Origin of the sequence: Paenibacillus silvestris (assembly GCF_009882985.1) — a bacterium.
In the GTDB taxonomy this organism is placed as follows: Bacteria; Bacillota; Bacilli; order Paenibacillales; family NBRC-103111; genus Paenibacillus_E; species Paenibacillus_E silvestris.
Window position 1 is genome coordinate 461,371 of the sequence record NZ_WTUZ01000040.1, and the last position, 114,673, is coordinate 576,043.

122 protein-coding genes (2 of these 122 running past the window's edge) are annotated in these 114,673 nt (G+C 45.5%); 27 read left to right on the forward strand and 95 right to left on the reverse strand.

The genetic code is table 11. From position 1 onward, the window contains the following. A protein-coding gene (locus GQF01_RS34055) for a DUF817 domain-containing protein (RefSeq protein WP_161411766.1) crosses the window boundary here: on the forward strand, window positions 1–564 show its 3' portion. Its footprint begins 210 nt before the window's first position; the window shows 564 of its 774 coding nt (coding positions 211–774); its start codon lies beyond the left edge, outside the window; it ends in the stop codon at window positions 562–564. A gap of 50 nt (window positions 565–614) precedes the next feature. Here the strand turns inward: GQF01_RS34055 and GQF01_RS34060 are convergent, their stop codons facing one another. From GQF01_RS34060 to GQF01_RS34100, 9 genes are all read right to left on the reverse strand, one after another. Beyond that, the gene (locus GQF01_RS34060; protein WP_161411767.1) at window positions 615–1,745 is read right to left on the reverse strand and encodes an L-dopachrome tautomerase-related protein; all 1,131 of its coding nucleotides are present in this window, start codon (window positions 1,743–1,745) and stop codon (window positions 615–617) included. 98 nt (window positions 1,746–1,843) lie between these two features. Next, entirely contained in the window at window positions 1,844–2,497 is a 654-nt protein-coding gene (locus tag GQF01_RS34065) for a YheC/YheD family protein (protein WP_161411768.1), read from the reverse strand. 367 nt (window positions 2,498–2,864) lie between these two features. Continuing rightward, window positions 2,865–3,731: a VOC family protein gene (locus tag GQF01_RS34070; protein WP_161411769.1), complete on the reverse strand. Its 867-nt coding sequence runs from the start codon at window positions 3,729–3,731 to the stop codon at window positions 2,865–2,867. Between the two features lie 111 nt (window positions 3,732–3,842). Then, complete coding sequence (locus GQF01_RS34075; protein WP_161411770.1) at window positions 3,843–4,388, reverse strand: MFS transporter; 546 nt, start codon at window positions 4,386–4,388, stop codon at window positions 3,843–3,845. A 6-nt stretch (window positions 4,389–4,394) separates the two neighbouring features. Beyond that, entirely contained in the window at window positions 4,395–5,828 is a 1,434-nt protein-coding gene (locus GQF01_RS34080) for an FAD-binding oxidoreductase (protein WP_161411771.1), read from the reverse strand. A 46-nt stretch (window positions 5,829–5,874) separates the two neighbouring features. Next, window positions 5,875–6,516 (reverse strand): zinc dependent phospholipase C family protein, encoded by a 642-nt coding sequence (locus GQF01_RS34085; protein WP_161411772.1) that lies wholly within the window; start codon window positions 6,514–6,516, stop codon window positions 5,875–5,877. Window positions 6,517–6,821: 305 nt separating this feature from the next. Beyond that, window positions 6,822–7,706 carry a nucleoside hydrolase gene (locus tag GQF01_RS34090; RefSeq protein ID WP_161411773.1) on the reverse strand — a complete coding sequence of 295 codons (885 nt, stop codon included), beginning with the start codon at window positions 7,704–7,706 and terminating at the stop codon, window positions 6,822–6,824. 38 nt (window positions 7,707–7,744) lie between these two features. Further along, the gene (locus GQF01_RS34095; protein WP_161411774.1) at window positions 7,745–8,614 is read right to left on the reverse strand and encodes an aminoglycoside 6-adenylyltransferase; all 870 of its coding nucleotides are present in this window, start codon (window positions 8,612–8,614) and stop codon (window positions 7,745–7,747) included. A 64-nt stretch (window positions 8,615–8,678) separates the two neighbouring features. Beyond that, window positions 8,679–9,494: an MBL fold metallo-hydrolase gene (locus GQF01_RS34100; RefSeq protein ID WP_161411775.1), complete on the reverse strand. Its 816-nt coding sequence runs from the start codon at window positions 9,492–9,494 to the stop codon at window positions 8,679–8,681. 198 nt (window positions 9,495–9,692) lie between these two features. On the opposite strand from GQF01_RS34100, the gene GQF01_RS34105 reads away from it, so the two are divergent. Continuing rightward, window positions 9,693–10,172 (forward strand): C40 family peptidase, encoded by a 480-nt coding sequence (locus tag GQF01_RS34105; protein ID WP_161411776.1) that lies wholly within the window; start codon window positions 9,693–9,695, stop codon window positions 10,170–10,172. A 99-nt stretch (window positions 10,173–10,271) separates the two neighbouring features. On the opposite strand, the gene GQF01_RS34110 is transcribed toward GQF01_RS34105, so the two are convergent. Further along, on the reverse strand, window positions 10,272–10,622 hold the full coding sequence (locus tag GQF01_RS34110) for a hypothetical protein (protein WP_161411777.1): 351 nt from the start codon (window positions 10,620–10,622) through the stop codon (window positions 10,272–10,274). Window positions 10,623–10,833: 211 nt separating this feature from the next. Here GQF01_RS34110 and GQF01_RS34115 point away from each other — a divergent pair, with 211 nt between their 5' ends. Continuing rightward, window positions 10,834–11,178, forward strand: a complete 345-nt coding sequence (locus GQF01_RS34115; protein ID WP_161411778.1) for a DUF1904 family protein — start codon at window positions 10,834–10,836, stop codon at window positions 11,176–11,178. A 135-nt stretch (window positions 11,179–11,313) separates the two neighbouring features. Here GQF01_RS34115 and GQF01_RS34120 read toward each other — a convergent pair whose 3' ends face one another. The 11 genes from GQF01_RS34120 to GQF01_RS34170 form a co-directional block, all read right to left on the reverse strand. Next, window positions 11,314–12,069 (reverse strand): glycerophosphodiester phosphodiesterase, encoded by a 756-nt coding sequence (locus GQF01_RS34120; RefSeq protein WP_161411779.1) that lies wholly within the window; start codon window positions 12,067–12,069, stop codon window positions 11,314–11,316. A gap of 11 nt (window positions 12,070–12,080) precedes the next feature. Beyond that, entirely contained in the window at window positions 12,081–13,109 is a 1,029-nt protein-coding gene (locus GQF01_RS34125) for a CehA/McbA family metallohydrolase (protein ID WP_161411780.1), read from the reverse strand. Then, window positions 13,106–13,567, reverse strand: coding sequence for a hypothetical protein (locus tag GQF01_RS34130; protein WP_161411781.1), 462 nt, complete (start codon window positions 13,565–13,567; stop codon window positions 13,106–13,108). Before GQF01_RS34130 ends, GQF01_RS34125 begins: the two co-directional genes overlap by 4 nt. A gap of 241 nt (window positions 13,568–13,808) precedes the next feature. After that, window positions 13,809–14,816, reverse strand: coding sequence for a LacI family DNA-binding transcriptional regulator (locus GQF01_RS34135; protein WP_161411782.1), 1,008 nt, complete (start codon window positions 14,814–14,816; stop codon window positions 13,809–13,811). A gap of 96 nt (window positions 14,817–14,912) precedes the next feature. Then, window positions 14,913–17,531, reverse strand: coding sequence for a glycosyl hydrolase-related protein (locus GQF01_RS34140; RefSeq protein ID WP_161411783.1), 2,619 nt, complete (start codon window positions 17,529–17,531; stop codon window positions 14,913–14,915). 38 nt (window positions 17,532–17,569) lie between these two features. Further along, window positions 17,570–18,361 (reverse strand): endonuclease/exonuclease/phosphatase family protein, encoded by a 792-nt coding sequence (locus GQF01_RS34145; protein ID WP_161411784.1) that lies wholly within the window; start codon window positions 18,359–18,361, stop codon window positions 17,570–17,572. A gap of 6 nt (window positions 18,362–18,367) precedes the next feature. Continuing rightward, window positions 18,368–19,648: a CehA/McbA family metallohydrolase gene (locus tag GQF01_RS34150; protein ID WP_161411785.1), complete on the reverse strand. Its 1,281-nt coding sequence runs from the start codon at window positions 19,646–19,648 to the stop codon at window positions 18,368–18,370. Between the two features lie 28 nt (window positions 19,649–19,676). Continuing rightward, a complete protein-coding gene (locus GQF01_RS34155) occupies window positions 19,677–20,546 on the reverse strand; it encodes a carbohydrate ABC transporter permease (RefSeq protein WP_161411786.1) in 870 nt (289 codons plus the stop codon). Between the two features lie 10 nt (window positions 20,547–20,556). Beyond that, entirely contained in the window at window positions 20,557–21,426 is an 870-nt protein-coding gene (locus tag GQF01_RS34160) for an ABC transporter permease subunit (protein WP_328803605.1), read from the reverse strand. A gap of 73 nt (window positions 21,427–21,499) precedes the next feature. Then, the gene (locus GQF01_RS34165; RefSeq protein WP_161411788.1) at window positions 21,500–22,933 is read right to left on the reverse strand and encodes an extracellular solute-binding protein; all 1,434 of its coding nucleotides are present in this window, start codon (window positions 22,931–22,933) and stop codon (window positions 21,500–21,502) included. 98 nt (window positions 22,934–23,031) lie between these two features. Then, entirely contained in the window at window positions 23,032–24,042 is a 1,011-nt protein-coding gene (locus tag GQF01_RS34170) for a LacI family DNA-binding transcriptional regulator (protein WP_161411789.1), read from the reverse strand. Between the two features lie 381 nt (window positions 24,043–24,423). Here GQF01_RS34170 and GQF01_RS34175 point away from each other — a divergent pair, with 381 nt between their 5' ends. Together GQF01_RS34175 and GQF01_RS36105 are read left to right on the forward strand one after the other, a co-directional pair. Further along, window positions 24,424–25,308 (forward strand): DUF2334 domain-containing protein, encoded by an 885-nt coding sequence (locus tag GQF01_RS34175; RefSeq protein ID WP_161411790.1) that lies wholly within the window; start codon window positions 24,424–24,426, stop codon window positions 25,306–25,308. Between the two features lie 59 nt (window positions 25,309–25,367). Next, window positions 25,368–25,538: a hypothetical protein gene (locus tag GQF01_RS36105; protein WP_202556827.1), complete on the forward strand. Its 171-nt coding sequence runs from the start codon at window positions 25,368–25,370 to the stop codon at window positions 25,536–25,538. A gap of 458 nt (window positions 25,539–25,996) precedes the next feature. Here GQF01_RS36105 and fosB read toward each other — a convergent pair whose 3' ends face one another. Next, entirely contained in the window at window positions 25,997–26,437 is a 441-nt protein-coding gene (gene fosB, locus GQF01_RS34180) for a metallothiol transferase FosB (RefSeq protein WP_161412107.1), read from the reverse strand. A 105-nt stretch (window positions 26,438–26,542) separates the two neighbouring features. On the opposite strand from fosB, the gene GQF01_RS34185 reads away from it, so the two are divergent. Beyond that, complete coding sequence (locus tag GQF01_RS34185) at window positions 26,543–26,767, forward strand: hypothetical protein (protein ID WP_161411791.1); 225 nt, start codon at window positions 26,543–26,545, stop codon at window positions 26,765–26,767. 42 nt (window positions 26,768–26,809) lie between these two features. Here GQF01_RS34185 and GQF01_RS34190 read toward each other — a convergent pair whose 3' ends face one another. From GQF01_RS34190 to GQF01_RS34240, 12 genes are all read right to left on the reverse strand, one after another. Continuing rightward, window positions 26,810–28,060: a CapA family protein gene (locus tag GQF01_RS34190; protein ID WP_161411792.1), complete on the reverse strand. Its 1,251-nt coding sequence runs from the start codon at window positions 28,058–28,060 to the stop codon at window positions 26,810–26,812. A 77-nt stretch (window positions 28,061–28,137) separates the two neighbouring features. After that, window positions 28,138–29,739 carry a response regulator gene (locus tag GQF01_RS34195; protein WP_161411793.1) on the reverse strand — a complete coding sequence of 534 codons (1,602 nt, stop codon included), beginning with the start codon at window positions 29,737–29,739 and terminating at the stop codon, window positions 28,138–28,140. After that, a complete protein-coding gene (locus tag GQF01_RS34200) occupies window positions 29,732–31,573 on the reverse strand; it encodes a cache domain-containing sensor histidine kinase (protein ID WP_161411794.1) in 1,842 nt (613 codons plus the stop codon). Before GQF01_RS34200 ends, GQF01_RS34195 begins: the two co-directional genes overlap by 8 nt. Beyond that, a complete protein-coding gene (locus GQF01_RS34205) occupies window positions 31,515–32,837 on the reverse strand; it encodes an ABC transporter substrate-binding protein (RefSeq protein WP_328803590.1) in 1,323 nt (440 codons plus the stop codon). The genes GQF01_RS34200 and GQF01_RS34205 overlap by 59 nt, the downstream gene beginning before the upstream one ends. Window positions 32,838–33,272: 435 nt before the next feature. Beyond that, window positions 33,273–34,235 carry a glycoside hydrolase family 43 protein gene (locus GQF01_RS34210; protein ID WP_202556828.1) on the reverse strand — a complete coding sequence of 321 codons (963 nt, stop codon included), beginning with the start codon at window positions 34,233–34,235 and terminating at the stop codon, window positions 33,273–33,275. Between the two features lie 105 nt (window positions 34,236–34,340). Further along, window positions 34,341–35,171 carry a carbohydrate ABC transporter permease gene (locus GQF01_RS34215; RefSeq protein WP_235960802.1) on the reverse strand — a complete coding sequence of 277 codons (831 nt, stop codon included), beginning with the start codon at window positions 35,169–35,171 and terminating at the stop codon, window positions 34,341–34,343. Between the two features lie 6 nt (window positions 35,172–35,177). Next, entirely contained in the window at window positions 35,178–36,074 is an 897-nt protein-coding gene (locus tag GQF01_RS34220) for a carbohydrate ABC transporter permease (RefSeq protein WP_235960804.1), read from the reverse strand. A gap of 65 nt (window positions 36,075–36,139) precedes the next feature. Beyond that, window positions 36,140–37,468: an ABC transporter substrate-binding protein gene (locus tag GQF01_RS34225; protein WP_235960806.1), complete on the reverse strand. Its 1,329-nt coding sequence runs from the start codon at window positions 37,466–37,468 to the stop codon at window positions 36,140–36,142. Between the two features lie 328 nt (window positions 37,469–37,796). Continuing rightward, window positions 37,797–38,504, reverse strand: a complete 708-nt coding sequence (locus tag GQF01_RS34230) for a class I SAM-dependent methyltransferase (RefSeq protein WP_161411796.1) — start codon at window positions 38,502–38,504, stop codon at window positions 37,797–37,799. A 414-nt stretch (window positions 38,505–38,918) separates the two neighbouring features. Beyond that, window positions 38,919–39,089, reverse strand: a complete 171-nt coding sequence (locus tag GQF01_RS36110) for a hypothetical protein (protein ID WP_186456112.1) — start codon at window positions 39,087–39,089, stop codon at window positions 38,919–38,921. A 132-nt stretch (window positions 39,090–39,221) separates the two neighbouring features. Beyond that, entirely contained in the window at window positions 39,222–40,124 is a 903-nt protein-coding gene (locus tag GQF01_RS34235; RefSeq protein ID WP_161411797.1) for an S-layer homology domain-containing protein, read from the reverse strand. A gap of 109 nt (window positions 40,125–40,233) precedes the next feature. Further along, window positions 40,234–40,785: a hypothetical protein gene (locus GQF01_RS34240; protein WP_161411798.1), complete on the reverse strand. Its 552-nt coding sequence runs from the start codon at window positions 40,783–40,785 to the stop codon at window positions 40,234–40,236. Between the two features lie 107 nt (window positions 40,786–40,892). On the opposite strand from GQF01_RS34240, the gene GQF01_RS34245 reads away from it, so the two are divergent. Beyond that, window positions 40,893–41,528, forward strand: a complete 636-nt coding sequence (locus GQF01_RS34245) for a TerC family protein (protein ID WP_161411799.1) — start codon at window positions 40,893–40,895, stop codon at window positions 41,526–41,528. Window positions 41,529–41,543: 15 nt separating this feature from the next. On the opposite strand, the gene GQF01_RS34250 is transcribed toward GQF01_RS34245, so the two are convergent. After that, window positions 41,544–43,091 (reverse strand): SAM-dependent methyltransferase, encoded by a 1,548-nt coding sequence (locus GQF01_RS34250; protein WP_161411800.1) that lies wholly within the window; start codon window positions 43,089–43,091, stop codon window positions 41,544–41,546. A gap of 149 nt (window positions 43,092–43,240) precedes the next feature. Between GQF01_RS34250 and GQF01_RS34255 the strand changes: the two genes are divergently transcribed. Further along, complete coding sequence (locus GQF01_RS34255) at window positions 43,241–44,125, forward strand: alpha/beta fold hydrolase (protein WP_161411801.1); 885 nt, start codon at window positions 43,241–43,243, stop codon at window positions 44,123–44,125. On the opposite strand, the gene GQF01_RS34260 is transcribed toward GQF01_RS34255, so the two are convergent. The 4 genes from GQF01_RS34260 to GQF01_RS34275 all read right to left on the reverse strand — a co-directional run bounded on the left by GQF01_RS34260 (window position 44,122) and on the right by GQF01_RS34275 (window position 47,274). Further along, window positions 44,122–45,495, reverse strand: coding sequence for a PDZ domain-containing protein (locus tag GQF01_RS34260; RefSeq protein ID WP_161411802.1), 1,374 nt, complete (start codon window positions 45,493–45,495; stop codon window positions 44,122–44,124). The genes GQF01_RS34255 and GQF01_RS34260 overlap by 4 nt on opposite strands. A gap of 74 nt (window positions 45,496–45,569) precedes the next feature. Then, entirely contained in the window at window positions 45,570–46,328 is a 759-nt protein-coding gene (hisA, locus tag GQF01_RS34265; protein ID WP_161411803.1) for a phosphoribosylformimino-5-aminoimidazole carboxamide ribotide isomerase, read from the reverse strand. 150 nt (window positions 46,329–46,478) lie between these two features. Continuing rightward, window positions 46,479–46,958: a hypothetical protein gene (locus GQF01_RS34270; RefSeq protein ID WP_161411804.1), complete on the reverse strand. Its 480-nt coding sequence runs from the start codon at window positions 46,956–46,958 to the stop codon at window positions 46,479–46,481. A gap of 7 nt (window positions 46,959–46,965) precedes the next feature. Further along, window positions 46,966–47,274 (reverse strand): hypothetical protein, encoded by a 309-nt coding sequence (locus GQF01_RS34275; RefSeq protein ID WP_161411805.1) that lies wholly within the window; start codon window positions 47,272–47,274, stop codon window positions 46,966–46,968. A 107-nt stretch (window positions 47,275–47,381) separates the two neighbouring features. Between GQF01_RS34275 and GQF01_RS34280 the strand changes: the two genes are divergently transcribed. Further along, on the forward strand, window positions 47,382–47,681 hold the full coding sequence (locus GQF01_RS34280) for a hypothetical protein (RefSeq protein WP_161411806.1): 300 nt from the start codon (window positions 47,382–47,384) through the stop codon (window positions 47,679–47,681). A 20-nt stretch (window positions 47,682–47,701) separates the two neighbouring features. Here the strand turns inward: GQF01_RS34280 and GQF01_RS34285 are convergent, their stop codons facing one another. From GQF01_RS34285 to GQF01_RS34300, 4 genes are all read right to left on the reverse strand, one after another. Then, window positions 47,702–47,923: a hypothetical protein gene (locus GQF01_RS34285; protein ID WP_161411807.1), complete on the reverse strand. Its 222-nt coding sequence runs from the start codon at window positions 47,921–47,923 to the stop codon at window positions 47,702–47,704. A 92-nt stretch (window positions 47,924–48,015) separates the two neighbouring features. Next, window positions 48,016–49,071 carry a YheC/YheD family endospore coat-associated protein gene (locus GQF01_RS34290; RefSeq protein ID WP_161411808.1) on the reverse strand — a complete coding sequence of 352 codons (1,056 nt, stop codon included), beginning with the start codon at window positions 49,069–49,071 and terminating at the stop codon, window positions 48,016–48,018. A 189-nt stretch (window positions 49,072–49,260) separates the two neighbouring features. Then, window positions 49,261–49,695, reverse strand: coding sequence for an NUDIX hydrolase (locus GQF01_RS34295; protein WP_161411809.1), 435 nt, complete (start codon window positions 49,693–49,695; stop codon window positions 49,261–49,263). A 38-nt stretch (window positions 49,696–49,733) separates the two neighbouring features. Continuing rightward, the gene (locus GQF01_RS34300) at window positions 49,734–51,656 is read right to left on the reverse strand and encodes a DUF2334 domain-containing protein (RefSeq protein ID WP_161411810.1); all 1,923 of its coding nucleotides are present in this window, start codon (window positions 51,654–51,656) and stop codon (window positions 49,734–49,736) included. A gap of 730 nt (window positions 51,657–52,386) precedes the next feature. Here GQF01_RS34300 and GQF01_RS34305 point away from each other — a divergent pair. Further along, a complete protein-coding gene (locus GQF01_RS34305) occupies window positions 52,387–53,283 on the forward strand; it encodes a YitT family protein (RefSeq protein ID WP_161411811.1) in 897 nt (298 codons plus the stop codon). Between the two features lie 47 nt (window positions 53,284–53,330). Here GQF01_RS34305 and GQF01_RS34310 read toward each other — a convergent pair whose 3' ends face one another. The 3 genes from GQF01_RS34310 to GQF01_RS34320 all read right to left on the reverse strand — a co-directional run bounded on the left by GQF01_RS34310 (window position 53,331) and on the right by GQF01_RS34320 (window position 55,541). After that, window positions 53,331–54,365, reverse strand: a complete 1,035-nt coding sequence (locus GQF01_RS34310; protein WP_161411812.1) for a Gfo/Idh/MocA family protein — start codon at window positions 54,363–54,365, stop codon at window positions 53,331–53,333. 209 nt (window positions 54,366–54,574) lie between these two features. Next, window positions 54,575–54,844, reverse strand: coding sequence for an HPr family phosphocarrier protein (locus GQF01_RS34315; RefSeq protein ID WP_161411813.1), 270 nt, complete (start codon window positions 54,842–54,844; stop codon window positions 54,575–54,577). Between the two features lie 49 nt (window positions 54,845–54,893). Beyond that, the gene (locus GQF01_RS34320) at window positions 54,894–55,541 is read right to left on the reverse strand and encodes a serine/threonine-protein kinase (protein WP_161411814.1); all 648 of its coding nucleotides are present in this window, start codon (window positions 55,539–55,541) and stop codon (window positions 54,894–54,896) included. Between the two features lie 245 nt (window positions 55,542–55,786). Between GQF01_RS34320 and GQF01_RS34325 the strand changes: the two genes are divergently transcribed. Next, window positions 55,787–56,677, forward strand: coding sequence for a cation diffusion facilitator family transporter (locus tag GQF01_RS34325; protein ID WP_161411815.1), 891 nt, complete (start codon window positions 55,787–55,789; stop codon window positions 56,675–56,677). 77 nt (window positions 56,678–56,754) lie between these two features. Here GQF01_RS34325 and msrB read toward each other — a convergent pair whose 3' ends face one another. The 6 genes from msrB to GQF01_RS34355 all read right to left on the reverse strand — a co-directional run bounded on the left by msrB (window position 56,755) and on the right by GQF01_RS34355 (window position 61,497). Beyond that, window positions 56,755–57,738, reverse strand: a complete 984-nt coding sequence (msrB, locus tag GQF01_RS34330; RefSeq protein ID WP_161411816.1) for a peptide-methionine (R)-S-oxide reductase MsrB — start codon at window positions 57,736–57,738, stop codon at window positions 56,755–56,757. Window positions 57,739–57,851: 113 nt separating this feature from the next. Continuing rightward, window positions 57,852–58,784, reverse strand: coding sequence for a manganese-dependent inorganic pyrophosphatase (locus GQF01_RS34335; protein ID WP_161411817.1), 933 nt, complete (start codon window positions 58,782–58,784; stop codon window positions 57,852–57,854). Between the two features lie 124 nt (window positions 58,785–58,908). After that, complete coding sequence (locus GQF01_RS34340) at window positions 58,909–59,283, reverse strand: GIY-YIG nuclease family protein (protein WP_161411818.1); 375 nt, start codon at window positions 59,281–59,283, stop codon at window positions 58,909–58,911. A 10-nt stretch (window positions 59,284–59,293) separates the two neighbouring features. Further along, window positions 59,294–60,049: a DUF2087 domain-containing protein gene (locus GQF01_RS34345; protein ID WP_161411819.1), complete on the reverse strand. Its 756-nt coding sequence runs from the start codon at window positions 60,047–60,049 to the stop codon at window positions 59,294–59,296. Between the two features lie 118 nt (window positions 60,050–60,167). Continuing rightward, window positions 60,168–60,596 carry a DUF6157 family protein gene (locus GQF01_RS34350; RefSeq protein WP_161412112.1) on the reverse strand — a complete coding sequence of 143 codons (429 nt, stop codon included), beginning with the start codon at window positions 60,594–60,596 and terminating at the stop codon, window positions 60,168–60,170. A 55-nt stretch (window positions 60,597–60,651) separates the two neighbouring features. After that, complete coding sequence (locus GQF01_RS34355) at window positions 60,652–61,497, reverse strand: HAD family hydrolase (protein ID WP_161411820.1); 846 nt, start codon at window positions 61,495–61,497, stop codon at window positions 60,652–60,654. A 78-nt stretch (window positions 61,498–61,575) separates the two neighbouring features. Between GQF01_RS34355 and GQF01_RS34360 the strand changes: the two genes are divergently transcribed. Beyond that, a complete protein-coding gene (locus GQF01_RS34360; protein ID WP_328803591.1) occupies window positions 61,576–62,334 on the forward strand; it encodes an alpha/beta hydrolase in 759 nt (252 codons plus the stop codon). A 68-nt stretch (window positions 62,335–62,402) separates the two neighbouring features. On the opposite strand, the gene GQF01_RS34365 is transcribed toward GQF01_RS34360, so the two are convergent. Together GQF01_RS34365 and GQF01_RS34370 are read right to left on the reverse strand one after the other, a co-directional pair. Then, the gene (locus tag GQF01_RS34365) at window positions 62,403–62,663 is read right to left on the reverse strand and encodes a metal-sensitive transcriptional regulator (protein ID WP_145655952.1); all 261 of its coding nucleotides are present in this window, start codon (window positions 62,661–62,663) and stop codon (window positions 62,403–62,405) included. A gap of 14 nt (window positions 62,664–62,677) precedes the next feature. Beyond that, window positions 62,678–65,104 carry a CoA-disulfide reductase gene (locus GQF01_RS34370; RefSeq protein WP_161411821.1) on the reverse strand — a complete coding sequence of 809 codons (2,427 nt, stop codon included), beginning with the start codon at window positions 65,102–65,104 and terminating at the stop codon, window positions 62,678–62,680. 187 nt (window positions 65,105–65,291) lie between these two features. Between GQF01_RS34370 and GQF01_RS34375 the strand changes: the two genes are divergently transcribed. From GQF01_RS34375 to GQF01_RS34385, 3 genes are all read left to right on the forward strand, one after another. Further along, window positions 65,292–66,068, forward strand: a complete 777-nt coding sequence (locus GQF01_RS34375; protein ID WP_161411822.1) for a threonine/serine exporter family protein — start codon at window positions 65,292–65,294, stop codon at window positions 66,066–66,068. Next, entirely contained in the window at window positions 66,065–66,496 is a 432-nt protein-coding gene (locus GQF01_RS34380; protein ID WP_202556829.1) for a threonine/serine exporter family protein, read from the forward strand. The genes GQF01_RS34375 and GQF01_RS34380 overlap by 4 nt, the downstream gene beginning before the upstream one ends. 153 nt (window positions 66,497–66,649) lie before the next feature. After that, window positions 66,650–67,348 (forward strand): class I SAM-dependent methyltransferase, encoded by a 699-nt coding sequence (locus GQF01_RS34385; protein ID WP_161411823.1) that lies wholly within the window; start codon window positions 66,650–66,652, stop codon window positions 67,346–67,348. 2 nt (window positions 67,349–67,350) lie between these two features. On the opposite strand, the gene GQF01_RS34390 is transcribed toward GQF01_RS34385, so the two are convergent. The 11 genes from GQF01_RS34390 to hrpB all read right to left on the reverse strand — a co-directional run bounded on the left by GQF01_RS34390 (window position 67,351) and on the right by hrpB (window position 78,839). After that, window positions 67,351–67,794 carry a hypothetical protein gene (locus GQF01_RS34390; RefSeq protein WP_161412115.1) on the reverse strand — a complete coding sequence of 148 codons (444 nt, stop codon included), beginning with the start codon at window positions 67,792–67,794 and terminating at the stop codon, window positions 67,351–67,353. Window positions 67,795–67,862: 68 nt separating this feature from the next. Beyond that, window positions 67,863–68,195 carry an ASCH domain-containing protein gene (locus GQF01_RS34395; RefSeq protein ID WP_161411824.1) on the reverse strand — a complete coding sequence of 111 codons (333 nt, stop codon included), beginning with the start codon at window positions 68,193–68,195 and terminating at the stop codon, window positions 67,863–67,865. Between the two features lie 71 nt (window positions 68,196–68,266). Beyond that, entirely contained in the window at window positions 68,267–68,422 is a 156-nt protein-coding gene (locus tag GQF01_RS34400; RefSeq protein ID WP_161411825.1) for a hypothetical protein, read from the reverse strand. A gap of 100 nt (window positions 68,423–68,522) precedes the next feature. After that, on the reverse strand, window positions 68,523–69,524 hold the full coding sequence (locus tag GQF01_RS34405) for an aldose 1-epimerase (RefSeq protein ID WP_161411826.1): 1,002 nt from the start codon (window positions 69,522–69,524) through the stop codon (window positions 68,523–68,525). Window positions 69,525–69,730: 206 nt separating this feature from the next. Then, entirely contained in the window at window positions 69,731–71,218 is a 1,488-nt protein-coding gene (gene araA, locus GQF01_RS34410) for an L-arabinose isomerase (protein WP_161411827.1), read from the reverse strand. A gap of 42 nt (window positions 71,219–71,260) precedes the next feature. Then, window positions 71,261–72,940, reverse strand: a complete 1,680-nt coding sequence (locus GQF01_RS34415; RefSeq protein WP_161411828.1) for a ribulokinase — start codon at window positions 72,938–72,940, stop codon at window positions 71,261–71,263. Between the two features lie 67 nt (window positions 72,941–73,007). Next, the gene (locus GQF01_RS34420) at window positions 73,008–74,117 is read right to left on the reverse strand and encodes a GntR family transcriptional regulator (RefSeq protein ID WP_161411829.1); all 1,110 of its coding nucleotides are present in this window, start codon (window positions 74,115–74,117) and stop codon (window positions 73,008–73,010) included. A gap of 509 nt (window positions 74,118–74,626) precedes the next feature. Beyond that, entirely contained in the window at window positions 74,627–75,271 is a 645-nt protein-coding gene (locus tag GQF01_RS34425) for a class I SAM-dependent methyltransferase (RefSeq protein ID WP_202556830.1), read from the reverse strand. Between the two features lie 37 nt (window positions 75,272–75,308). Further along, window positions 75,309–75,548 carry a hypothetical protein gene (locus tag GQF01_RS34430; RefSeq protein ID WP_235960807.1) on the reverse strand — a complete coding sequence of 80 codons (240 nt, stop codon included), beginning with the start codon at window positions 75,546–75,548 and terminating at the stop codon, window positions 75,309–75,311. Between the two features lie 25 nt (window positions 75,549–75,573). After that, on the reverse strand, window positions 75,574–76,305 hold the full coding sequence (locus tag GQF01_RS34435; protein WP_161411832.1) for a hypothetical protein: 732 nt from the start codon (window positions 76,303–76,305) through the stop codon (window positions 75,574–75,576). A 44-nt stretch (window positions 76,306–76,349) separates the two neighbouring features. Beyond that, window positions 76,350–78,839, reverse strand: coding sequence for an ATP-dependent helicase HrpB (hrpB, locus tag GQF01_RS34440; protein ID WP_161411833.1), 2,490 nt, complete (start codon window positions 78,837–78,839; stop codon window positions 76,350–76,352). A 194-nt stretch (window positions 78,840–79,033) separates the two neighbouring features. Between hrpB and GQF01_RS34445 the strand changes: the two genes are divergently transcribed. Then, on the forward strand, window positions 79,034–79,288 hold the full coding sequence (locus GQF01_RS34445; RefSeq protein ID WP_145654904.1) for a YpbS family protein: 255 nt from the start codon (window positions 79,034–79,036) through the stop codon (window positions 79,286–79,288). A 14-nt stretch (window positions 79,289–79,302) separates the two neighbouring features. Continuing rightward, window positions 79,303–79,467 carry a hypothetical protein gene (locus GQF01_RS34450; protein ID WP_161411834.1) on the forward strand — a complete coding sequence of 55 codons (165 nt, stop codon included), beginning with the start codon at window positions 79,303–79,305 and terminating at the stop codon, window positions 79,465–79,467. Window positions 79,468–80,093: 626 nt separating this feature from the next. On the opposite strand, the gene GQF01_RS34455 is transcribed toward GQF01_RS34450, so the two are convergent. From GQF01_RS34455 to GQF01_RS34465, 3 genes are read right to left on the reverse strand one after another with little or no spacing between them, the layout of a single operon-like run. Continuing rightward, window positions 80,094–80,732 carry an NUDIX hydrolase gene (locus GQF01_RS34455; protein WP_161411835.1) on the reverse strand — a complete coding sequence of 213 codons (639 nt, stop codon included), beginning with the start codon at window positions 80,730–80,732 and terminating at the stop codon, window positions 80,094–80,096. A 38-nt stretch (window positions 80,733–80,770) separates the two neighbouring features. Beyond that, the gene (locus tag GQF01_RS34460; RefSeq protein ID WP_161411836.1) at window positions 80,771–81,025 is read right to left on the reverse strand and encodes a DUF2164 domain-containing protein; all 255 of its coding nucleotides are present in this window, start codon (window positions 81,023–81,025) and stop codon (window positions 80,771–80,773) included. Window positions 81,026–81,037: 12 nt separating this feature from the next. Then, window positions 81,038–81,346 carry a Dabb family protein gene (locus tag GQF01_RS34465; RefSeq protein WP_161411837.1) on the reverse strand — a complete coding sequence of 103 codons (309 nt, stop codon included), beginning with the start codon at window positions 81,344–81,346 and terminating at the stop codon, window positions 81,038–81,040. Between the two features lie 196 nt (window positions 81,347–81,542). Between GQF01_RS34465 and GQF01_RS36115 the strand changes: the two genes are divergently transcribed. The 3 genes from GQF01_RS36115 to GQF01_RS34475 all read left to right on the forward strand — a co-directional run bounded on the left by GQF01_RS36115 (window position 81,543) and on the right by GQF01_RS34475 (window position 83,280). Continuing rightward, entirely contained in the window at window positions 81,543–81,719 is a 177-nt protein-coding gene (locus GQF01_RS36115; protein WP_202556831.1) for a hypothetical protein, read from the forward strand. Between the two features lie 147 nt (window positions 81,720–81,866). Next, window positions 81,867–82,856, forward strand: a complete 990-nt coding sequence (locus GQF01_RS34470; protein WP_161411838.1) for a YpdA family putative bacillithiol disulfide reductase — start codon at window positions 81,867–81,869, stop codon at window positions 82,854–82,856. A gap of 121 nt (window positions 82,857–82,977) precedes the next feature. Continuing rightward, window positions 82,978–83,280, forward strand: coding sequence for a hypothetical protein (locus GQF01_RS34475; RefSeq protein ID WP_235960809.1), 303 nt, complete (start codon window positions 82,978–82,980; stop codon window positions 83,278–83,280). A 62-nt stretch (window positions 83,281–83,342) separates the two neighbouring features. Here the strand turns inward: GQF01_RS34475 and GQF01_RS34480 are convergent, their stop codons facing one another. From GQF01_RS34480 to GQF01_RS34525, 11 genes are all read right to left on the reverse strand, one after another. After that, complete coding sequence (locus GQF01_RS34480) at window positions 83,343–83,906, reverse strand: DNA-3-methyladenine glycosylase I (RefSeq protein WP_161411839.1); 564 nt, start codon at window positions 83,904–83,906, stop codon at window positions 83,343–83,345. 81 nt (window positions 83,907–83,987) lie between these two features. Then, window positions 83,988–84,794: a TatD family hydrolase gene (locus GQF01_RS34485; RefSeq protein WP_161411840.1), complete on the reverse strand. Its 807-nt coding sequence runs from the start codon at window positions 84,792–84,794 to the stop codon at window positions 83,988–83,990. Then, entirely contained in the window at window positions 84,791–85,555 is a 765-nt protein-coding gene (locus GQF01_RS34490; protein ID WP_161411841.1) for an ABC transporter ATP-binding protein, read from the reverse strand. Before GQF01_RS34490 ends, GQF01_RS34485 begins: the two co-directional genes overlap by 4 nt. Before the next feature lie 18 nt (window positions 85,556–85,573). Continuing rightward, the gene (locus GQF01_RS34495; protein ID WP_161411842.1) at window positions 85,574–86,341 is read right to left on the reverse strand and encodes an ABC transporter permease; all 768 of its coding nucleotides are present in this window, start codon (window positions 86,339–86,341) and stop codon (window positions 85,574–85,576) included. After that, the gene (locus GQF01_RS34500; RefSeq protein ID WP_161411843.1) at window positions 86,341–86,631 is read right to left on the reverse strand and encodes a thiamine-binding protein; all 291 of its coding nucleotides are present in this window, start codon (window positions 86,629–86,631) and stop codon (window positions 86,341–86,343) included. The genes GQF01_RS34495 and GQF01_RS34500 overlap by 1 nt, the downstream gene beginning before the upstream one ends. Before the next feature lie 27 nt (window positions 86,632–86,658). After that, window positions 86,659–87,684, reverse strand: coding sequence for an ABC transporter substrate-binding protein (locus GQF01_RS34505; RefSeq protein WP_161411844.1), 1,026 nt, complete (start codon window positions 87,682–87,684; stop codon window positions 86,659–86,661). Window positions 87,685–88,019: 335 nt separating this feature from the next. Next, window positions 88,020–88,871, reverse strand: coding sequence for a patatin-like phospholipase family protein (locus GQF01_RS34510; protein WP_161411845.1), 852 nt, complete (start codon window positions 88,869–88,871; stop codon window positions 88,020–88,022). Between the two features lie 238 nt (window positions 88,872–89,109). Continuing rightward, window positions 89,110–89,250 carry a hypothetical protein gene (locus tag GQF01_RS36120; RefSeq protein WP_186456120.1) on the reverse strand — a complete coding sequence of 47 codons (141 nt, stop codon included), beginning with the start codon at window positions 89,248–89,250 and terminating at the stop codon, window positions 89,110–89,112. 76 nt (window positions 89,251–89,326) lie between these two features. Next, a complete protein-coding gene (locus GQF01_RS34515) occupies window positions 89,327–90,892 on the reverse strand; it encodes a DUF3369 domain-containing protein (protein WP_161411846.1) in 1,566 nt (521 codons plus the stop codon). Then, a complete protein-coding gene (locus GQF01_RS34520; RefSeq protein ID WP_161411847.1) occupies window positions 90,889–92,424 on the reverse strand; it encodes a sensor histidine kinase in 1,536 nt (511 codons plus the stop codon). The genes GQF01_RS34515 and GQF01_RS34520 overlap by 4 nt, the downstream gene beginning before the upstream one ends. A 13-nt stretch (window positions 92,425–92,437) precedes the next feature. Continuing rightward, on the reverse strand, window positions 92,438–92,818 hold the full coding sequence (locus GQF01_RS34525; RefSeq protein ID WP_161411848.1) for a hypothetical protein: 381 nt from the start codon (window positions 92,816–92,818) through the stop codon (window positions 92,438–92,440). A gap of 308 nt (window positions 92,819–93,126) precedes the next feature. On the opposite strand from GQF01_RS34525, the gene GQF01_RS34530 reads away from it, so the two are divergent. Together GQF01_RS34530 and udk are read left to right on the forward strand one after the other, a co-directional pair. Then, window positions 93,127–93,444, forward strand: coding sequence for a hypothetical protein (locus GQF01_RS34530; protein WP_161411849.1), 318 nt, complete (start codon window positions 93,127–93,129; stop codon window positions 93,442–93,444). Between the two features lie 114 nt (window positions 93,445–93,558). Further along, the gene (udk, locus tag GQF01_RS34535) at window positions 93,559–94,194 is read left to right on the forward strand and encodes a uridine kinase (RefSeq protein WP_127456463.1); all 636 of its coding nucleotides are present in this window, start codon (window positions 93,559–93,561) and stop codon (window positions 94,192–94,194) included. Between the two features lie 45 nt (window positions 94,195–94,239). Here the strand turns inward: udk and GQF01_RS34540 are convergent, their stop codons facing one another. Beyond that, window positions 94,240–95,412: an MFS transporter gene (locus GQF01_RS34540; protein WP_268894420.1), complete on the reverse strand. Its 1,173-nt coding sequence runs from the start codon at window positions 95,410–95,412 to the stop codon at window positions 94,240–94,242. Then, the gene (locus GQF01_RS34545; protein WP_161411851.1) at window positions 95,396–95,938 is read right to left on the reverse strand and encodes a hypothetical protein; all 543 of its coding nucleotides are present in this window, start codon (window positions 95,936–95,938) and stop codon (window positions 95,396–95,398) included. The genes GQF01_RS34540 and GQF01_RS34545 overlap by 17 nt, the downstream gene beginning before the upstream one ends. A gap of 167 nt (window positions 95,939–96,105) precedes the next feature. Between GQF01_RS34545 and GQF01_RS34550 the strand changes: the two genes are divergently transcribed. Next, entirely contained in the window at window positions 96,106–97,221 is a 1,116-nt protein-coding gene (locus tag GQF01_RS34550) for an aminopeptidase (protein WP_161411852.1), read from the forward strand. A gap of 88 nt (window positions 97,222–97,309) precedes the next feature. Here the strand turns inward: GQF01_RS34550 and GQF01_RS34555 are convergent, their stop codons facing one another. Continuing rightward, entirely contained in the window at window positions 97,310–98,791 is a 1,482-nt protein-coding gene (locus GQF01_RS34555; protein ID WP_161411853.1) for a L,D-transpeptidase family protein, read from the reverse strand. Window positions 98,792–98,969: 178 nt separating this feature from the next. Here GQF01_RS34555 and GQF01_RS36770 point away from each other — a divergent pair, with 178 nt between their 5' ends. Next, window positions 98,970–99,104, forward strand: a complete 135-nt coding sequence (locus GQF01_RS36770; protein ID WP_268894421.1) for a hypothetical protein — start codon at window positions 98,970–98,972, stop codon at window positions 99,102–99,104. Window positions 99,105–99,178: 74 nt separating this feature from the next. Here GQF01_RS36770 and cyoD read toward each other — a convergent pair whose 3' ends face one another. The 5 genes from cyoD to GQF01_RS34580 form a co-directional block, all read right to left on the reverse strand. Further along, window positions 99,179–99,505, reverse strand: coding sequence for a cytochrome o ubiquinol oxidase subunit IV (cyoD, locus tag GQF01_RS34560; RefSeq protein ID WP_145654927.1), 327 nt, complete (start codon window positions 99,503–99,505; stop codon window positions 99,179–99,181). A gap of 1 nt (window position 99,506) precedes the next feature. Then, on the reverse strand, window positions 99,507–100,124 hold the full coding sequence (gene cyoC / locus GQF01_RS34565) for a cytochrome o ubiquinol oxidase subunit III (protein WP_161411854.1): 618 nt from the start codon (window positions 100,122–100,124) through the stop codon (window positions 99,507–99,509). After that, window positions 100,124–102,109 carry a cbb3-type cytochrome c oxidase subunit I gene (locus tag GQF01_RS34570; protein WP_161411855.1) on the reverse strand — a complete coding sequence of 662 codons (1,986 nt, stop codon included), beginning with the start codon at window positions 102,107–102,109 and terminating at the stop codon, window positions 100,124–100,126. The genes cyoC and GQF01_RS34570 overlap by 1 nt, the downstream gene beginning before the upstream one ends. A 34-nt stretch (window positions 102,110–102,143) precedes the next feature. Further along, window positions 102,144–103,127: a ubiquinol oxidase subunit II gene (cyoA, locus tag GQF01_RS34575; protein WP_161411856.1), complete on the reverse strand. Its 984-nt coding sequence runs from the start codon at window positions 103,125–103,127 to the stop codon at window positions 102,144–102,146. Between the two features lie 275 nt (window positions 103,128–103,402). Continuing rightward, entirely contained in the window at window positions 103,403–103,660 is a 258-nt protein-coding gene (locus GQF01_RS34580; RefSeq protein WP_161411857.1) for a hypothetical protein, read from the reverse strand. Window positions 103,661–103,904: 244 nt separating this feature from the next. Between GQF01_RS34580 and GQF01_RS34585 the strand changes: the two genes are divergently transcribed. After that, window positions 103,905–104,657 (forward strand): MBL fold metallo-hydrolase, encoded by a 753-nt coding sequence (locus tag GQF01_RS34585; protein ID WP_161411858.1) that lies wholly within the window; start codon window positions 103,905–103,907, stop codon window positions 104,655–104,657. Window positions 104,658–104,715: 58 nt separating this feature from the next. Here GQF01_RS34585 and GQF01_RS34590 read toward each other — a convergent pair whose 3' ends face one another. The 5 genes from GQF01_RS34590 to GQF01_RS34605 all read right to left on the reverse strand — a co-directional run bounded on the left by GQF01_RS34590 (window position 104,716) and on the right by GQF01_RS34605 (window position 108,439). Then, window positions 104,716–105,024 (reverse strand): DUF4870 domain-containing protein, encoded by a 309-nt coding sequence (locus GQF01_RS34590; protein ID WP_161411859.1) that lies wholly within the window; start codon window positions 105,022–105,024, stop codon window positions 104,716–104,718. A 78-nt stretch (window positions 105,025–105,102) separates the two neighbouring features. Next, window positions 105,103–106,083 (reverse strand): NAD-dependent epimerase/dehydratase family protein, encoded by a 981-nt coding sequence (locus GQF01_RS34595; protein WP_161411860.1) that lies wholly within the window; start codon window positions 106,081–106,083, stop codon window positions 105,103–105,105. A 49-nt stretch (window positions 106,084–106,132) separates the two neighbouring features. Beyond that, window positions 106,133–107,335, reverse strand: coding sequence for an FAD-dependent monooxygenase (locus GQF01_RS34600; protein ID WP_161411861.1), 1,203 nt, complete (start codon window positions 107,333–107,335; stop codon window positions 106,133–106,135). Window positions 107,336–107,453: 118 nt separating this feature from the next. Beyond that, a complete protein-coding gene (locus GQF01_RS36775) occupies window positions 107,454–107,585 on the reverse strand; it encodes a hypothetical protein (protein WP_268894422.1) in 132 nt (43 codons plus the stop codon). A 197-nt stretch (window positions 107,586–107,782) separates the two neighbouring features. Continuing rightward, window positions 107,783–108,439: a deoxynucleoside kinase gene (locus tag GQF01_RS34605; protein WP_161411862.1), complete on the reverse strand. Its 657-nt coding sequence runs from the start codon at window positions 108,437–108,439 to the stop codon at window positions 107,783–107,785. Between the two features lie 266 nt (window positions 108,440–108,705). Between GQF01_RS34605 and GQF01_RS34610 the strand changes: the two genes are divergently transcribed. Further along, window positions 108,706–108,942 carry a hypothetical protein gene (locus GQF01_RS34610; protein ID WP_407945444.1) on the forward strand — a complete coding sequence of 79 codons (237 nt, stop codon included), beginning with the start codon at window positions 108,706–108,708 and terminating at the stop codon, window positions 108,940–108,942. 55 nt (window positions 108,943–108,997) lie between these two features. On the opposite strand, the gene GQF01_RS34615 is transcribed toward GQF01_RS34610, so the two are convergent. Beyond that, window positions 108,998–111,244, reverse strand: a complete 2,247-nt coding sequence (locus tag GQF01_RS34615; protein ID WP_161411864.1) for a PAS domain S-box protein — start codon at window positions 111,242–111,244, stop codon at window positions 108,998–109,000. A 203-nt stretch (window positions 111,245–111,447) separates the two neighbouring features. Between GQF01_RS34615 and GQF01_RS34620 the strand changes: the two genes are divergently transcribed. Continuing rightward, on the forward strand, window positions 111,448–112,380 hold the full coding sequence (locus GQF01_RS34620; RefSeq protein ID WP_161411865.1) for a zinc dependent phospholipase C family protein: 933 nt from the start codon (window positions 111,448–111,450) through the stop codon (window positions 112,378–112,380). Here GQF01_RS34620 and GQF01_RS34625 read toward each other — a convergent pair. Both GQF01_RS34625 and GQF01_RS34630 read right to left on the reverse strand, forming a co-directional pair. After that, window positions 112,377–114,071, reverse strand: a complete 1,695-nt coding sequence (locus tag GQF01_RS34625; RefSeq protein WP_161411866.1) for a M3 family oligoendopeptidase — start codon at window positions 114,069–114,071, stop codon at window positions 112,377–112,379. The two genes, GQF01_RS34620 and GQF01_RS34625, sit on opposite strands and share 4 nt — an antisense overlap. Before the next feature lie 54 nt (window positions 114,072–114,125). Further along, window positions 114,126–114,673, reverse strand: the 3' portion of a protein-coding gene (locus GQF01_RS34630; RefSeq protein WP_161411867.1) for a uracil-DNA glycosylase. It continues 127 nt past the right edge of the window; 548 of the gene's 675 nt are visible here — the last part of the coding sequence; the start codon falls outside the window, past its right edge; the stop codon is at window positions 114,126–114,128.

A 114,673-nucleotide genomic window follows, 5' to 3' on the forward strand; every position in this document is an offset into this window, starting at 1 on the left:
ATCTGTGTCTTTCACGTAATTGGTATTGTTCTAGAATTGTTTAAAGTTCATATGGGATCATGGAGCTATCCAGAGGATGGGTTCAGCAAATTTGGGGGCGTACCTCTCTACAGTGGCTTTATGTATGCAAGTGTAGCAAGTTTCATCTGTCAATCCTGGCGTAGATTATCCCTTTCTTTGCACGCGTACCCGCCAAAATGGATAGCGATTCCTTTCGGTGCTTGCATTTATCTCAATTTCTTTACACATCATTTCATCTACGATGTGAGATACTGGCTCATCGCTTTGCTTTGTGTCCTATTCTACCGTGTAAAAGTCAAATTCAAGCTTTCCCAGTTTGATTATGCTATGCCACTTTCTTTATCTTTTTTATGCATCGGTTTCTTCATTTGGATCGCAGAAAATATTGCAACTTATTTCGGTGCATGGCGGTATCCCAATCAAGATCACCTGTGGCATTTTGTGCATCCGACCAAAATTGTTGCTTGGTTTTTGCTTGTGATCGTATCCTTTGTCATCGTCGCTGAACTTAAACGACTAAAAACAAATAAAACTGTCCTTTAAGTAGCTCATCTACCTAATTGACAGTTTTATTATGCAAGCCATGTCTAAAGCTACCCGTATAAATAGGACTTCACATCTTTTCCAACGTAAGCTTTCCAGATTATTAAATTGTACGGATTGTTCCAATCGATTTCATAGCCCCCAAACATTTCGTGGAGCCGGTTGTTGTTAAAAATGATCGAGCCTTTCTGATCAAAAGAAACCCCGTCTACCCACAGCATCCTATCATCAGAGACGAATTTGTGGAAGCTTCGGTCCCTCGCATCGAAAAATCCAATCCCTTTCCCTTCTAACATCGTATAAAACAAATTGCCCCGATTATCCGCGTGCATGCCGTCAGTCGTTGTTCCTTTACTCCCAAGGACCTGCACGGCCCCATTTATTTGTTCTAAGGGTATCTGTTCATTTCGCAGTAATCCCGTATGAATCGCGTACAAATTGCGGCCAGTTACTTGGCAATAATACAGCGTAGAACGATCTGCTGACAAAGCGATGCCGTCGGCACCGATCCGTAGAGCTTGATTCTTAAACACAGGCTTATAGTCAATTTGAAAATGAAAATCAGGGAAATCCTGCGTACTGAACTGCCGGTCGAGCACGCGCCGGAACGATTTGGTTTTCATGTTATATACAATAATGCCGCCGCGAAGCGGATGGTCTGGATGGCCGCAACCAGAATCTGTTAGATAAACAAAACCATTTTTATTGTCAACAACGAGGTCATTGAGGAATGAAGTCCGATAAGGTGCGATCTCATCCGGAATGACGATGGAGTCGATCAACGAATTTCTGTTCAAATCCCAAATCACGAGCTTCTGAGACCCTTCTGGTGAAGGCTCATAAGCTATTTTCCCTTGGTCCAGCAGCCACATCCGATTATATTCATCGATTTCATAGCCGAGGACAGATTGCAGGGCATTCACATCTCCAACTTTATTGAAGTCCCAGCTTGGGAAAGCTTCAAGCAGCGGCTTCCCATCCTTGACCACGATGCGATTCATCGTAGCAGGAATACCCTGAGACATACGCGGAACTGAAACGTAGTATTGCCCCTGTTGATCGACTTTCACGCCGGCGGGCATCGCTTTTTTCCAGCATTGGTTCGTTTCGAACTCTTCCATCATCACAACATTAGGGAAGTGCCAATCCAAACGGCTCCAGTGACATATTATTTTATACATGAATGTGAGCCTCCTGCGACCTTGTAAGTAGTCATACACCTACCATATAGGTATGCGCTCAGGAATAAGAAGTGTGGGCGGCAGGCATCCTGCCAAGATTAGTGAGGTTTTGTATTCACTTCAAAAATCCAGACAGTACCTCTTTTATCGATGCCAAAATCGTAACCTAACATGCCAATACCGGGATATTTGCCCTCTAGCAGCATGGTGCATGTCCGGGAAACGCCTACCATGGTGTCGATTTTGGATTTAACCAGCGAAGCAGGAAATGTTTGGCGTACGGCGTGCCTGCCTTTCAGCTGCGTACCGCCTTGACACAGGTTCGTGACGAACAGTCCTGGCCGAGCTAATCGGCCAACAACCGCGCGAATCTCCCAGCTGCGTCCAACTTTGGCAAGTTTGACCCGGTAATCTACCGGTCTGCCATTGATGGTGGCTAGGTGAATGCCCTGTTGAATCATCAATGGGCGGTTCTGGCGTATCCGGTTAATGGCTTGCAGAAGCTCATTCCAGTTGTATATTGTCTTTGTTCCTGCGTTGTGGAGCATGAAGCCGCTGCCTGATTTTTGAATTTTCATCACACGGCTCCCACCGGTACCAACAATCGGTTTGGCCACAACAAATTGAAATTGACGAAGCATTGCTGCAAGGTTCTCTGCGCTATAGCGACGCATAGCAGGAATATGCTTGGCGACGCCGGAATGCTGCAGCAGAACAGCGAACTTCGACCATTTACTAGCAACTCGACGCATGAAAAATTCCTCCTCTGAACATGCCTTCCTACATGCTAAAATATGCGTGGTTCGTCCAAAGCGAAAGGGACAATCTGGAACTAATTTCTGTACTTTCTGCAAGACTTGTCGCGGGAATATAGGATTTCGGGTCTGTTCATGGGAACTGGGGTACGCTATTTTGGAGAAAACCGAGGATTTTCCTTCCAGACGGAACTACAGGATGTTATTTGGCGTTCATGCTGCGTTTTCTGAAGAAAATCAGCAGAATAGCGGAACATAGTTCCCGCTGCCTGTTCAAACTACGCTTCGCAGTGAAATTAGAGGACTGTAGTTCCCAAAATAAAAAGAAGCAGGCAGGGTTCCCCCAGCATCTGCTTCTAAGTGCTTATTGTTCGTAACCCAATCTCAGTGGAATGCCTGACGGATCTTTGACCATCAAGATTCCATCGATCTCACTCACTAGCATGTTCGCCAGCTTTAATCGCAGGACGGCCTCATTGCGCGATTCCTTGTTAGGAAATACGAGGGTGTAATAATCGAGCCCTGTTCCATTGGCAGACCGTAATGGCGCCTCTTCACCAGCCCAAACGTTCAATCCGATGTGATGATGGTATCCGCCAGCGGATATGAATAAAGCCTTCATCGCCATGCGAGCATCAGCCGCTATATCGAAACCAAGAATATCACAGTAGAATTCCTTGGATTTCTGCAAATTTTTAACATGGAAATGAATATGTCCCATCACCGTGCCGACTGGTAAACCGTCCCATACGGTGCCTTCTGCTTCATGCAGCAAGCCCTCCCAGTCTATAGGATCTGCGGCCATGATATAGTTACCTTCGGCATCACGGCGCCATGTGCTTCTAGGCCGATCACAATAAATCTCAATCCCGTTATGATCCGGATCGGTGATATATAAGGCTTCGCTTACGAGATGATCCGCTTGACCGATATGGATACCGGATTGCACCAAATTGTTTAAACTCATGCCCAGAGCTTTGCGTGTCGGGAGCAAGATGGCAAAATGATAAAGACCAGCAGATGATCTCCGCGGTGTGACTTGTGCATCAGGCATTTCTTCCAATAAAACCAGGGGTTCATTGCCGTCAATCGTCAATTCTGCTGAAGTTGACGTTGACTTGCCTAGACGAAAGCCCACAATCTCTTGATAAAAGCGAACAGAACGCTCTAAATTGGAGACAAACAATTTGATGATGCCAAGCTTCATATCCTTGGGCAGAGTTGCTGTCATGGTATGGCCCCCTTTGATTGCTTACTATTCGTAATTAAGCTTAGTAAAGTTATTTAATTACGTCAAGGTTTGGAATTGGTTGTGTCACAAGACAATAGACATGTGATTTTCCTAAAAGCTAAATCCCCTTTTCCCTGCTCGCCAAGTTACCCAGGAACTGCTTGCGTATAGTATTGCGCTAACATAAAAAAGCATATCGATTGTTAACCAATCAATGACATAACCACCCACAATTACTGCGAACCCAGAAGTTATGGAAGTCCAGAAATGGAAATTCCCTATCACTGGCCCCCGCTCGCCTTTGTTGGTTAGATCAGCAAGTAGCAAACGTTCACTCATCTTTTGCATCGCATTGCTAACTCCCATCAGAAGCTGCAAAACCAACACCCATAAATAGCTCACTACCCAAGGAAATATCAGCATGGCAGCCATCATGCCAAGCGAACTCCATGTCATCAGGCGTAACCCATGACGATCCAGCTTCGAGCCCACCCATTGCGACACTGCTGCAGAACTAATGGTGAATACAGCAAAAGCAAGCCCGTATTTCGAATAACTGTTTCCGAGATTTTTAAGAAACAACAGATAATACGGATAAATCATACCTGCTGCCAACGTCACAACGCTTTGTGAACGGATGAGCCATTTCGTATCCATGATTGGTTACTCTCCTTTGTAATCCGAATAAAAGTAATTCATGAATACATGATTCGGGTCGTACTGCTCTTTTTTACGGAAAAACGCCTCATACCTTGGGTACGCCGTTCGAAATTGATCAAGCCTAGGGTAAGCGATATACGGTAAATAATAAGAACCATTATGCTTAATTACTTGATCAAGCACCTTCTGTATGCCTGTCTGCATATGCGCTTGCTCCTCTTTTGACAAATGAACTTGAAAGAGACAAACAAGTGCGAACATATCGTCCGTCGCATAAGAAAGTACGGCTTCCTCATCATGGTTTACGTATCGCACAGAAACGTTTAGAAGGTTTAAATTCTCTGTCTGCAGGACAGCGCTCAAGTCATGGACGAAACCAGTAAACTCTTTGACCGGGATAAAATATTCCTGCAAAATATCATTGCTTCCTGCCTGCCTATTCTCCATGAACAGAGATTCAGAACGCATAGCGTTATTCCGCGTTATCAACATGCCATCCTGTTTGGCAAAAATAGGCTTTTGAAGCTTCCATAACACATTTTTCCCCCAATTGAACGTCCGATTTAAGTTGAACATCAATTTGGATATAACCACGCCATCTTCCCTTACCTTCAAACGATCATTGCCTTCCAGAGGTGTTGAATGGTCTTCCAAGTAGTTGATTGCATACATTTCCTTCAGAAAATGGTCAGGCGCAACAGAAATCCGCGCGATATGCAGACGAATCTCAGGGTCAGCCTTCACTTGCTCTTCAAAATATTGACTGTACGATTCAACATCCATTGTATCGAAACGTAGCTTATACATTTCGTTATCAGTCAACGAGAGCGTTACGTCTAGAATAACCCCGAAAAGACCGTAACCGCCGATAACAAGGTCAAAAAGCTCCGCATTCTCATTTCGATTCACGTTAAGGATACGACCATCCGCAAGAAGCAAGCGGAATGCTTCTACGCTTTTAATCAGCGATCCGTTTCGGATATCCCGCCCATGCGCATTGACACTAAGGGAACCGCCAAGTGTAAAAATATTTTGCGACTGCATCGTCTTCACTGCCAACCCATACGGATTAACGTAATCCTGTACGTCCTTCCAGGTAGCCCCGGCTTGGATTCGAATCTGCTTTTGCTTTGGATCGAAAGCAAGCACACGGTTGAATGATGTCATATCAATGACTACACTGTCTTTGTAGTAGGTATGGCCGCCTTGGCTATGCCTTTGCCCTGCAATTGAGATTGTCAAATTCTTCTCCTTTGCTTCCCGCAAGATGCTGCGCAGCTGCTCCTCCTCATGACCTTTTACGACACTTGTTACTTTTACAGGGTGCAGTCGACTGTAATCTGTGATGAGATAAGGGTCCTGATCTAGCGTATCGTTTTGCACATAATTAATGACGCATAAGACGGCGAGCAGAAGGAAGGCAATCCATTTCTTCATCTTTGCTGCCTCCTCCTATTTGATCTCTTCTGCTAGATGGTTTCTCTCAACGCTCCCAAAAACGAACTAGTCCCCTAAGTTCATCAACGCTCCGATCGATAAACGCAGCTACAATCTGATCCGTTATGTAGCATAAGGCAATACCTGGTTCATTTGACGTATCTCTCAAATTCCTTGCAACATGTTCGCCATATTGTTTAACTTCGTTCTCATGTAGGAGAGATGGAACGGAATAAGCTTTGGCCTGCAGCAGAGAAGAAAGCACGCGATCCGTCCAATTTTCACTTCTGCACAAATGATATTCGATCTGACAGACCTCCATATTGTATCGGCTCTTTAAGGCTTCATTCTGCTGAGGAAACTCCCCACTCACTTTTTCCACATAATCTTTCCATACGGTCTCCGTCCATCGGAGGTCAGTGAAAATATGCGAAACATACCCCAACATAAACTGATTAAAGCTGTGATCATCGCTTCTTCTATGCTTTCTATAGAAATTATCAAAATCCAAAAGATTCGGCATCGTACCATCGTCATCACATAGATGCGTATGACCCTTGTCTTGCCTAGTAGTACCTTCTCTCATATGAATCGCGTCTGGCGCAATGCTGCCAAGTAGAAACTCTGGTGAAGGACTCTGATTCCATAATTGCTCCGCGATACTAAAGTGCACCATTGGCCACGGCATTGTACAACACTCCCATTGTATGATTCTCTTTATCCTATTATATGGACGTTACCAGGAACTGGAAAGTTGATATGCAAACAAAAAAACCTAAGAGCCGCGATGAAACCGGTTCTTAGGCTCATACCTTCGTATAGACTACCTATCCTTGCTCCCGCGGCTTCGAGAGTTCCAGGCACTCAAAACAAACGAGACTTTTATCTTCCAAAACAACGCCGTCCAGAAACCCTTCACGGCAATAGATAGCTTTTCCGCACTTTGAACACGTACCAACAAGTTCCTGCATACTGCGCCCTCCCTCGATGAGACTATCCGCATACAACCGAGAAATAATGCTCAAAAAAGTGCGTTCGGTCGACGGCTGAAGCTATTTCATGTCTACCCTCTACGCTTTCACGAAAGCTCATCATCCCTAGCTTCTCTTCATGCATAAAATCAACCTCGATCTGCCCTCTTTGATAATCACAAAGATCAGGCTCAAACAGACAGGCAGCCACCAGCGGATCATGGAACGTCATCGGGTGATTCTCCAGCCAGGGAGAGCCGAAGCGTTCCACCGCCTTCATCACATCTGTATGGAAAAGATCCTCTTTTTCCTGCTTTTCCAAGACAAGCTTGGTTGTCACATTAAGCCCGAACGTCCTCACGTGCTGAACATTTGCCTGATAAACAATGGCCGCAGCATGCGGGTCTAACCATGCATTCCAATTATCCTGCGGCATATTCAAGCTGCGTTCTAATGCCTCCGAAAACACACCGCTCATGATAGACAACTCTTTGAGCAACATGGGAATTTCCGGATCAAGTGAGAATAGCAACGCAATATTCGTCAAATGTCCGATGGCCACGAGAGAAATTTCATGGGGATGTTCTCTAATTGCTGCACGCAACTGATCCACGGCTTGGTTTTTGCGAAAATGTGTGTCGTGCGGAAAGATAGATAAGTTGACGGCCCCGCCGGGAGTCGGATACAAATCGCTAGGTAAAAGTTGCCTATCCGCGCCGGCGAATATAGGAATATGGCGGCCAGCCACTTTGCAAATGCTGTCTGCAATCATGGCTCTTTGCTCAACTTCGCCGCCTACGGTCGATATGCCGACCATTTCACACGCCGGCTGTCGAAGCAAATACGCTAAACATAGGGCGTCATCGATATCTCCGCCGATATCGGTGTCTAACCACACTTTTTTCATAGACAACTCTCCACCTTTCGCTTTATCCTACTTCATTCTTAGTAGATAGCTTCCACATCCGCAGGTAGATTTCTCACATGTGCCAAATGTGCCGTAACGTTCTCATCTTCCTCTAGGTTATAGGGATAGCCAAAATATCGAGCAACCCCATGCGCCGCTTCCCTGAAAAGCTCACACATGGTAAAAAGCCCTTGCCACATATGCTCATAATCGCCATCTGGATAGGTTTGTACAAATACCGACCACTGGTCAGGTGCTAGATAACTTTCAAAATATTTGCCGCACTTTCCTGAATCTACGGCGAAATTCGTTTCAATGCCAATATGCCATTGAAGCATCCTTATCAGCATATCCCTAACGGGGCGCTCATACATGTATTTCGCATAGGCGAGCTCCCTCCGCCATAACCCTTTTGCTACATAGGTGCTCACCCACCAGAACTCGTTGCAGCAATCAGCAAATTGAGAAGCAGTAGGAGGAATTGTCAAATAGTCGCGATTGCTTGGTTCATCAAATGGCGCGATAATGCCGTCCTTATCTAGCAAGAGTACGCTCAAGCTATCTCTCTTCCAAGCTGGCAGATGATCAGACTCATAGAAGGTTAAATCGATACGATTGCCATCCTTAAATAGCATGAGAAATGCGAAATGATGTAAGGGTTCTGAGGGTTCTGCGCCCATTTCATCCGGTGTTTGCATCATGATCAGCTTCCCGAAGCGATCGATCCAACTGCGATCTTTCACAAAAGATTGCAAGGATGTCACCACGTATACAATGTCATAATCCTGAAAAATATCCCGGGGAACATTCGGATTGGCGCGTGAACCATTCATGATAACCGCTCGTATGTATTCGTTTTCTGTTGCAAACGCTCTAATGAGGGCAAGCATCTCTTTTTCAGTTCTCATGTCGATTCCTCCATAGACATAATATGGATTATCTTGCTACTTTGGCTTGTCCTTTGAGCTTGACCTACAAATATTCGCGCTTCATAATCGTGACGTTTTCCTTGTGGCATCCTTCCGTAAAGCTAGATGGAAAAGCGTGTTCTTGATTTAGCGCCTCTAGTGCCGCTTCATCGTTTGCGATTACGGACTGACGAAGTCTTTTCAGATAATCAGCAGCCAGATCCACACGTCTCTTCATTTCATTCTGATCCCAAGTGGCTATGCCATGTCCAGGAATTAATAGTTGAATATTATGTTTCTCAAGTATCAAGCTGCTTTTATCAAGTGTATCACCATAAGCCTTCGCGCTATCGTATATGAAAGGCAACTCAAAATCTGATAAATAGTCCCCCGCAATCAGAATGCCCAAGGGTTCAACTACCGTCATTAGTCCATCTGCCGTGTGTCCTGGGGCTAAATAGAATGTCAATGTCGTTTCTCCTAGATGAAACTGCTGACCATCCTCTTGAATCACAATATCCAGCTCCGGAAATACAATCGGATAGTTCCTGATTACATAATTTTCGTTGTCAAAATCCCGGATAAGCTTCAGCTTTTCGTCTTTCTTAGGGTGATTGTGGAGGCCCAAACTTCCAATTGTTTTCGCACCCGGGAACGCCTGATAGCCAATAATATGATCGAAATCTCCATGTGTAAAAAGCAGATAAATCTCCCGCTCCCCCTTGAGCGATAACACATAATTTTGGATGGTTTCTATTTCATTCGGCAGCCAATTCGGATCTACAAGGATGATCATTTCTTTCGTTTGAATGACGGTCGATGTGGTTTGAAATAGTGCGCTTTGGTACACGATTACGGCTTCATTTTGAAATTGAATCATAGGGTTTCTCTACCTTCTTTCTACTCTTTTTCGTACAAATGATCTGATCCCAAATTTAACTATGATCACAACAATTACCATGGTTAATAAACCCTACGTACCCATTAATCCACTAACGCCCACCATGATTTTCTATGGTACAGTTATCACATAAACACTTTATACTACCAAATTTGGAAAAAGGATGTGTCATCACATATGAAAAAATTAGTTATTTCTACCTCGGTAGCGCTTTCCTTACTATTTTCGACGGTTGGGGTGTCAATGCCTGCTTCTGCATCGGCACAAGAGATTTATGCCACGAACGGTCATAAATTTGTGAGTACAGCACAATCTTATATCGGTAGAGTTACTTACCGTTTTGGTACGAAAGATCCGGCGCATCTAACCTTTGATTGCTCCTCATTTACACAGTTTGTATTCAAGAAAAATGGCGTCAATCTCCCATGGGGCTCCAAAGCTCAAACAAGTTTCGGTTCCCGCGTTCCAAGCAAGAGCCAATTAGCCATCGGTGACCTCGTGATGTTCAGTGTGAGCAAGCCTGGCCAAATCGATCATGTTGGGATTTATGTTGGAAATGGTAATTTCATAAGCAATACGAAGAGCTCCGGGGTTTCTATTACCTCATTGAAAACTGGTTACTGGAGTACTCGCTACATAACAGCTAGACATTATTAATATCATATATAAGACTTATAAGACTTACTTACTAAAAAGAGAGTTCAAGGAATTTCGATTCCTTCGAACTCTCTCCCTTTTTCACCATGAGTCACATGATTATGATTTCACCGTTTGCTCCATAATACGCTCTTTAATTTCCTCCGGATGATCGATCTGAAACACAACTTTGCCAAATTCATGTCCCTCCAATTCAAGGACGACGACATCCTTATGATTTTCATAAGAAATGAAGCACCATCTATTCCCAATCAGGAAACGTCCTTCTCGAATATCGGCAACAGAAGTACCCACCCTGAATTGAAACATGGATAGTTTAAAATCTTCAATTGACACTTTTTTTATGCTTTTAAAAGGAATATCGACTTGACGTTTCAGCGCGGCTGCGCTTGTCAATCCTGATAGATGTAGAATTAGGCGATCATTCATATACTCAACGGTTCTAGACATAGGATTACCTCCGGGCTTTTAATTATTGTTTCATTCAGCAATTACTTTCCTTATCTTATCTGAACATCTATAATACGATTAAGTGTACAAGATCGTTCACACGACCTATCGAGATCTGAGAATGATTTCATCTAAAATAGGTTTTGTTTTTATGTTTAGTTTTCAATAGAATGATTAAATTCGCTAACAACTATGCAAAGAAGGAATCAGCATGCCGTTTCTCCGTTTCAAAGGATTTCAGAAGGACTTCGTTTCATCGATCTCGACTAGCGTCATTCAGGAGTTCTCCAAGATAACTGGCGTTTTGCAGCAAAAGGTCAAAATCGAGCTTCTGCTTGTTGAACAGCTAAGTAACTCTCCGCAATCGCTGGAAATTCTCATGTTTCCAAGAGATCAGGAAATGCACGACGCTATTGCGCAAGAGATGAATACCCTGTTAGCCGCGCATGGCTTTGGCGATGTTCATATCTTTTTTATTCTATTGTCCCCTCATTTGTACTACAAAGAAGGACAACCCTTGAAGAGCATGCTAGAAGAACCCATTTCCTTGACATGACTCCCGGTCTATAGATGAAGACGGCGTTTTCTCACCCGAATAGGGGAGAAAACGCCGTCTTTTTCGTTTGCAGACTTGTGCAAAGCTGGCTTTACACAGTTGTTAACGGGAAAATCTCATAAACCACTTTCCGTGTTATCGTTCTTTTTTTATTTGAACCAACTCAGCTAGGTTGCGTGTCGTAATCGACTGAACCCCCATCTGAATAAAATGCTTCATCTCATCAAGCTCATTGACCGTCCAGATGCAGACATCTAATCCATACTCCGCTGCGATTGGAAGCAGCTCAGGCTTCACTACGCGATAATTCAAATTAAGCCCAAAACACGCGGATCCCGCGGCATCTCTACAAATTTGATGCGCAACCTCGACATAAGGAGCATCCGTCATAAATACGCTAGGATCAACGTTCAGCAGCTTGCGTACCCGCGGATTTACACGTTGAACAAGCCTGGCGCGTTCTGTCTCGCAACCTGACAAGAAAACTTGCTCAAGAAGCTGATGCTCTTCTATCCATGCAGCGACGGGCTCTACACAGGCATCCGATTTAAGGTCCAAATTCATTTGGACGCCGACACCAGACGCCTGCAGATAAGGAAGTATTGCGTCTAACGGAAGAATACGTATAGTTTCATCGGGAGCCCCGCTATGGGGTTTAACATCTAAAACACGCAATTGCTCATAGCTCATTTGAGAAATCCAGCGCTCCGTGCCGTCTGCCAAATGAACATGATCATCATGTGAAAGAACAAGAATTCCGTCGGCTGTAATGAGCACATCTTCTTCTAGAATGTCGGCTCCGTAATTCAATCCAGTCTCAATGGATTGGAGCGTATTATCGGGCGTGCCCATGCAGCCGGTGTGGGCAGTTATTCGTGGAAATGAATTCATTGGTCTTCCCCTCAATCCTTGTCAGAAGAACTAGGTTCTTCTGTCAAATATATCGCATTTGTAAATCCAATTAACGTATTGACACTGCAAAACACGCCAGACATCTCGGCTCGCATCCAGTGTACGCCCGTCAAATCAAGATCCGTCGTCACTTGAGACTGATCTCGCGTAAGTTTGAATAAGGCTAGCTCTCCCTTATTACTAACCAGCTTCATCTCTAACGGATGATCTGGAAGCTCATAGTAGCCTTCTCTTGCCGTATAATCGACGCCAACCGTGACTTCCATCGGCACACCCGGCTTTATTGGTACGCTATCTCCGATATCTGCCGATACACTGCCGGCTTGGCCAATGCGGAGCTGTGGCAGTGGCCCCATCGAAACCGCAACCGCTCCGCGTTTCAACGCATCAAGCGCAGCTGCAACAATGCCTGAACTGGCCACGACGGAATCGCGAAGAGCTAGATAGGTCGCCGAGATCGGTTCCGAAATGGGGTCAGATACATGCCAGTCTCTGCCGCTGGTCGCTGCAACTCTATAGCCCTGATTAAGCAGATCCGTCCACATCCCGAATGCGCGTGCATTATTTCTGCGAATCGATGGGAATAATCCCGACCATACCTCAATATAATCAATCTCGTTCCAGTCCGAGACTTCGAACTCCCAATAGCAGCCTGTGCACATTGGACTGCCAACACGGAAGGGATGCGCAAGTCCGACAAGCCCGCCTTGGCGATGAACACCATCGATGCCTCTGTGGATGTGGAACGGACTTAAGTTTCGCCAATCAACATACTCGGACAATCCGAGTGTAAGCATGTGACCGAAGAAAGTGGTCCATTCCAAACCTGGGATCACCTCGACTCCTGTTGCGGTTACGACTTCATCACGATTCGCAAGACCAGTCATCGTGTTATGGTCCGTTAGTGCAACTCCTCGCAGCCCCAATTCTTTGGCTGCTTCAGCCAGCTCTAACAGGGACTGCTTGCCATCACTGTGAAAGGTATGACAGTGAAGCTCAAATGGCAGCCATTGCTTCATAGCTCAGCACCTCCATCCCATACCTTCAAGCGATAGCGGCATTCCTCGGTTACGACACAATGAACATTAAGCATGATCTTCAATTGCCCCCTTGGAAAGACGCCAGGCGTGAATCCAGGAGATGCCTCTGTGGTAGTAACCGTGAGGTGTTGGACAGGATCATGACGGTGACCTGCACCGCGAAAACCATGTTCATCATCGAAGGAAAGTGTCAGTAGGTTCTGCAAAGGCAGAAACTCACGCCAGTTGTATGAAGCTCTGTGTTCCTCAAGTATGTATTGGTTAAGCCCTTCGCGAATCAGCGCCTCAGCTTGTCCCTCATCTTCCAGCTTTTTCGGATCATAAGCGAACTCGACGTGAAGCTCATGGCAATCTTTCGGTAGATGAAGGGTATAGGTAATATGGCTTTTCGAACAGCTCGGTGTTACTGTTCCTTCTGCAATCAATAACGTTTTCATCTTACATCCTCCTTCTAAATAAATAGCACCTAGCCCCTTTCAGGGACAGGTGCGCATTCCTTAGCATTTCCCTTAATACGACGCACAAACCTCGCAGCACCGCGGAGATCAACGAGATAGCAGCAGGCCGTAGGATCTTCACACGACAATTGGGGATAGCGCTTAACCTTAGTGCCGAAAAGTAGATCGCTCTACCTTTTCGAACCTTTCACATGACAGGTAGAACGATCTACTCTATTGCTCAATCACTATAAGACGCAGATGAATTCCGTAAAACAAGCTCAGGCAGCAAAACTACCCGCTGCTTCAGTACTTTCTCTCCTTTAATCTCCTGAACAAGCAGATCAACGGCCCTGCGTCCAATTTCTTGAATAGGTTGCGCGATGGTAGTGAGCGGCGGATCAATTAACGTTGCTAGAATCGTATTGTCGAAGCCGACGACTGATAGCTCACTCGGCAGCTGCATCCCCGCTACTCTAGCAGCGCGAATGGCGCCGATAGCTAGCAAGTCGTTGCAAGCGAATACGGCCGAAGGCCTGTCTTCCAGCTTAAACAGCTGGGACATCGCTTGTTGGCCGGACTCTACCGAAAATCCTCCGGTCGCGATCAGCCGCTCCTCTACATCCAAGCCAGCTTGGCACAGTGCTTGCTTACAACCACGAATCCGCTCCCGGTTACTCATATTATCCATATCCTCTACGAGGATCGCAATCCGCTTATGGCCTAGCTCTACGAGATGATTGCCTGCTTGGAAACCTCCAAGGTAGTCATCAACCATCACCGTATCCACAGCAAGAGTTGGCATTTCGCCCGTAATTAATGCAATCGGTATGTTTTGTTGGATCAGCTTCTTTAGAAACTGATCATTCTGAATCCGGGTTGCGGATATGATGCCGTCTACCCGCTTTTGTGAGAGCAACGATAAATATTTCACTTCTTTGTCCGGATCGTTATCGGTGTTGCAGATAAACACGCTAAACCCATGCTCATGTCCCCGATCCTCAACAGACCGGGCAATCTCGGCGAAGAAAGGATTCGCCAAATCGGGGAGCGTGAGTCCGATTGTGTACGTGCTTTTGCCCGTTAACGCTGCTGCTACCATACTTGGCTGGTATTTCAGCTGCTCCATAACGCTATGTACATGCTTCCGTGTCTTATCGCTAATTCGGCCTGTGGCGTTAATGACTTTGGATACGGTAGCGATGGACACCCCGGCGGCTTGGGCAACATCATAGATGGTCGGTTTCATTCCTTGCCCCTCTCCATATACATTCCTATCACTGACAATCCATATTGGCTTTATCATACGACAAGAACTGCCGCGCTGTAAACGTGAGAATAGCAATTAATTGATAATTCTAAAAGTATGAACTTCGAAAGGTTTCGTTACTAGTTTCAGACGATTATTGCTTACTTGCATCTGATCCTGATCGCGTTCCAGAAGATTCGTTACACGAACTTCTTTCACCTGGTCCGGAAGAACAATCTCCACTTCTCTTTGAACGCCCGTGCACTCGCGAATACGCAGAATGCAGCCATCCCCATTTTCTGCAACTTTCCAGCAGCTAACGGCCATTCCATCCAGCCCCGCTGGAAGTATTTCTTGGGTGGTCAAGTGCTCACCTACAAGTGCTGAAGTCGTTATAGTCCCAGTCATCGTTTCCTGTGCGACTTTCCAAACTTCGCCCTCTCGCCAATCACCGGCATGCGGCACCAGACGATAGCGATAGGTCAGATCGCCGCCGCTCCACTGCGGGAAATTCGTCCCCCACCAATTGTTGAATAAATTGAAATGCAGCTCAGGCTTCTCCGGCTTATACGCATGCTCGAAATCCCACATCCCATTCGTCCCGATAAAAAAGAGCGGCGAATCGAGCGGAATAATCGCCATCCCAGCGAATCCGTTGGAAATATCCACAAAATTCTCACAACAGTGAAGTAGTGTGCTGGAAGAACGAATTGTATCCGTAAGTGGATTCACGACGGAGCCCAGCTTGTTGATGCTGAACTGCGGGCGCTCCAGCTTCAGAGGGAAGACGATATGTCCCGACTCTGCCAGCGGTGTTTCCTGTTTCGCATGCAGCTTGTAGGCAACATCCAGATGTGGGGAATTATCGGTAAGCAGGAATGTCCATTCGATAGAACCAGCATTGCCATACTCAGCAGTTGTTACTGCGTCTGTAGCTGCTATGCATGTTACACCAACTGAGCCGCCTTTTTCCCATATTTGAATATCCGCCGCTTGTGTAGTGAACGTAAGCCTCTTCTGCTGTTCTGGATAATCGGTTTTACCAAAGTCATGGACACCCCAATCATAAAAGCGATACGCATATTTCTTCAAATAGCGCGTGATCTCTTTGCTGGAGTAAATATCGTACTTGTACTGACCAAAGCCGGTTTCTGCGCGATCATCAATCCATTCCTTACGCAGCTTCTTATCCCAGAGGCTTTGAATCCAGCCCGTGCTGCGATCTACTTTTACGATGATATAAGGATTCTCAATAACGGCCTGCGTCTCCGTTAAATAAGCGCGCGCTTGCCCTTTATTTTCAGCTGCAAGAATCTGATCGTCTTTCTTCGCATAATACAGCGTCTTATAGCCAAGTGCAGGTAAACCTTTAATCTGAGCTTCCGCTCCACCTTCGGATCGTTGCAAAGCAATGATTTCACCTGTTTCTGAATCGATCAGCACTTCATCGTCAGCTGGCAGATCGCTCTCTTGAATCCATGTTGTGGCCGTGCGGCTCCAACCCAAATTAGCATGAACTCGCAGCACTTTAGTTGCTTGATTGCCCACCGACTGCTGGTTTGTCAACACAGCTTTGGCCTCTTGTAGGGAGCTCTCTGCTTTATTCAAGTAGTCAACCTGTTCAGCCCAGGATTGTTCCATCCGTTGATAGCGTTCACTCTGCTTTAACTGCAGGAATGACTTCTTATCATAAGCGACTCTGGGAAAAAGGAAGGTCTTGCAGTCCATCCCCCAAGTATGCTCGCCAAACAGCAGCGTGTGCTCGTAGCTTTTGTCGATGAAGGCTTTTACTACCTGCTCAAACGCTTGCTTTGCCTCCGTAAAGTGATTCACAGCTGCCGCACTTTCCACTGCTGTGACTTGGCTTCTTAGCGCTCTTACCCTTGCCACCTCTCGCGGCGCAGTCCCAACCCCATGAATCCAAGAATCGGCCATATCGCCGCGAATAACCGGCAATTCTGGATTTCGCGCTAAGAAATCCGCTGCGAAATCGCCTAAGCTGCCGATATGCAGCTCAGCCGTTGAACCGCTTTCACGAATGGAGGCTTTCATTTCTTCGATGATACTGGCGTCATGCGGCCCATGGTTATCGCTGGTCTGAATCATCGCGAGCCACACAGGGTGCGTCCACTCTTCCGGCGGCAAAATCCCAGTCCCATAGGACCCTTTGGAATAAAACGTCAACAAACGTTCGCCATCGGGGCCTTCCCAGTAAAAGACCGGCGGAACGTCAGGCGGTGTTGTAGCTGGGTTGCAGCCCAGATGCAGAAACTCCACGCCCGCTTTTTTAAGGAGTGACGGTACGATCCATGTATGACCTGGAACATCTGTCATTTTGGCATCCTTCGGATCGTATCCGTAGAGGTTCGTAAGCCCTTCAGAGACATACATTCCCCGAATCCATTCTTCTAAGCCGCAAAATTCCGTATGTGTTGTATAGGGAAGCTTATGCCAAATCAGCTGTCGATTCTCCAGATAGGCTAAGGCCTTCTGCTTTTCTTCCTCATCACTGCCCTTCAAGGATTGAAGCAGCGGCCAGGCTGACATGGTCCAAACGTATTTTTCATGCTCATCATTCGTATGTGTTTGATCACAAATTTCAATAACATCTTTCAGCATCTCGGTACGATAACGCCCAACAACGTCTGACACTAACCCCGTAAAGCCAATATCAAAATGCGTTTTAAAGACGACATAAATCTTCTCTAGTGTCATTTCTCTTTCTCCTTCTGCTTACAATCTAGTTGTTCTTCTTAGAGGTTAATTTGAGCAATGACTGGATAATGATCGGACGGATACCCTCCGCCAATTTCTCTTCGATCTACAAGAGCTAGCACCACTTCCACATCTGGCGATACAAAAATGTAATCGATAGGCTCCCCCGCTTCGCCGCCTTGAAAGTCATGGGCCGTCCAGCCGATTGGATCAGGGAGCTGCGTGTAGGCATCTTTTAGCCAAGATTGCTCGCCTTCCAGGTCAATTTCTCCACGTAGGAAACGAATCGGTAAATCAGTTGGATGACTATTGAAATCTCCCATTAAGATTACAGGAAGAGCATGTTCCTTGTGATGAGCCGTGATATATTCCCAGATTACTTTGGTGCCGAGGTCTCTGGCCTGTTGGCTTTGATGATCAAGATGCGTATTATATACAATAAAGCGCTCCCCAGTTCCCTTATGTTCAAAAATAGCCCATGTACAGACGCGAGGAAAGCTGCTGTTCCACGAAATTGAAGCGGTCACTTCCGGCGTTTCGGACAGCCAAAACTGCCCATGCTGCTGAAGCTCCAGCTCCTTTTTCTTATAGAAAATAGCACAATGTTCATTCTCATGGGCGCCAAAGCGTCCTTCGCCAATCCATGTATATTCGGCTAATTTCGGTTGCAAATGATTCAGCATCTCATAATAGCCTTCCTGCGTTCCGACAACGAGTGGTGCATGAGCATGAATCATTTCGGCAACTCGGTCTATGCGATTCGGCCAAGCGTTAAGGCCATCTCCTGGATTGTTATATCGTAAGTTAAAAGTCATTACGGTACATTTCATCTGCGCTCACCTCTGAAAATAGATTGGGTTCGTTAACATTGCCATTAAAGTCATATCAACTTCCTCGAAATGACGCCACACTTCAACGCGATAAAACGCTCTACCCTTTTGCTCAACTTCCAATTCCCATGCTCCCGTCGATGAGCAAACGTCCGTTAACTCTACGCCGTGCTCACTAATGAGCTTAATTTGATCACCTTCACGGATGTGTTCAATTGTGACTACTACGTTATCAGCCACGTCATTTGACACCGTATCTCCCGTCATATAGGCGCCACAAGTTAGTTGTCCGAAGGGGCCTTCAGGCGAGTAACTAATGGCAACATGCCCTTTATCAATCCCTTGAAGAATGCCATTTACCGTCTTAGTTTCGGCATAAACCCACGTACACGGCATCGCGTGTTTCACATAACGTTCAGGGCGGTGCACATCGCTGCCGCCAGTTGCGACAAGCTTTCTGCCTGAGGCGAGCTGCTCCTGCCACCATGCCAGCGCTCGCTCATTGCGAGCGGTCCAAGGACCATTCCAGACTTCCCACCAGTCGTGATCCGTATTGAAATCCCACTCCCACGGGCAATAATCGCAATGGGGGTGGTTAAGTACGATTTTCGCCCCGCGCTCACGAGCCGTTGCGATTCGAAGGTTGACATCCTCTTGATTTCTCACCCGAAAATCATCAATCGGCTCTAAAACTCCCAGAAAATTGCTATGTCCAAAATTGGTCGTAAACTCCATGCCTGGAATCATGACGACTGGCGTATTCCGGGGATACGAATAATTTTGGCTAACGGCATTATGATCCGTCATCGCAATGAAATCACAGCCTAACTGCTCCATGATCGCCGCATTTTCCTCTAGTGTATAAGAGCCATCGCTATTTACACTGTGCGTGTGCAGATCCCCTTTGAGCCAGCGCGCTGTATGAAAATAGAACGTGATGGTGATCGTAACTTCACAGCCTTCTGCAGGAACCTTATAGGCGTTATGAAGCACGGCCCAATCGCCAGCTTGAAGTTCGCCAGGCAAATAACCAGGAGTCGCCTTCTCCAGTCCAATCACGAATTCGGAACGTGCGCCTCCGCTCCAGCCCCGCACTTTATGGCTGTCTCTGATGCCAAGATCTATGACAGGCTTCGCTTCACCATGGGACTGAACACTAAACTGCACATGAACCTCTTCTACCTGTTCAGGCATTTCGAATGGAACTTCCACATACGTACTTTGCTCAAAATGATGAATTTCTCTGCGGTAAGTCGTGACTTGTTGTCTTCGATTCGTTTGTGGCATGACGATCCCCACGCTCCTTTTTCATAAATTACTCTTTGTTCGCTCCAACCAAAATGCCTTTGACGAAATATTTCTGCACATAAGGATAAATAATGACGAGAGGGAGCAGTGCGATCACAATCCCCGCCATCCTCACATTCGTAGTGACAATAAAATTGCTGGACGTGGAATCGGTATCTACGATTAAGGATTTCAAAGCGATTTGCAGGGTATATTTCGCATGATCGCTAATGAATAATAGCGCTGGTGTAAACTGGTTCCAACGGCTGACGAATTCGAAAAGCGTCACCGTAGCAAGTCCTGCAGCAGCTAGTGGGATGTACATGGTAATGAAAATACGGAATGCTCCTGCTCCATCCATCGTCGCCGACTCCGACATTTCGACAGGGACAGATAGAAAGAAATTACGCATAAGTAAAATGCTGAAGCCAGAAACTAAGCCCGACATAATTAATGCCGTTAAAGAATTTAACAAGCCAAGCTCTTTGTTCACCACATAAACAGGGATCATAATAGCTTCGCCTGGAATCGTCATTGTAAGGAGAATAGCAGAAACCATTAATTTTTTCCCAGGCAACCCTTTTTGGATCAATACATATCCAGCCATCGAGCATAGCAGCACGTGACAAACTGTCCCAATAAGCGTGACAATCACATTATTCAAGAACGGCGTATACAGTTGCATGCGATTCCAAACCGTCGTAAAACCTTGAACACTGAATTCTTTTGGATATAAAATAATGCCTGGCTGCATGGAGGCGAAATTGGATGAGAAGGCCAGCGCAAATGTATTCAATAACGGAATGAGCATGGTAGCCAGTAGAATGAACAAAAATAATAGATTAACCCCATCGAATAACCGGCTTCCCCAGCTCGTAGGCAGTTTGTTTGTTTTCATAGAGATCCCTTCACCCCTCGTCATAGCGAATGATCGCTCTGGTCACTAGCGTAATGAGCAATGTCGCGAAAATCACTAAAAATCCTGCTGATGTTGCTAAACCAACTTTGAATTCCAGAATCCCTTTTTGGTACGTGTACATCATGATGACATCGACTTTCTTGGCAATGGCACCGTTGCGCATCACGATGATCTGATCAAAAATCCGCAGAATGCTAAGCACATTCAGCATAATGACCACTTTCATCGTTGACACCAGCGATGGCAATGTTACATAACGAACCAGCTGCCAGCGGTTCGCTCCGTCCATTCGGGCAGCCTCATATAGTGCTGGATTGATCGCTACGATCGTCGCTAGATACAGGATGCAGATAAAGCCCATCTCTTTCCACACCGAAGTTAGCACCATGACCCAGCGGGCTGAATCCGCACTGGACATAAAAGCAATCGGTTTCTCCGCGCCCACCAGCTTGATAATGCCATTTACAATACCAGTGTCCGGAGAAAGCATAAGAATCCACATGCCGCCTACAACAACCCATGAGAACAAATGGGGGATGTAAACAATCATCTGAACTACTTTTTTAAACCAGGCTTGAAGGATCTCATTCAGCGACAACGCAAGCAAGATTGGCATAATGAAGCCGATCACCAGCATACCTCCGCCAAGCAGCAGGGTATTTTGCAGCATTTCCCAGAAAGCATGATCCTTAAGCACCGTTATGTAGTTATCAAATCCGATAAACGGCCGATTCCCAATCAATCGGAACTCTTGGAAGGAAATGATAAAGCCACGAACGAGGGGATAATAAGAGAACACAAGAAAATAAGCCATAATTGGAAGCATCATCACGTACAGGGCTTTGAATTTCCAGATCACTTTCAAACGATGTCACCACCTTGCCGTTAATTGTAAGGGGGAGTATGTCATGCACACTCCCCTGCCCTATGAACTAGTCGATCAATTTCGCTGCTTTTAATTGTTCACGCATTTTCTTCACCGCATCGGCTGCCGGCATTTCGCCAAGAATAGCTTTGAAGGAGTATTCATTAATAATTTTCTCTGCATCTGCCCATTTCGGTGGCGTCAGCTCAAGTGTTGCATTTTTGATAACAAGATCTTGAGCTTCTTTCACACCAGGAAGTAAACCGAATGGATTCGGGAACTTTTTGTTATACCAGAAAGGTACGCCGTGATCCATGGCATGATCTTTCCCTGCTTGCGTAAGTTCGTATTTGCCGCCATTTTCTGTGTAATCCGTATCTTTGATTCCCATGCTGCCTAGAACAATGCCTTCTTTGGAGTGCCACCACTCAATGAATTCGAAGGCTGTTTTTGGATTTTGTGCATTAACTGGGATTACCCAAACATCCGGATCTCCACGACGCAGCATATATTTCCCGTCAGCTCCGGCTACCCCTGGAAGGCCCTTAGCTTCAAAAGCTGTATTCGCATCAGCGATTTTTCTTGTGTTGTTCAGCATGCCTACCCACGCATCCCAGTAAGTAATCATACCTACACGGTCAGCAAGGAATAGATTCCGCATTTTGCCTGTATCGTTTGTAGCAAAGTTAGGGTCGAGAATGCCCTCTTTATATAATTTGTTTAACCACTCATAGACAGGAATGGCCGCATCTGTTGAGTAAGGAACATCCAGCTTTCCGTCCTTCTCCACATAACGTTGTTTCAAGCCGGCTCCGCTGAAGAAACCTTGCAATTCATACATGCCAGCGGTGCTTAAGCCATATGTATCTTTTTTCCCGTTGCCATCTGGATCTTGCTCCGTGAATGCTTTCATGACCTTGTAGTAGTCATCAAACGTTTTTGGCTCAGGCAGATTAAGCTTTTTGAGCCAGTCAGCGCGTACAATCGGCATCGTTCCGCCTTGGAACTTACTGAAAACGCCGAAGATTTTGCCGTCTTTCGTTTTGACTTGATCCCACTCCGCCGTAGGTATAACTTCAGGATCTTGAAGCGTTTTGGACCCTTTCACTTGATCCGTCAACGGCATTAGAATGCCTTGATCCGTCAGCGTGTTCATCAACTCTTTGCTCACTTGAAGCAGGTCATATTTCTCGCCTGAGGAAACCGCCGCCATCAGCTTCTGATTGTAATCGGAAGCAGGCTTTTCCAATTTTGCTTTGATGCCTGTCACGCGTTCGATTTCCTTTTCAAACAGGACGTTCTCTTCCGGTGTTTTACCACCAATGACGGCGGACATCATCCGCAAAGAGCGCTCTTCCTTCTTACCTTCCGTCTTCGGCTGATCGGATGCTTTGGGAGCATCAGTACCTGTACTGCTGTTAGACGTACAACCTGCTGCTAAACTCCCGACGAGCAGTGCCGCTACCATCGAACTAAGGACTTTCGCTTTCTTGGCTTTCATATTACCCCTCCGTTATATGCGTTGTTATGGGACTAGCCTTTACAAAATATTAATAAAGCGCTTTCACGATAGACAATGAACCTTTATTCCATGAATCCTTATAGACTTCGAGTAGATTCACGTACAATGAGTTGTGCGTCGATGATGAGCTGTTCCACTGTTGAAGGATCTTTCATCTTTTGAATTAAAATACGTCCTGCTTCTGCTCCTAGCGTTTCTGCTGAAAGCTCAACAGAGGTCAATTTCGGCGTCATCTCTTCAGCCAGCCTCACGTTGTTGCTTAATGCCACAATCGAAAGATCTTTTGGAACATCTACACCGAGCTCACGGGTGGCCCGCAGAATCCCAAGTGCTACTCTGTCTGTGTCCGACACAACCGCAGTGAATGGTACCTTTTGGTGCATTTCCATCATCGACATGTAGCCGTAATCCATCGGTGTTGCATGCAGCTTTCGAACAAAGTTCATGACCTGGACGTTATCAAAAGGAACTCCCTGCTCTTCATAAGCCTTCTTCATCCCACTTAAGCGGTCGTCTGAAACCGTCATATTAGCTGATGAATTCAGGAATAACATAGAGCGGTGGCCTTGCGTCAATAAGTATCTGCCCACCTCGTAAGCGAGCTTCTCATTGTCATTATCTACATAGCTGATTGAACTATCCAAAGGATCAGGTCTGCCTACCAGCACGATAGGAATTCTCATTTGTTCAAATCGCTCGATACGTTGATCATGCTTACGCGGATTCAACATAATGACACCATCGACAGGATCGCTTGAAAATTGGGTAAGATCCTCATGCTCTGGAAGTGTATCCAGCAATATGCGATACCCATGCTTCGTACATTCCTTAATGACTCCATTCAGCATTTGAATTTCAAATTGCGTCGTCGAACCTTCTTTGGAAATTGGCATCTTGAGTCCAACAATCATCGTCTTCTTAATGGCCAAGCTTCTGGCAATATGATTCGGGAAATATCCCAATTCCTTGGCTACCGAAAGTACTCGATCCGTTACCGGTTGAGAAATCGGTCTTTTTTTGCTGAATACGCTCGAAACTGTTCCCTTGGAAACACCAGCTAGCTTGGCAACATCATCAATGGTAGCCATCCTTCCACCTCCTTTTATGCAGCTAAAATGGCATCCACTTTGCAATCATTAAAGCGGTTTAATTAAACCGGTTTAACGCCCTTCATAACCCCTATTATAGATGAAAATAATCAAATTACAACCCATTTTTTATTAATAATTCGTAAAATCAAGGAAAGCGGTTAACCTCATGGTATATAAGGAGTTTACACCAAATTAATAAATTATGAAACCGCTTACTTTAACCTTCTTTCCTTCAATGTAAAATTTCTTCTTTTTTGGACATAGTTCGACACAAACCAACATATATTGCACCCCCTAATTCATCGAAATGAAACAGAAGTCTTACACATACAATGGTATTGGAAGTATCCAACTTAATCGTTGTGGAGGGATTACACCGTGAAAGCATTACTGCGGCTCGAGGATATTGGACCTGGCGGATATTATGAAACTACAGAAAGCCAAATGAAGTTACGTGCCGTTGCGGATTATTTATATATGCAAAAAATTCCTTTTCATGTGGGCGTCATTCCCCGCTACATCAATCCGACGCTGCAATATGACTGCACCATCAGCAATCCGTTTGATACCATTTCGGTAAGATTCGTTGACACCTTACAAGCCTTAAGAACTCGTGGGGCATCACTGGGCATTCACGGGTATTCCCATCAATATGGGCAGTCCATCAGTGGTGAAGGCTATGAATTCGCGTATCCGGACTGCCTTAAAGATTGCCCGCCGGATGATCCGAGGTCTTCCCTTTCCGACAACCTGCATATTCAGCGGTCTTATGCTTATGGCCGATTTCATATGGCCTTATCCGCCTTTCAAGCCGCTGGTCTGCGGCCCGATTGGTTTGAAACGCCACACTATGCAGCTTCAGAAGTGCAGCGTACGATTCTAGAAACATGCTCGTGGTTAATTTACGAAAACAATCCCCATGACCCAACCAATCGTCAAGTGACCTATCAACATGCTGCTTCTATCGTTGGAAGAACCTACTACGTACCTACGCCTCTGGGGTATGTCAGTGGTGATGCCGTCGAGCAAGACGTCACAAGGATTATGGATCAAGTGAATCACTACGATGTGAATGATTTGGCTTCCTTCTTTTATCATCCATTTCTAGAATTCCCGTATATTCACATTCGCAAGTATGCCCCACCCTACTATGAGGAACGCACCCCTTTGAAGCGGCTTGTTCACCACATGCTCTCCAAAGAACGCCGGTTCGTAAACATTCAAGATTTAATTTATTCTTTTATGTCCACACAATCCGTATAAAAAGTTCCAGACTTTGACATACTACTCTTTGTTGTTTATTGAACAAAGGAGGTGTCACTATGCCGAATCAAGATCAAGCTAATCAAGCATCCAAAGCTCAAGTACAGACTACCGAACTAAATAAATTACCAGTTCCTGGTCAAGAGGATACAGAATTCTCTGCTGAGGAAGCGGCAGAAGTATTCCAATCCAATCCATCCACTTCTTCCAATAGCCAGTCGCAAGATTAAGGATATCGTTAGACAACAAATAGGCTGTCCACAAGGTAGATGAACCTTGAGGGCAGCCTTTTGTTGTTGATCGCTAGCGAGACCCCGGCAACTTGGCGAAATTAGCAGGAGAAAACCCATCCTCTCACTCTTTTCCCGGCCAAATCCTGAGGGGCGAAGCTTTTGGATGCCCCCGCCCCGCTGAAATAGCTGGAAAATCTCCCGTTAATCTGCCCTGATCTGTGGCAGAGAACGGATTAGCAGGAGAAACTCCAGCTAATTCGTCGGTAGCCTGCCGAAATCCCCTCGATACGGCGAAATTAGCAGGAGAAAATCCAGTTAGTTGGGTAAAAGTGGGTAAAACAGTGAAAAATAGCTGGAGAAATCGGCGTTAATTAAAAATAATCCAGCAAGAAACCACAAAGTGGCCCATCCTCCCACTCAATTGCGTATAGCCGGGCATCCTCGGCGATACTACTTTACTTTTGCGCATCATCTTCCTCAAAAAACGCCATATGCGGCTTCTCTTTCCTGTAATAAGCCAGCCGGTCCTCCAAATTCCCAGTATGAAATTCAAATTTATGCCCGTCCGGATCGGTAAAGTAGACAGAACGCTTATCCTGCTCATCTCTCTCGCGCCCAGGAAGTATATTTACTCCTAAACGCTCCAGCTTTTCCACCATCGCATCAAAATCTGCTTCTTCCACTGAAAAAGCCTGATGGGTGTAAGAATATTGAATTTCATTCCGCGGAATTTCTTTCTCGACATTTAAAGCAAGCCACATGCCGCATAAATCAAAGTATGCTAAGCTTCTCCCTTTGACCAGCAGCTTCGCCCCAAACACTTCCTGATAAAATGAAATCGATTTATCTAAATCAGTAACCGAAAAAAGAATATGGTTCAAACCTTTAATATTCAACACGTCAACCTCCTTCCACTTGACATTTTCTATCGCAAAGTGAATGATTCCTGCCTTCTTGGGCATATTAACGAAGCAAAATTCCAACAATTAGGAGGATGCTCCATGTCAGATCAACAATCCGATCAACAACAAAACGAAGAAATCCAAGCTCACAATGCCGTGGCGGATGCCCTGCACAATCTGAACGTAGCCGAGACTGCCAACAATAACCGCCGTCAGGTGGTTCAAGGTGCGCAGGAGAAGTTAGACGCGGCGCATGCACAATTAGCCGAAGCGCGTACGACGCAATCATCAGCAAGCAGCGAGGATGACGAAAGTCTTTCGTAAAGCCTTGCAACGATGACAACCCCTCGAACCACGTTCGAGGGGTTATTTTATTAAAACCTTATCAGCGCTGATAAAGTTCAGTTCTTGCATGTATGTTCTCATATGCTGCTTAATATGATCAAACTGGATTGTACCATTACTGATCTTCAAGGGGCTAGCCTGATCTACTGGAAGCACCTTGAATTGCGTCATGTTTCGATAAAAGGTAAAAGTGGGGAGAAACGACGGATGTTTTAACGTAATGGTCTTCTCTTTCCCCATGGTTTTGACGATATCAATCGTCGCCATTCCGCCTACTCGCTTGGCAACCCCACCTTGGGCCGATATGAAATTTCCTAACGAGTATAGCACTAGCGTTTTGTGCCCGTTATTCCCTGATACCCAAGCTGGTGGCTGCAACACATGCGGGTGATTTCCGATGACGATATGAACGCCATAGTCCGCTAGCTTTTGGGCTAGCCCCTTCTGACTTTCATTGGGTAAAGTTTCATACTCCGTCCCCCAGTGCATGGCAACCACTACAACGTCCGATACGCGTTTGGCTTCCTCAACCTCTTGAGCAATCTGGGTGGTATCTATACGGTTAACGAGATACGCTTTCCCTTTGGGATGGGGGATGCCATTCGTGCCATAAGCATAGCTCAGAAAAGAAAAAGTGATATTATTTTTGACTAGTGTACGAATATTCTTCTGGTCTTCCTTGGATTTAAATGATCCTGTATAAGGGATGCCAAGTCGATCCCAGTAAGACAGAGCGCTTTGAATAACTTTTTCCCCGCGATCCAGCGAATGATTATTAGCCACTGTGACTAGGTCGACCCCTGCCAACTTGAGGGCATCCCCAACTTCCTGCGGGCTATTGAACGACGGATAGCCAGAAAGTCGCAGCTCTTTCCCTCCAATCATCGTCTCCTGATTCGCTACCAAGATGTCAGGCACTCGCAGATAGTTCTGCACGTTCTCAAACATTTTGGAAAAGTTATACGTGCCGTCCATTTGCTTGGCATCTTGATATATTTCACTGTGAATGAGAACGTCGCCGATGGCTGCCAGCGTGACTTTACTTACCTTGGGCTCTGAAACAATTGGCGGAACCGTCGCTGCTGGCGGCTTCACTTCTTTGACTCCTGGTCTATCCTCTGGTTCAGCTTCTCGTCCATCCTCCACCTGCTTAACATCCATTCGATCTTTCTCAATCCTTGCTTCCCTAGGAGCTGGAGGGTTTGCCGTATAGAAGCAGCCAGAAGTAAGTGTCAACATCAAAGCGATCCCAACAACGCGTTTCCTTTGCAAGCGAAATCCCTCCTGCCAGACATTTTCTAAGTAGTATGCCCAGCAAAATATTTCCCTCACGCATGAATAGCCCGCTGTCAACTCGTTTGTTTACCCTCCCGGTATTCCGTTGGTGTCCGATTGGTTAGCGTTTTGAATACGCGATTGAAGTGGCGAATATTCGTAAAACCTGTTGAATCCGAAATCACTTGAATTTTCTCATCGGAGTGGAGCAGCATGGCCTTCGCTTTCTCAATCCGCTTTTCCGTCAAGAAATCGATAAAGGACTGGCCTTGCTTGCTTTTAAACAAAGAACTTAAATAAGAGGGGTTGAGATAGGCGATCTCCGCCATCATATTCAGGGTGATTGGTTCAGCGTAGTGCTCCTCCACATACCTCGCCACGAGCTCAACTGGGCTAGTCACGAACTTTTTCTTCCGGTTCACCATGCATACGCTCAAATCCCCTAGCAGCTTCTGACAGCGCTCACTCAATTCTTTGCTGGACGAAATCGAATAAATCTCCATCAAAACTTGCTTCATATCCGTGCCTTGCAGCCACATCTTCACCACGGTTAGATTCACAGCCAGCTCGTAGAAATGCAGCAGCATTTTGCAAATTTGCTCATGAATCAGTTCTGGATCTCTCCACTGCTGGCACAGCTTGGTGACGAATTGATTGGCCTGCAGATGAACATTCACCAAATCACCCTCCTGAACATACTGATTGAGCAAATTCCAATCGGCGGTATGCCACTCGAGCTTCTCCATCGTCATTTCAGCAATTGTATCACTGGACAGAAGACGATCCCCGCCGATAACTAACCGATAGAGCAGAGCCAAACCCGCTTCCTTATAAGACTTGGATATCGACTCCAAATCTTTCACTGGACCTCCGAGCCCGAATGAGATCGTGAAATTGGACTGCCCCCGAATCCCCTTCCGGATTCGATTCGTTAATTTCTCGATGTCAGCGAAGGAAGCAGCCGTATCTTCGTGATTAATTAGGGCAACAACTTCATTCTCATTTAAAATAAAGACATAACCAAGCAGCGGCTTCTCGATACTCTCCTGAATAAACTGCTGAATATACACAGAAAATAGCGATGGATTCAGCTGGTAATACCTTTCATCCGTCACGGAATCACGGTCGAGCTTAGCTACCAAACAGCTTGTATACGGAAGCGGAAACTGCACCCCTACGTTGTCAAGCAGCTCCGTCTCCCCATGATGAATGCTTCCTGTCAGGAGTCCGGCAAGCACATGCTGGCGCATTTGACTCTGAACTTGTTTGTCTTTCTTATTTGTAGTCAACTGTTCCTTTTCTACTGCCATTTCAGCCTGCAGCCTGTCAAGCAAAGTGTACAACTCTGCCCGTTCGAATGGCTTCATCAGATAGTCCTTTGCCCCTAATTTCAGCGATTCGCGCGCGTACTGAAAATCGTTATATCCACTCATCACGACACAGGAAATATGCGGATATCGCTCCTTTACGATGTACTGGAGCTGAATACCGTCCATGCGCGGCATTTTAATATCCGTAATAATTAAATCGGGCTGTAGCAGCTCAATTTTCTCTAAAGCTTCCACGCCATCTTTGGCTTCGTCAACGACGGACCAATCCGACTGCATCTCCGCAATCATTAAACCAATGCCCTTGCGGAAGATCGTTTCATCATCCACGATAAGGAGCTTAGGCATCTAGGTTGCCCCCTTCAAGTTCATCTGCGATGAGTGGTAATGTGAGGATAATCGTCGTTCCTCGGTGTACAATGCTTTCAATCTTCATGCCAAATGGAGGGCCATAACGAAGCACAATTCTCCGATGCACGTTCATTAATCCATGCCCGCCCGTCCCCTCTTCGCTTGCGGCGAAATCAAACTGCTTCTGAAGTACTTGCTGCAAGCGGCTATCACTCATTCCCGCACCATCATCCTGAATAATAATGACCATCGTATCCGCTTGTTTCTTCCCGCTGAGCGTAATAGTTCCGTACCCGCTTCCTTTTTCAATGCCATGTACAATGCTGTTCTCAACGATGGGCTGCAAAATAAAACGTATCACCGAATAGGCAAGCAGGTCAGGCTCGATATCGACCTGAAACTGTATTTTATCCTCGAATCGGATTTGTTGGATAGCCATATAACCCATCACATGCTCCAGCTCCATGCTCAGAGGCACTTGGCTTTTGTGACTATTGATGCTGTACCTCAGCAGCTTTCCTAAATTATTTGTCATTTTGACAACTTCGCGGTTGCCTTGAATCTCCGCAAACATACTGATGGAGCCTAGCGTATTGTACAAAAAATGCGGATTAATCTGGCTCTGCAGCACTGAAATTTGTGCATTTTTCTCTCTGATCTCCGATTCATAAAGCCTATAGCCTAGATCACTGAGCTTCGAAACCATGATGTTAAAGGATTGGCTTAACTGACCAATTTCATCTCGGCTTCGAATAGGAATAGACACGTCCAGATCGCCCAGAACCACTTTTTTCATGAGATTCCGCAGCTCGCCAATCGGATTGGTGATACGAAAAGCTAACGCGGTAAAAAGAATAACAGCCAGCAGCAAGCAGACGCCGCCAATCAGAATGATGTAATTCCTCACGTTCACAGTATCCTGAAGCAATGACGCGAGCGGCACCATCTCAATCATTGTCCATCCGGTATTCGGCGACGTATAGTAGGATAATAGCTCTGTATCCTGTCCTTGTTTGTAGATGACTGTACCGGTTCCCTGATATTTCTGCACTTGGTCCAGATCTATCCAGGAGTCCGTGCTTTTGTAAATAAGTGCCCCTTCGCCATCGACAATCATAATGTTCTTCTTGTCATTGGATATTGTTTCGATTTTGTTGCGGATAATATTTTTATCCACATCCAGAACGAGGTACCCCAGCACTCTTCCGGTGTCGACACTGCGTATTTTCCTCGCAAAAGAATACACCTGATTCGTCGTATCATACGCATTCTTGTTGTAAGTGCCGATATAGACAACCTTCCCCGTCCTGACTACCTTTTGGTACCAAGGTTCATTTTCAACCTTCTTCAAGGAATAATTCGCTTGTTCCTCTAGCATCGCCGTATACGTGCCGCCTGAAAGTCGATACAACGTTAATCCCGATATATCTACACGCCCATTGGCATACACACGCTTAGCGAAATCTTCCACTGTTACGCGATCATCGAACGTGATTGTTGTTTCTGTTCCCTTATTTGACTCCAAATATTTCACAATATCCTGCGACTGATAGGGCAATAGGGTCAAAAGATTAAGCTCATTCATGTACGTATCAATGTTAGCCATTAATTCCTTCACGACGTCCATTTGATATTTGCCGGTGTTTTTCTGAATCGATGCCGAATAGCTCGTAAACGTCAAATAGCTGGCTATTCCCAGCGGGACGGCAATGAGGATAAAGCTAATAACGATCAATTTCGTGACGATCGGGAGGTTCTGGATCCACTGCCTTTTAGTCTGGAGCTGAATTCTGCTGTATTTGAATATTCGTGTTAATAATCCTTTGCGCATTACGCAGCACCTCTTGCGGTGTGGATTGCCCCACCATCATCTTTTCGAACTCACGTACAATTTCTTCATTCATTTTCCCCTGCCTAGGGTGATTCGGGAAATATTTCACATCGTCAGCTGCACTCGCATAGTCTGGACGATATTTCAGGCTCTGAAACTCAGGAGATTGAACCGCTTGCTTCACGGCTGGAATATGGCCGGCTTTTGCCCAACTGGCACCATGAGCTGCGACCCAATTCGCAAATTTAAGTGCTGCGATTTGCTTTTTCTTATCTGGTTTTTCATGATAAGGCAAGGAAAAGGTATGCGAATCCCCCCATGCAGCCGGATGATCGTAGATTTGTGGGATTTTCGTAACGCCGAAGTTCAGATCCGGAATTTTTTCGAATGTGCCTGTCGCCCACACACCGGTAATCAACACAGCCGCATTCCCCTTCCCAAAGGTTTGCACGGAATCGTTTATATTCGGAATAATAAGCCTCTGCGTATAAAGCGAATTAACAAAATTCAAGGATTGAAGCGCAGAAGCGTTATCAATAGCCGCTTCCTTCTCGTCGTCTGTATAAAATCTGCCCCCGTCGACATTCATCTGATTATAGAAGGAATACCATAACCAGAAAGAGTCGATCCGTACATTGGGTTCAGCCAGTGGAGTGATGCTTGAAGGCACATTTTCTCTTATTTTTTGTAAAAATTGCAGGAATCCGTCCTCGCCATTCATCAGAATTGGCTTCTCTTTCTCATCTAGCAAGCCTGCTTGTTTGAGCCAAGTTTTGTTATAGTACATGACCTCAAGATGCGTATCGAGTGGAATTCCCAGATGTTTCTCATCGGCAACTGTACTTTTCAATATGGTCTGGTTAAAATCTTGCCAATTCACACCCGCTTCTAAAGCAAGCGTATTCAAGTCGGTTAGAAATCCGGCTGGCGCATATTGCGAATATTTCGCCGAATGGACAATCGCGATATCAGGCGCTTCTTCGGTTACGATGGCCGTTGACAGCTTCGTATAATAATCACCTGAATTATTATTAATTTGATCAATTTTCACATGATCTTGGTTCTCATTGTTGTACTGCTGAATCAATTCAGCCATAAATTGCCCATCTCCACCACTAAACGGTGACCAGAACGTAATTCTTAGCTTATTGGATGCCGCTTCATCAACTTGCGTATCCGGCTGAGAGCTGCAGCTTATCGTCAGTAAACTGAGTGGAATCAGAAGGATCATGGCGCTAATTCTAGCTCGCAGCTTGCCTCTCACAGAAATCCCTCACTCCATACATAGTGTGTCTTCATTATACAAATTGGCCCCACTGAATCCAATGACCTATTTCCACCAGACATGGACATATTTTTGGATTCAATGACCGAGGGAGAGTCATTTTTCATATTGAACTTTTGAGAGCGCTCAATGATTAACAGGAACTTCTACCGCTATTTGATTAAGCAAACCAGCAGAATTGATAATAAATGGAATTTCTCCTGTTATTGAGGCCGTATGAGTCAGGAAGTAGGGGAATTGAGAGGAATACCGGTATATTTTCCAGTTATTTGTGTTTTGAAACCGAAATTTCTTGAAATAACTGGAGTTTTTCCCGCTATCGCTGCAGCTCCATAACAAAAAACCTGTCCCCAGTCATCCAATGACCGAGGGACAGGCCTCTTTGTTAAACTTACTGGACAGCTTCTACTGTCCTTATTCACCGCTCGGAACAGGGATAGGAACTCCCTCAGCAATCGGGATACCGAAATCAGGAGAGCCGTCCGGATGCCATTTGAATGGCTGCATGCGTACATTGCGATTCCAGCCTGCGCCTTGTGTCTTCGCTCCGTGATACAGGATCCAGTCCTCTTTGCCATCTGGCGACTTCGTAAAGGAGCTGTGACCTGGACCAAAAACCTGATCCGTTTTAGAAAAAACAGCCTCTTCATGCTTTGTCCATGACGCCGGGTTCAACAAATCACTTTGCATCGTTGCACTCAGCATCCCTAAACAATAATCATCGGTCCAACTGCCGCTCGCTGAGTAAATGATATAAATTTGATTTTTATGCAGCAATACCTGCGGGCCTTCATTAATAGTTGGTGTTCCGATCGTTTCCCAATCGTACGTAGGCCTCGAAATTTCGACCGGCTTACCGCTAATCGTGTAGGGATTGCTCATTGGAGCCATATACAAGTGCTGACTAACATTAACCGTTCCTTCCCAACCGGACCATATGAAGTACAAGGAACCATCCTTTTTTTGCAGCGTCGTCCCGTCAATTGCCCATCTGCCTGCTGTATCCATCATGCCTTTCTCAACATAGCTGCCTTGCGGATCATCCGTTTCTGATTCAAGAACGAACATGCGGTGGTTCTCATTCTGTCCATCATCTGCGGCATAATAGATATACCATTTTCCATCCAGAAAATGCAGTTCAGGCGCCCAGATGTTGGAAGTATTAGGGCCGGACACAGGAGGGAACCACACATCCTTGTATTCAGCATCAGCAAGCCCAGTAAGTTTCTGCGACTTCCAAACTCTAATCGAGTTCCCTGTCGTATGCGTATAATAATAAGTGCCATCCTTCGAAGTAACCCAAGGATCTGCTCCATTATCCAGAATCGGATTTGTAAATGTCTTGGTTGTATTCGTTGTATTCGTTGACTCTGTCATTACCTCATTCCCAGCTCCTTTCGTGCAACCTGTTACCAGCAGGAAACAGAGACAGATTGCAAAGAACATGCGCATCGCACACACCGCCTTCGAGAAACAGCCTTTTTACTGCTTAACTCCCGTGGCTGTAATAGATTGAATAAATTGTCTTTGCCCAATGAGAAAAATCAGCAGGGTTGGAAGTGTGGATAGTGTGGCAAGTGCCATTAATTTACCATAGGATTGTACAAAACTTCCAGTAGCCATAACCGCAATTCCCGCTGTGAGCGTACGCATTTCCAAATCTGTAACCGTGAAAAATGGCCATACATAATCATTGAAAACGCCCATAAAGGTGAAGATCGCCAATGTTGTCACAATTGAAACAGAGGAAGGCAGCAGAACGGACGTGAACACATGCCACTTGTTTGCCCCATCCATTTTGGCAGCTTCAATGATTTCATGAGGGAACGATTGGAAAAATTGAATCAATAGAAATACCCCAAGCGCACCACCGGAATACGGCAAAATAAGAACATAATACGTATTGATTAAATTCAAATTGCTGAAGTTCAAGTATTGCGGCAGAAACGAAATGATACCGGGTACCATCAATGAGCCGACGAATAAGGCAATTAGCGTCCTTTTGAAAGGCAGATCAAGCTTCGTTAACGCGTATGCCGCCATCGTGTCGAGCACAATAACCAAGAAAGTCGCTGCAAAACCTACAAAAAACGAATTGAAAATCCACCGAAAAATCGGGACCTCAACGTCACCGCCGACAAAGATCGTATGAAAATTATCCCACGTAAATTCCTGCGGGAACAAATGAAAGACTGGGGCCATTACTTCAACGTCGGTTTTGAACGAATTGGAAAACATCCATAGGATGGGCAAAAGAAATATGATGCCTAACACACTAGCGAGCACCACATAAAATAGCTTCAAAGATTTCAACGTCCTCTACTCCTTTCTGTTCGTGACTTTAAATTGAATGACGGATACGATCATGATCGTTAACCCCATGAGAATGGCCATGGCCGATGCGGAGCCAATCTCCCGTGCTGTATAAGCCGTTTGCAGAATGCCCATAAGCAGAACCTTGGTCTCGTCCCCAGCATTACTCATGAGATTGGGCTGAGCGAAAACATTGTATGAAGCAATCGTGGAAGTAATCAGAACAAAAATGACAACAGGCCTAATCGACGGCAAAGTGATGTTTTTCAGCCTATCCCAACCATTGGCTCCATCAATTCTTGCTGCTTCATATAGATCCTCTGGAACGCCATTAAGCGCATTAACAAAGATAATCATATTAAAGCCAATCGTCCACCACAGGGTCGCCACTACCAACGCTATCCAGACAAACGGTTTATCCAGCAGCCAAGGAATCGGATCAAACTCATGAATCCCCATCTTAGCTAAGAGCAAATTGATAAATCCTCCTGTAACATCAAACATCCTTTTCCAAATAACAGCCATCACGGTTGCCGAAACCGCATACGGAATGAAATAGATCGAGCGGAAGAAGGATCGCAGTTTGGCCGGAAGCGCATTTAACAATAGGGCGAAGCCTAAACCTACGATGACTAGAAACGGAACAGAGAAGACAACGAACTTCAAAGTCGCTTTCATGCCGATAAAAAAGAGATCATTCTCTTGCGTACCTTCTGTGAAAATGCTCTTGTAATTGTTAAGTCCAACAAAAGGATGTACGGGATCAAGCAAATTATATTGTTTGAGACTAATCAGAAAACCATAAATAATTGGAATTAACGTGAAAGCCATAAAAGCCACAAAATACGGAAGTATGAATAAGCTAGAAGTCAGCTTTGATTTCCAAGAGGATGTTGTAAGCAAGGGATTCCCCTCCTTTTTTTAAAATGGAAGACGGGTAACATGTACCCGCCTGCCTTGGTTCGTCCCTATTTTTTGTTCATAGCAATCGTGGATTTTGCAGCTGCATCATCAAGGGCCGCTTTTGGATCCTTTTTACCTTGCAGCGCATTCGCCAGCTCACTCCAGATACTGTCGGAGATTGGACCCCAGTTCAAGACTTTTGGAGCAAATTGCACATAATCAAATTCTTTTGCCACTTCTGTTTGTTGTTGCGTCATTGCTTTGAACGCTGCGCTGTCACGAACGACTTTGGACGCAACTGCTTGACCGGACTCTGCCCAGTCAATGGAATTACTCGATACGTATTTCAAGAAATCGCCGACCCCAGCTAGCACCGCTGCATCTGTCGTTGATTTAGGAATGATAAAATTGTGCGATCCGCCGAAAACGGCTTGTTTCACTGTGCCTAATTGCGGCACTTGGGCTACACCGTAGTTCACTTTCGCTTTATCGAAAGCGTCTTTGGCCCATGGTCCGTTGAAATGCATTGCGCTTTTACCTTGTTGGAACAAGTTGAAATCGCCATCAGCCGCCACAGTTGGTGGGGAGACTTTCATTGTGGTCAAGCTTCTCATGAAGGTAACAGCCTCAACGCCTGCAGGTGAGTTGTAAGCAATATTTCCTTTCTCATCAAGGAAGCTGCCGCCATTTTGGAACAGGACTGTCGGGAATAAGAAGTTCTGAATCCAGAACGTTGGCATCGCTGCTCCCCAAATCCCTTTGGACGGATCTGTAAGTTTTTTCGCTGCATCAACAAATTCTTGACGATTCGTTGGAGGAGCTGTAATGCCTGCGGCTGCAAACAAATCTTTATTGTAGTACATAATTAATGGGTGAATATCCAGCGGAATGCTGTACCATTTGTTATCTTTGGTCGAATAGTCCACAGTTGCAGCCGGGAAGTTGCTTTTCTCCACACCAACGGATTTCGCCACTTCGTCAAGCGGCTGTAACAAATCTTTGGCAATATACGTAGGCGTTTGATCAAGATGCATAATAGCCACATCAGGAACCCCTTTTTTCGTTGCAATCGCCGTATCCAGCAGCTTGTAGTAGTCGCCGCTAGGTTGAATCGTCATTTTCACGTTGTATTTGTCTTGTGATTTATTATAGTTGTCCACAATTTTCTTCATAAAAGGACCGTCATTGCCGGAGAAAGGATTCCAGAAGTTCACGGTGATTTTCTCGCCGCTTTTTGCTGGCTCAGGCGCTTTGGTCGCTGCTGCTGTCGAAGCTGCCGGCGCTGTTGTCCCCGCAGCTGGCTCAGCTGTTTTCGTGGACGAGCATCCTGTCAAAACTATAGCGAAAGAAAGGCAAGTAAAACCGATCACTTTAAAGCTGTTCATTTTCATCATATTGTCAAGCTCCCTTCAATTTAAACACAGATTATAGTAGTTGCATCTCAGGACCATCTTGTGTCAAAATTGTAGTGATGATTGAATTTCGCCAAAAATTCAGTCTCACTACCGACGAGCGATATGAAGGAGTGCCCACACCAATGGACCCTTTTATCGCTTTTTCTTTTTCGATCCCCCTTCTTCCATTTCTTGCCCACAACTTAACTATAATAACTTTAAGAAAACGTTACCATGACGATATTCAAGAACCTTTGGACATATTTTCAGATAAAAAAAGCCTTAGACCCAGATGCTGTTCACATCTCATGGGTCAAGGCTTTATTTCTCATGATTTTTGAACGATCCATGTGATGCAGTCCGTTTTCAGCAGAATGTTCCTCATCTCTCGTTCAATATTGAAAACTAACGGCTTTATGGTTGACTTGAGAACCGTCCATCCTTCAAACGCTTTTTTCAAATAAGCACTTGCTTGCTCAGTCGTTAGATTAATTTCCATTAAGGCTTCTAAATGTTCTCCAGACTCAGCATCTACTTCTTCTATGTTCGAATTCATAATAATGCAGGTAATGCCGCCATTTTTCGTACCCAGTGCCATGTTGGAAAGCAGCGAAGCAAGCTTGCTTTCAGATTCAACATGCTCAATAACAGAAACCGCTACTATGTAATCAAAATGATCAACTGGAATGTCATAGTCGGCTATATCTGACAAGTATGGACGTATTCGTGAACTCACACCATGGTCTTCACTATATCTCATGAGCCTATCTAACGCTGATTGGAGTAGATCAACACAGACAACGTTACCAGATTTTCCTTGCAGCCTTTCTGCAATAGGAATACTGTTTCTGCCCACCCCGCAGCCAAGATCCAATACGCTTAGACTCTCATAATCATCAAAAAAATCTAACGTGTCCATAACCGACCTTACCGGTTTATGCAGCCATGTTCCAGCTTCGAACAACGTATAGTTGTCATAGCAAGCCTCATGGTATTTCCTTTCTTCGGCTCTTATTCGCACAATTCTGTCGTCCATATCCACATCTGTCCCCTCAGCAAATTTCCCACCCTATCCAAATTCACCAGATAATCGTCAATTGAATGATTTCGACATTTGCTGCTGAAGCCCTTGTCCCAGCTAAGGACTAGTACGCAAATTCTGATCTAACGGACCTCATCGCCGTTATTTCCGATAAATAACGCTCTTTTCGAAGCTAACGGACTCCAGCGTCGTTATATGACCAAAACAGAGCTGCATTCCATGCTAGGAACGTGAATAACAGCTCTGGCGTCCGTTAGACTATGCAAACGCCCGATTTTCACCGAATAACGGCTGCTCAGTCCGTTAGCACAATACGTGCATCACCCCTCCCCCAAAAAACAAAGAAGCTTCAAGTTTTCACTCGAAGCCCGCTTTGTCCATTCCCATCCTGTCCCCTATTGAAATTGATTAGGATTTCTGATGGTTTGTATAAATACCTACAACAGATAGCAACGCAGCAACACCATTGGCGATCGCATTCATATCTTCATTTTTGATAAGGTCCATACCGTACGCGTCCAAAATCAATTTGGCTGCACCAATTAAACCTAAAGTTAACGTATAGTAGTTTACTTTCATCTCTCTCACCTCCTATTAACATAGGATGCTATATTTTATGAGAGAGACTTGGATTCGGACATGTCCAAATGACGGGGATACAGGCGCACAAAAAAAGCCGCCTCCTCATTCAAGGCAGCAGCTAGCTGGTGATCATTGCAAAACCGCAGGTTTAGCGATCGCTGTATATTTGGAAGAGACGAATGTTTCTGCCTTAGCTACTGTAATCACTTGTGGATACATCATATCCGGCTTAGGCTTCTGAATCGTATAGCGAATCACAGCTTTCCCGTCATTCTGGAACTCAATCCCCTGGATGGCAATGCCATATCCGGGATTCGGCAGTTCTTTGGACAGTGTCACTTTGTTGACTTCGTCATTCACTTTCTCAACCCTCACCGACACCTCTTCTACCGGTGCCTGGTTCTGTGCATGAGCTTCTACATATTGAATCGCCTGGTAGACCCAGTTCGCTGCTTCGCCACGCGTCAGTTCAGCTTTCGGGTTGAACTTGCCGTCTTGATCAAGTTTGGTGATTTTGTACAACAGCAATCTTTGCAAAGTGCCTTGATAATTGATGTTAATTTGATCCTCATCCTTGATCACAATAAACATTTTGACAAGCGGGAAATTGCCTTTCGTTTCCATCGCACGCACTAACAAATCCCCAAATTGCTCACGTGAAATGGTAGCATTCGGATTGACATCCTTAGGAATCTCCAGTCCATTATAATGAGCAATGATAAAAGCGTCCGCATACCACGCGTCATTGGGAACATTCGTGTACGTGTCCGATGCCAATGGCTGCTTGATGAAACGTATCGTATCCATATTCAAGTTCAAGCCTTTCACAATCATTTGCACGCTTTGCGCATAACTGATTTTACCTTTTGGCACATAGTGCTCACTGTCGATACCGCTTACAATCCCACGATTTTTCAGCGCCAAAACAGCTTCCGATTGACCCTCTTCCAGGTCTGAGAATGCAAATACCGAACTAAAACTCAATGAGCTAATCAACAGAGATGTAAGTGTTACAGCGGCTAATTTTTTCATCTTCATTCTCTCCTTATCGTTTATATATGACTTCATGTGTTGTTACCTACTTAACGTTATTCATTAGAGAAATGTTGCAAAATATACCAGGTAAGCACCTATTCTTCGTTCATGCGAGCAATTGAAGCAAGTTCTCTTTGATCGACTCCTCCATCATCTCGTTTCTAACAAGCTTCCTAATTAATTCTTCATTCCTGTTTGTATGTTTCAAATAATTATACAAAAGCTCTGCCTTAGACTCCCTGCCCATCATTGTATAAGCCACATACCAAGTTTCAGGGGCGCTCAACGGGATACCATGCCAGCTTCCACTATGCCCATCCCTATTCCCTTTCCCCTCACCGACTCCTTTTTCAAGCGGCAGCCTCACGATCCCTTTAATGCTCCGCAGTGCGAAATACCCAATGAAATCGATGGATAAGGGTACAACCTGTATCCGATACTCGCTCGCAAAGAGACCATCGCCACTTGGCTGCTCTTGCCATGAATATCCTTGAATGACCTTGAGAAGCTTCTCTTTGGGACACTCGACAAGAAGATCCCAATCATTAACTTGTTCTACTAGTCCTAAAGCATGCAATAAACCGCTCCCACCCAGCGCGTAGGAAATACCAGACTCCTTAAGTTCAACTGTTATTCTTACAAGATCTTTTATTTCCATTCTTATTCTCTTTTCTATTTGTAGTATTTGGTTTATTTTGGAATCTCAATCATATACTGATCTTAGTTTCTAGGGACAGGCCGATGTTCTGGAAAGGAAGCGTTTAGATGCAGAATTGGTTTATTATTTTCATATACAATTTATTTACCAACGTCGATAACGCCATTATGATTCAAAATTCACTGAACAGATACAGCCTGAGAAGTAAATTCAGATTTTACCTTCTAGGTCTTTTATGCCTGCTCCGCATCATCTATATCGCTTGTGTCCAGTCTTGGTATCGAATTCCTTACATGAACATAGCGACTGCCGCCATTATGTTGTTTTTTGCTATACGGATGGTATTGCCTAAGAATCAAATGAGAAAACATTTCTCCTTATTATGGATTTTCACCAGCATAGCTTCTTTAGATTTAGTCATGGGAATTGACAGTATTCTGCTATCAGCCAGGCTCTCGGATAATGTAGCATTTATCGCAACAGGCGTGCTCCCGGCCTTATTTCTTCTATTCTTTTTTTCCTCCAAAATGGAAGAGTTTTTCTTCAAAATGCCTTGGTTGGAAATCGTCATAGCCGGACTATTAGCGCAACTCGCTGTTCTGCAAATAAAAAAAGAACCAGGTATCCTGCTGCTGCTTCAAGAGGAATGGTTCGATTTGGTTGGTATCATCGCGATGTGCTTGATTTGCGGTGTGGGTTGGTTTAATTATTTGAGAAGCCGATCATTTCCACTCTCAAAATGATTCATCCATGCTTTTCTACTCTTCAAGCTCCAATAGAGATATAGCGCCTTCGTGCTCTGAGGCAAGCTTCAATGTGAGCCCTGCGTAACGCCTGGCAGCTTCAACATCCCCGACCTCATAATAGCAGATCGCCCTGTCATAGAGAACATCTGGGTTGAGATGATAAGCATCTTCTGTTTTTTCAAAAAAGGTGCTAGCATCCTGATACATCTCCATCTGATACAGAAGCGCTGCGCACTCCAAAGCCATTTCATGTTGTTCCTTCATCGGGTAGTACCCTTCCCACATCTGATAAATCCCTAGACGTAGATCGGAGTAAACTCCTTCCTCACACATCGGCAGCTGCTCCTTTAGCCGGCTTGCAAATTGCAGCAAGAACTGAGCATCATACCCGGATAATCGCCAAAAGGAAAGGAATTGTGGCACCTCCAGTTGATCTAGGTACCCATCGAGCCATTCTTTGATGGTGATGAAATCATCAGGGCCATAACGCTCGATAAATCGCCGATAGGCTAACCGAGTGTTTCCATATCCAGCTGGATTAGACAGCATTAACATGCAGCCAATGTTGAGGTGGTGATAAGGATGCTGTGTAAACAGACACAGCGCCCCTCTCTGCTCCCAAACATCGTTCAGAGCATGATAGTTCGCTGTTAACGAGAAACTGCCGTGGTGGATCAGCTGCGGCGGCTCACTGTACTCCCAGCTTTCCAAGCGATGGTCTCCTTTGTCCGCAGTAAGCAGGACAAATCCTTCCCTCGAAAGCAGGTTCAGCCGTTCCAGACATTGCAAGCCAATGACGGGGAATAGAACATGAGAATCTTCCAACTTTTCAGTGTATTGCGCAATAACATGGCTGTAAGCATACGATTCCTGCTCGTATTTTTCAGAAAGCCGATATTCATACTCGAGTGTTACGTCTTCCAACATTTCAGTGGCGCTACGACCAGCAGCTTTTCCTGAGAATTGCAGAGATACCAAGCAATCGTAGACGCGCTTATTATCCACATAGAGCAGTTCCTGCGGGATACTATCGAAAAAATAATTCGCGACAACCAGCAGTGGTTGCAGCAAGTCTCCCCTTCGGATACGGATGCCAGCCTCCGTTAAGTAGAGTTCGTCATCTTTCACTGCGTCGAACTGAGCAAAATCCAGAATTCCTTGCTCCACATAAGGGCGCAAGCTTGGATGCTGCTTCCAGAAGGCCAAGTTTTTGTGGGCCAAGTCCGTCATGACATAGCGAAAACCGGGTAGAGACATTGGCGCCGCATAATCCCTCATTGCGCACAATTCCTTCAGCACATGAAAGGCGAGTCGGCCAGAGCCCGCACCTAGTTCAACAATAGTAACAGGCTCAGTTACGCACCCTGATTGTGCTCGATCTTGTAGAAAACCAAATATTATCTCCGCATAGGAGGTAGCAATCATCGGATTACTTGTGATGTACTCGGGGACTTCGTTATTTTGCCATGCGCGTATACCCTGCTCTTCATAATAGGCTCGCTGCAGCTCCCAGATGGGAGATTCACTGAAGGGATGCCACTTCTGATCGTTCGTTACCATATATAGAACCTACTTTACTTAAATGTGGGTGAAAAACCATCCCCATCTTACCATAAATCCCCTATCCGAACATCTTGCCTAGATTTCATGGGCAAAAGTCCATTGTGGGCATATAGTATTACATCTTCTTTGAAAGGAAGTCTAACCTGATGCACACTTACGAAACTCCCCCCTATGCGCCTACCTATTGGCCGATCCCCTATCCTGGGCAAATACCATTTCCATCCAACAACTGGCCTTTTATGACGCCCTCTCCGTGGGAACAAGATGCTGAACCCGAATACCGTGAGAGGGAACAGCCCCTCACCTTCGTACTTATTCATGGCGCTTGGGCAGATGCCAGCTTCTGGGCAGGTGTTGCAGCTGAGCTTCGCAAAAAAGGCCATAACGTCTACGTCCCCGAATACCCAGGACATGGCGCTGACCCTAATAAGGCTGTCACTCATGGCATACTGTCAAAATCCATTGCGGATTATATCAAAACACATAATCTTACCAACATCATCCTGGTTGGCCACAGCTTCGGCGGGACCTTGGTGCAAAAAGTAGCAGAGCTAGTCCCAGATCGCCTAAGAAGGCTAGTATTTATTAACGCTTTTGTATTAAAAGATGGCGAAAGGCTGGTTGATGAGTTTCCTCCGCCTGTGCAAGCTATGTTTGAGCAGCTTAGGAAAAGCTCGAAGGATGATACGATCATGCTGCCATTTCCCGTATATAGAGAACAATTCTCGAATTTGGGAAGCCTTCCACAGGTCCAGTCTCTCTATAATAAAACTTCGCCTGAACCTGCAGGACCTTCCTATGAAAAGCTGGATCTGAAGAAATTTTACAGTCTAACTGTTCCTAGAAGTTATGTGCACTTAACAGATGATACCGTACTGCCAATTGGGAATCCCGAGTATGGATGGCATCCGCATATGTCAAACCGTTTGGGCTTATTCAGGCTCATCCAAGCGCCGGGCGATCATATGACAACGATTCAATTTGAACCCAAACGAATCGCCCGTAAATTGTACGAAGCCGCGAGAGACTAAGGACAAGAAAGCTGTCCAGTTGTTTGTTTTGGGTGTTCTTTTAGCCATTTCATCATATCGTCCAGCGTTCGGACGGGTACGATCTGCAGGCTAGGAGCCCCTTTCTTCGCTTCGGACTCATTCGCAACGGGAACGAAGAAAACATCAGCATTCGTTCTGCTAATGGTATACGCCTTCTGTTCTAATCCCCCTACCGGGCCAATTGAACCGTCTGGTTCCATAGTTCCCGTACCTGCCACATGATTGCCGTAGGTTACCCCGCATGGTGTAAGCTGGTCAACCAAGGTTAGCGCCAGCATAGCACCATGGGAAGGCCCGCCTTCATGCAATAAATAATCATGATAATTCACAAGGATCGGAAGATCATATTGCACTTCGTTGGCTACTTGGATGCCGAAGGCTGCACGACTCGCATCATCAGGATTCGGACGTGTTTTCGCTTGCACATTGACCTGCTTGCCGCCGCGCAGTACGGTCAGAGACACTTGATCACCAGGCTTGACCGTTTTCATGCGCTCAGTGAGTTCTTCAAGTGTAGTAACGGTTTGTCCCTTCACTTGTTGGATCACATCTCCAAGCTGAATCTGGCCGCTGGCTGGGCTGTCCTTGAGGATGGCTGTGATGCGAACTCCGCTCGAGGAGATTCCCTTCCCTTTGCCCACCTTCTGAAAAGCAATGGCGCTTCCTGCGGCGTTCGCATCAGCCTTCATGAGCCGTACTTCTTGATTGTATTCACCAAGTGTCATCCCTAAATTTTCGACTTCAAACGAATACTTCGCAAACAGCTTTGCATAAACCCAGTCGATAGGGAAAGCAGGACGCTCAAACACCAGCACGCCAGAAATATCGCCATGCACATTGCCTTCACTTGTGTGTGCATATCGGTTCATGTTCAGCGTCAAGCCCGGATAAGTAACCAAATACTTCGTTGGCCAAAACATCACCAGCATCAAACACACCGTTATAGCAAAAAGACTTATACTCTTCATTGGCAGCTTGCGTCTTATGCGTTCATGCACGAATAAGTCTACAAAAACCAGTAACCAGGTCAAAATAAATGCCCCAGCTGAATACTCCAGCTTTTTCGGTACTGTTAATAAAATGATGACACACGCCAAGCCTGCCGCGATTATGGACACCGCTCTAACCCACATCCAGCCCCGTCTGTGCGACCTTAAGTGGATGAGCGAACCAGCAATCCAAATCAATGGAATGAGCATCAAGACATAGATGAGTTCGTCAATTACATCAATCCAGTAGATCGTAGAGCCCAGCCGCAATGGGTCCGGGAGCCAGATTAATTCCCCGATTACAACCAAGAACAGCGTCAGAACCATAGCCGAATAGTACAACTTTTGCCAAAGTGCCATCCTATGCATCCTTTCCTATGTAAAAAAGTAGCTGACGCTCTCTTTCGGAGAGTTCGCTACTTTTCATTTCAATTTCATTGCTCTTTCATGTACGCGACAACTTGATCATACGATAGCTTGCCACCGAATATATCAAGCGCACTGCCAATCGTAATATCCAGCTTTCCAGCAGATAATTGTTTGAATAACGCGATGTCCTCGAACGATCTCGCTCCACCTGCATAGGTTGTGGGGATCGTAACCCATTCCGCAAGCGTGCTCACGAGACTCTGCTGAATACCGCTTTGCTTGCCTTCAACATCGACCGCATGAACAAGAAACTCATCACAGTATTGCTCCAGAAACCGAATATTAGCTTCATTCAGTTCAAAATCACTTACTAACTTCCATTGGTTGGTCGCAACGAACCACTTGCCGTCCTTCTCTTTGCAGCTTAGATCAATGACTAACCGTTTCTTCCCAACCTCAGCTACTATTTTATCCAAATTTTCCTGATTAAGTTGTCCGTCTCGGAAAATGTAGGATGTCACAATGACATGGGAGGCGCCGCGGTCCAAATAATACTTGGCATTCTCTGCGTGAATTCCGCCACCAATTTGTAAACCGCCTGGATATTCCTGAAGCGCGCTAACGGCTTCATCCTGGTTCCCATCCCCAAGCATAATGACATGTCCGCCTACTAATTGATCTTTTTTGAACATGGCGGCATAATACTTAGAGTCAAATGAAGATACAAAATTTTCAATAATAGCTTTTCCCTCTGTGCCTAACGTTTCACCAACAATTTGTTTCACTTTCCCGCTATGTAGATCGATGCATGGCCGAAATTCCAATGTCTTTACCCCCACTATCCGCAATTGTTGCTAACTTGATTTGTCATTTATTATAGCACATTCTACCAGGGAAGAACCTAGGTCGTCTCTCAAAATAGAAAAGACCTTCCCCTAATGTCTGGGATGGCCTGTCTCTTATATGTACTTAACTCATTGCTTAATAAATCCTTCTTCTGCCATATACTCTTCAACTTCTTCGTATGTTTCAAAAGCGCAGTCCAAATTACTACCGGCATAGACATACCAAAGATCTTCTACGAAAGTTACGGCAAGAGCATGACCATCTTCATCTGTCCACAGCTCTTCCTCTGACGATTCCGGCTTTGGTTGCGCCACGATCGCTGTATTCACCGTATTCGTTAAGGACAGGATGGACTTCTGTATGATGTCACGAAGCTCTTCCGCGCTAAAATCGCGAATATTAATTAACCCTTTGCTATCGGTTGCATACACCTTCACATATTCCGCATATACAAATCCGTTGCCGTTTGGGTGCAAGTGGTATACAACAATCTTCTTATCATAGCTGCTTTCTTCATAATGAAAATTAATGCGTCCCAGAGAAACATCCTTGCGATGCAACTCGGGAAATGATTCCACAATCGCTAACTTTTCTTCTAAACTGAGCATTCGTCAATTACTCCATCACTTGAATTTTAAATACGTTCTCCAATTTACCTTCTGATCTTTTTTTCAAAGGAACTTTGATATCTCGACCAAGCTCTTTGAAAAAGGTGTCAACATCACATTGTACATTGCTAAGAACAACCTTAAATGAACCGTCCTGGACAATGTTTTGATTGGCCTCTTCCGGAACGTTAACATCTACGGCATATTTCTTCGTCAATGTATTCATATATCGACTAAAAATTTCGATTAATTCCTCGTTGTTAAAATTCTCAATTACCAGCTTACCTTTGTTCGTAAAATTCAGATGAACTTTCAATTTTTGTGCCCCTTTTCCATGAACCATTGATGTATTGTATAATTATAACACACTTTTATATATTCTAAGCCTTAACATAAAAAATAAACAGTAGGACGGAGTTCAACATGGCATTTGGCATAAAAAGAGATGAGCTTTATCGGTGGAAAGACGCCGTCAGCCGCGGTGAAATCGCCTTTTTAACCCACTATTGGCTTGATGATCGATTTGCTGGCGTAACGACCGTAACGAAGGTTGGCTGCTCAAATTTGGAACGTTTAACCAATTGGTGTGTGTCACATGGTCTCGATCCGACATATATTCACCACAGCCCCTCTTATCCACATTACGACCTTTTTGGTTCCATCCAGAAGAAAATATTAGTACTTGAACAGCAATGGGAACAAATTGAAAGATTTCACCTATAAAAGGAAAACCTCCAAAATCGTTATTTCACGGTTTTTGGAGGTTTTTTTTCATCAGATTGTTGGATTACCTGTCTTAACCTTGTCTCGAACCGATTAATAGCCACAATTGAAAACTCACCGAACAATAAAATTTTCGTTTTTACAGGCCCAGGGAATGCCGGATGGTTGATTTCCAAATCATCATTCAGCTCGTTGTACCAGGGCAATAAATTCATTTTAATGACTAACACTCTATTTTTCACTATCAAACTCCACCTTTACAGCGCTATAATAATAGTTTATTCTCCTTATACTGCTAGTGTACTAGTTGAATTCTCCATTTCTAGATGGGGGATTAACCCCTTTTATTTAATAGGTATTTCGCATACAAAAGTGGTGTCTCATACGTCTTATAGAACGAATCATCCATCTTCAGTTGCTTGAACTCGTACCTCTGGTCCCTCCCATTTGCCTCGATAAACCAGATGTGTCCCGTCAGGTCGACGCCAATATCTAATCCTATATCCGCCATATGCGGTAATCGGTTGCCCAATGTTTCAGCTAATTTTAGGGAGAGCTGCTCAACCGCTTCTTTCATCCGCTGAGGCTGAAACCCGCTGCGTTGAAATAAGAGTTCACACGCCCAAGCTTCTCCGCCTATGCCCAGATTGGTAACCTGCCTGCCCTTGGCGGCAACCTTCCCTGCAATCCCATTGACTTGCCACTTGCCCTTTGCTCCACGCTGCACAGAAACTCTTAAATCGTAGGGCCTGCCTTGATGCATGGCTAATATAATAGCTTGTTGAATGAGATAGGTTTGTTTTCCAACCTTTGTTTGGATAAATGCCAGTGCTTGTTCCCGGCTCAACTCCTTAGGCTCTTTATTGCTCCAATACACTTCCCAAGTGTCATACTCTAACTTCGAAAGCTTGATAATCCCTTTGCCTAAGGAACTGCTTGTCGGTTTAACGAAGAAATCTGTGAATCGTTCCATAGCCTCCAGTACATGCGCGCGAGAATACGCTAAAGTCGCTGGGAGGTGCGCCCGCAGGGACTCCTTCGTATATAAAAGCTTATGAATAAGCAGCTTATCATATCGATTTTGACGATTGAAGACATGACTCGAAGCCGCAAGATGTTTCAATTTCTTAAGCATATAGGGTGAAAGCGATAAAGTACGGTTATGGATGACTTTGGGATATGGAAGACGAAGAAGACGGTAGCTTTTGTTCTCATAACATAGACCAAGGGCTGACTTCCCGCTCGTTTCCTGCAGGCAAATATAAAAAAGCGTTATACCAAGTTTCTCAGCCGCTTGATTATACAGGTCAATTTGTTCATACCCGGTCTGTTTGCTCTGAATACCTAAGTACGTTTTTCGATCCAAAAGAATGCCCACTATATTGCGCATATGAACACCTCCACCAAAAAGTCATCAATAACACTGTATGCATTTGCTTCCTTTCTGGTCCGAAAGAACAGCATTCATGCGCCTTTTTTCACATAAACGACGACAAGAAGCAGGAAGCTGGATACAGCAAAAAAGCTTAGATAGATCCATGTTTGGGATCCGACTAAGCTTTTTATTTTGCCAATGAACTTATTTCCAACCTATACTTTCAAACCAAAGACCCTCTTGTTTATGCTCTATCGCAACTCGAATATAACTAACCATCTCACTTGGAAGCTCGCTTATTGGAAACCATTTCAATTGCTCACATTTCTCTGGTTCCATATTCGTGATCTCGCCTTTCCAAGCATGTGCTTTCAAAAAGAAATCCACCCATTCGGAAGTCGTATTTTTGCGATGCATCATTCCGATGATTTCCAGCTGTTCGGGCTCGATCTCCACCCCAGCTTCTTCCTTAGCTTCTCGGATCGCCGCAGCAACGACCTCTTCGTTGCCATCCATCCTGCCGGCAACTACGCTCCAATTGCCGTCTTGAAACCCGGTATTTTGCCGTTTTAACAATAAAACCTCATCATTTCGATAAAATAAAATGTGTACCGATCCATATAAAATAGGTGTTCGCATGGTGATCCTCCAAACTTTTCTTTCCGAATAAACCTATTTTATTTTACCTGATTGCTCTGAAACGATAAAGCGACATCTAAGAATCCATCTTCATTCCCATACATCGCGATATCCGCTTTTCCATTTCCATCAAAATCGGCAACAGATAACCGTCCGTTCATTTTTCCCCATGATCCAAAAATAGACAGCAGCTTATACGTATGATCCTCCGTTTGTTGATACACACGATTGGTTAAATTTCCGGAGTCCCAGCGGAGAATATCTTCTCTCCCATCGCCATTAAAATCGCCGAATCGAATGCTGCCGAGCTCATCTGGAATATCGAGCTCTACTTTACCCAGTTTCCACTGCATACTCGTCTGATCCAGTTCAAACTCCACGCCTTGCGAGGTATTCTCTTTAAATAACATCAGTTTCTGCTGATCTTGGTTAAGTAAATTCCGCACGATTAAATCACGGGATGCGCTTGACTTGAACGTATAAGGTTTAATGATTTTAACTTCATTCCCGTGCAAATATAGGCCGAGAAGTTTGCTTCGATCCTGCGATTGACCAGCTAGGATACAGTCCCCATTAGGCTGCCTTAGTTCATATAAATCGTGCCAACGATTCGCTGGAATCGGCCAAACCTGGCTGCGCTTGAAAGAATCTCCCGTTGATGCGTAAGCTTCAAGCTTACCGTTTGGACGCACGATCCAAAGTCCCTTTTTCTTCGCATCGATCCTGCTGTTAAGCGTAAAAGCCGAACCATCGGTATATGGAATCGATGCCCAAGAGCGAGGAGCAGGCTGACGGTCATTGCGCAGCTCCTTGTATTGCCCTTGAATAACTGACATGGCAGCAGATTTCTTATCCCATGTTACAATGTCCATCTGTTCGCTGCCGCTGACGTTCCCAATCTCAACCAACGCTGTTTTCGTGTTGCCAACCTTTACTCGTTCTGCCGGTGTAAACGGGACATAATCATGAATGGAATAGAAGGGATATCCCTTCATCTGAATTTGTGTAATCAACTTTTGAAGAACACTTTTATTCTCACCACTATATTGGTAAGCTGGAATGCCGTCGCGGACGACAGGGATGCCAAACTCATCAAGTTCAGGCTCCAAATAACTGAATTCCAAAAAAGGATGATAAAAGAAAGAATAAATGCGTTCTGCTATCCCTAATTGATTCAGTATAAATTTCTCATCTTTCCCCATTGGAATATAGGAAAGCGTCGTCGGTACATATACGCTGCCAAGTGAGGCACTTCCGTAACCTTTGTTCACGATATTTTCATATCTCGCCACTGGCGGGTTGGGATCAATTGTAACATCGGGTTGATACAGGAGACCAAAATAAGAACGGAATACCTTATCCTGTTCAGGAGCTGTATGGTAATGCGGCGCTTCCCAGAAATGAGGCGTGATGCCGGCTTTACGGAATCGTCCCCATCCTTCTTTGACCCGACTCTCCGCAAATGCTGTGGTCGTCGTCTCTGGCAAATCGCTGACATTAAACTCATTGCCAACTCCGGAAGCATGCTGACCATCATTCCGGTGCACTTCTCCCGCTTGATGCGTATAACCGTGCATGCCAATAGTTCCTCGATGCTCAGAAGCCTCTGTAATCACCTTATTAAATGCTTGAATATAAGTATCATCCAATTGATCGATGGATTTATCGTATCGAGTACCGTCTTCTGTTATATTTATCCAACGCGGAATCACAGCCATAGCGAACTGTACGTGTTTCTCGTCCAAATAACCCAGAACCGCCCTTAATTTGCCGAGTCCCTCAAGAGAGCTATAGTAACCGCCGGGTCCAATGTCTTCCAATCGGAACATCATGAACCGCGGATTGTTATCAGCCCCTTCGACCGTCATCATATGATATAACCCGAGAAATAGGCCACAAGACACTAGGCCGGCAATCCCATACCGCAACCAAGTATTTTTGTGCAGTAACCTTTTAATCAAACAAATTCCCCCCACGGAAGCTGAACCTCTGATGCTAGTTGGCTACGAAAATGATCTTCTTTGGATATGAATTGGTTGTGCCAAGCTTCAATTCCTCCAAAAAAAATGATGAATTTTCGAACAAAAACAATCTGTATGCGCTTACAAAAATTGTAAATTAACAAAGCCACTTTTTAGCTTTGTCGGTTTTTGTCTCTCACCCCATTTTATCACCCCTTATATGAATTGAAAATAAGAAATCAACCGCCAGGCGGTTTGACTCAGATAAGATGAAGTGCTACAATTCAAACAAATTTGATTGTAAGCTGCTCAAGGAGGGGATGACTCTTGCATCGATTTACGCGGCAACATCAATGGAAAATATTGGTCTGGATCATTCTCGGTTTATTTATATTTCCTTTAACTCCGCCAATTTCCCATCATTTTTCATCAGATACAGAAATACTTGTTCTCGCCAACACCACGCAAGTTCTTTCGATTCAGGAGAATTTTCCTGTAAAAAAAACGATCTATTCACGCTTCGATAAGCTCCTATGGCCATATGATATTTATTCAAAATATGAAATTTCCATTTTCGTCATATTCATTGTTTATCTAGTCAAGAAAATTTGGCTTCGATTACAAACGATTCTTTTGTCATTCCTTAAATTCACCTCGGGTTACACGGGCCTCATCTTCCTATTTCATAAACGCTAAGTTTGAAATGAATGATGGAAAAGAGGAACCTATAATGTCTAACCCTATTCATGGAGCTGTACAAACAAGCTCCCAGCATCAAAAGTTGACCCGCCTCAAATTTTTACGCAGAGTCATGTTTATGATCATTGGATCTGCTCTAGTATCAGTCGCTTTAGAAATCTTTCTAGTCCCGAATAACATTATCGATGGCGGTATTGTCGGTATTTCAATCATTTTGTCGCATTTAACCCACTTCCCGTTAGGTATTTTTCTGGTGTTGTTAAATCTGCCATTTCTATTGATCGGTTATAAGCAGATTGGCAAAACCTTTGCCCTGTCTACGCTATTTTCCGTTATTTTAATGTCCATCGGAACGACCCTGCTCCATCCGGTTCAAGCGTTCACAATTGATCCTCTGTTAGCCGCAGTTTTCGGCGGTATCATACTGGGAATTGGCGTCGGCCTCGTTATCCGCTCTGGCGGTTCGCTGGATGGGACTGAAATCGTCGCGATCTTGTTTAGCAAAAAATCACCGTTTTCTGTTGGCGAAATCGTCATGTTTTTCAACTTCTTTATTCTCGGCAGCGCAGGTTTTGTTTTCGGATGGGATCATGCCATGTACTCGCTGATTGCGTATTACATTGCTTTCAAAATGATTGACATCACCATCGAAGGGCTGGATCAATCCAAATCGGTTTGGATTATCAGTGATGAGTTCAACAAAATCGGTGATTCCATCACCTCCCGTTTAGGCCGTGGCGTCACCTATCTCAAAGGCGAGGGTGCGTTCACCGGAGATGACAAGAAAGTTATCTTCAGTGTCATTACTCGGCTGGAAGAGGCCAAATTAAAATCCATCGTCGATGAGCTGGATCCCAAAGCTTTTCTAGCCATCGGGAATATTCACGATGTCAAAGGCGGCCGCTTCAAAAAGAAAGATATTCACTAAACATGGTAAAAGGGTTGAACAGGAAAACACCTGTTCAACCCTTTTTTTCAACTCCAGTAGCTTCTCAGATCGACCTTCTGGCCGCTCTTCGCACTGTCGATGGCCCCAAGTACCATCGCCATGCTCTTGATGTTATCGCGGCAATCCGTCTCCGCAGGACGTCCCTGCTCCAGCGCCGCGAACATCTCATCCAGGCAGCCAGCGTGACCGCTGCGGCCTTGCCAGTTCACTTCCGCGTCGATGCGCGTATACTCGCGGAGGAACTTGCCGGCTTGATCGCCGCCGGCCACAATCTCGGCGTACGGTGCACTCGCACCGTCCCAGATAGCACTGCCGGTCTCGCCCGTCACGCGCCATGACGCCTCCCAGGAGGTCGGCGCCCCTTCCGCGCACCAGGAACCGCGGTAACAAAACACCGTGCCGTCTGACATCTCATAGATGCAGATCGCAGAAGCATTCCCGGCGTACCAGGAGCCGGGAGGGTTAAATTCCTGGCAGTACACCGACACTGGGTCTGCCCCAGTAATCAAACGAGCCTGATCGAACGTATGGATCGCCATGTCCAGGATCAGCGGACTTTCCATCGCATCGCGGAAGCCCCCGAAATGCGGGCCGAGGAAGAAATCGGCCCCTACATACCCCACGCGGCCGATCGTGCCCGCTTGAATGAGCTCGCGCAGGGCGCGGATGTTCGCGTCATACCGCCTATTTTGCATGACGGAGAGCGATGCTCCCGCCTGCTCCACCTGCTGCACGAGCTCACGTGCTTCTGCCATGGTGGCGGCCATCGGCTTCTCGCCGAAGACGTTGCAGCCTTGGCGAAGCGCTGTCGTCGCAACGTGGAAATGGCTGGCCGGTATAGTGATGTCCAGCACCAGATTCGCGCCTGTCTCTCCAATCGCTTGTTCCAGATCTGTATAGATCCCGCATGTAAGGTGATAACGATCCGCCATGGCCTGAGCGAATTCCTTCTTGATATCAACTAACGCCACAATCGAGCAATCTTCCCGTTTTAATACGTAGTCCACCCAGACTTTTGCCATGCCTCCACAACCAACGATCACAATTTGATGCTTACTCATTTCCGTAGTCACGCTCCTCTATTGCGTCAATATAGACCTATTTTATCCCTTTTGTCTGGTACATGCTCTATCCAATCTTGCCGGATTATCGCCACATCTTGTCCTAACTTAACCGCTTACATCCCGTTTTCGTAAAAAGACGCCCTTCTGCACCTTCGAATTCCAAAACATTCGAGAGTGACAAAACAGGCGTCTTTATCATCATTTATTCATATTTTGCCATAGGATTCAAACAAGTCGAACATGAAGTGCATGGCTTCTTCCTCGTCCTTGCCCTTGGTTAATAAGCGCAGCATAGTTCCCGCTCTGATCGGTACCAACAGCATACCCAGTAAACTTTTCACATCGACACAATGCTTGGAATGATCATACTCAAAATCAATCGTAATGTCTGACATAAAATGAGAAGATTTAGCCGAAATCGCCGTTAAATCACTTCGCTGCAAATCAGCACCAAGCTCGAATTCATGTACTCTCATAGACGCGCCTTCCTTATGTTTAAAATTTAGGAAATCTCATCTCTACCACTTAGATTGTACCACGAGTTCGGCGGAATTTCTTCCATTTCCGATAACTTCGCCGCACAACATTCAATGCGAAATTAGGAATAGGCATTTTACGAACCCACGAATAATAGAATCGGTCATAAGCGTTCTTCAAATCATCCCACATCGGACAATATTCCTGTTTCATGAAATCCGAAACGTCTACGACTAATCCTCGGCCATCCTTCATCATCACATTTTTCCCATGAACATCATGTGGATTTAGGCCTCTATTTACCGCATAAGCTAATGCTTCATCTATATCCTGAATTACCTGTCTGGGGATCGGAAGACCTCGCTGCAGACATTTATATAGCGTAACACCCGTTAATCGGCGCAGAACTAAGTAATTTTCCCCGGCGTGTAAACATTCGGAATAAGCAGGATGCTTGCCTAGTCGTCGATAGACTTCTGTTTCTTCCTCGATTCCTGGCCTGCCAGGGGCGTACACCTTCACAACGAGATCAGAATAATTGGGATGCATAAGTACCGCAGCATAGTTACCTGAACCAAGCAATTTCCACGGCTTCGGAATATAATGAACTACGATAGGATCGTAGGGTTGTTTACTGTATATCTCTAATTGCGGTAATAATTGATGTTCGATTTCGAGCAACCAAGGCTTTAACATGATCTCTTTAGACTTCCTTCCCCCACCAATACATGCCTCTCCAAGCGCATCTGATTCGTGGTTTGTTAATTTCTGCTATGTGTGGTATTATACAAAGATATTTGTGTAAAGTGAAGTGTTGATTATGCGCCTATTGATATTTACTAGATTCCTATATAAATCAAAAAATCCCTTGTCCTAAGCAGCGCCTTAGGTCAAGGGATTTTTTTTCCTTCGGGAAACACTTCTGCAGGAGGTCATCATTAATGACTGGAGACAACAAATCATCCGTTTTCGCGATTTGGTTATCGCTGATCAGCAACATTTTTCTCACCATCATGAAGATTATTATTGGGTTATGGTTCCAAAGTGAAGTTTTACTTGCCGATGGACTCCATAATGCTGGCGATATTATCGCCACAATCGCAGCCCTTAGCGCCATGCGCATTTCCAAACTACCAGCCGATGAGGACCACCCTTATGGCCATGGCAAAGCCGAGGTGCTTGGTTCTGGATTTGTCGCTTTTGTCTTACTCATTGCTGCTCTTTATATTGGCTATCATTCTACTATTGCCTTATTTCATGAGCCTCAATCCCCGAGCTGGGTCGCTTTTACCGCTGCTATTATTTCAACCGTTTGGAAATATGTGCTCTATAAATACACCATGCGAATTGGTGTTAGCACGAGCAGCAAGGGGCTGATCGCGACTGCGAAAGATCACTTAGCGGATGTCTACGCCTCACTCGCCGCAGTTGTTGGTATTGGTCTTGCTTTTGTCGGGGGAGCCTATGATATTGCGTGGTTAGCCTTTGGCGATGCGGCGGCGGGAATTATCGTCTCGTTGCTCGTTCTACGATTAGCCGTGGAAATGGGCAAAGAATCCTTCGATATTTTGATGGAGAAAACGGTTGATCAAGAGAAACTGCACCAATACACCTTACTCATCGAATCGGTGCCTCAAGTAAAACGAATAGACCGTATTCGCGCTCGCGAACATGGTCATTACATTCTAGTAGACGCTAGAGTATCCATTCCTGGTGAACTAACCGTTCAAGAAGGGCACGATATTACCCGTGTAATCAAAAAATCAATCATGGACCATCACGCTGATGTTGATGAGGTTCTCATCCACTTGAATCCCTGGTATGAGGATTAGAGCAGTACGCATACAAGCAAAAAGACGCTAATCAGGCACTTAACCTGACTGGCGTCTTTTCACTTAAACGGTAGTAGTTACTTGCCTTCAAAGAAACGAAGATAGGCTCCATATCCTTCTTTTTCCATATCCGCTAGCGGAACGAAACGAAGCGCAGCCGAATTAATGCAGTATCTGAGTCTAGTTGGTCCTGGACCATCGTTAAATACGTGGCCCAAATGTGAATCCGCTTCTTGACTGCGGACTTCGGTTCGAACCATGAAATGGCTCGTGTCCGTCTTCTCTTTCACGGTGCCTTCGAATACCGGCTTCGTGAAGCTAGGCCATCCACAGCCCGAATCGAATTTATCAATGGATGTAAACAGCGGTTCGCCTGAAACGATGTCTACATACAATCCTTTTTCATGCGAGTCCCAGAATTCATTCTCAAAAGGGCGTTCTGTCGCGCTATTCTGTGTAACTTCAAATTGCAGCGGAGTAAGCTTAGCCTTGCGCTCCTCTTTATCTTTAGCTGTGTTCCAATGTTTTTGGATAAATGAATCACGCCCAGAGCCTTTGCGATATGCTTTGTAGCGCAGCGGATTTTTGTGATGATAATCCTGGTGATAGTCTTCTCCAGGGTAGAAAGCATCCGCATCGATACGCACGATTTCCGTTACGATCGGAGCGTTGAAACGTCCGCTTTCTTGCAACGCTTGCTTGGAAGCTTCCGCGTCCAGTTTCTGCTGATCTGTATGGGCAAAAATCGCTGTGCGATAAGATGAACCACGGTCATGGAACTGGCCGCCAGCATCTGTAGGGTCGATTTGGCGCCAATACGTATCCAATAATTTATTGTACGAAAAAAGTTCGGGATCAAATGTAATTTGGACGGCTTCGGCATGGCCTGTTGTTTCCGAGCATACCTCTTCATACGTTGGATTACTTGTATGGCCGCCTATATAACCAGATACGACGGACACAATTCCTGGCAGCTGGTCGAACGGCGTAACCATGCACCAGAAGCATCCCCCGGCAAATGTTGCCTTCTCATACTTGCTTTGTTGAACGTTAGTTTCCATCTCTTTCTCCACCTCTTTCATTAGAAATCACTTCTATCATACCAAAAATTTGCGCGATAACCAAAAAGACACCGCCCACTTGCGTGACGATGCCTTCGTATGCCATTTTGAGCTTACAGATTGTTGAAAATGTCCGTAAGAACTGGAACGATTTGAGATTTACGGGAAACTACGCCTTTAAGAATTGCTTTGTTATCTGCAAGTGTTACCTTGTACGCTTTTTCAACCGCTTCAGCTTTGCGTCCAAGTGCAAGGCCCACGGAATCATTGTTGAGAATATCTGTAACAACGAACAGGAACAAATCAAGGTTTTTCTCGCCAATGATTGTGTTAAGTGCAGCTTCGATTTCGGCTTGCTGCGCAAGCACATCATTCACATCCACTGCGTTAACTTGTGCGATTTCAACTTTGTAGCTGCCCATTTGGAACTCTTTTGCGTCCAGGGAGATCAATTGTGCAACGGTTTTGTCGCTTAGATCCGCACCGGCTTTCAGCATGTTAAGACCATATACTTCAGCATCTACGCCAGCAATAGCTGCAAGCTCACGAGCTGCGGCAACGTCTTGCTCTGTGCAGGTTGGGGATTTGAACAACAAGGAATCTGAAATGATAGCAGAAAGCATCAAACCTGCGATGTCCTTATCGATGGAAACGCCGTTTTCTTTGTACAGTTTATTCAAAATTGTTGCTGTGCAGCCTACTGGCTCTGCACGATAGTATAGCGGGTGGCTAGTTTCAAAATTGGCAATACGATGATGGTCGATAACTTCCACTACACGCACTTGATCAATATCCGTAGCGCTTTGCTGACGCTCAACATGGTCAACCAAGATCACATTCGCCGCTTCATTCGCAACCGTTTCAACTTGACGTGGTGCAGCGACTTTAAATGTATCTAAAGCAAACTGTGTTTCGCCATTCACGCTTCCTAGACGAACGGCTTCAACCTCTTGGCCAAGCTTCGTTTTCAGTGCTGCATAAGCAATTGCTGAAGTGATTGAATCAGTGTCCGGATTTTTATGTCCGAAAATAAGTGTTTTTGACATCATAAGGCTCCTTATTAGTAAAAGTGTAGTAAGAGTTTTCAATCTCTACCTACGATTATACTAAAAAATCTCAGTAAATCCATTACTAAACCAAAGCTTAATAATGAAAGGTGAAATTAACGGATTATACAGGCTTTCGTTTGTTATAGCCGCGATCATCATATGGCTGCAGCTGCTCTAACCATTTGTCTTCCAACTTCTTTAAGGCGTCAGCCTCGTCGAAGTACCCTGTTTCCTTTATTTCAAGCACTTCCAATACCTCTATTTCAAAAACGCTGCTCCCAAACTCGTTTAAATCCAATTGTAAAGCACTATTCATGTGTTTGCCCATATCAAGCTGCATTCGCTTGCCGTTCAAGGAACGCAAATTTTTCGTACTCGAGATCAATCGCTTATCATTCACCGTATTGCGGATTTGAAACACGCCGGATTCCTTTTTGGTCTCTTTATACATTTGCTGCAGTTCTTGTCTCCGCTCATTTGATTCTCTTTTTGTCATATTCTCATCTTCATCCTTTCAACCAATATTGGCTGCCATCTGGTTCGCGGTCCAGGAAGCCATATTCAATAAGATACCTGCGGACTTTCACATAATCGTGAAACACCGGCTTTAACAACTCATTAACTTCTTTTTCTCCATAAAAGCGATCCTGTTCGAATCGTTTGGCGATCTCACGCAGAACAACAAACTTGTGTTTCTCTTGTTGCGAGAAGGAGGTAAGTTTGCCCGAAATGCCTTCTGGGAAATATTTTTTTATAATCTGCTCATACTCATCTTGTGTGACATTGTATCGTTCATCCACCATCGTAGCTGTCTTATGAATGTCTACAAAGGTTGGCGCATGCTGATCTTTTTCTTTCAATAGCTCCATCATCGTAAGAAAAACTTTTGCCTGCCGTTCTTTCTCCTTGAGTCCAAAGCGATGATTCCGAATGGTTGAGGCGCTGCCAATCCCGAGTTCCTGCTGAACCTCACGATCGTTCTTGCCTTCATAGAAAAGCTTCAGCAAACTATTCTGATGCTCAGTTAAGCCGGTGAGTTTCTTGTCCATTCCAATTAAATAATGGAAAACCGAAATATGCGCATGTTGGATATGCCATTTCATATAACGCTCTGCTTCATAGAGAACTCCACTTTCCGGATAGATAATCCCCGCTTCCGTCCGCTTGCCGCAAAGCAGACAGGTGTAGTATTCATTCTCCGTCACATAACCACGTTTCCACTCGTCGACTGAAGCCTGCCAAAACTTATCAGACACTTCCACAACAAACACTTCCTCGAATTGTTTAGTAATTCATAAACATTATATTATTTTGTTTATAAAAATGTCAACGTAACGTAAAAAAAGGGCAACCCTCGGTTACCCCATAAACCTATTAATCTCACCCGCGTGAACTGCGCATTGCAAATAAAAGCGTCGGCCCGTCTGGCTGGTGTGTCCCTGCTTCAACAAACTGCCGGTACGCCTCCGATTCCATCGGGTAGATCGCTATTCTACCTTCTTCATCGTAGTGAACACCCCAACCGTGCTTCTTCGGGAGCATAGACGCTCGTAGACAGGGGTGATTCTTAGCAAACAATTCCTCACGAATTTCTGCACCGTGCAGCTTGCTGTCTCTTTCTGGAATCTGTTTGTGCTGTAGATGTACGGCATAAATGAGCTCGCCTTGCGTGAATTTGTACGGGTTTTCTGACAAAAGTTCATATTGAATTCGGTGAGCTGTTTTGCTCTCTTTTTTCAGCGGCGGAACGACTCCCATTTCAACAGGACAATCTGCCGCAACTTGAATGAACGTATTCGTATAACTCATGTGCTCATCATTATAAGGCATTGGTTAACTCTCTCCTTTACGCCTATTTTTTCCATTATACACCCATTTTCAACCGAGCTTCCACATAGGCGGCGACGCCATCCTGATCATTGTTAGACACAACTTCATCTGCCATGCTCAAAATCTCAGAATGCGCATTCTCCACAGCAATTTTGCGACCAGCAGCGAGAAACATACCGACATCATTCAGGTTATCGCCAAATACCGTGATATTGCCGGGTGCACAACCAACGTGTTTTGCCCATAATAAGAGCCCTTCCTGCTTGTTCGCTTGCGGGTGGCTGAATTCCAGAAAATAATGATTCTCAATATAATTGTCTTTCATCATATGAACATGAACCTCAGAACCAAATACTCTAGTAACGGCCTGTTTAAGCGGCTCCAGCTCCTCCAGCAAACCAATATAGGTGATAATCAGCGTTCGTAAATGAGGCGGGCAGCTTAGCTCTTTCATTTCGCTGAATCTAGGATCATTCGGCCGACTTGCAGCAAATTGCAGATCCCCTGTTCTAAAAAGCTTTTCATGCAGGACCTTTTCCTGATCCTCATCGTCTAATGCGAATAAGAGAGGAACTAGCCCGCTTGCTTTGCCGATAGCAAAAATCGCTTCCGTTCGTTCCCGATCAAGAAAGTAACCGTCTAACACACGTTTGTGTGTTGGGTCAAATAACAAGGCCCCATTGTAAAGTACCAGCGGATATCGCCAAGGAATTTGGGAAACAACTACCGTTGAACTTTGATAACTCCTTGCAGTTGCGTAGCTGATCACCGTTCCTGCTTCTAAAGCATCCGTGATTACACGGACACTGTAACCCGATAAGGTGGCATTTGAGCGAAGCAAAGTTCCATCTAAATCCGTCAAATAATAACCGCTGTTCATCAAACAACCTCCTCGGATGGATTCACTTGACACTTCCCCCTCTGAATTGATAACCTACTTGGCGAGAGGTGATGAATCGTGAAAGCTTTCAAACGCCATTGGTGGAAAGGAGCACTAGCCCTTCTTATCATTCTAATGGGATTAATCTATTGGTACTTAAGACCCTATCAGCCTAGTCAAGCTGCCTTGTCTGCCATGCAGTCTACTGATGAGATCATGGTTAGTGATGAGGACCAGGTGATTCGTTTTGAACCCAAAACACCCGTACAGCCCAGCATCATTTATTATCCTGGCGGTCTCGTGAAGCCAGAGAGCTATGCGACTTATGCTCAAGCATTTGCGCAAGCAGGTCATCGTGTTTATATTGTGAAAATGCCTCTGAATCTGGCCATTTTCGGTGCAGACCGCGCTCAGCCGATTATTGCCGCGAAGCATCCGGATGAGACTTTTCTGCTTGGCGGTCATTCCCTTGGTGGCGTGATGGCAGCTCGTTATGCTGCTGCGCATGCTAGTGAGCTGGAAGGCGTATTTTTCTTTGCTTCCTATCCTGATCCAAAGGGAAGTTTAATTTCGTCTAATTTGCCTGTGTTCTCCGTCGTAGGCTCCAATGATGGGGCCGTCAATATGGCTGCACTCACTAAAGCCAAGAATGATTTACCGAATACGGCTGAATATCATACGATCCGCGGCGGAAATCATTCGCAGTTTGGCAGTTATGGCTTTCAAAAAGGGGATCACCCTGCAGACATATCTGCGGACCAGCAATTGGATGAGACCATCAAGCTGCTGCTGGATTGGGAGAAAACAGCCGTTCATCCTGCCAAACGCGCCCAATAATATGAATGTACCGTATGCAAAAGGGGTTGTCCATCAGGTTTTCATAACCTGATGTGACACCCCCTTTTTTATCTGCTTTTTACGAGAAGCTCCACAGCTTCTTGAATCACTTTGTCCGGTGAATTTCCTTTGGCAAGTTCCTCTTGGATGCAATGCTGAAGATTGGATCCGATCACAACACCGATTGTTCGGTCTACCGCAGTTCGAACCGCTGATAGCTGAGTCACAACCTCCCGGCAATCTTCTCCCGCTTCCATCATCCCGAGAATCCCGCGGATTTGGCCTTCCATCCGCTTTAATCTATTTTTCAAAGCTTTATCATACTCCATCCTTCACTCTCTCCTTAAATAAAGAGATTTAGTCCGGCATCCTCCGCATCGCCCAGATAACTGGCAACTCCAGCGTAGTCAATGCCATCCATTAGCTCTTCGCGTTTAATTCCCATTATATCCATACTCATCGTACATGCAATTAATTTTACTCCGGCTTGAATAGCTCCTTGCATGAGGGATTCCAGCGACTCTACATTTTTTCGCTTCATGACGTGACGAATCATCTTGGCGCCTATCCCGCCCATATTCATTTTGGACATTGGCAGTTTACGCGACCCTTTCGGCATCATCATACTGAACATCGTCTCTAACCCGTCCTTCCGGACAGGAGGCGCATCATCCTTACGCAAGACATTAAGCCCCCAGAAGGTGAAAAACATCGTTACTTTCTTGCCCATCGCTGCGGCTCCCGATGCAATAATAAAAGCAGCAATCGTTTTATCCAAATCACCGCTGAAGACAACCATGGTTGTCCCATTGGCACTTACCTCTGCAGCCTTTGATAAATGATCCTCATTCTCAGATTGACCTTTGCTGACGACAGCTTTTACAATTCCCGTTGAAGTATCCAAAGATTGCAGCGTATTCCCGGTTTTCTCGGACCACTTCTGGATATCCGCTGCAAATCCGAAATCTGTCGCATGAACCTCAATTTGCTCTCCATCCTTCAAGCCCTTCATGGTTTCATACACTCTCATGATCGGACCCGGGCATTGCAAGCCACAAGCATCAATGAGAATTGGCGCCTGACTCGTTGTAGTTACTTTTGACGGTTGAATTGGAGGCAGAGATGCTTCCTTCATCGAACTATAAGTTTTATAACCGCCATCTACATTTCTAACTTGGTAGCCATACTGCTTCAGAATACGAGCTGCCAAATATCCACGTAAACCGACCTGACAGGAGACAGCGACTTCGGAGCCAGCTGGAATATCGTGCAAATGCTCACGAATATCATTCAGAGGTATACAAATGGAACCAGGAATATAACCGAGCTCCCGTTCAATCTCATCTCGCACATCGATGAGGAGTCCGCCTTGCTCCACGTAACGATCCACCTCGTTCCATTGCATCGTTTCAACCAAGCCATCCAGCATATTCGCTGCTACATATCCAGCCATGTTGACGGGATCTTTGGCCGATGAGTAAGGCGGTGCGTACGACAGTTCAATATCAGCCAGTTCATCCGCTCTCAAACCACCTCTCATAGCTGTTGCAATCACATCGATACGTTTATCCACGCCACTCGCTCCAACGGCTTGAGCACCAAGTATGCGCCCGCTATCTTTGTCAAACAGAAGTTTCATCGACATCGAAGCCGCGCCTGGATAATAACCGGCATGCGAATTCGGATGAATATGAATGACTTCGTAAGGTACACCTAAACGGCGAAGCGTCTTCTCGTTGTTTCCGGTAACGGCAGCTGTCAGATCAAATACCTTTACGATTGCGGTACCGAAGGCACCTTGATAAGAAGCTTGAAGGCCGTTAATGTGATCCGCAACTAGGCGACCTTGTCGGTTAGCACCCCAAGCCAGAGGAACGACCGTCTCAAAGCCTTGAACTCTATCTTTCACCTCTGCCGCATCCCCGATCGCATAAATAGATGGATCATTCGTCTGCATATGTGCGTTGACTTGAATCGCGCCTTTGACACCTAGCGTGAGACCTGCCTCCGCAGCCAATTGACTTTCAGGTCTCACCCCGACAGATAAGATCATCATATCCGTGGTTAAAACTTTACCTGACTGAAGTTTCAACGTTCTTCCTTTATCCATTAATTCCTGTACATTATCATTGAAAATCAGCTTAACCCCTTGTAACAGCAAATGACGTTCAATGAGCTTAGCCATCTCGATATCCAGAGGGCCAAGCACCTGGGGGTTGCGTTCAATAACGGTCACTTCCAGACCGCGGTGACGGAGATTCTCCGCCATCTCAATGCCGATGAATCCTCCGCCAAGGATTGTGGCATGCTTTGGATTGCTTGAGTCTACATAGGTTTTGATTCGGTCCGTATCCGGGATATTGCGCAGTGTAAACACATGATTAGCCTCTGCCAAACCTGGAATATCAGGTACGATTGGTTTTGCTCCAGGTGACATAATCAAAATATCATAAGGCTGCTCTTGAACGGCCCCTGTCCCTACATGCCGGGTAGTCACTCTTTTGACATGCCGGTCAATCGCTGTCACCTCGGTTTGGGTCCTGACGTCAATGCGAAAGCGGTTTTTCATAGCCTGAGGTGATTGAATGAGTAGCTTATCGCGGCTCGTAATCGTTTCACCGATATAATATGGCAAGCCGCAACTTGCAAATGAAATATGCTCTCCCCGTTCGTACATAATGATCTCATCGTTTTCATTTAACCTGCGTAAACGTGCGGCTGCAGATGCTCCTCCTGCTACACCGCCGATAATGACAATCGTTCTACTCATGAAGTTCACTCCTGTTGATTCCTATTTTGTATACCCCTATGGGTATAAATAATACCCCATGGGGTATATAAATGTCCAGATCTATTTACGGCCTGCTCACCATACGTTAGGTGTTAGGCTTGTCTTAGGAATTACTGCCAAAATGTATTATACTTTGATCAAATACGAAAACAGGAGACAAGCCCTTATGACCCCTCTCCCACCAACCAATTATGAAATCGCTCAAGTTTGTTTGTTAGCCGGAAAAATTATGCTTGAAAACGGCGGTGAAACTTATCGTGTCGAAGATACCATGACCCACGTAGCAGAAGGGTTTGGCATTTCTAACTCGCATAGCTTCGTCACGCCTACCGGCATTATTTTCTCGATCGATGGGCCTGAACAGACAACAAGACTGATTCGTATTTCTGAACGATCAACGGATCTGCACAAAGTGACCGTCGTGAATGCCATCTCCAGACGCATCAGTAAAGGAGATTTAACCCCACAAGAAGCCTACCGCCTGCTTTCAGAGATTGATGCGGCCAATACCAGCTTTCCGACATGGGTTAAAATCCTTGCCGCTGCGGTAGCGAGCGGTTGTTTCTTAATCATGTTCAAAGGGATGTGGCATGATTTCCTGCCGGCTTTTGTGACAGGCGGGGCAGGCCTAACCTTTCTCGGTTATTTTAATCGCTTGGTTCGAATTAAGTTCTTTGCTGAATTCCTGGCCTCATTATTCATAGGTGCGTTGGCTTTTCTATTCGTGTACATAGGATTTGGCCATGATTTGGATACGATCATTATCGGTTCAGTGATGCCGCTTGTTCCAGGACTTCTCATTACGAACGCAGTGCGGGATTTAATGGCTGGACATTTTGTATCAGGCGTTTCCAAGGGGGCTGAGGCTTTTTTGACGGCTTTTGCTATCGGGGCTGGGATTGCCTTCGTCTTATCCTTTTATAACGGGGAGGGCATGGTATGAATATGCTTGGGCAGCTCGTCACCAGCTTCATCTCAACAGCAGCTTTTGCCATTCTTTTCAATGTGCCTAGAAGCACGATCATCCAATGTGGATTCATCGGAATGGTTGGTTGGATGATGTACGTTTCTTCACAATTGATTCCAATAGATCCAATTCTGGCTACTCTGATTGCATCTTTCTTGGTAACTGTCATTAGCCAATTTTTCGCTAGAATTTACAAAACTCCAGTCATTGTATTCAGTGTCGCTGGCATTATTCCCTTAGTGCCAGGCGGTTTAGCTTATGACGCGATGAAAAATGCCGTCCTCAATCATTACGATGTTGCTGTGCAGCTGGCAGCCAAAGCCTTCATGCTCTCTGGCGCAATCGCCATTGGACTTGTCTTCTCCGAAGTGTTGAATCAGCTGTTCCGCCGCCGGGCCAAATAGCCCTTTCCTGACCTATTACAATAGGTCGCAGAAGTTTTATAGGTTTATCCTATTAATATAATCGGATTTATATCTTAGATTTTCCCTGCTTTTCCCTATAAAATAATGTTAAGGAAGCAAGTACCGCCAAACAACGAGATGGAGATGATTCCCATGACTGAGAAATATAATAATCAGCTGGTAACGAAATTCGATGAGATCGCTGAGAAGTACGACGGCCAACGAAGGAAGCTCATTCCCTGTTTTGATGATTTCTACAGATCGGCCACGTCGCTTGTTCGACCACGTGCAGCATCACCGCGCATTCTTGATCTCGGAGCTGGAACGGGACTTCTCTCCTCCTATATCTTAGGCCAATATCCAGATGCACAGCTAACGTTAATCGACCTATCCCAAGGGATGCTTGACATCGCAAAGCTGCGATTTGGCGAGTTGAACGCAAATTTAACGATTCTGTCAGGAGATTATACCGAATTTGATTCGGATGAACCATTTGATTGTGTGGTGTCTGCCCTGTCAATCCACCATCTGGAGGATCAAGCCAAGCAGAACCTGTTTGAGAGGATTTATAACCTGCTAAAACCTGGGGGCATTTTCGTAAATGCGGATCAAATCCAAGGAAGCACTCCCTTTCTTGATCACTTGTACCGCGCGGATTGGGAAGCGAAAATAGAGGCTACTGACTTGACCCGCGAAGCGCTCCAAGCTGCCTATGAAAGAACCAAACTGGATAAAATGGCCCCACTCGATCAGCAGCTTGCTTGGCTTAAAGCCAGCGGTTTCGCAGATGTAGACTGTGTCTACAAGTCCTATAATTTTGTGGTTATGTTCGCTCAAAAGCCAGAAGCTTAACCTTACCAAAACGAAGGTTTGGACACCATGAACCACATCATCGCCAGCGTAATAATCACATACCAGATTAACGCGCTGCGCAGTTGGTTCACCAATACGTTGCGGTCATCGTGCGGTGCACGAAGCTTTCGCAGCAGCGGTGAAAATGCCCGCGCTATGAAATATAAGGAAGCTACCATGATGAGCACCGTGAAAACGATCCAAGATGTTTTCCATGTCCATGCGGTTAGCCAAGTAAGCAAAATACCGGTTGCTACCAATACATGTCCAGCATGTTTCGTAAGCCGTACGGTTATGCGGAAGGGCTCCAAATATTCAGGCAGGAGTTCAAATTGTGCTATTCTGATTTTCGCTAATAACGGAAATAACACAAAATAAGGGCCAATACTAAGTACAACACTAAAAATATGAATATATAAAAGCAATATGTACCAGGACAACACCATCATCCATTCTGTAGAAAAATTCAATAAAACAGTGTAGATCCTACGATCCACACTGTTTTTTTCATCTCTTATTCAGCTTTTTGAAATTCGTGTACCCAAACTTTCATTTGTGGCAGCCAAGGCATGCCAGGATGAATGGATAAGATACTGTCGCGATACTCGTCGATCGTCTCATGTCCTTCAGCTTTTGCATCTTCCACTGTCAGATCACCAAGCGCTTGCTGGTAGACCTTCGTTACAGTAAACGCATTGCCCTGAAGATCCATCGTTTCACCGATGTCTGCATAACGTCCGTTGCGTCTGCAAGCTGTTTTTTGGCCGGCTAATACTTTGCCAACTTCAGCCTCTTTGGTTACAAGGCGGTCAATGGTGCAAGTTTTTGGTGGTAATGTTTCGTTCATTGTTGTTTCCCTCCTTTTTCCAGTACTCATTATACCCAATGAGATCCGATTTGTCGAACCCTGCGCATTCTCTACTCTCTGAGCGCTTCCTTCAGTTTCGTAGACATGCTGTCCATCGAACCTGCTGTGGTCCGCTTCACACCGCGAAGCTTGGCTATTTCCTGCTTAAGCTTCTCGTTCTCTACCTTCAAACGTTCATTCTCTGCGATTAGTTGTTCTTTTTCCATGCTGTTCACCTGAGCTTTCTTTCGATAAAAATGCCCCCTCCCGCTTGCAGAGCATCACGCCTGATTCTCTCCATGCGTCAAAAGGGGGCTGATTTATTGCTTATTTCTTTAATTCAATCGTATAAAGACGGGCTGACTCGCTCCATACTTCGCCTGGCTCCAGGCTAACTAGACCGATTTCATCAGCTGGCTTATCAACATTAGGCGCGTTAACCAAATTCATTTGTGGCTCCGGACAGAAGAAACCTTCTGTAGCGCCATTGTTCCAGATCATCCATTGTTTATAGGATGTACCTACATCATACACAAGTTTGACGCCTTCGCGAGCATCTGTCAATTCCATGTAATTGCGTCCATTTTGTGGAGCTGTCGTGTAGTGATTGTCCATCGACTCGAAGAATGGGGATAAGTCTCCGACTTTCATCTTCGCTTCCTCACTGGATAGCGGCTGATATTCGCCAGTCGGCAGCATTCTCTCGCTCATTTCCCAGCGGTTGCCGATGGTCATTTTGAAGCTGTAATCCGCTGCTTGTGAATTAGGCGCAAAAGGCGCATTGATCGTAGTATGGTAGGCAATTAGGCAAGGCATCGCTTCTTGACCTTCATTATGCACAGAAATATGTTGTTGCAAACCGAATTGATTCAGCACATAAGTCAGGCGAAGCGTGAACTCGAATGGTAAATACGTATACACGGAATGCCCTTCTCTTACTTTAAGCGCTAAAGTGACGCTGCTGTCGCCTTCTGTTGTGCCAAATCTTTCGACTTCCCAAGGGATATCATGGACAAAACCATGCAAATGATTGCCCGTTTTCGGCTCATTAACCGGAAATTGAAAAACCTTGCCTTTCCAAGGGAATTTCCCGTCTTCGTAACGGTTCGGCGGAAATAACACAGGAATACCATGTATAATTGGACGTTCTTTAAACGCTTCCATTTCATCTAGGGATGGCTCACGCAGAAAGCGGTATTCCTTTTCGTTGTCTCTAAAAGCAATCAGGTTCGCCCCGATTTCCGGCAAAACAGCTGCTTCATAACGGCCCGCTTGCAGCCAAACCGCTTTCTCTCCTTGGAATGTTCCTTCGTAAGCTTTCGTTGTCATCTGTGTAATCCTCCTAATGCGATGCCCATATTTTGGACAGGCTCATATGATTTTACTTTAAAGCATGAGAAACAAGGAAGTCAATGGATGAAAATTGCATGGATATCGACAAAAGTGACTTTTTTATTCAGGTTGAAAAAGAAAACCGTCTCCCCATAAGGGAAGAACGGTTCTCGGTTGTACGTTCAGTTGAATGGCTTGCGATTCTAGCGCTTCCAAGCCGCCTCGCCCCAACGAAGTTCGTTCCGGAACTGCAGCGTAGATGTATTTTTATTAATAATGACAACTTCAATACCAGCTAATTCTGCCCAATCAACTAATTGTTCTGTAGTTACTTGGTAGGAGAAGACGGTGTGATGAGCCCCGCCTGCATAGATCCAAGCTTCTGCTGAATCACGCAGGGACGGCTGCGGCTTCCATAGAACGCGCGCCACTGGCAGCTTTGGCATCTCTTTCACAGGCTTCACCGCATCCACTTCGTTAATTAACAAACGGAAACGGTTGCCCATATCGATAAGGGATGCATTCAGTGCTGGGCCGGAAGCACCATCAAAAACAAGGCGCGCTGGATCAGCCTTCCCGCCGATTCCAAGCGGATGAACCTCAATTTTTGGACGTGTCGCCGCAATTGTCGGGCAAATCTCCAACATATGAGCGCCAAGTACAAGCTCAGCTCCTGGCTCCATATGATACGTGTAATCTTCCATGAAGGAAGTCCCTTTATTGCCTGCGATAATCTTCATGACACGTGTGAGCGCTGCTGTTTTCCAGTCGCCTTCACCGCCGAAGCCGTACCCTTGCCCCATCAAGCGCTGAACAGCAAGCCCTGGGAGCTGCTTGAGACCATGAAGATCTTCAAACGACGTCGTGAATGCGCCGAAACCGCCCTCCTGCAAAAAGCTTTTCATGCCAAGTTCAATGCGGGCTTGCTCACGAATCGCCTCACGCACCGGTCCTGCTGAACGTCCCTCTGGCGTTATATCATAAACTTCATTATATTCATCCATTAATTGATCCACTTCCGACTCGGAAATGTCTCTTACGCGCTGAACAAGATCGCCTACACCATACCCATTAATGGACCAGCCGAATTTAATTTGCGCTTCCACTTTGTCCCCTTCAGTTACAGCCACTTCGCGCATGTTATCGCCAAAACGAGCCACTTTCAAGCTGCGTCCTTCAACAAAAGCTACCGCTGTGCTCATCCATCCTGCAATGCGGGATAGGACAGCAGGATCTTCCCAATAACCAACTACCACTTTACGTGAAATGCCCATACGCGCTCCAATGAAGCCATACTCGCGATCGCCGTGAGCTGCTTGATTGAGGTTCATGAAATCCATATCGATCGTTTCCCATGGAATATCGCGATTGAATTGGGTATGTAAGTGGAGCAATGGCTTGCGGTACTCGGCAAGGCCAGCAATCCACATTTTCGCCGGAGAAAAGGTATGCATCCAGGTAATAATACCTGCACAGTTGTCATCTGCATTGGCATCCAAGCATAGTCTGCGAATCGCATCTGGTGTCGTCAAAACTTGTTTGAACACAAGCTTGCTAGGTATCGAGGGATCACGGTCAATCCCTTCTGTAATCTGTTTCGAATGATCCTCTACTTGAAGCAATGTCTCAGGTCCGTACAAGTGCTGACTTCCGGTTACAAACCAAAATACTTTTTCTGCTGATGCTTTCATGGCAATTTGCCTCCTTGGATTATGGGAATGGATGAAAGTGAATTAGTGCCTTGCTTCCTCACGAATTGCACGAAGGCGTTTCATGACATCGTTCTCTCCGCGACCAAAATAATCGTGCAGCTTGCTGTACTCTTGGTAAAGCCTCTCGTAAACAGCCACATTTTCTGGGATAGGTTTAAAAGTATCTTTGCGTACACGCGCCATTTTTTGTGCGGCATCTACGATATTGTCGTAACCACCCTTAGCTGCACCAGCTGCTACGGCACCGAACATGGCTGCTCCTAGCGCAGGCGTTTGTTTGGAATCAGCGACTTTGATCTCGCGATTCGTAACATCCGCATAGATTTGCATCAGCAAACGATTTTTTTGCGGAAGTCCGCCGCATGCGTACAATTCCTGTACTTCAACCCCATTGTTGTGAAAAGCATCAACAATCTTACGAGTTCCATAAGCAGTAGCCTCCAGCAGCGATCGATACACCTCTTCTGGCTTCGTCAAAAGCGAGTAGCCAAGAATAAGCCCATTAAGCTCTGTATCTACTAGCACGGATCGATTTCCATTCCACCAGTCCAGCGCAAGCAGACCTGTTTCACCTGGTTTGTAAGCGGATGCATGTCGTTCCAGCCATTCATGTACATTCGTTCCTTCTTGCTCTGCAGCAGCTTGCACATAAGCAGGTACACCTTGTTCCACATACCAAGCAAAAATATCACCAACAGCTGATTGCCCAGCTTCATAGCCCAAATAGCCAGGAATGATGCCGTCTTCCACAACACCACACATGCCTTCAACTTCCCGCTCCTCTGTCCCAAGAAGCATATGGCAGATCGAAGTTCCCATCGCCATCACTAATTTCCCAGGTGTTACAACACCTACACCAGGTACAGCTGCGTGGGCATCGACATTTCCTACAGCAATGGCGATGCCTGGCTGTAAGCCCATCAAAGCAGCCATCGATTCCGTTAATTCACCGGCTTTGGTGCCAAGTGCAACAACTTCACCGCGCAGCTTCGTCTGAGTGACATTCTCCAAACGCGGGTCCAATGCTTTGAAAAATTCGTCGCTAGGATAGCCCTTTTTCTTATGCCAGATTGCTTTATAACCAGCCGTACAGCTGTTACGGACAATCTCAGCTGTGCCTGTCATTTGCGAAACAACCCAATCAGTCGCTTCTAAGAAACGATCCGTTTGCTCATAAATGTCTGGAGCTTCATTCAATATTTGCCAAACCTTTGCAATCATCCATTCTGATGAAATTTTCCCGCCGTACCGAGGAAGGAAATCTTCGCCTCTACGCTCAGCAATTTCATTAATCAGGTTCGCTTCGTCTTGGGCAGCATGATGTTTCCACAGCTTCACCCAGCTATGCGGATTATTCGTCAACTCCGGATTGAAGCAAAGCGGTTGACCTTGCGCATCCACCGGAAGCATCGTACATGCTGTGAAATCGATGCCAAGTCCGATAATATCGGCTGGGTCTACACCAGAAGCTTGCACGACAGCAGGTACTGAGCGCGTAAGTACTTCCAGATAATCTTGCGGGTGCTGAAGCGCCCAGTCATATTCAAGTTTAATGCCGGAAATCGGCAGCTTCTCGTCAATAACATTGTGCGGGTACGGGGTCACATGATCTGCAACCTCCGTGCCATCACTCAAATCAACTAGAACGGCGCGTCCGGATTCCGTGCCATAGTCAACGCCAATTGCATACTTCTTAGACATAGAGAACCTCCTTCGATTTTCCAATCTCTATGTCCAGTATAACACTTGTACGTACAAGTTGGCTAGATTAATTTTCTGCTCCAGAAAGGCGAATCGTAGACTCCCTGACAATCAGTTCAGGCTTATAGATTTTGCCTGTCTCTCTCCCTGTTACTCGCTTATTCTCAATCATATCGATCAAAAGCTCAGCAGCATCTGTGCCTAACTCGGTTTTGGGATGTGAAAGTGTCGTTAATTTTACCTCCGTTGCCATCGCTAAAGAGGAGTCGTCGAAACCCACTAACGAGACATCTTGAGGCACTTGAAGCCCTAACGTACGTACAGCTTCAAGCAGATGGACAGCCAGCTCATCGTTATAGCAGATGAAAGCTGTAGGACGCTCGTCTATATGGCTGAGCAAAGAGAGGGCGTACTCGTAAGGCTTCTGCCTTTTCTCTTCCGTTGTGTAGTGGATGACGAGCTCCGGTAATAAGGGAACTTGGTAATGATGGTGGGCGCGAATAAATCCTTTCAGACGATTAATCCCCTGCAAATCATCCGTCTTGAAAAAACCGGCAATCTTGCGATGCCCCAGCTCGATCAGATGCTGCGCCGCCTTGAAGCCGCCCTCTTCATCGTCTACGACTAAAGACGGGCAGTTCATCTCCGGATAACGTTCATTGATCATCAGATACGGAATATGCTGATAGTCGAGCGAGAGATAATAGTTGAGATTCGGGTTGCCTTCCGCGCTTTTCGTAGGCTCTATAATCAGTCCGCTTAGGGGCTGGCTTAACATCATCGTCAAACTTTCCTTTTCCTTGTTCTTATCATTGTCTGTTGAAGATAAGACAAGTCTGTAGCCTCTAGCACGTAAAGCTGATTCCGCACCTCTCACGATATGAGGAAAAATGTAGTCGGATATGTACGTGGTCAGGATGCCAATCGTCTGCACATCACGGCCTTTTTGCGTTTGGGGCGTGGATACGAACGTTCCTTTTCCCTGCATCCGGTACAACCAGCCTTCTTGCTCAAGTTCACCAAACGTCTGGCGAACGGTCTGACGACTCATCTGAAATTGTTCGGCAATTTCGTTTTCCGATGGCATTTGATCGTTCGGTTTCAATCTCCCCGTGTGAAGCCATGTTAAAATTTCCTGTTTAAGCTGTAAGTATTTCGGCGTTTGCTTTTCTTTCATGTTTCGGTTTCACCTCAGGCGTTTGATTCTGAACGTATTATTGAACGTATTATAACATTCGGTTAACTTGTATGTACATATTGGGTGGAAGGAGGGCAGGTGCGATTGATATGACGCATGAAATACCGCCATAGGGTATTAGCTACTTGTTCCATCCTGCACCCTCTCATCGATCTATTCACCATATTGCCAACTTCCACTTCACCAACTCCCAACAAAATACAAATAAATTATGCCATAGTCAATGCCTCAGCTTGAATAGATGGAAAATCTGGCGTTAATCGAAGCGGAATCGATTCCGGGAATGAAATAACTGAAAAAATACCTTTAAATCGCCGATAATGAGCGAAATCTGCTCGTTTCCTTGGAATTAACAGGAGTTTATACAGTTATCTAAAATAAAGTTGAAAATATAGCGAAAATAGCAGGAGTAATCGGCGTTAATCACCTCGCGCCTCCATCCCATCCTCTACCGCTAATCTCTAGAAAAATCAAAAAAACCCGTGATATCACGGGTTTTTTTCCTTGCGCTTCGCAATGATGGATTGGTAATTGGGTTGCATATCCGGCATCTGGAGCACATTGAAGCGTTCAACATCGAACACCTCGCCCACCTTCTGCTGAATATGCGCATCCTCATAAAAAGCAAAAAAACGTTGCGGTCTGTACGAATCGTTCTCCCAGATCCCTTCGCTTTCGTACCCGCCATAGAGTCCCAGATAGAAGAAACCGCCAGGCTTCAGTACGCGCTCAACTTTCCTGAGAACATCCTGAAGGTTATCTTTCGGCACATGCAGCAATGTGTTCATTGACCAAACCGCATCAAACGAAGCTGGCTGCAGATCCAAGTCGAAGAAATCCATGACGTGAGCTTCAAGTCTTTTTTCACGACAAATGGCGACCATTTCTTCCGACAAATCGATGCACACCACTTCGCAGCCGTGTTCCCGCAAATATTCAGCTTGATGACCCGGACCGCTGCCAAGATCTAACACACGCTTGCTATTTCCACCAGACTTTTCCAATCTCACTAGAAAACCACTCAGCTCGTCTATCTTCCAAGACTGCATCGTCTCCCCATTTCGCTGCCTTGCCTGCTGGTCATAACTTGCCCTCAGCACCTGTTTGACTCCAGATTCAATCGATGAATCCAAGCTCATCATCCCCTTACGTCTGAGTCTCGCATCCCAACTATTTGTCTAAAACCTGAAGTCCCGCATTTACGAGCAGATCGAACCACTCGTCTTCTTCCAAAAGCTCTTCTACTGCTTCAATATCCTCTTCTTTACCGGATTCACTAAGAAAGTTCAGCGCGTAACTCCAATCGTCCTTGTTGCGCATGCTTTGCAGCGTAATTTCATAAGGATGCTCGTGCCCTTCTACACTGAACTGAACATGGCCAAGGTATCCCTCCGCTTTGCTGTGTTCCATGTTTGCTTTTAAAATAGTAATCATCTTAATCTTCCTCTTCCTTTTCTATAAAATGTTCCTGCAGCTCTGTCAACCACGACCAAATTGAATCAATCGTCGTTTGCAGATTCGTGGCATCCTGCCATATGTAGGGGTTGTGATCTCTAAAATAATCAGCATGCCCGCCGATCATTGGCAAGGTTTTCCTGTGAATTGGCGCATGCTTCAATTGATGCCAGCGTAATACGCCAAAACGAGACTTGATCCAGCCTCCCCAGGTGCCCAGCCGCGGTATCGGGTCCAGCTTTTGGTCCATTGGATTGATCCCATCTAAATATAGCACTCGATCCTTCAATTCGGGAGGAATCGCACATTTCGGTGATCCGATTTGGATCACGCCAAGAACGAGGATACCTGCCTTCATCAAAGCTCCTGCCGCTTGAATAGACGCCACAGCACCTGCACTATGTCCGACGAAAAGCAATTTCTGACCTGGGCTCAAGTGGTCCGTGATCAGCTTTGTTAAGCTTTTGCCACCATAGCGCGAAGGCTTCTTGTGCGCATTATTCCACATATCACTCGTAATTTCGCGAAGCTGCTTTTGGCGCTGACGACTCCAATCCCCATATGGAAAATGGATAACGACGCGGACCCGTGCGCCAGCCCTTTCAAAACAAGCCGCAAGTGCAGCGCCAAACCGGTCTAAGAAATCAGGCGCCGTAGCAAAGCCAGCCGTTATGTAGATGACGATTTCCTCCGATTCGGAGTGAATGGTCATGAATCACTCAGTCCCCTTCACGGGCACAATTTCTGCCCAATAACTCAAACACGCGGTTTCGCCCGATTGGTCGGCATAGCGGCCATCGGATCGTCTGGCCAATAATGCTTGGGGTAACGTCCTTTGAGGTCTTTTTTGACCTCAAAATAAGCCTCACGCCAAAAGCTCGCTAAATCCTTCGTCACCTGAACAGGACGCTGCGCCGGCGATAACAAATGGAGCGTAAGCGGCACCCGTCCTTTGGCAATTCGCGGGGTATCCGCCAAACCGAACATTTCTTGCAGGCGCACAGACAAGGTCGGCGACTCTGCCACACTATAATCAACGGGAATACGCGATCCACTAGGTACTTGAATGTGAGTTGGCGCCCAATCATCCAACCAACGCCGCTGCTCCCATGTTAGCATTTCTTCTAAGATATTTGTCAAGTTAAGCCGTCCAAGAGCTCCCTTACTTGTCATCCCGTATAGATGCGGCGCTAACCAATCTTCTAATGCTTCGAGCAGCGCCTCTTCACGCATATCCGGCCATTCGCCTGCATGACTGTGATGCAGGAAAATAACTCGCTCCTGCAGCTGGCGCGCACTACGACTCCACGACAGCAGCTCGAGCGACTCAGCCCGAATGCCTGTAATCAAAGCTTGCACAAGCAGATCAGGATTAGGCTCTTGCAAGGGCTTCTCTTTGAGTATAATTGCGCCTAACCGCAGGCGCTGTCTGGCTTTAACGGCCCCGGCCGCTGAATCCCAAAGCACTTCCTGTTCCTGCAGGAGTCGATCACCGAAGGCTTGCAGCAGATCTTCTTCCTGTACGGGGGCGGCTAAAAAAATACGGCTCTCCGCCCCGTTGTCATCCAGCTCGGCCGCGACGAGATATCGCGCGTTCGAGAGCTCTTGCAGCTCAGGCAGCACGGCGCCACGCCCACTGCTGAGCAAGAACCGCCCTGTCGATCGCCGCTGCGCGACGCGATCGGGGTAGGCGAAGGCGAGCAGCAAGCCGCTCGCCGATGCCCGCTGCTCGCCACTCCGTATGCCGAGCGACTGCATCACCCCTTTGGCCTCCGCCGTAATCCGGCGGCATAAGCCAAAGTCAACGTCCGCGCGCTGCTCGCCCTGCGCAGCGCGCCAAAGCACTTCGATGCGGGTGCGCACATCCGCATCACGGCCCCGAGCGCTCGCGAGAATGTCGCGCTCGCTCAGCATCACTGCGAGCTCGCACGCCAGCGCGCCGAGCTCAAGAGGAATGGCTTGCAGCACCATGTGCGCAAGCCGCGGGTGCAGGCCTAACGCCGCCACACGCTTCCCGTGCGGTGTTAGGCCGCCGTCTTCGTGCAGCGCGCCTAGCTGCACGAGCAGTTCCCGCGCCTGCTGATAGGCAGCAGAAGGCGGCAGGTCCAGCCAGACCAGCTCCGCTGGGTCTGTCACGCCCCAGGCGGCCAGCTCGAGCGCAAGCGGCGCCAGATCCGCTTCGCGGATCTCTGGCGTGGAGCTTGGCGCTAGCTGCCGCTGCTCGGTCTCGGTCCACAGGCGGTAACACACGCCTGGACCGAGACGGCCGGCCCGGCCTCTGCGCTGATCCGCAGAGGCTGCGGACACAGGCACCGTCGTTAGGCGGGTCATGCCGGTGCGCGGTGAGAAGCGCGGCACTCGCATGAGGCCGCTGTCAATCACAACCGTGACTCCTTCGACGGTTAAAGAGGTCTCGGCGATCGAGGTCGCAAGCACGACCTTGCGGTGCCCTGGCAGACTTGGCGTCAGGGCGCGATCCTGCGCTTCCTGCGCTAAATTGCCATATAGAGGTGCGATTTCCACCTCTTTTCCTAGCTGCAGCGCCGCAAGGCTGCCAGCAACGCGATGGATTTCTGCTGCTCCCGGGAGAAAAACGAGTAAGCTGCCCGCATCCATTTGTAAGGCTTGGCGGATGCTTCTGACTACTGTAATTTCTAGCTTTTCCTCTTGCTTCGAATTCAAGTAATGCGTTGTAACGGGATAAGCACGCCCTTCACTTTGGATAATTGGAGCCCCATCCAGCATGTCAGCAACAGGCTCTGCTTCAATTGTCGCGGACATGATGAGAATTCGCAGATCCTCCCTCAGGAGCATTTGGGATTGCCTGCTTAGTGCTAAGCCCAAGTCAGCATGAAGGCTGCGCTCATGGAACTCATCAAAAATGACAATCCCGACCCCTTCCAGGGCAGGGTCCGTCTGGAGCATTCGGGTAAGGACTCCCTCCGTGATGACTTCAATCCGTGTGCTCGGACCTACACAGGTATCATTTTTCACCCGATATCCAATGGTCTGACCAACCGCCTCCCCCAGCAGTCGCGACATATAGCGCGCTGCAGCGCGGGCTGCCAATCGCCTAGGCTCCAGCATTAAGATCTTCTGATTATGCAGCCATGTTTCTTGCAGAAGGGCAAGCGGCACTTGCGTTGTTTTCCCTGCACCCGGCTGAGCGACCAGCACTGCGCACGCATGCGTTCGCAGTGCCTCTTTCAATTGTGGTAGAACCGACTCAATCGGTAATGTCTTCATTTCCTTCACTCCGAGCTATCAATAAGTCTTAAAATCGCTTCCTCTGTACACTTTGATATATTTTCAAGTCTTCTCTCCGAAATATCCGGTTATTTGTCGATTATTATTCGGAATTACACCTGTAAAAACTGTTCCTGACCCACTCAATCGTGTATACTGAAGGAATATCTGGTCACGAAAGGGAGAACTTGAAGATGAATGTACATGAAGCGATAACCAAACATTCGACTGCACAGCATCTGCACCTTGTACGATTTGCAGAACTAGATGCGCAGCGCGAGAGTGCAATTGATGCAGCTGTAGAGCTGTGCAAAAGCGGGCTTCCGTTTACCGTTGATGCAATCAATGCGGTTACGGCTCAAATCATCGCCCACGCCAAAGAAGGTATCTCTCCTCTACGTTCTTATGTAACCGAGGACATGGTACGTGATTACGTAAACAAAGGGTAGGGAGATAAAGAACAATGGGAATTCTTACATTTGTAGCAATGCTAGTAATAGGATCGGCCTTTAGTGCTGGATTCTTGCTTCTGTTTAAACGTAAAATCGCGTTAGGAATTGTTTGTTTCGGACTCTCTATCGCGGGTTATATCGTTTACTCCTACATAGCGAATAAATACTTCGTCTAAAACACTTTGGAGAACCGGTCGGGCTTAACCGATCCGGTTCTTTTTCAACATATGGCTCTAGAGTAAGCGAAGCTTCCCTTAATTTAGTTGTGTTGAGCACTCTCCCCCGTGAGATTTGCTGCTATCGCTTGAGGGGTTCCTCCCTGGCAAGGGGAACTACAGGGCGCTATTTCATAGAAATAGGGTCTTTTTCGCGCGGAGGGGAACTGTGATCCGCTATTTGTCCGTTTTCATAAAGAAAACAGATTAAGCGGTCAAATAAGACCCTGTAGTTCCGCTTGAACGCGGAAACGGGCTGAATTTGCTAGAATAACGGCCTGTAGTTCCTCAAGGGTGTATCGTTGACCAACTTACCTCTTCTAGTATGAGGTTACTTCCTCCGCAACGTATCTCAATAACGCTGAATTTTGATTGGCACTGGGTGTTTCCCCCACGTGTCACAGTAACCCTAAATTTTTATAGGCACTGGCTGTTTTCCCCCAAGTGTCTAAGTAACACTGAATTTTTAGTCACAATGGGTCTTCTCCACCAAGTATCTCAGTAACCCTAAATTTAACGGCACTAGGTGTTCCCCACCCCAAAAATCCGCTCCTACAGGGCGCTATTTCATCGAAATAAGCTCTGCTTCATACGAACAAGGCATGTTTCCTTAGCGTTTGAAAAACAAGATCATAATATGCCGCTGGATGCGGGACCAAATCCTCAAGTGTCACGAGCAAACTCATTTCTGCAAGCTGCCCGTCTTGTCCAGTTTGATAGCCCTCAGCTTCTAATTGTCCAATTGCTCCATGCACCAAACGCTCTAACCCCGCTGCACTCACTTTAAATAAACCCGTTACCTCGTCTGCTTGCAAAACATACTTGTCCAGGGATTGGTCACAACGATAAATAAAAACATGGCAAAACTCACGATCCATGAGATGATCAGACATTAGATCTTCTTCCGCAAACAGCCCACAGGGTATCAGCTCATTGAAATCCACGGTCAAGCCCAGCTCTTCCTTCAGCTCGCGAGCGCCATCTGCAACGGTTTCTCCCGCTGCCAGGTGTCCAGCACAGGAGATGTCGAGCAAATTCGGAAACAGGTCCTTATCTGGGTGTCTTAGCTGAAGCAGCAGCGAGGGCTCTTCGTTTGCCAGACTTACAATCCAACATTGAAAAGTAGCATGCCATAAGCCTTTCGCATGAACTTCGGAGCGTGGCGCTTGGCCGAGCCAGTTCATACGCTCATCATAGATATCAAACATTTCTTCTGACTTATTCAACGTGCTCCGTTCCTCCTCAAACCTACATGACAATCGCTTTATCTGCGCGTTTTTTTCGATAATTTCATCGCATACAAATCGTCTTCCAATACACTCATTCTATCCATTAAAGTTTTGCTTGCATCTTCAATCGCCTGATTATAAATAGGTGCCGCCAATTGTTGAAGCATATAATCTAGCAGCTGCTCTGCCGCTAAATTTCCCATAGTAACGCCGTGATCGGCTTCCATGTGCTCCTGCAACTCACTGATCAGCGTATCTTTCTCTTCCTTCGGTAATTTCAATGGTTTCATTCAGGAAACTCCTTATTCGTATAGAGTTAAATCAATTTCTTGAAAACGGCTAACTTCTTTTACCCAGCGCTCTTGCACATATTTCGTATGTACGGGATGAACATTATACGCGTCATAGGCCGCTTGATCCGCAAAAACCATTGAAAATCCAAAATCATAATCCGTCTTGGCGCTCACTTGACGAAAGACTTCAAATTGCTCGACGCCAGGTATTGCAGCAAGTTCTTGCGCGCTTCCCTTGAGAAATTGTTCCGCTTCCACAGTGTCCTTGCCAACTTGCAAATTAAAAATAACCATATGTTTAATACGCTTTGAATTCATCGTCTCATGTCTCCTTTTTTATCCAACTTCACTTATTATAGCGGATTTTGCTGAAGTGAACTACACAACCCTGCGGGCAGCTTAAAAGATCAGCTCAAGTAGGAATTTTCGCATCCCTTATTATGGGGAATAAAATATCCCGCATGTGTACACGTTAAGGCTGAACGTTAATATGACGCAGAAAGGATGACAACCGATGGAAAATAAAAAACATACAGGCAATTACAAAGGAACAACGAATATGAATGCAAAAAATCAGGACATGGAGTTCGTGAATGACACATTAGAAAATGCACCTAGCATAACCTCCGTCAATCTAGCTAAAGACGATATTAGCGAAGGCGATGAGGGGCACCAATTGAATCAAAAGTAACTCCGTCCCCTCTAAAATGATGAGCAGATTGCTTTCCCGAAGATAAATGGGGAGCTCTCTGCTCTATTTTGCTTGTCCGAACTTGGCATCCCCTTCGGCTTGCGATACTATAGGATGAGGGAAATGCTAAGAGGAGGTTGTCATACTTTGGAACAAGTTATCGTCATTGGGGCTGGTCCTTGCGGACTGTCCGCCGCCGTCGCTTTGCAGCGTGAAGGGCTTTCCCCCTTAGTGATAGAAAAAAGCTGCATCGTGAACGCCATCTATTTATATCCTACGTATTTACAGTTTTTCAGCACACCGGAGCTGCTCGAAATTGGCGGCTACCCGTTCTCCACCCCTCATGAAAAGCCATATCGCCAAGAAGCATTGGTTTACTATAGAGAGGTCGCCAGAAGAGAGCAGCTTCGCATTAACTCTTATGAGGAAGTTGTATCTATTGAACCAATTGATACAGGATTTAACGTCCATACTGCCGATCAATTTGGCAAAAAGAAGGTCTATACAGCTAAGAAAGTTGTCGTAGCTACTGGCTATTTTGATCATCCTAATATGCTCGGAATTCCTGGAGAGGATCTGCCGAAAACAACCCACTATTATAAAGAAGCGCATCCTTATTCGGGAACTAAGGTGGCCATAATCGGCGGAAATAACTCCGCAGTTGATGCTGCCATGGATTTACTCCGGGTAGGCGCTGAGGTCACGGTTATTTATCGGGGCAAAGATTTCTCGGCAAATATTAAGCCGTGGGTCCGCCCTCTTTTTGAAAGTATGGTGAACAAAGGCCGAATCCAGATGTGGTTTAATTCCCAGGTTGAACAGATTGATGAACATTCGATTCTGGTTCGAAAAGAAAACGAACACGTCACATTGGATAATGACTTCGTGCTTGCCCTAACAGGATTCCGCCCTGACCGGGAGCTGTTGACTTCGCTAGGCGTCGGTTTTCACGAAGAAACGAATGCTCCGAGCATTAATCCCGAAACAATGGAGACAAGTATTCCCGGCTTGTATGTTGCGGGTGTTGTCGCATCGTCCAAATATGCTGCAAACGAAATTTTCATTGAAACAGGCCGTATGCATGGTTTAGCGATCACCAAACATATCGTGTCCACAAACACCCTTCAATCTAGCTGATTGAAGGGTGTTTTCTATGAAAATATTTCCTGTTTTTCAGAGATTCCTCTTCCAATACGAACATTTGTTTGTTATAATAAAAACAAGAACAAATGTTCCATTTAGATGAGGAGGTAGTTACATGATGAACGCCAGTCACAATTTCCGGTTTATTGAGAGGGATTTTTGGTACCATAAGACATTGTGTGACACTGACCATCTTCTCCCTGGACAGATCGACGCCATGCTGGACGAAGCACACTCTCACTATGCCGATTATACGTTCAAGTTTTATGACGACGGCTCCGTGATTATCATAGACAACGACACGAATAACCGCATTAAGCCAAGAGAATTAACGGGTGCCGTTTATGATTTTTATGTACGCAAACGGATCTATTTAATCAAACATAATCTGATGGAGAAACAACTCCAATATGCCTGAGTGAAGCACACAAAAGGCCATCTGCTAGGGACTTTCGTCCTTAACTGATGGCCTTCTACTTTTTAATTCACACCGTGATACCGAAAGCACTTTTGGTTATGATCGTTCACCATGCCAACCGCCTGCATATACGCATAGCAAATCGTCGAACCTACGAACTTGAAACCACGTTTCTTCAAATCCTTGCTCATAGCATCTGAAATCTCTGATGTGGCTGGCACATGGCTCATATCCGTCCAGTGATTCTTGATCGGTTGACCGCCAACAAATCCCCAAATATAGTGATCGAAAGACCCAAATTCTTGCTGCACTTTCAGGAAAGCTTTTGCATTCTGAACCACAGAGGCAATTTTCAATCGATTGCGTACGATCCCAGGATGCAGCAGAAGCTCCGCCAGTTTCTTATCATCATAGTGTATGATAATTTCCGGATCAAATCCGTCAAATGCTTCGCGGTAACCTTCACGTTTCTTCAATATGGTATACCAGCTTAATCCAGCTTGCGCCCCTTCTAGATTCAGCATCTCGAACAATTTGCGATCATCATGGACGGGTACTCCCCATTCATGATCATGGTAATTCACATATAACGGATCTTCATTGACCCAAGAGCATCTGACCGTCATTTTATTTACTCACCTCATCTATAAATCGAACATCTGTTCTGTTTTATTATAAAACCAATGCGAACAGATGTCCAGCTTCGATTAACCACTGGTAAGCAGGTTGTAAAATTGTTTCGTATTGTGCTGGATCGTTTCCGCCACGATGCTTGACTCTGCATCATGTAAGAGCGCAATTTGCTCAATGACTTTGTGGATCATACCCGGATGCGTTACCTGACCCTCGAAGATTCCCTCGAACGGCCACGGTCCATCTGTTTCGACCATAAGCAGCTCAAGCGGGTAGCTTCGAACGAGCTCGCGGATTTCTTCTTCATAGAGAACATCCGGCGTGATCGAAATATAATATCCAGACTGAATCATGCGCTGTACGGTCTGAGGAGATCCTTTGAACCAGTGAAAATGCGCCTTCTGTATACCATGCTTCTGTAGAAGATCGCATACAATGTCAGCATCTTCATATACCGCATGCAAGACGACAGGCTTTGCTAACTTCGCAGCAAGTTCCAAGAAGCGCTCTAGCAGTCGAACATAAGGGCTATAGTCAAGTCGTTCTCCTCTCTCTTCCGCTTCGAGCCTCCGATAGTAGGGCAGGCCGATCTCACCTACTGCGACAATGTCATTCGAGCGCCCGCTTATCCATTCTAACAGCTCCTGAAGCTCTGCCTCACGGGGAATCTCTTGCTCGGGATGATAGCCGTAAGCCGCATACACTTGCTTAGGTGCTTGTAAGCTCAGCTTTTCAGTCGCCTTACAGGAGGCCAAATGTCTGGAGACCGCGATGAGCGCCTCGACTTGAAACTGATCCAGCTCAGAGACGATCTTCTGAGCTTCCATTTCTTCATACATATCAAGATGAATATGCGCATCAATGGCTATGTTAGTATTCATGATAGGATCTCCTGACGCAGTAAGCTCTGAATATGCTGGCGCAGCTCGTGAAATTTTGGATCCATCATCACTTTTTCATGTCGTTGGCGCTCAAAGGGTACAATAAACTCCTCGATCACTTGTGCAGGTTTGTTCGAGAGAACATAGATGCGATCCGATAGGAATATCGCTTCTTCAATGCTGTGAGTCACAAACAGAATGGACCGTTTGTTTTGTTCCCATATATTCAGCAGCCAAGATTGCATGGCTTGCCTTGTTAATGCGTCCAATGAGCCGAAAGGCTCATCGAGGCACATGACCTCTTGGGGACTGAGCAGAGCCCGCAAGAACGAGACGCGCTGTTGCATGCCTCCTGACAACACATGCGGCAGCTCGTGCTCATAGCCCCCTAGACCAACCTTAGGCAGCCATTCTCTTGCTTTGTCCAATGCTGCAGAACGCGATACCCCTGCAACTTCCTGCGAGAGCGCTACGTTCGCTTCAATAGAACGCCAAGGGAATAATGACGACTGCTGCGGCATGTAGCTGATAAGTCCTTTGGTTCCTGTCACGCTCACCCCATCTAGCCACACCTCGCCTCCGGAAGGAGTGAGGAGCCCGCCAATAATGTGAAACAGTGTGCTTTTCCCGCTTCCAGATGGCCCAATAATGGACACGAACTCGCCCTCTTTAACATGCAGCGTAACATCACTCAGAACAGGGACACGCTGTTTTTTGCCTGAGAACGTGTGATGTATCCCTTTTAGCTCTAATTTGCTCAAACTCTTTTCTCCCCTTCCTTAAGACGATCGTTTCGCGTTCCACCGAACAACGAGCTTTTCCAGCCCTGCAATAAGCCAAAAGAACAACAAACTAAGCACAACAATGATAATAATAGCGACGAATTCGCGATCTGCGCGAAAACCAGATTTCTGCAAAATCATATAATACCCTAAGCCGACACCACCGCCCAGCCATTCTGCAATAACAGCTCCCATTACGCTGTATGTAGCGGAAATTTTGAGCCCGGTAAAGAGGAAAGGGAGTGCATGTGGCAGCTCTAATTTGTAAAATATCTGACGTCTGCTAGCGCCAATCATTTGCATATAATTGTACATGTTGCGATCTGTCTGCATAAATCCATCCAATGTCGACATAGTGACAGGGAAGAAACAAACAAGTGCGATTAAGATGATTTTAGGTAAAATGCCGAAACCAAATAATATAATCAGCAGCGGCCCAAGCGCGATAACCGGGACATTCTGTGACAGAATGAGGAGCGGATAGAATCCAGCCTTCAGAAAAGGCACGCGATGCAAGCAGCTCGCTACGATAACGCCTCCCGTTACACCAACAATAAACCCTATTAACATTAAACGTACTGTAGCAAATGTATGCATCCATACTCGTGCCATGTCCGTAGTGCCGTCCTGCCAGATCTTGAGCGGACTCGGAAGCAGCCAACTAGCCGTTCCACCCCACGTCACTGCAAGCTGCCAAATAAGCAAGAGAAGGATGACCACAACAATTGGTGGCCACCCTGCTTTCAATCCGTTCTTCAGTTTCATTATCTGTATTTCTCCGTCAGCTTGTCCATTGATGCGCCAGACGGGTTAAAATATATTTTTACTTGCGAAATCACGTTAGGGCTGCCCATCTCAATCATCGCTGCATTCATATCTTGAATGATGAGCATAAGCTGATCGAGCTCCCCTTCCATCGTCGTCTCTAGTGGGGAAACGAAGAATTTCACGCCCGATTTGGCGATAACTTCAATCGCGCGATCCACATAAGGGATAATATCTTCACCGTTTTTTGTTTTAGGAATAATTTGAATACTTACAAGTGCGTTAGCCATCGTACATGCTCCTTCCGAATAGAAAAGTTATTTCGTACTAGCAGGTAAGAAATTGTTCGTAAACGCAGCGTCTACTTCGAGATTCTTCTCTAAAAGCTTATGCTCCAACATCCAGTTCGCATAATTTTCCCATACTTGACGTTTTTGTTCGCCCCAACGAGGTGCATCATCCTGATAACGCGGGCTCAGCCATTTTTGACTTGCCATGACAAGTTTTGCATCCAGATCAGGAACAGCTTTGATCAAAATATTTGCGGCATCTTCAGGCTTGCTGATTGCAAATTGATAACCTTTGGCTGCAGCAGCGGTGAACGCTTTAACTAGCTCCGGCTTCTCTTTGATCAGCTTTTCGCTCGTAGCCAATACGGGTGTATAGTAATCCAGTTTATCCGAATATTTGTTCAAATAAATCATGTTCAGCGGCTCCCCGCGAAGCTCGGCATCCACACCTGTCCACGCATAGTAGATCCATGCGAAGTCGATATCTCTTTTGACAGCTGTAAAGTAGTCGGCATCACCGATATTCACAATGTTCACTTTGCTAGGATCGGCTTTCTCGGATTGCATCAAAGAATCAATCATTGCACTTTCAGCCGGTGCTCCCCAGCCACCGTATGTTTTTCCTTGGAAATCCTTAGGCGACTTAATATTCTTCGCTACCGGAGAAGCAAATCCCGATGTGTTATGCTGAATAACAGCAGCTATGGAAACGAGGGGTACGCCTTGGATGCGTCCTTGTGTGATGCTTTCTTGGTAAGAGACGCCGAATTCGGCCGCCCCCGAAGCAATCATCGCATCTGCTCCAGCTTCTCCAGGCGCAATGATTTGCACATTCAATCCTGCCTGTTCAAAGTATCCTTGGTCTTTCGCTACATACAGACCCGTATGGTTGGTGTTCGGTGTCCAGTCCAGGACAACCTTCACATCTGTTAGCGGCTTAGCCGAAGCGGCCGGGTTAGCAGAATTGGCTGGTTTCGCCTCTTGTTTCCCGCATCCTGCTGCGAGAACAGTCAAGCTCACGAGCATGAGTGGTGCAATTTTTTTCCAATTCATAACGTGTTTCCCTCTCCCTTTTATCTATGTAACCACAAGAAAAAGCTCCCGTTATCCGGGAGCGCCATTGGTAGAAAAGTTATAAACCCATACAAAATTAATAAAATAAAGGAGCATTTTGTGTGAATTCTCTACGCTGGCATTACCCAGATCAGATTAACGGTTAGTGACATTTCGGTCACAATCTCAGCCTGACTACTCAAGCTCCCGTGGGTTCTTATTGGTTTGATATTACCATACCGCATGTTCGCTATGAATGCAAACAAAAACCACCATTCCTTTTCACAGAAATCGTGGTTATTGTCACAATCATGTTACAATATCCTATCCAAAGGTTAATTAATAAGCCAATCTTTCAACTGTGAGCCCATCCGCTTCGCATCTTGATATCCAAGCTCATGTAAAACTTCGAGTTTCTTCGGATTTTTCTCCATCCGGCCTACAAGTACTTTGGACGAAGGACGAATCACAATTGCGCTGCCATCGGCTTCCATTTGTCTAACGAGCTCAAGTGTGCCATTATAAATTTCACTGCGATTAACCAGCACATCTACGAGGCCATCATACTTAGGGTAGAAGCTTTTGGCTAACCAGCGTTGTTTAAAAGGCGTCTTGCGATAGCCCATTTCTTTGGTTAACACGATGATATGTTTTCTGTTTCCATCTGCGACTGATTTCTTCACAGGAATAGGATCTACCAAACCGCCATCAAATAATGTACGGCCATCATAATGAATAGGTTGCGCTACGAACGGCAGCGAACTTGATGCTTGAACGATCGGCATCGTTTGTTGGTCGAGTTGATGCTTCGTATAATAAACCGGTTCACCTGTATGCGCATCAGTAGTTCCTATGGCGAATTGCTGAGGTGAACGATAGAAAGCATCATAATCAAATGGCACTAACTTATTGGGCAGTTCATTGAATATGAAATCCATTCCAAAAATGCTTTTATGGCGCAATAAATTGCGATAACTTAAATATCGATGATCTCCAATATAGTCAATGGTTACTTTCTTATTGCGACCAGGTTGTTTGGAAATATACGAAACCGCGTTGCAGGCACCCGCTGATACACCAACCACATACGGAAAATACAAATCTTGCTCCATAAAGTACTCCAAGACCCCAGCGGTATATACGCCTCGCATACCCCCGCCTTCCAGTACGAGTCCAATTCCTTCCATGGTGCCACCTTCTTTCTATCTGTCTATAGCCCTTTATTAGCATACAGGAAATGTAAATTAAAATAAATGCTCCTCCGTCTCCGTAAAAGAGACAAAGAAGCAGGTTCAAGCCATTTTATGATGAGGATTCGGGAATTACCCCAGATAATCCGAGTTTTTGACCAAATTTAAGTATGCCTATAGTAAAAGGCTGCTCACAGGTCTTTCATGACCTTTTGAACAGCCTTACCGCTTTCAACTATGAATTGTTTTTGCTAATGTTATTTAAGCTAGGCGGGAATTCTGCAGCATTTTGCTTCGTTAACGTCTGAGCTTCTTCCATCAAGGAAGCGTCATTCTGCTGATTTTTCTTCTTATCAGGACGATTTACTTTGGTCATTGCCTTCACCTCCATCATCTCCCACCTAGTATGAGAAGGCTGCTGGCTTATTATGCTCTATCGATCCTTAATACCGTTAACGTTGTTCTCGATAGAACTCTTTAATTGCCAAGAACTCGTCCAAATGCTCAAGAAAAAGATCCACAACTACAGGATCAAAGTGACGGCCGCGTTCTGATTTCAATAGATCCAGCACGCGATCAAGCTCCCATGCTTTTTTGTAGACACGATCACTGCACAATGCGTCAAACACATCGGCAAGCGCCGTAATACGCCCATAGAGATGAATATCCTCACCGCGAAGTCCATGGGGATACCCCGAACCATCGAACCGCTCATGGTGCTGCTGCGCAATGATGGCCGCGGCATTCAAGACTTGCTTGTTCGAATGCTTCAGCATCTCATATCCCAAATTCGAGTGAGTTTTCATAATTTCGAATTCCTCTTGCGTCAAAGGGCCTGGCTTATTCAGAATCGCATCCGGAATTCCGACTTTCCCCACATCATGCATCGGAGAAGCTAGCCGAATAACTTCTGCTTCTTGCTCTGACAGCCCGTATTTTGTCGCCAGCAAGCGTGAATACTCCGCTACCCGCTTCACATGGTGTCCTGTTTCCCGGGATCTTGTTTCCGTAATTTCACCCATCGTATAAATGATCTCTTGCTGCGTACTTTCCAATTCTTCATTCAAGTATATATTCTCAAAAGCAACCGACACGTTCGTACAATAGATATCAATCAAATACCGTTCCCATTCGCTAAGCGCTTTGAATCCGTTCATATAGATGACATTTTCCATGCCCATCTTGCTTTGAAAATAAATCACGAAACGGTCAGAGGCAAAGGAGCTTTTTTTTGTTATAAAAGCTTGCTCGATCTCACCGAGAACTTGCTCGGGAACAACATCGCGCGCTCTTTCGTCCTGATTGGACGCATAGTCGCCGCTTGCCGCCAAAATGTAAATGTCCTCGACGCCTTTTGTCACCGCGAAACTGCAATGAATGGCGTTCTTATGCAAATTGACAATCGAGGTCATTTGGGTTAAAACGCCTGAGGCAAACTTCTTCATCGACTGCAGCTCAAACAATGTTGCTGAAGATTTAATGATTTCCTCCAGGCCTGATCTGCTTTTCTCAATCGTCTTCAAATCGCGGTAAGAACGCAGTGCTGTAACGACGGTGGTGAACAGCTTTTGAGTCGTCAGTTCGGTCTTCTCTTTGTAATCATTAATGTCATAATCCATGATGACTGTGCGCTCGGGTGCTTGACCGGGCTGACCTGTACGCAAAATAATTCGTATTGCTGTATTTTTTAATTCTTCGCGTATGTATCTTACAACTTGAAGCCCTGCATCTTCCTGCTCCATCACCACATCGAGCAAAACTAATGCTGCATTAGGCTGCTGCTGCAGGACTTGTTTGGCTTCTGCTGCAGAAAAAGCACCATGAAACTCCAACTTCCTGCCATCAAACTCAAAATCCTGCAAAACCATCTTCGTCACTTGATGAATCTGTTTCTCGTCATCGACAATTAAGACAATCCATGGATCCTGTTCCATCCCTACGTCATTTGTGGGAACGGTCTCTTCCTCATCGGCAAAAAGAAGCTCATCCAGGTCCACTAACCCATCCTGTCTCGTCATAGCTCTGGCTCCTCCTCTATCGGAATCGTGATCATAAACAAACTACCTTGTCCCAGCGTACTGAAGCACTGGATGCCGCCATTCAGCGATTGCGTGACAAGATTATAAACGATATTCATCCCTAAACCGGTACCGCCTTTGCCGCGGCTAGTCGTAAAGAATGGATCAAAGATATGATCCAGCACCTCCTGCGTCATTCCCTTCCCATCATCGGAATAAGCGAGCAGAATATGATCTTGGTGCTTTGTAACACGAAGGCTTAAGCTGCCTTCATCCTCTGGCACATAGGCATGATTCAATGAGTTCATCACTAAATTGGTAACAATTTGGGATAAAGCTCCCGGATATGTATATAAGTTAAGACGATCATCACAATAAATGTCTACACGAAGTCTTGTTTTCTTCAAAGATGGCTTTAAGCTGGCAACAATTCCTTCTAGATACTCTCTTAAAAGAAACGTACGTTTCACTTCCACGCTCTGATCCACGGAAATTTGCTTAAAGCTGCGCACTAGCGAAGAGGCTCGTTCCAAATTCGTCAGAACCATAGCATTCGTCTCTCCAATAATAGAAAGAAACTGCTCCAAATCAGACTTTTTCATTTTACCTGTTTCGTATAAGCTCCGGAAATCCTTACTCTTTTGGTCCAAATAGGTGATCGCGGTAATTCCGATACCAATCGGCGTATTGATTTCGTGTGAGACACCCGCGACAAGGTTCCCCAAGGCTCCCATTTTCTCTGATTGAACCAATTGATCCTGCGTAATTTGCAGCGTGTTCAGCGCCTGCTGGAGCTCCTGATAACGTTCATCCAGATTTTTAACCATATCGTTAAAGGCCTCGGATACCTCTGTAATTTCGGGGGAAGTCTGAAACTGCAGCATGGGAAGCTCCCCTCCTTGCTTCACAATCACAGCGGCTTCGCGAAGCTTGCTTAACGGTCGAATAACGATTGTACGCAAGATTAGCCACAGCAAAATAGATAAAATGATAGCAATGCTAATCCCTACCGCTAGAATAAGTTTCGTGCGCTTCTTAAGCAGCAATGTCTCCTCGGAGGAGTCGAAAATGACTTCAACGGCCCCAACGACTACCCCATCTTCCTGCAGCGGTGCAATTAAACGGACTACCGGTTTATCGCTTTGCGCCATCGGTACCCGGTCTACGATCGTTTTGTCCTGCTTTGGAATAATAATGCTTGAGGGATCAAGACGCTTACCAACTACCGCGCGATCGGAAGCAGCTAGAATAGCTCCATCCTTGCTATATAACTTCATTTCGAGTACTCGATTATTTTTATATTGAATATAGTCAAAAATTTGCTGCACATCTGAAACCGAGCGTGATTCTTCGTAGCGTCCATTGATGGCGATGGTCATGCCGCTAATTTGGCTCACATAAGCTTCTTTGATGGATTGATTTAAACTCATCGTGTCGAATACCATCATCGTGGAAATCATAATGACCGTCACGGATGTAATCAGGAATACGATTCGTTTCTGTAAACTGAGCTTCTTTCGCAGTATTGGCATATGAAAGAGGCTCCTATTTCACATCGAACGTTATCGTTTTGCTAACGTCGTAAGGCGTATGATCATTGTTATGTAAAGATACTTTGACTTCATGCGGTCCCTTGCTTAGATGATCCAGCACTTTCTGCTTGTCGGTCACGACAATTTTCTCGCCTTTATCCAGGGAAATATGCACATGGCCTTCCCCCTCAACACGTTGATGATCATAATGCTCTTTGGAAATCTTCAGATCCGTCGTCATCTGCAGCGTTACGGCATCACCATTCACTACGGCGCTGACCTCTAAAGTTGGCGTATACGCACTAGTCGGCGCTGTGCTCGATTTCGCTGACCCACATCCGGAAATCAAGATGGCCATTGCAGCTGCCAGGCATATACTTTTATAAATTCTCATCTTTTCATCCCCTATTTAATCGCTAATTGTCTATTGATGTCAAAAAAAGTTATCTTCTTTAGCTTAAGAATATTCATAAGGTTTGTCCACTTATATTTTGGAAACAAAACCCTTTATCAGCGCACTATTCAATGTATTCATAATTTTCAGAATTCTTTGTCGAATCATAATGAGAACGCTCACATTTTGCGCTTACCCAGGAAATAATTTCATTTCCCGAATCAAGCATGATTTCCCGAGCTTTGGAGCAATGTAGTAAAGTCACGGTTTCATTTTAAAATAACTCGATCCTTAGGAGGCTCTCCCCTATGTCCGACACTCGTGAGTTTTCGATGCAGGTCCAACACGCCATTGACGCAGCAGATCAAGCCATACGACTGGCTTCAGACGCTGAGTATAAACTGCAAAGAGCCGTTATGCAGGCTCATCCTCAAGATATACAATCGGCTCAAGCCGCTCTCACGCAAGCCAAGCATAAAGTCAGAGATGCCCATGCGCAGCTTCAAACCTACAATAATGAGCAGTATGGGCAGCAAATCCAGCAAACGATGGAGCAGTTGATCCAGGCTTCTCAGGACGTCGACGCCAATCAGGTGAAATTTCACACCCCTAAACAAATACGCTAAACCTCGGTTCTATGTAAAAGGTGATCGAAATTCGATCGCTTTTTCTTTTTATATAAACATTATGTTAAACTACTGAGGAAGGTTTTCAAGTTATTTGGGGAGGCACTACATTTCATGCTCGTTATCGGAATTGCCGGAGGTACCGGTTCAGGAAAAACTACAGTAGCCAGATCGATCATTAACAAGCTGGGATCCACGAACGTGACATTAATTTCACAAGATAATTATTATCTTCATCATAGTGGTCTTACTTTTGAAGAGCGGGAACGCATTAACTACGATCACCCGCGAGCGTTCGAGAACGAGCTGCTGCTTAAGCATCTTAATGAATTGAAGAACGGTAACGCGGTCAATATCCCTGTCTATGATTTCTCAAAGCACGCTCGTTCGCAAGAAACGATCCGAGTTGAAGTTAAACCCATCGTATTGCTAGAGGGCATTCATGTATTAACCGATGAAGACCTTCGCAGCGCGCTCAATATCAAAGTGTTTGTGGATACTGACCCGGATGTACGTATCCTGCGTCGTCTTTCCCGGGACATTAACGAACGGGGGCGCACGCTGCAGTCCGTCTTCGATCAGTATCTGACGACAGTGAAGCCGATGCATGATGCTTTCATTGAGCCTTCCAAGAAATATGCGGACATTATCATTCCTGAAGGCGGAGAAAACCAAATTGGCATTTCTATGCTGACGATTCTGACGGAACGTTATATGACGGATCAGGCAGCCGATTATGAAATAGGCTAATTAAAAAAAGACACTCTCACCATTCTTGGGCAAGAGTGTCTTTCTTTATGTCGATGACATCGTTTCACGGCGAAACAGAAGTCCAGAAAGTGCGAAAAGGATGTAAATGAAGCTCAGCATATAAAAAATACTAGCTGCACTCGAATAGCGGATTACCGTTCCACCGATTAAAGGACCTGCTATGCTCCCTACACTATACTGAATTGAGGCTAGTACGTTGGCCGTAGGAAGCAGATGTCTAGGTAAAATATCTGCCGCGTAGGCGAGTCCAAGCGAAAAAAACGAACCCACCATGCCTCCGGCAATGACAAATAGCAAACCAATCAACCATAGTTTTGTGCCCGCAAATGGGATGCAAAAAAAGGCAAGAGCGCCAATAAGCCCTGATGTAATGAGGATCTTTTTCCGCCCGATGCGGTCACTCCAAATGCCCAGCGGCAGCTGCATAATGAGACTGCCAACCCCCATGACAGGAAGTAAAACTCCGATATTAGGCTCAGACAGACCAATGCGCAAGCCGTAGAGCGGAAAGTTACTGTTCATCGAGGCTTCCATATAGCCATATAACAGCGAAGTAATTAGCGGGAACCAAGCCATGGCAGCTACTTTAGAAGCACGCTTATGTACAGCTTCCGCGCGTTCGCCTCTTTCAGGGCGCTCATTTTTCAGTTTCGTCAAAAGCAGCAAAATAAGAAGAAAAAAGAGACTAGTGGTCAGAAACGGCCCCCATATACCCACTTTCAATAGGGTTATCCCTATGGGTCCTAAACTAAATCCGATACCGTATGCCATACCATACAGCGTGATATTCCGTCCTCTATGCTCTTTGGGGCTGGACGTTACAATCCATAGCTGCGTAGCATAATGAAGGGCGCTATCCCCAATCCCCACTAGCAAACGAAGCACAAACCAGAACCCGATTTGCTGCCAAGCAGGAAATAAGCAATTTGCCAGGATGACCAGTCCCATCCCAACCATAATGACCGGTTTATAGCCAAACCGCCTGACCGGTTTTTCGATGAAGAACATCGTCGAGAAGATCCCGATGTACAGAGCAGCAGCGTTCAGACCATTGGCATCCGTAGACACCCCTGATCGATCCAGCAAAATCGTTAGCAGCGGCAGAAGCATGCCTTGACTCATACCAGCTACGATGATCACCATAATTAATATGGTTAATTTCTGGGGCTGGGGCCCCGCTTTAAGAGCCGTTTCCAAAACGAACGATTTCCCATCTTTGAGCATATTCGTTCAGCTTGCCATGGAGCGGGACGTGGAACTGCTCATTAATGTAAAGTCTTAGAGTTTTGATCCATTCCTTGAAAGCGGGGTAAGTTACGAACAGGTTGGCGTACCGATCACTTAGGCATAAGAAGTAAGGACCTGATGATTTCTCTGTTAAAAAATGCAAGGAGGTGTCCATCGGCGTATATTTCTTACGCTTTCCCTCCCATGTGTCTACATCCACTTGAACCGTGGTGTTCACTTGTTTCACTAGACTTTCAAGCTGCTTCACCCTGGCATAATAGGGCATGCTGCTCGAAATGTCCATTCTCCGAAGCGTTTCTTCATGTTGCGGGTAAAAGATCGCTCTGACGAATTTCTTCGCTTCTGCCCACGCCACAAAAGCTTGCATGTCAGACTCCGTCCAATCTTCGAACGTTTCGAACACAAAAACCGTGCCTTTATGCGTTTGTGCTGGCGGTTCATACCCAAAAGGCACCTTGATCTGCTCTCTTGCCATGCGTGTCCTCCTCTTGTTGTTATGATTGCTCAAGCATGTTGTTCTTCACAATTCTCTATTGTAGCATACCCGTTAAAGTTCCATGAAATGAGGTCTCAATTGGCTTTAAGGCTCCCATTGCGATATACTTTCTAAGTACTAATTTTCAATTAAGGGAGACCTAACGTATGAGAGATCCACGACTTCAAACATTTGCCCGGAACATTATCCGTTATTCGGTTAGTCTTCAACCCGGAGAAAGCATTTTGATCGAGATGATTGGTGTCAAAGATCCTGAGCTCGCCAAATGCTTCATCGAAGAAGTATACGCCGTTGGCGGCAAGCCATTCATTGAGCTGCGTGATCCCATGATCACAAGAAGCTTGCAGATGAAAGGCACCGAGGAGCAATTTAGCGAATGGGCTAATTTCGAGCTTGCCCGTATGAAACAGATGGATGCTTATGTCGCGGTTCGCAGCGGAGATAACATTACAGAATCGTCAGATGTGCCAGATGAGCAAATGCGCCTCTACTTGAAATATTTCCAACGCCCGCTCTTTGACGAGCGCATTAACAATACCAAATGGTGCGTCATGCGCTACCCGAATCCTTCTATGGCCCAGCTCGCTGGCAAAAGCACAGAGGAATTCGAAAACTTCTACTTTAATGTTTGCAACCTCGATTACAGCAAAATGGCGACTGCTATGGAATCGCTGGTTGACCTGATGAAACGAACAGATAAAGTTCGTCTTGTTGCCAAAGGAACAGACATTTCCTTCTCCATCAAAAATATTGGCGCAGTCCCTTGCTCTGGGCTAAGAAATATTCCGGATGGTGAAGTATACTCTGCCCCAGTGAAAGACTCTGTCAATGGCGTAATCAGCTACAATACACCAACGATCTACTCTGGTACTTCCTTTGAGAACATCGTGCTTCGTTTCGAAAACGGCCGTATTGTGGAAGCGACCAGCAATGATACCAAGAAATTGAATGATATTCTGGATACGGATGACGGTGCGCGTTATATCGGTGAATTCGCTATTGGCGTGAATCCTTACATCCAGCATCCAATGAAAGACATTTTATTCGATGAGAAGATTGATGGCAGCTTCCACTTCACACCAGGCCAGGCCTATGAAACTGCGGATAACACTAACCGATCATCCGTTCACTGGGATATGGTCCTGATCCAACGTCCTGAATACGGCGGCGGAGAAATTTACTTTGACGATGTTCTTATTCGCAAAGACGGACGTTTCGTCCTGCCTGAGCTTGAGAAGCTCAATCCAGAAAACTTAATGTAATCAAATAAGCAGTTGAGGCGTCCGTTAACAATCGGATAGCTTCAGCTGCTTTATTCATATAATGGCATTAAGTTCTTATCAAAATTACTTACCCAAGCCAGTGAAATATGACGTCTTCAGGCGACTCATCTAAAGTAGGCCGCGTGGGAGGGATCAGCAAATTGGTATTATTCACCTGCTGGTGGCTTGCCGCGGCCCATGTCTTGGCTTGGATTTGCACTTCTGCGCCCTTAGGTATGAATGGAAATAGCTCCTGTACATCCCCATTCGTCAATCTTATACACCCAAGCGATTTGTCCGCGCCGATGGAGCTCTCATCATAGGTGCCATGCAGCGCAATTGCTCCTAGCCCCAAGCCTGCTTCCCCGTAGCTTTGCGTACGACTTCCCTGCGGGTTTTGCACGCGGTCCTGCACGAGAAACTGACCTTGCGGTGTACGATCATTTGCGCCAAGCCCGATTGCTTTATCCCATAAAATATAATCTCCGCTTACAAGTTTAAGTTGATGTTCCTCTTTATTGATTTCAATGTGCAGCGGCTCATAGGGGATATCCTGCACGTTCGAGGAGTTCGGATAGAACATCTGCACGGGGTCCGCGGCATCTGGCGCATAAACCCAGCCACCTTTCCCCGTGAAAGCCTCAGAAATGCCATTAGAGCCCGTTGTCGCTTCCATAGGGATAAAGCTGAGATAATTGTTTGGATAGTCCTGCAAGAGCCCCTCTAGACGGGCTGGTGGGCTCCCCTTGTCTTTGGTGTAAGCTTGAAGTGCCGTGCGAACTAAATTAGCACCAATCGCACTAAGCGGTTGGTGCTTTCCAAATTCGGTATTCAAGAAACGGATTTTGACAGCTTCATCTGTCGCGGGATGATACGCGGCAACGACCACAGCGTTCTTCGTCAGCTCCTCATCCCTCAGCAGCATTGTTTTCCCTTGATTAGCGTTATCCTGCGAAATAACTCCGTAAATCAAGATGTTATTCTTCGGCATTTCATGAGCAAGCTCTAGTGCCTGCTTGTGCAAGGCTGTTTCAATCGTTTCATTCTCCGTCTCTGGCGCGATGTACATCACGAAAGGGGCATCGACCGTCTCGTAGGTGATATCGCTTCCAGCGCCCCACAGCTTCATCGTAGAAATTGTTTTGTAGAGAGGATTACTTCCAGCAAACAAAACAACTAATAAGAGATTAAGGACGAGCAGAACGATAAGCATCGTTTTCATAAAAGGCGGCAATATTCCCTTCGTTTCCTCTGGGAAAGCATGCTGCAAGTTCATCGCATGTGCGGCTTTCTCTTCCTCGATGTCTCGAATCGCTCGATTCGCAGCAGAATAGAACGGCGATGGGTACGTGCGAAGAACTTCCTTGTAATGAAAAAGAGCTCGTTTGAAATTACCTCTTCTTTGAAATTTTTGTCCGATCTTATAATGAGCTTCCGGTGACGTAGCGTCTAAATACCGGATGACCTTCTCATAGTACATGGGATCGGACGGAGAAATGAACAAGTTCTTGTGCAAATGAATGAGATTGTCATCGAGATGGTTACGAAATCGCTGGGTACGGCGTATCATTCGGCTCCTCTCCGTTCCATAAATTGGCTTGTCCAAATTGGATGACTGATACGATTAGTATCTCTGATACATAATGTATCATGATATGCAACGTGATGACAACCCTTTTCTTGCTTCCTGAAAGCACCAGCATGAACCCTACCCATTTAGCAAAAGCTGAATCACGGAGGTGATAATGATGAGTGGGAGAAACAGCAAACCGAAAAACAATGGACCATCCGGCAGCCCTTCTCGCTTGGATCAATTTGGAGATAAAGCTGTCCAACAAGATAAACGTGAAATGAAAGAGCGCAACAAAAAATCGTCTTGCTAAGCCGATGATACGGAAAAGACGCCCCTTCCCGCGCGTTCACGCGGTTTTGAGCGTCTTTTCGTTTAACCTTTAGATTAATGTGCCACTTGGTTGTAAGTCATGATCCAAATGGAACCGCCAACGATGGTCACCAGGATAATGAGACCAAAAATCAGCGTCATAATGTTCCAACGCGCATTCTCGCCTTCCTTCACATGCATGAAGAAGAACAATTGCACCGCAAACTGCAGGATAGCCATGATAAGAATCAAAACTAGCGTTCCTGTCTTGCTCATCATGTGGTTCATAACAACAACCAGCGGAATGATGGTTAGGATAATGGAGAGCGCGAAGCCGATGATATAAGATTTTAATGACCCATGTGCATGGTTATCGTGCGTACCTGTTTGGTGTCCGCTCATCTTACATCACCCCCATCAAATAAACGATTGTAAAGACAAAGATCCAAACGACGTCAAGGAAATGCCAGTAAAGAGAAATAATTTCCACCTTGCGCTTTGTCACTGCTGTAATGCCTCTGCGTTTAAGCTGGAAAATCAATCCGATCATCCAGATCAATCCCACTGAAACGTGAAGCCCGTGTGTCCCAACCAGTGCAAAGAAGCCAGACAAGAAAGCACTTGTACTAATGGATGCACCCTCGTGATTAACCATGCTAACAAATTCCGTTACCTCAAGCCCGACGAACGAAGCCCCTAGAATCGCTGTAACGATAAGCCAGCCAATCAACTGCTTCATGTTCCCCTTGTTCATGCCAAGCACGGCTAAACCACTCGTGAAGGAGCTGGTAAGCAGAATGAAGGTCTCGGCGATGATACCCGGCATTTTGAAAAGTTCTTCCGGTGTAGGTCCCCCATTCGTATTCTGATGGAGAACCATGTATGTGGCGAATAATGATCCGAACAAAATGACATCCGTGATTAGGAAAATCCAGAATCCAAAGGTCTTGAGCGATTCGTGATCATGTTCATGGTCGTGTGCATGGGCGTTATGCCCACCATTCGCGGCTGCATGTGCCATTAGACTTTCGCTCCTTTCAATGCGGCTTCTGTCCGTTTAATTTCATCAACAGGAATATAGTAGTCTGTGTCGTAAGTAAACGAACGAGCTATCATACAAATTCCGACACCGATTAACGCTGGAATCGTGAGCCACATCCAATCCCAGACGAAGCCAAATCCTGCAAAGAACCACAGTGCAGACTTCAGGAATGGAATGGCCGAATTTTTTGGCATATGAATCGGTTCATAGACGACTGGTGCCGCTGCTGCCGGTTTAGTGTTGTTACCTTGTTTAAGCTTCTGCTTCGTTTCCCACCATGCATCGATTGTAGACACTTCTGGAAGAACAGCAAAGTTGTAAATAGGTGCTGGTGAAGGAATCGACCACTCCAGCGTACGGCCATCCCATGGATCTCCAGTTACATCCGGCTCTCTGAACTTAATGGAGTGCGCGATTTGCCATACTTGGAATAGGAAGCCGATCCCCATCAAGAAACCACCGATCGTGGACACCATGTTAAGCGGTCCCCAACCCATATCGAAATCGTACGTATACGTACGACGAGTCATACCGTCTAAGCCCAAGAAATATTGCGGCATGAAACACACATAGAAACCAATGTTCCACAGCCAGAAAGCCCATTTCCCTAAGTGCTCGTTAAGCTTGAATCCGAACATCTTCGGCCACCAGTAGTACAGACCTGCGAAGTATCCGAAAGCTACACCACCAATTAATACTTGATGGAAATGCGCGATCAGGAAGTAGCTGTTATGGAACTGGAAGTCAGCAGGTGCAACAGAAAGCAAGACCCCTGTCATTCCCCCTACGACGAAACACGGTATGAACGCAATCGTCCACATCATAGGCGTCGAGAATCGAATTTTCCCTCGGAACATGGTGAATAGCCAGTTAAAGACTTTGACCCCTGTAGGAATCGCGATCAACATCGTCGTGAGTGCGAAAAAGGCATTCACATCCGCGCCTGAACCCATCGTGAAGAAGTGATGCGCCCATGTGAAGAAGGACAGCAAACTAATGATGAACATGGCGAAAACCATGGATTTGTAACCAAACAATTTTTTCTTCGAGAACGTGGCAACAATTTCAGAGAAAATCCCGAATGCCGGCAGGACGACAATATAAACCTCAGGATGTCCCCACATCCATATCAAGTTGATATACATCATCGGATTCCCGCCGCCATCCAAGGTGAAGAAATGTGCACCTAAGAAACGATCCAGGAATAACAGAGCTAAAGTAACCGTTAGAATTGGGAATGCAAAGATAATCGTGACACAGCTTGAGAATACAGACCATGTAAACATCGGCATTTTCATCAATGTCATGCCAGGCGCACGCATTTTGATAATCGTTACGATAAAGTTAATCCCTGTCGCCAAACTACCGATACCTGAGATTTGAATTCCCCAAATATAGAAGTTCTGTCCGACGCCCGGGCTATGAGAAAGCTCAGAAAGCGGCGGATAGCTAAGCCATCCTGCATCCGGCGATCCCCCGATGACGAACGATACGTTGAACAACATCGCGCCCCAGAAGAACAACCAGAAACTAAGTGAGTTCAAGAATGGATAAGCGACGTCCCTCGCACCAATTTGTAGAGGAACAACGATATTAAATAAACCGAACATGAGCGGCATCGCCATGAACAAAATCATAATAACGCCATGCGTTGTGAAAATTGCGTTATAGTGATCGGCTTGCAAAAACTCCATATTAGGCATAGCGAGCTGTAAACGCATCATTAGCGCATCAACACCGCCGCGGAAAAGCATCAGGATGGAACAAATGATATACATTATCCCGATCCGCTTATGGTCAACACTTGTTAACCACTCCCGCCAGAGCCAGCCCCATTTCCTGAAATAACTCAGTACGAAAACCATGGCAATCATCGAGAGTCCGATACTTACCTGAGCACCCAAAATAATCGGGTCGCCCGTTACGAAAAACTCTGATGCGAACTCTTTAATTCGATCCAACATGAGCATAACTTCCTTTCGTGAAAACTTCGTTCTATCATTTTGACATATTCATTTGACTATGATCCATTTGCTTATGGTCTTTCGCTTCACTTTTCTCTGTCGATGAAGTTTTCATCGCATCGTGATTCGTTTCAGAAGCTCCATGACCGCTGTGAGCGGATTGACCGTTCATATATTTCGTTACAACCTTCTGGAAAAGCCCATCTGGAATAGCGGAGAAATACTGAACGCCTTTGGATTGACCAGGCTTCGCCAGCTCTTCATAACTTTCCATCGTAAGTTTGGTTGGCGATTGTTTTGTTTTTGCTACAAAGGCATCGAAATCCGCTTGGGAAGTCGCATTTACGTCGAATGTCATATCTGCGAAATGGGATCCGCTGAAGTTAGCTCCCGTTCCGAAATAATGACCAATCTCATCAGCCTGCAAATACAAGGTCATTGCCATACCAGACATCGTATAAATCTGTCCACCTAACTGCGGAACCCAGAAGGAGTTCATCGGTGCGTCGGAGGTAAGTTCAAACTTGATCGGCGTATCCTCTGGAATTTGCACATAGTTAAGTGTTCCTATGCCTAACTCCGGATAAGTGAACAACCATTTCCAATCAAGTGAAGTCACTTGAATCGTGACGGGAGCTTTCTCCGACTTAATCGGTTTAGATGGCTCCAGTGCATACGTATATTTGACCGTGATCACAGCGAGTGCCGCAATCATGATTATCGGTATTGACCACCATACAGCTTCTAAAGTTGTGTTGTGTGCCCAGTTCGGTTTATAAGAAGCTTTACTTCCTTCTCGATCCCGATACCGCCATACAATCCATGCCGTTAGTGCCAAAACCGGAACAAGAATTACCAAACACATTACCGTGGAGATGTACATCAAATCTTTTTGCGTTTCAGCGATTGGTCCTTTCGGATCCAATACCATTGCTTGATCGCTGCAACCTGCCAGTAACACGACGATGGCAATCATCATCAAAGGCAGTAGTGCTTGTACGAGTTTTCTCTTCTTCATCCAACTAACCTCCTAATCCACAATCTACAAAGTGCTGTTTCTAAGTATTTATTAACATGCGCTTTTTTATCTAATACTAAGATAACAAATTGCATTTAAAAGTACACGGGCACTAGAAGGACTTAACAAATACGTCAAAGGATCGACGTTTTACTGTAAAACAAATGTCACACAACGTTTGTTGACTATTATGTAAAAGTATGAAAATCCATGAAAATCAAAAAGCCCTTCAAGTTATTCACCTGAAAGGCTAAATTTATTCATGTTTTGTCATCTCATTCCGTCTTCGATACGGCACGCGAATGGACCAAGTGAATAGCTGTGCGTATCACATAAACGAATACGCTGCCTACCATGAAACCGATGCCAACCATTAACATTGTATTTTGATCACTGAAATGATCCAAACTGAGTAAACTTAAAACCAAACCTATGCCAAGCAAAGCCCATGCCGCGATAGTCATTAACTTCACCAATGGTACCACATCACGTTCACTGCGTTCATTACTAACCGTTACTGTTTTAACAGCCATCATCATCACTCCAAACTCAGAAGTAAAAGTCTAATACAGTTAGTATAACACAAAAAACAAAAAAATGTTCATATTTTATTCACACGTTGATCAAATTTTGGACAAAAGTATAAATTCTATTTTCACAGAAATAACTATTGACATTTTATAATTTATATGTTATAATTAAATATTTCATTGACTTAACGAACCCTCTCTAGGTATGATAGGTTCATTCTTTTACTATCACTTTGGAGGGATTACGATGCAAATTGCAAACGGAATTCATATGTTGGAGTTGGAAGTTCCCATCATGGGACGTACAAACGTTATTCATCCTGTCCTACTGAGTGATAACAACAGTGCGGTATTAATCGATACTGGTTACCCTGGCAATTACCCGCTCATCTCTCAAGCTTTCGACAAGGCTCATGTCCCTCTTGAACAACTGAAAACGATCATTATTTCTCATCAAGACATTGATCATATCGGGAGCTTGCCTACCTTCTTATCTGAAATGCCTGGAAAATTAACCGTACTTGCGAGTCAACTTGAGAAACCTTATATCGAAGGCGAGAAAATGTTGATCAAAGTTACGCCGGAAGCCATTGAGCGGGCTGTCGCGAGTTTACCTGCCGATGTGTCACCCGAATGGCGGAAAGCTTTTCGTACGAATTTAGAAAATCCCCCAAAAGGACAAGTCCATGGCATACTGGAAGATGGCGAGGTCCTTCCGATCTCGGGGGGTCTTCAAGTCATCTTGACTCCAGGGCATACACCAGGGCATCTAAGCTTTTATCATAGGCCAAGTAAAACGTTGATTGCCGCGGATGCATTGGTTGTTGCGGAAGGACAACTGCTCGGTCCTATTCCAGCTTATTGTTCAGATTATGAGCAGGCGAAGCATTCGCTTAAGAAGTTCGCTTCTTATGACATCGAAACGGTAATCTGTTATCACGGCGGGCTGTTCAATGTTAATCCGAGCGCACGGATTGCTGAACTAGCAGCTGAGCTTTGATGTAAGAAAAAAGCAGGCTGCCCCTAGAGGCAACCTGCTTTCCCTTATGTACGCCAAATTACTTTAAGAGCGTGTACGTGCCGATCACCGGCAGCGGTTTGACTTGACCTTGAGCGGCTGCAACAATGCCTAGAACGGCTAAAATGACAAGTGCCAGGTTAACGAGCGGCAGCAGAATCCAACCGATAAAAGGGATGATTGGCAAAACCACATTCAAGATGATGCAGCAGAGAAACAGCGTAAGCCCCTGATTCGCGTGATACATAGCAAACTTGGAGTCTTTGGCAGCAATCAGCGGAACGAAAAACAAGATATACGCAATAATAGCCATTCCCTTATTACTTTGAATATCCGTGGAATCATACATGAACAGCACCTCTTTCTCAAAGTATACTATTCCATTATATTCGGAGTTTTCCATCTATTCTATTGATTTTCACACAATTCAAAAAATATTTTTCGACCATATCCGCAAGAGTTCCTCTTCACGGACAGGATCCATCCCGGCTGCACGCGGCGTAGTCGAAGAACGACTTTGATCCCACGAGAGCGTATCTCGAACAATTTCAATCAATGGCCTTGTTGTCAATCCGGTTCCAAATGCCTTCGTATTGTCTAAAGCAAACATACCCACTAGACTATCGCTTTGAATCCAAAGCGGCAGTTCTATCCATTCCCCAACTCCGTTTGCCACGAGGAATTCTTCAGGCACCCACGTACAAGTAACTCCATGAGGATTTAATTGTTGGCAAGCTTGGATGACCTCTTCCATTGTATAATCACTTCCGCTCGCATGCAGCGTCCCTACGACTTCTTGCTCCACTAAACGAATGATCCACGCTGACAAGTCACGCACATCAATAAATTGCAGCTTCCGCTCTCTCGGCAAAGGCACTAATACTTCGCCTCCGCGATGAAAACGAGCTGGCCAATACGTGAAACGATCTGATACATCGTAAGGTCCAACAATAAGACCAGGTCGAACAACGAGCGTCCGATTGGGGAATTCCTCTTGCACAGCTTGCTCACATCGAGCTTTCTTTGCCCCATATTTCTGTCCAGGGTCCATCTGTTCCGTCAAATTAGCAACAGGTGCTGATTCATTAGCATTCACTTTCCTAAGATCCTCGTAGACGGAAACCGTCGAAATGAACGTATAGTGCTTCACTTGTTCCTTTAGCTGCTTCGCGGCGGCAGTGACAGCCTCAGGTTCGAATCCGCTGGTATCAATCACCGCATCCCACTCATGTCCCTGCAGACGATTCAAATCCACATGACGGTCACCAATAATATGCTGAACGTGTGGAAAGGCACCTGCATCATGCAAGCCGCGATGAAACAAGGTAACTTCATGGCCGTTCGCCACGGCCGCTTCCGTAAGAGCTCTGCCTAGAAACTTGGTGCCACCAAGAATGAGTATTTTCATGAATATCCTCCTAGGATTGAAATCCGCTCTTCTAATCGTATCCTTTCAGCTACTCCTTATTGTCCCACTCCGACATGCGATAGCCGAGCAACCAATCCAGCTGCTTTATTTTGAATGAGTCAGGAAATAAGCTCAACACTAGATTACGTGCTTTTAGCATCGCAAAATTATTCATTTGCACCATACGAGCCATGCGTCTCGATTGCTGGACAACACGATTAGCGCGTGGGATTCGAATCGCTTCATAGGACTCGAGAGCATTTCTGATACTATTGGATGAAACATCTGCGATTTCCTTAAGACACCTTGCAAGCACATAGGCATCCTCCATCGCTTGCGCTCCACCTTGTCCCAAATTCGGCAGCATCGGGTGCGCCGCATCACCAAGCAATACCACTCTGCCCTTGCTCCATGCATGAAGCGGCTTTCGATCATAAATATCATGCTTGAGAATCGCCTGTTCGTCAGTCGCCCGCACCACCTGCTCAATTGGCGCATGCCAGCCTTGTAATTGCTGAAGGACATGCTCCTTCTTTCTCCATACATCCTTGCCTTCAGGAGCATTGATCGCCACAAACCAATAAATCTGACCCTCGCCCAGCTGTGAGAACCCAAATCGTTTTCCACTGCCCCAAGCTTCAAAATCTCCGCCAACCTCTAGCGTGTACGCAGGGTTAGCATAGGCAGCTACGCCACGGAAAGCCGTAAATCCTGAATACTGCAGAGGGCCAGGATCAAACAACAGCTTAGCCACATCAGAATGAAGCCCATCCGAACCGATCAAAATATCCCCGCTGTCTTCCGTACCATCCTCAAAATGAACGATAACCTCATCCTCATGCTGGTTACAAGAAATCATCTTTTTTCGATCATGCAACATGGTTTCAACACTCAGATGTTCTACCAAAATTGCCTGCAGTTTTGCTCGATGAATAAGATAACTATAGGTTCCATAGAGCGCTGCTTGTTTGACTACGGGCACCGCTGTGATGGCTTTGCCATCCCAAGAACGAATGTCTGCCTGACCAACTCTAGCCCCTGCCTGCTTCACCTTTTCGGCGACTCCAAGCTCTGATAGGACATGTAGCGCATTCGCAGCGATAACGATGCCTGCTCCGAATGCTGCGCGTGTCTCCTTTTTCTCATAAATGACGGTTTCCCAGCCGATTTTTTGCAAAAACAGGGCTGTGGTCAGGCCGCCAATACCTGCCCCAATGATAATAGCTTTCTTCCTAGGTGCAATAGACTCCATTCCCCCTCCCAGATCTAGTCATTTCATCTACTTTATCATAATCTGAGAAAGACAAATACTCCTTAATCCAAAGAGTAAGGAGCATAGGCTATCATGCATCTAAATGATTAGGAGACGATCAGTTGGCGACTTTTTCTTGCTGCACTTCAATAAGTTCCAAGTTGGAGAAAAACAGGCTAAGTTTTTGCATTTTTTCAGAAGCAGCCAATTTCGGCAGTGGAGGGCACATAGGCTTTCCGTTGTAACTCACGATAAATAACAAATTCATCACCAATCCTTTATGAATTTTTTGCGCAGCCTTCTTCTATTTTCCGACAAATAAAGCGGGACACCGTCAATATTCGATATGTATATGCAACTGCACAGGGCAATATGCTAACTTTTTTAAACTTTTTAACCCCGTATATAATTCGAAAGACCCCCTCTGATTAGAGGGGGTCTTCTTTATTAAACAATCGCTAATTCGGAAAGTTTAGCGCGTACTTGATCTACTAGTTCTCGCGCATCTTCCGGACGGTTCACAACATCAACCTTGTCCATATCCACAATCAACACCTCTGAAGCATGATAATGGTTCATCACCCAATCATCATAGCCCGACCAGAGCTGACGATAGTAATCAACCAAAGATTGATCTTGCTCGAAGCTGCGTCCTCTTAATCCGATACGGTGCATCACTGTGTCAAAGGATGCTTTGAGATATACCATCAAGTCTGGCGCTTTTTTCGGAAGTTCAGCAAGCTCAGACATCATATTGTCAGCTAGTCCTTCATATACATCGAATTCTAATTGAGAGATTCGACCAAGCTCCCTATTCACTTTTGCAAAGTACCAATCCTCATAAATGCTTCTATCAAGTACATTTCGATTATGTACCAGCGCTTGTTTAATCGCCTTAAATCTTGTATTCAGGAAGTGCAGTTGAAGCAGGAACGGATAACGCTTCTTCTCAATCTCTTCCGGAGATGACGTGTAAAACAGCGGTAAAATCGGATTATCATCTACACTTTCATAGAAAACACTTGAATTCAGTTCTTTTCCAAGCAAAGTGGATACTGATGTTTTACCGAGACCGATCATTCCCCCAACCACAATCACAGCCATTGACCCCTTTCTCCTTCTACCCAATCATAATTTACCTACTGTCAATTTTCGCAAAGCTTTCCTATTATACAAGGAATTGATAGTCCTGCAAACATTATTTTTTTACCTCTATCTCTCGCCATCTTCTTCCGAAAATACACAACTTAGATTGTACTTCGTCTAATTCCAAAACACCACAAAAAATGTTCCTATGTTTCCGTGATTGTTTATTTGTTCATACTGTCACTAATAATAAGTGCAAGTTCACAAAAAAATAAGACAGAGGTGTGTCGATGATTTACGGAACCAAACTACTGGATACAGATATAGAGATATTCATTGCAGCCTTGACCAAAACACCTGTCTATGTTTGGTCGTTAGATCCTTTAGGCGTTTATTATCAAGTCAGCTCAGGAATTATTGTCAAATATACGCCTGATGAAGTACGAATCCAGAATGAACAGGACGCGTCTATTTCGAAATGGTATTCCCGTGAATCCAATGAATTCAGCATCAGTTTCTAACGAATGAAAAAACCGCCATTTTCCATAAGTGGAAAGACGGTTTTTTCACGCGATCTCAGTTCCAATCCTTGATGTAATGTCCAGTTGTCATCGTAGGTAAACACACATCAATGACCGTTCCTTCTCCTAAATGGCTCTGGATGGTCATTGTCCCTTTGTGAGCCTCGACAATTTTGAAACACATCATCAAACCGAGACCTGTCCCCTTCTCTTTAGTGGTATAGAAAGGCTCCCCTAATTGTTTCAATCGATCTTCCGGAATACCGCAGCCATTGTCTTCTGTTCGAACCCTTATCCCATCATATCCTTGCATGGACACTGTCAGTTTGATTTGGCCATTCTTCTCAATGGCTTCCATCGCATTTTTGACCAAATTAATAAACAATTGCTTCAAGTGCATTTCCGAACAAACGAGCTCAGTACTTTCAGTTTCAAATTCTAAAACAAGCTCCACATCGCATAAGACCGCTTGCGTTTCGAGCAGCGCAGTAACGGATTGAAGGATATCCTTCAAATCGCTTTTTTTGTAATGAATCGCCTCCGGCTTAGCAATCACAAGAAATTCACTGACAATAAAGTTGATCCGATCTAATTCGGAGAGCATGATGTCAAAATAGTGCTGTTTCCCCTTTACATCATTCTGCAGCAGTTGCAAGAAGCCGCGCAGTGAAGTAAGGGGGTTTCTAATTTCGTGCGCTAATCCTGCGGCTAACTGTCCTGCGACAGATAACTTATCTGATTTACGTAACAATTCCTCCGTTCGATTCCGTTCTGTGATGTCCCGTGAGATGCCGGCAAAGCCAATGATTTCACCTTTCTCATTTTTGATCGGCGTTTTCGTCACGCTCACATGTACAAGTTGTCCATCCTTCCGCAGTCTGACGGTTTCAAGCCCAGAAATCTGGTTGCCAGCCTTCAGCATATCGTAGATTTCTTTGCGCTCATCCTCCAAGAAATCAGGATAGATCGGCAGCGGCTTATTCAATAATTCGTCTTGATGCCAGCCAAATATTTGCTCATAAGCTCCATTGACCGAAATAACTCTGGCCCGTAAATCCAGCACACAAATGGCATCTGTCGTATTGCTGATGAACGATTCAAGGAGATCCTTCGTCTCCCTAAGCTCGGTTTCCATTCGTTTTCGTTCTGTAATATCCACGCAGGATCCGATAACTTCGACCACGCGGCCATTTTCAAAAATCGGGCGTAAGGAAGTTAAATAAGTAATCCCTCGAAAGGTCGCTTCATACATGACATTCTCCTCGCCATTCCACGCCCTTCGGTAAAACGAATCCATATTCACAGCCATAGAATAAGGCCAAATTTCGTAGAGGTGATTGCCAAGAATATTCGAAGGTTGAAATCCCAGTCGATAGAGAAGTTCGCCATCGCATAACGTGTGAATGAATTTTCCTTGCATTTGCCTGAACTTCATTGTCATCCCTTGCTGTCTGCGTACCGTATCGTGCAGGTCCTGCTGAGCGACTCGGAGTGACTCGCGATCTTTGTTATGCTGCGTAATGTCTCTAGCAATGACATAAATACCTTCATTCATCCCATCCACAATAATAGGCACGTTCTTCAAGCCTAACTCTATCTGTTCACCGCTCTTGTGCTTAACCCGAAGCATATAGTTATCTGACTTTGAGACGATACTATTGATAAAATTATCTGCTTGATGTTCCTGCTTCCAGAGCCGGTTGATGGATTGACCGACTACTTCCCCTTCGGCATATCCTAAAATCCTTTCCATAGCAGGGTTCAGACTTTTAATCATCCCCTTAAGATCACAGGTGAGAATGCCAGCAGGGTTATGCTCAATTAATGACTTATACCGCTGCTCACTCTCTGCAAGCTTTCGTTCCATTTCCGTTTTCTGTGAGAGATAGCTAATTTGAGACATATAATAAAACGGTTCATCCTGTGAATCTCTCATTAAAGAAATCCTAAATTCTACCCACGCGATGCTGCCATCTTTGCGAATCAATTTTTTCTCAAGTTGATAGAAGCTTGTATCTCCAGAAAGCATTTGTTCGAAATAGGCTTCTAATTCTTCGGATTCATCGGATGAAAAAATCGCATGTAATTCCCTATTAACAAGCTCTTCTTCCGCGTATCCAGTTAACGTACATAAGCTATTATTCACTCTTAACCATAACCCGTTCAGCGAAATAATGGCGATACCCATCGTGGTGAATTCGAAGACTGCGGCAAAAGACGGTTCTGTGCTCGAAAGCAAACCCTGAATATTGTCAGGATCTGCACGGTTAGAACGATCCTGCGGATTATTGACCCTATTCATACGTTATCTCCTATCATAGATATGCATTGGATGGCTTTCAGTACCGATCGTTTTTTGAATTCGACAACTTGCATATTATTCCTTCTTTAGTAGCTCTTGGAACATAAATAGTTCACGATATGTGACTTTGATCGCAAATGTTATGTTAGAATATAAAGGGTCTTGCTATATATAAACGGGTCGTACGAAGGAGGATTCACAGCTTGCCAAACATCTGGACACATCTCATATTCGGCCAAGAATTGATGTCGCAACTGGGTCATGACCACATGCTGAATGACAGACAAATGCGACAAGTCTTCTCCCTTGGCTGTCAAGGACCGGATTTCTTGTTCTATCATCATTTCCTGCCTTGGAAAAAAGATAAAACACTAAATCAATTAGGAAGTCTTATGCATACGAAAAATTGCGGTCCATTTCTCGAGGATATGCTGCATCAGGTACAAGGCCGTGGACTGTATAATCCAGCTGTTGTTTATGTGCTTGGATTCATAACACACCATATTTTAGATCGTAACATGCATCCATATGTTTTCTATAAATCAGGTTTCAAAAAATGGGATCATCAACGATTTGAAATTATTATGGATACCCTTATCGTAAAGCGTAAACGTGGAATTCAGACATGGAAAACACCAGTTTGGAAAGAAATTTATGTGGGTGAGAAGCTGCCACTTGGCGTTGTACCTGCCCTAACCCAAGCAACGGCAAACAACTACCCGGACATTGCTACGAACATAACGGAGAAAGATTGGAACGACGCTTATTTCGATATGATACAGGCGCAGCGTCTTTTCCATGATCCTAAAGGAATTAAGAGGGTATTAACCTTCGGTAAAATTGCGCCGTTGGTTTATAAAAAGCGTGTGGCTCCGCTTGACTATCTAAACGAAGCGCACACCATTTGGAACTGTCCGACGTCGCTTGAAGAGACCTATACGCATAGCATCTGGGACTTATGGAATTTGGCTATGGCAGACGGAGAAATCGTCATTCAAGCAGCCATACAAGTTTTACTTAATGGTTCATCTGCTGATCTACAGGCCTTAACTACCGTTCTAGGCAATCGCTCCTACGAGACGGGAAAAGACTGCGATAGCGGTTTGGAAATCACACATGTAAAGCCCATGCTTTAAAGGTTCTTGTCGTCGACTTGGTCTAACCACTTCTCGATTTGACCGATGACAGAAGCTACGCAGCCATCATGGAAAGGAGAGATCAAGTTAGCAACTTGAACGAGTTCCGTGAAGCTTTGGCTTCCACCTTGCTGGCAAAGTCTCAAATAATCTTCCCAGGCCAGCTCCGGATTTTCATTCGCCCGTTTCCAGAACTGAAACGCACATACTTGCGCAAGCGTGTAGTCGATGTAGTAGAACGGGCTTTTGTAAATATGCGGCTGCTGCTGCCAGAAGCCTCCTCTTTCCAAAAAGTCGTTATCCTCATAAACACGATGCGGCAGATATTTCCGCTCAATCTCACGCCAAACGAGTTTACGCTCGGCAGGCGTCAGCTCTGGCTGTTCATAGACACGATGTTGGAATTCATCGACCGCTACGCCATATGGAATAAACAAGAGGGATTCACTCAAATGTTTAAACTTATACTTGTCCGTTTCTTCCTCGAAAAATAGTGACATCCACGGCCACGCAAGGAATTCCATGCTCATAGAATGGATTTCACAAGCCTCCAGGGTTGGAAACACATATTCAGGCACTTGAAACTCTCTAGAGCTATAGCCTTGGAAGGCATGGCCAACTTCATGGGTTAAGACATCGATGTCTCCTGATGTACCGTTAAAGTTAGAGAAAATGTAAGGTGCTTGGTATGTACTAATATAAGAGCAGTAGCCCCCAACGCGTTTCCCCTTCTTAGCCACCAGATCCATCAAGCCATTCTCGATCATAAACGTAAAAAATTCATCTGTTTCCGGCGACAACTCCGCGTACATCTTGCGTGCTTGCTCGACAATCCAATCGGCATTGCCTTTGGGTGTCGCATTTCCAGATGGGAAGCCGAACTTATCATCGTAATAATGAAGGGCGTCTACGCCGATTCTAGCCTTCTGCCGTTCTTTCAATTTCGTGGCAGCGGGCACAATGTGCTCCAATACTTGATTGCGGAACGCTTCCACATCTTTGGCATTATAATCAGAGCGGTTCATACGCGCATAAGCCAATTCCACAAAATTGCTGTACCCAAGCTTCTTAGCAATAGCAGTACGGACCTTCACAAGTTGATCATACAGTTCGTCCAATTTCGCTTCGTTTTCGATAAAAAAGTTATATTTTACATCATTCGATTCTTTACGAACATTTCGGTCTGTTGATAATTGAAAAGGAATGAGTTGTGATAAATTTCGTTCTTCCCCTGCATAAACCAACTTCGCCGAAGCAAGCAGCTTGGAATACTCGCTGGCCAGCTTGTTTTCCTGGACGAGATCTTCAACGATTTCAGGTGAGAAGGTTTTGAGCGATAACGAAGCAATTCTGAACAATTGCTTGCCCCATTTGGCTTCAAGCTCAGCACGATAGGCGGAACCAATCAGCGCTTTGTAGAATTCTGTGATCGAGCCTTGGTATAAAGGTTCAATTTCATCAAAGTACTCTTGCTCCGCTTTATAAAATTCATCCGTCGTATCCACGCTGTGCCGAATTCGGGCAATAGCTTCCATGGACTCTTGCTCACTTCGAAGCTTTACGATGCCTTCCATTGCTTGGTCCTGCTCCCCAAAGGAAGCTGCCTGCTTAAACTGTTCTAATAGCTCTTTAAACGCCGCTTCAAATGTGCTAAATTCGGGTCTTACATACGTAAAGTCTTGGAATTTCATTGACTTCTCTCCCTCGCATTTTTTTTCAAAATAACGGCCTCATCTTCATTATCCTCATAAATTGGGAATTTGCCAATCAATTTCCTGTGTGCCGAGCCCGTTAAGAAACTCATTTATTTGTGAAAACGGCTTGCTGCCAAAAAATCCGCGATAAGAAGATAGCGGACTTGGATGAACCGACTTCAGGATATAGTGCCGATTTGTATCAATGAGCCGCTGCTTGGCTTGGGCATGACTTCCCCAAAGCACAAAAATCACGGGCTGCTCCCGTGAATTCAACGCTTCGATCACTTTGTCGGTAAAACGCTCCCAGCCCTTCCCTTTATGAGAATTAGGAGTGTCTTCGCGTACAGTCAGGACTGTGTTTAGGAGAAGTACACCTTGTTCGGCCCATTTCACCAAGTAGCCGTTATTAGGGATATAGCAGCCTAGATCTGACTGCAATTCTTTGTATATATTCTGTAAGGATGGCGGCGGTGTGATGCCCGGTTTAACGGAAAAGCTGAGGCCATGAGCTTGGCCTCTTCCATGATAAGGATCTTGTCCCAATATAACAACTTTCGTAGATTCGTAGGGGGTTAAATGCAAAGCACTCAAAACTT

Bases quoted from the DNA above. Each gene is read 5' to 3' on its own strand.
- GQF01_RS34625 (WP_161411866.1), bottom strand. From the start codon at position 114,071: ATGAAATTCCAAGACTTTACGTATGTAAGACCCGAATTTAGCACATTT.
- GQF01_RS34520 (WP_161411847.1), bottom strand. From the start codon at position 92,424: ATGCCAATACTGCGAAAGAAGCTCAGTTTACAGAAACGAATCGTATTC.
- GQF01_RS34400 (WP_161411825.1), bottom strand. From the start codon at position 68,422: ATGGAAAAAGAACAACTAATCGCAGAGAATGAACGTTTGAAGGTAGAG.
- GQF01_RS34445 (WP_145654904.1), top strand. From the start codon at position 79,034: ATGAATGTACATGAAGCGATAACCAAACATTCGACTGCACAGCATCTG.
- msrB (WP_161411816.1), bottom strand. From the start codon at position 57,738: ATGGAAACTAACGTTCAACAAAGCAAGTATGAGAAGGCAACATTTGCC.
- GQF01_RS34075 (WP_161411770.1), bottom strand. From the start codon at position 4,388: ATGGATACGAAATGGCTCATCCGTTCACAAAGCGTTGTGACGTTGGCA.
- GQF01_RS34240 (WP_161411798.1), bottom strand. From the start codon at position 40,785: ATGGAAATAAAAGATCTTGTAAGAATAACAGTTGAACTTAAGGAGTCT.
- GQF01_RS34545 (WP_161411851.1), bottom strand. From the start codon at position 95,938: ATGGCAAGAGAGCAGATCAAGGTGCCTTTTGGGTATGAACCGCCAGCA.
- GQF01_RS34325 (WP_161411815.1), top strand. From the start codon at position 55,787: ATGACTGGAGACAACAAATCATCCGTTTTCGCGATTTGGTTATCGCTG.
- GQF01_RS34280 (WP_161411806.1), top strand. From the start codon at position 47,382: ATGGCATTTGGCATAAAAAGAGATGAGCTTTATCGGTGGAAAGACGCC.
- GQF01_RS34255 (WP_161411801.1), top strand. From the start codon at position 43,241: ATGCACACTTACGAAACTCCCCCCTATGCGCCTACCTATTGGCCGATC.
- GQF01_RS34260 (WP_161411802.1), bottom strand. From the start codon at position 45,495: ATGGCACTTTGGCAAAAGTTGTACTATTCGGCTATGGTTCTGACGCTG.
- GQF01_RS34570 (WP_161411855.1), bottom strand. From the start codon at position 102,109: ATGTTGGATCGAATTAAAGAGTTCGCATCAGAGTTTTTCGTAACGGGC.
- GQF01_RS36770 (WP_268894421.1), top strand. From the start codon at position 98,970: ATGAGTGGGAGAAACAGCAAACCGAAAAACAATGGACCATCCGGCAGC.
- GQF01_RS34370 (WP_161411821.1), bottom strand. From the start codon at position 65,104: ATGAGTAGAACGATTGTCATTATCGGCGGTGTAGCAGGAGGAGCATCT.
- GQF01_RS34135 (WP_161411782.1), bottom strand. From the start codon at position 14,816: ATGAAACCGACCATCTATGATGTTGCCCAAGCCGCCGGGGTGTCCATC.
- GQF01_RS34125 (WP_161411780.1), bottom strand. From the start codon at position 13,109: ATGAAGCAATGGCTGCCATTTGAGCTTCACTGTCATACCTTTCACAGT.
- GQF01_RS34155 (WP_161411786.1), bottom strand. From the start codon at position 20,546: ATGAAAACAAACAAACTGCCTACGAGCTGGGGAAGCCGGTTATTCGAT.
- GQF01_RS34150 (WP_161411785.1), bottom strand. From the start codon at position 19,648: ATGCCACAAACGAATCGAAGACAACAAGTCACGACTTACCGCAGAGAA.
- GQF01_RS34085 (WP_161411772.1), bottom strand. From the start codon at position 6,516: ATGCCGTGGCCAATGGTGCACTTTAGTATCGCGGAGCAATTATGGAAT.
- GQF01_RS34465 (WP_161411837.1), bottom strand. From the start codon at position 81,346: ATGAATTCAAAGCGTATTAAACATATGGTTATTTTTAATTTGCAAGTT.
- GQF01_RS34375 (WP_161411822.1), top strand. From the start codon at position 65,292: ATGACCCCTCTCCCACCAACCAATTATGAAATCGCTCAAGTTTGTTTG.
- GQF01_RS34170 (WP_161411789.1), bottom strand. From the start codon at position 24,042: ATGGCTACCATTGATGATGTTGCCAAGCTAGCTGGTGTTTCCAAGGGA.
- GQF01_RS34315 (WP_161411813.1), bottom strand. From the start codon at position 54,844: ATGAGAGTACATGAATTCGAGCTTGGTGCTGATTTGCAGCGAAGTGAT.
- GQF01_RS34615 (WP_161411864.1), bottom strand. From the start codon at position 111,244: ATGAATAGGGTCAATAATCCGCAGGATCGTTCTAACCGTGCAGATCCT.
- GQF01_RS34385 (WP_161411823.1), top strand. From the start codon at position 66,650: ATGACTGAGAAATATAATAATCAGCTGGTAACGAAATTCGATGAGATC.
- GQF01_RS34365 (WP_145655952.1), bottom strand. From the start codon at position 62,663: ATGGAGTATGATAAAGCTTTGAAAAATAGATTAAAGCGGATGGAAGGC.
- GQF01_RS34480 (WP_161411839.1), bottom strand. From the start codon at position 83,906: ATGACGGTCAGATGCTCTTGGGTCAATGAAGATCCGTTATATGTGAAT.
- GQF01_RS34495 (WP_161411842.1), bottom strand. From the start codon at position 86,341: ATGAAACTGAAGAACGGATTGAAAGCAGGGTGGCCACCAATTGTTGTG.
- araA (WP_161411827.1), bottom strand. From the start codon at position 71,218: ATGAAAGCATCAGCAGAAAAAGTATTTTGGTTTGTAACCGGAAGTCAG.
- GQF01_RS34200 (WP_161411794.1), bottom strand. From the start codon at position 31,573: ATGCGCAAAGGATTATTAACACGAATATTCAAATACAGCAGAATTCAG.
- GQF01_RS34110 (WP_161411777.1), bottom strand. From the start codon at position 10,622: ATGTCTAGAACCGTTGAGTATATGAATGATCGCCTAATTCTACATCTA.
- GQF01_RS34505 (WP_161411844.1), bottom strand. From the start codon at position 87,684: ATGAATTGGAAAAAAATTGCACCACTCATGCTCGTGAGCTTGACTGTT.
- GQF01_RS34140 (WP_161411783.1), bottom strand. From the start codon at position 17,531: ATGACACTAGAGAAGATTTATGTCGTCTTTAAAACGCATTTTGATATT.
- GQF01_RS34585 (WP_161411858.1), top strand. From the start codon at position 103,905: ATGCAAATTGCAAACGGAATTCATATGTTGGAGTTGGAAGTTCCCATC.
- GQF01_RS36115 (WP_202556831.1), top strand. From the start codon at position 81,543: ATGGAAAATAAAAAACATACAGGCAATTACAAAGGAACAACGAATATG.
- GQF01_RS34305 (WP_161411811.1), top strand. From the start codon at position 52,387: ATGTCTAACCCTATTCATGGAGCTGTACAAACAAGCTCCCAGCATCAA.
- GQF01_RS34115 (WP_161411778.1), top strand. From the start codon at position 10,834: ATGCCGTTTCTCCGTTTCAAAGGATTTCAGAAGGACTTCGTTTCATCG.
- GQF01_RS34105 (WP_161411776.1), top strand. From the start codon at position 9,693: ATGAAAAAATTAGTTATTTCTACCTCGGTAGCGCTTTCCTTACTATTT.
- GQF01_RS34430 (WP_235960807.1), bottom strand. From the start codon at position 75,548: ATGGAACACAGCAAAGCGGAGGGATACCTTGGCCATGTTCAGTTCAGT.
- GQF01_RS34270 (WP_161411804.1), bottom strand. From the start codon at position 46,958: ATGCTCAGTTTAGAAGAAAAGTTAGCGATTGTGGAATCATTTCCCGAG.
- GQF01_RS34060 (WP_161411767.1), bottom strand. From the start codon at position 1,745: ATGTATAAAATAATATGTCACTGGAGCCGTTTGGATTGGCACTTCCCT.
- GQF01_RS34195 (WP_161411793.1), bottom strand. From the start codon at position 29,739: ATGCCTAAGCTCCTTATCGTGGATGATGAAACGATCTTCCGCAAGGGC.
- GQF01_RS34145 (WP_161411784.1), bottom strand. From the start codon at position 18,361: ATGAAATGTACCGTAATGACTTTTAACTTACGATATAACAATCCAGGA.
- GQF01_RS34550 (WP_161411852.1), top strand. From the start codon at position 96,106: ATGAGAGATCCACGACTTCAAACATTTGCCCGGAACATTATCCGTTAT.
- GQF01_RS34120 (WP_161411779.1), bottom strand. From the start codon at position 12,069: ATGAATTCATTTCCACGAATAACTGCCCACACCGGCTGCATGGGCACG.
- GQF01_RS34500 (WP_161411843.1), bottom strand. From the start codon at position 86,631: ATGGCTAACGCACTTGTAAGTATTCAAATTATTCCTAAAACAAAAAAC.
- GQF01_RS34460 (WP_161411836.1), bottom strand. From the start codon at position 81,025: ATGAAACCATTGAAATTACCGAAGGAAGAGAAAGATACGCTGATCAGT.
- GQF01_RS34420 (WP_161411829.1), bottom strand. From the start codon at position 74,117: ATGAAAGAAAAGCAAACGCCGAAATACTTACAGCTTAAACAGGAAATT.
- GQF01_RS34475 (WP_235960809.1), top strand. From the start codon at position 82,978: ATGATGAACGCCAGTCACAATTTCCGGTTTATTGAGAGGGATTTTTGG.
- GQF01_RS34600 (WP_161411861.1), bottom strand. From the start codon at position 107,335: ATGGAGTCTATTGCACCTAGGAAGAAAGCTATTATCATTGGGGCAGGT.
- GQF01_RS34340 (WP_161411818.1), bottom strand. From the start codon at position 59,283: ATGACAAAAAGAGAATCAAATGAGCGGAGACAAGAACTGCAGCAAATG.
- GQF01_RS34230 (WP_161411796.1), bottom strand. From the start codon at position 38,504: ATGGACGACAGAATTGTGCGAATAAGAGCCGAAGAAAGGAAATACCAT.
- GQF01_RS34335 (WP_161411817.1), bottom strand. From the start codon at position 58,784: ATGTCAAAAACACTTATTTTCGGACATAAAAATCCGGACACTGATTCA.
- GQF01_RS34250 (WP_161411800.1), bottom strand. From the start codon at position 43,091: ATGGTAACGAACGATCAGAAGTGGCATCCCTTCAGTGAATCTCCCATC.
- GQF01_RS34380 (WP_202556829.1), top strand. From the start codon at position 66,065: ATGAATATGCTTGGGCAGCTCGTCACCAGCTTCATCTCAACAGCAGCT.
- udk (WP_127456463.1), top strand. From the start codon at position 93,559: ATGCTCGTTATCGGAATTGCCGGAGGTACCGGTTCAGGAAAAACTACA.
- GQF01_RS34450 (WP_161411834.1), top strand. From the start codon at position 79,303: ATGGGAATTCTTACATTTGTAGCAATGCTAGTAATAGGATCGGCCTTT.
- GQF01_RS34090 (WP_161411773.1), bottom strand. From the start codon at position 7,706: ATGAAAAAAGTGTGGTTAGACACCGATATCGGCGGAGATATCGATGAC.
- GQF01_RS34580 (WP_161411857.1), bottom strand. From the start codon at position 103,660: ATGGCTGTTAAAACAGTAACGGTTAGTAATGAACGCAGTGAACGTGAT.
- GQF01_RS34605 (WP_161411862.1), bottom strand. From the start codon at position 108,439: ATGGCTGTGATTGTGGTTGGGGGAATGATCGGTCTCGGTAAAACATCA.
- GQF01_RS34515 (WP_161411846.1), bottom strand. From the start codon at position 90,892: ATGACGAGACAGGATGGGTTAGTGGACCTGGATGAGCTTCTTTTTGCC.
- GQF01_RS34320 (WP_161411814.1), bottom strand. From the start codon at position 55,541: ATGTTAAAGCCTTGGTTGCTCGAAATCGAACATCAATTATTACCGCAA.
- GQF01_RS34405 (WP_161411826.1), bottom strand. From the start codon at position 69,524: ATGACAACGAAAGCTTACGAAGGAACATTCCAAGGAGAGAAAGCGGTT.
- GQF01_RS34390 (WP_161412115.1), bottom strand. From the start codon at position 67,794: ATGGTGTTGTCCTGGTACATATTGCTTTTATATATTCATATTTTTAGT.
- GQF01_RS34245 (WP_161411799.1), top strand. From the start codon at position 40,893: ATGCAGAATTGGTTTATTATTTTCATATACAATTTATTTACCAACGTC.
- hrpB (WP_161411833.1), bottom strand. From the start codon at position 78,839: ATGAAGACATTACCGATTGAGTCGGTTCTACCACAATTGAAAGAGGCA.
- GQF01_RS34415 (WP_161411828.1), bottom strand. From the start codon at position 72,940: ATGTCTAAGAAGTATGCAATTGGCGTTGACTATGGCACGGAATCCGGA.
- GQF01_RS34435 (WP_161411832.1), bottom strand. From the start codon at position 76,305: ATGACCATTCACTCCGAATCGGAGGAAATCGTCATCTACATAACGGCT.
- GQF01_RS34555 (WP_161411853.1), bottom strand. From the start codon at position 98,791: ATGATACGCCGTACCCAGCGATTTCGTAACCATCTCGATGACAATCTC.
- GQF01_RS34485 (WP_161411840.1), bottom strand. From the start codon at position 84,794: ATGAATACTAACATAGCCATTGATGCGCATATTCATCTTGATATGTAT.
- GQF01_RS34510 (WP_161411845.1), bottom strand. From the start codon at position 88,871: ATGGAAGGAATTGGACTCGTACTGGAAGGCGGGGGTATGCGAGGCGTA.
- GQF01_RS34165 (WP_161411788.1), bottom strand. From the start codon at position 22,933: ATGAAAGCCAAGAAAGCGAAAGTCCTTAGTTCGATGGTAGCGGCACTG.
- GQF01_RS34295 (WP_161411809.1), bottom strand. From the start codon at position 49,695: ATGCGAACACCTATTTTATATGGATCGGTACACATTTTATTTTATCGA.
- cyoC (WP_161411854.1), bottom strand. From the start codon at position 100,124: ATGGCACATGCAGCCGCGAATGGTGGGCATAACGCCCATGCACACGAC.
- GQF01_RS34310 (WP_161411812.1), bottom strand. From the start codon at position 54,365: ATGAGTAAGCATCAAATTGTGATCGTTGGTTGTGGAGGCATGGCAAAA.
- GQF01_RS34100 (WP_161411775.1), bottom strand. From the start codon at position 9,494: ATGATTCAATTTCAAAATGAAGCCGTAATCGTGTACCAAAGCGCACTA.
- GQF01_RS36105 (WP_202556827.1), top strand. From the start codon at position 25,368: ATGCCGAATCAAGATCAAGCTAATCAAGCATCCAAAGCTCAAGTACAG.
- GQF01_RS34350 (WP_161412112.1), bottom strand. From the start codon at position 60,596: ATGAGTTATACGAATACGTTCATTCAAGTTGCGGCAGATTGTCCTGTT.
- GQF01_RS34095 (WP_161411774.1), bottom strand. From the start codon at position 8,614: ATGAGAACTGAAAAAGAGATGCTTGCCCTCATTAGAGCGTTTGCAACA.
- GQF01_RS34530 (WP_161411849.1), top strand. From the start codon at position 93,127: ATGTCCGACACTCGTGAGTTTTCGATGCAGGTCCAACACGCCATTGAC.
- GQF01_RS36120 (WP_186456120.1), bottom strand. From the start codon at position 89,250: ATGACCAAAGTAAATCGTCCTGATAAGAAGAAAAATCAGCAGAATGAC.
- cyoA (WP_161411856.1), bottom strand. From the start codon at position 103,127: ATGAAGAAGAGAAAACTCGTACAAGCACTACTGCCTTTGATGATGATT.
- GQF01_RS34080 (WP_161411771.1), bottom strand. From the start codon at position 5,828: ATGAAGAAATGGATTGCCTTCCTTCTGCTCGCCGTCTTATGCGTCATT.
- GQF01_RS34395 (WP_161411824.1), bottom strand. From the start codon at position 68,195: ATGAACGAAACATTACCACCAAAAACTTGCACCATTGACCGCCTTGTA.
- GQF01_RS34235 (WP_161411797.1), bottom strand. From the start codon at position 40,124: ATGAAAAAATTAGCCGCTGTAACACTTACATCTCTGTTGATTAGCTCA.
- GQF01_RS34355 (WP_161411820.1), bottom strand. From the start codon at position 61,497: ATGAACAGCGGTTATTATTTGACGGATTTAGATGGAACTTTGCTTCGC.
- GQF01_RS34070 (WP_161411769.1), bottom strand. From the start codon at position 3,731: ATGACAGCAACTCTGCCCAAGGATATGAAGCTTGGCATCATCAAATTG.
- GQF01_RS34210 (WP_202556828.1), bottom strand. From the start codon at position 34,235: ATGACAGAGTCAACGAATACAACGAATACAACCAAGACATTTACAAAT.
- GQF01_RS34290 (WP_161411808.1), bottom strand. From the start codon at position 49,071: ATGCGCAATATAGTGGGCATTCTTTTGGATCGAAAAACGTACTTAGGT.
- GQF01_RS34525 (WP_161411848.1), bottom strand. From the start codon at position 92,818: ATGAGAATTTATAAAAGTATATGCCTGGCAGCTGCAATGGCCATCTTG.
- cyoD (WP_145654927.1), bottom strand. From the start codon at position 99,505: ATGAGCGGACACCAAACAGGTACGCACGATAACCATGCACATGGGTCA.
- GQF01_RS34130 (WP_161411781.1), bottom strand. From the start codon at position 13,567: ATGAAAACGTTATTGATTGCAGAAGGAACAGTAACACCGAGCTGTTCG.
- GQF01_RS36110 (WP_186456112.1), bottom strand. From the start codon at position 39,089: ATGAAAGTAAACTACTATACGTTAACTTTAGGTTTAATTGGTGCAGCC.
- GQF01_RS34065 (WP_161411768.1), bottom strand. From the start codon at position 2,497: ATGCGTCGAGTTGCTAGTAAATGGTCGAAGTTCGCTGTTCTGCTGCAG.
- GQF01_RS34185 (WP_161411791.1), top strand. From the start codon at position 26,543: ATGTCAGATCAACAATCCGATCAACAACAAAACGAAGAAATCCAAGCT.
- GQF01_RS34595 (WP_161411860.1), bottom strand. From the start codon at position 106,083: ATGAAAATACTCATTCTTGGTGGCACCAAGTTTCTAGGCAGAGCTCTT.
- GQF01_RS34590 (WP_161411859.1), bottom strand. From the start codon at position 105,024: ATGTATGATTCCACGGATATTCAAAGTAATAAGGGAATGGCTATTATT.
- GQF01_RS34225 (WP_235960806.1), bottom strand. From the start codon at position 37,468: ATGATGAAAATGAACAGCTTTAAAGTGATCGGTTTTACTTGCCTTTCT.